This is a genomic window from Ktedonobacterales bacterium (assembly GCA_036557285.1).
GTDB lineage: Bacteria > Chloroflexota > Ktedonobacteria > Ktedonobacterales > DATBGS01 > DATBHW01.
Genome location: DATBHW010000060.1, coordinates 1 through 115,343, shown reverse-complemented (window position 1 = coordinate 115,343; position 115,343 = coordinate 1). Strand labels below are relative to the sequence as shown.

Here is a 115,343-nt window from a genome sequence, read left to right as displayed (position 1 = left end):
GTGTGAGGTGCATACCCTGCTGCGTCTCCCCACCGGCATCTTCTACGCGCAGGGCGTCAAGGCGAACGTGCTGTTCTTCGACAAGAAGCCTGCCAGCGCGACTCCCTGGACGAAGGAACTGTGGGTGTATGATCTGCGCACCAACCAGAATTTCACCCTCAAGACCAATCCGCTCACTCGTGCTCATCTCGATGATTTCGTGACCTGCTACCATCCAGAAAATCGCCATCAGCGCCAGGAGACGAAGCGATTCCACGTCTTCAGTTACGAAGAATTGCTCAAACGGGATAAGGTGAGTCTTGATCTGTTCTGGTTGCGCGATGAAAGCCTGGAGGGGGCTGATAGTCTGCCCTTGCCTAGTGTGCTTGCTGCCAGTATTGTGGAGGATTTGCAAGCGGCGCTGGAGCAATTCGCTGCGATAGCCGAGGAGTTGGGCAATGGGAGCCTAATTACCGGCGAATAACGATGCAATTCAGCCCTATCTCTGGGTCATTAACGAGGGATTGCCTGGCATTCTGATAAAGAAATTAACGAATCTGTTACTGCGGCTCGCGCCACTTTTCAAGCACTCTGAGGCACCCAGGATTGTGGAAATGAGGGGCATTTTCAGGGGGTGCGCTTTTGGACAGGAACGGGTTTGGTGTGGGGGACACGAAGAATTGGCGAGGTGAGTAATGAGCAACACAGACATCAACCTCAAAACGATTTTATCCCTCGTTGGCACGCTTGACGATTCCGCAGGAGAGCAGACCTCACGAGAACGCTTTCGCAAATACCTTGGAGAGAATATCAAGCAGATCGGCCAGGTTCGAGATTATATCGAAGAGTGCTTGCGAACATCAGGGGATCAATACAGCCGCGCTCTTCAAGACCTGGTGAATCACCTGGGGCAGTTGTTTGGGTTTACCGTCACCTTTGGGCGCTATCAGGGGGTCCAGGGGCAGATTGGCTTCGATGGCCTTTGGGTCTCCCCGACTGGTTTCCATATGGTGGTTGAGGTGAAGACAACCGAAGTGTACTCAGTCAAGACAGCAACGTTGTTAGGGTATATTGACGAACTCATTTCGGCCAAGCGGATTCCCGATTGGGAGCATGCCTTGGGTCTCTACGTCGTAGGACGGCCCGACCCGAAAGTCTCTCAACTGGAGAATGCCATTGTCGGCGAGAAGCGCACCCACCAGTTGCGGGTGATTTCTACTGATGCCCTGCTCTCACTCGCCGAGATGATGTCCCAATATGGAACGCACAAAGACTTCCTTGAAGTTGTTCGCCCTTCAGTTCCGAGGATTGACCCCATTGTCCAGTTAATGTCTCGCCTGCTGACGGGACCAAAGCCAGAAGAGATCACCGAACCAGAGGAGGCACCTGCGCCGCCCGTAGCACCAGCCCAGAAGAATGTTGTGTACTGGCTTACCCCTGTGACGGATGATGAGAAACAGACGGCTGAGGAAGTAATTCAGTCCCTGGTGGGTCAGGAGCATGTGTATGCCTTTGGGGACCGGACGCCTGGAAGAAAACATATCAAGCCAGGAGATTGGATTTGCTTCTACGCGACTGGCACTGGGGTCGTTGGACACGCACGAGTTGCCTCAGCGCCGGAATACAAACCTCATCCGAAGGTTCGTTCGCCAGAGAAATATCCTTGGGCGTTTCGCGTGGAGAATGTCAAGCTGTACCTGAAGCAACCTGTTGTCATTGATGCGGCCCTCAGAAGCAGCCTGGATGTCTTTCAAGGAAGAGACCCCAGCAGCCCTTGGGCATGGTTTGTTCAGGCAGCACGCAAGCTTAGCGAACGTGATTTTGCCCAATTAACAGGACAGCAAGAGAACACCAAGAATTAGCTGGATGTAGGTGGCCAGCCTTCAAACCCTAATAGACCGAAAAGCTCATTAAAACGATGTTCGCATTTGTTACAGAGATTGGAAAGTTCAGCGTATTCTATTGATGCGGAAGCCTGATATGCTCCTTTGCTCTCCACGATTTCCTGAAGGTTGTCGGCCACAATAGGGATGTCCAGCAAATCCTTGAGTAGATCATCCGATGGTGGAAAGAAAATAGAGGCATCGACCAGGATAGTCGCAAAGGGCCGCGTGTCGAAACGAACTTTGCCCTGATTATGGGCTACATACCTCATCTTCTCCATTTGGGCAAGGTACTGCGCAATCACCAGGCGAAGGAGCGTCACCTTACGACGGAGTTCTTCGGTATACAGCATTTGATCTCGCACCTCGTAGAATCCCATTTGTACCGCATGCCCGCCTTGCCCGCGCCTATAAAATGCGCCGGTTGACTCTACCATATGTGGCCGCCGCAGGCTTGTAGGGATATGAACGACAAAGATGCCCTTAGCTGGGTCGGAAAGTTTTATTGGGGCAGGGCTAGCCTCAAAGTAGACATCTGGCTGAATTGCTTGAATCTTCTCTCCAAACTGTTTGAGGAGGTCTTTCCCAAGAGGAAACCCAACAATCCGCTCATCAGGGGAGCGGACTTTTATGCTCCTGTCAAGTATCCCAAAGAGGATGTACCCACCACCTGCATTTGCCATTGAGCAAACTGTCCGACGGATTGATGGGATGTGGTCTGGGTCAGAGGTACGGGTTGCAGGTTGTAAGTAGGCTTTGTAGTCGAATCGCCCTGGTTCAAACTCGTGCTTCCTGACAACCTCCTTGACCGTATCAAGTGTCCACTCATCAACTCTTTCAGGTATTTCCACAGGTTTCTCACCTCCTCTCTCTTGCTGGTATCCTCGATTATAGCGTCCGACGGCGGTGCATCAGGTTGTGGTAGAGGCGGCTTTCAGGTCACGCAACAGGCGCTCAAAGGCTTTCTGGTAGGCGTCGTGATCTTTCCAGCGGGTGAAGTCCCCAATGTTGCGCATCCGACGAATATCCGCCGCCCATGCTGTGGGAGTGTTCATCACTGTGTAATCCAGCCGAATTGGAAAGAGCATCAGCCGTTTCTGCTGTCGCTCCTTTTCAAAGGCTGTTTCGACCTCTTTCTGGACCCAGGCGCTGGCAATGGAATGTTCGGAGAGGATGAGCAGCAATTTGTCGTGCAGGCGAATCGATTCGTCAATCCGTGTCCGTGTCTCGTCCCCTATCTTGAGGTCTTCCGGCGCGAACCAACAACGCACCCCCGCTCCTTGCAGGTCGTTATAGAGCCGCTTGGCGAACTCATCATCTTTGCTGGAGTAGCTGATGAACGCGGAGTAATAATCAATCGGCTTGCCCGTCAGCGAGCACATGTAGTCGATGAAGCTGTCGGGGACGCCAGTGCCACGCAGGAACACCTCTGGAATTTGGCCCTGCGAACGATAGATAGTGTCAATCCCAATCGTCGATGGTCCATCATGAATTACGGTTTCTAAATCCTGAGCTTGGGTGAGGTCTACATCTCCAAAGATCACGTAACTCATAATGGCTTCCTGCCATTTGGTTTGGCTCAGGTCAGATCGGGTAAAGCGAGTTCCAGTCAATATGGCTCTGCTTAAGTTTGCCGCTTTCAGACCTGTTCCTGTGACAGCGGTCTCGGTCAGATTAACATGGCTCAAATCAGCGTCGGTTAAGTCTGTTCTCCACAGATCAGCTACGCCCAAGTTAGCCCCGCTCAGGTTCGCCCCACTCAGGTTTGTCTGAGCCAGCCAGGCTCCTCTCAAGTCAGCCCCGCTCAGGTCAGCCCCGCTCAGGTTTGGGTATCTTTTGGGAATTTCTCGCCATTTATTCCAGACCTCTACTCCTTGTTTGATAATAGCCAAATGCTCCTCGTTTGCCATGTGCGCCTCCTCTCACCATCAGCATACAGCCGGTGTCAAGCCTGGGGTATGTCGTCATCAAACGTGGAAAAAAACGCGCCTGCTTACTGAAGAGAGTTCCTGCTGATCGTATCGTGGATGCGAAACCAAAAGCCGAGCAAGGCACCACACACCCTCGCCCACTCCGGCTGCGGAAACCAATAGGTGGGATAGGTGGGATGAGGGTGGTATTTCCCTATTATTTTCTAAAACTCTCTCTTTGGTAAAAAATATAGGGAGATACCTATGTTGCCCACCTACCTCACCTGCCAAAATGCCCCACCAGATAAAAAGAGAGGGCCAGCCGTTAGGCCAGCCCCCATCGAGTTAGAAAGGAATCTCTTCCGGCTCTCCATCCGGTGGCGTGTTGGCCTCCTTGCCCTTAGTCATCCGCACGCCTAGCAGGCACGTCTTGCCGCCTGTGACCCTGGTCATAATGCCGCGTTTCTGCACCAGCTTGTAGAAAGCCCTGATGTCGAGTTTGAACGTGTCCACCTCCTCGTCTCTGGCCCATTCTTTGAACGCCTCAAATGCAGGCTTACCAAGCATACGCGCATCGGAGTCAGCAACCAGCACGTCGTTAAAGAATCCGTAGTATTCGTCATCGCTGGCGATATACTCCTCTGTAGCCCGGTGTGCCTCTGCTGGTTCTGTGAGACCGGATTGCAGCCAGGCCAGTGCTCCCGCAATCATCCAGTTGAGAATACCGGATGCCTCAGACAGTAGTCGCTCTTTCAGGTAAAGGTCGCGCTCCTTCTCGGTGAATGTGCGATTAAAAGGCAGGAGTCGCATGCGTCGGCGTGTTGCCTCGTTATACTCACCCAGATTGGGAGGCTCGTTGGTGGATAGGATAAGTGCGAACCCAGGACGGAACTTGAACGGGGCTTTGTGTAGCTCACGTACCTGCATTGTCTCACCGCCAGTTAGCTCCTTGATTCGGCCCATATCCAGCCGGTTCTCTGAAGGTTCAGAGGCTGTTACCAACCTGGCCCCCACCAATGCGGCTAGCTCTGGGTCTGCTGCTTGGCTATTCCTTCCATGTGGTTGTTTCATCAGCGAATCTGCCTTCAAAGGCTGGGCGTAGTCTCCCAAGATGCTGGACACCACGCTAAACAAGGTTGATTTCCCATTCGCCCCCGTCCCATACGCCATAAAGAACACTTCTTCCTTGTTCTGCCCCACAAGCGCATAGCCGATCACACGCTGGATGTAGTTGATGAGGTTTTGGCTGTCCCCAAATACCTCCTTAATGAACTGCTCGAAACGAGGGGCTATGGCTGCTGTGTCAAAGTCAACATTCGCCTGCTTGATGAGCAAATCTGCCGGATTGTGTGGTTGCAGCTTGCCAGTTCTCAGGTTGATCGTGCCGTTACGGATGTTCAGCAGATATGGGTCGCTGTCAAAATCTTGTACATGCGCTGCAATCCCTGGTAGACCTGCTGCTATCTCAAGCATCGCTTTCAACCTGCCGCTGGAATAAGAACGCTGCGCATGGGCGCGGAGCAAGTTGCTTCGGTTTCTGTCCTGGGTAGTGAGTGCCTCTTTCATCAGGTCGTTGATGGAGTCTATGGCAAAGCCACGTGCCTGTTTCTCGGCATCTTGTACCCATCTGCCATTCTCGTATACCAGCCAACCCCACTCCTTCGTATGGCGCAGCTTACCACCGAACATCTGTGCAAGCCTGAGCGCGTTGCCTGTATCGGTGTAAAGTCTATCTTCTTCGATGATGGCTTTCACGCTGTCATCTTGGGCGCTGAATTGCCACTGCTGGTTTGGCTCGTAGCGGGAGATGCTGGCAGCGATACGCTCCACTTCAGCATCATCTAGCGGCGGGTCGCACCTGTTTTCATTCGTTGCCTTCAAGGCAGCTAGGATGGCTTCCTCATCAAAACCAGCATGCCGCATGTTCCCGGCCATCCTTGCAAGGGTGCTATTCCGCTGCCCTTCTGGTATTTCGTCGCCTTCTGCGGCTGTGGTATCGCGTTGTTTCTTGGCGGTGATCTTCTGAAGGAGATGTGGGGGTAGATCTGCCAGAGACACCAGCCCATCACCTGCCCATTCATAGCGGCTGCCAGATTGATGCAAGCTGAGTGGAGCAACCACATATCCTCCGTTGGCACGAATATCTACGCCCTTGGCAATCTTTGAATTGCTATTCCTGATGTCCAGCCCGACTGGGTAGCGGAAGTACAAATGCCAACCTCCACTACCAGTCCGTACTTGTGCGGTTGGTGGAATAGGTCTAACCGTATCGAGGGTAGCTCCGTGTCTTGTATCGATGTCTACCACCACCAAGCCACTGATCTCGCCTGTTCGTATCCCAATATTGGCATCCGGCCATTGTGCCCACCATTGGCGTATCTGTTCTGGGTCGCTCGTTGCATCATTCAGCCCGTTTTGGGTGCGTGGGTGCTTTGCTGGGTTCTGGCAGTCAGGCTTGCCGCAGGTGCAGACCCCATCCCGCCGCATGCTGTGAAGTGGGAAGACATGCCAGCCTCGTGCGCTGTAGGAGAGCGCACGTTCGGGATAATTTGGTGCTTCCGTTTCGGTGTGTGTTATACTATTCAAAGTGAGATGTCTCCTTTCGCAATGTGCGTTTCGTCTTCGCGTTAGATTCGCCGTTCATGAGATGTCTCCTTCCTGACTCCATTGGCACCACCCAAGAAGTCAAGAGATGGCCCCCAACGTGTTTGCGCACGCTGGGGGTGCTTTTTTTATCGTGCTGCCAAGCCGCTCAGGTCAGACAGTCGAACCATGATGGTCCGGCCAACACGAATCGTCGGGATGTTATTGCGTTTAACCCACCCATAGACAGTCCAAAAGGTACTGCCCAACTTCTCAGCCGCGCCCTGGATGGTCACGTACTCCCCAATCGCCTGCACTACCGACTTTGCCATGCCTTGTCTCCTTTCTATCTTGGTCGCTCACGCGAGAAAAAGCGCCGAACAGGGATGCCGACGCCACACAGAAAAGGGCTTCGCCTCCTCAAGTGGGGTAAAGTCCTCTTCCCAATGGATGAGCAGTCTGGATAACTGCTTTTTAAGTTTTCCACATACTATTATAGCACAAGATCAAGGTAAAGTCAAGGTTTTATATGTGAGCTTGGACAAAGATTCTTCCTCTCTTGAGGGTGACAAGACTCACCTCGTCTCAAATGGTCCACTATGAATAGACATTCTTGCCGCGCGTCCATTCCGGGTATGCCTGAAGGAAGTTCCCCACTCTCTCCACATCCGGCAACCCCATTCGAACCGCAAGGGAAAAATAATCTCTCGTCTCTTTTAAGTAGTTCATTGCGAACGTCTGGCGCAGCGTATCAATGGTGCATTGAACACCCTCTACCTGACTCTTATCTCTTAGATAAAGTAGAATGTGTGTAAGCTCATCAACTGTAAGCGCCCGCTGCTCTAATGAAATAAACACATGCTGTTCTTCCCTAGGAGCTTTGCGGCGATAGGCAACGATGTAATGCCGGAGTGCTACACTGGCTCGCTCTCCAAGCGGAATCTCGCGCTCGTTGTGCCCTCCTCTTCCTTGGACCCTGATGACCATTTTGTCAGCGGAGGAGAAGATGTCGTCCACCTTTAAGTTGCATAGTTCATCAGCACTCATGCCCGTTTCCAGAAGTATGTAGAGAATGGCCGTATCGCGTGTCTCTTGTGTGAAAGTGGCCTCCTTCTTACAGGCTGCGAGCAGGCGGCGAATCTGTTCATGAGTCAGCACCTCGACCACCTCGACATCATCGATCTCTGGTAACTCAACGTTATTGGGCAGTGTTTCTGAGACGAACCCTTCTTTGGCGCACCAGGCGAGAAACTCCTTGAGAAACCGAGTGTGGTCATAAATCATGCGGTAGGGGCGCGGCGCAAACGGTCGGCGAGGAGTACGTGTTGCGGCGAAGTGAGGGATGTCATCAGCCTCAAGCTCCTCCAATTCTCGTTCTTCGAACCGTTTTGCAAAGGCAGTGAGCAAGTTGAGATGAGATGCCGATGTTTCGGGCGAAAGTGTTCCTTTGTACTGCTCGATGGCCTGAGAAACTAACATGCGTGAACCTTCCTTTCAAGCGAACTCACAATGTCGAGTGTACAATCCGCGAAAGATCGTGTTCATGTCCGACTCCTATTCTGCTTAGTTGCATCCAACACGGAGTTATTCCCGCTTCTGGCATCTTTCGAGGTGAAGGCTTTGAGATAGCCATCGGTTACAGCGACGGTGCTATGCCCCAGCAATCGGCTGAGCTTGTATACGTCCCCACCGTTTTGCAGGTAGCTGACAGCGTAATGATGGCGAAAAGTATGGGCCGATACGCGCACTCCTTGAAAATGTTCTCTGCCCGCCCGGTCGCGCAGGCGATAGAGTAGTCTGTCCAACCCTTCCGGTGTCAGCGGCTTATCCCCCTTGGCAACGAACACATACGGCATCTCGCGCGAGGCACGGCGATAGCGGTGGAGGTAACGATGAAGGAGATTGCGCGTGTGGTTCCCCAGGCCCACTTCTCGTTGCTTCCTGCCTTTGCCATTGACAAGTATCCAGGCTTCGCCATCGGCAAAATAGACTCTATCGCGCGTGAGGGTACATAGTTCGTTGGCACGGATGCCTGTGTCGATCAGGACTGCCAGGATAGCCTTATCACGTGCGATCTGTTCCTGATTTTCTCCTTGCTCACAGGCGGCAAAGAGCAGATCAATCTGGCGTGGGTTGAAGACGGCGATCACCTTCTGGTCACGCTTGGGGCGTTCTATCCGCTTGACGATCTTCTCGTCCAGCAGGTCTTCACGAACAGCCCAATTCAGCAGGTCTTTGATCGCCAGTACATGACCATAAAGTGTCCAAGAACTGAGGGGTTTTCCGTATTTGGAGGGGGTGGTGCGGCGGTACTCGACGTAGCGGCGGACTAACGGAGCCGTCACATCCTCAATGTCGTGTATCCCCTGCCCTTCGGCCCACGTGATGAAGGTGCGTATGCGGCCCGTGAACCATTTGCGCGAGGCTGGTGTCCAGTCTTTGGAGAATCCCAATTCAACAAGAGCGGCGTCCAAACGCATGGCAGATTATCCTTTGCCTAACCATACGCTTGCACGCCGTTTGTAAGCTTTGAGACGAGCCTGGAGGCGACGGGCGGATTCGAACCGCCGATAGGGGTTTTGCAGACCCCCGCCTTAACCACTTGGCCACGTCGCCGGGCAGAGATATGGAGCGGGAGACGGGATTTGAACCCGCGACCTTCTCCTTGGCAAGGAGACGCTCTACCCCTGAGCTACTCCCGCAGAAACACTCCATTCATGGTGTTGGAGCGAAGCTGCTGCAATCAACGCCTGAAGATTACCATACTCATGCTCAATTGTCAAGGGCGCTTGCAGCAAGGCATCAGCGAGAAAATGTCGTTCCGCTCTCTTCTGTGCTTTGGCGCCTGAAGTTGCGGCGTTTGCTATGCTTCCCTTGCATACCAGGGCGCACCAGGGAGCAACCGCTCAATGACCAGGGCTGACGATCAGAGTGCAGTGAAGCAGGGCTTATGGTCTTGGCCCAAATCCTGCTTGACGGAGTTGCAGGACCGCTATACAATACAACAGAGGTCCGAGACTTGTAGGCGAAAGCAGAGCGTTGAATGTAACCGGATGAACGCCGCGTAAGCGGTGATCTCCAGCAAGCAGTGCTTGTCATGCAAAGCAAAAGGAGGAATCAGCCGTGGGAGTGCTACGAGTGATGTCCCGTCGAGGCGACGACCGCGTAGCCTGGGATCAAGAGCGAGTTGCCGTTGGTGATCCTGAGGCGCTTGCTGCCATCCGCGAGGCTGAGCGCATATTCGCGCAGGAGCGGGCCAGGGGAGCCACAGCCTTCAGAGTAGAACCCGGCCAGGCGCCCCAGCGTCTTGAGACGTTCGACCCACAAGCGGAGCAGATTGTGATGATTCCGCGTGTTGTCGGCGGCTGAACGCACAAACTAAGGCAGCGTGCCTGATCCGGGCACGCTGCCTTTCGTCTGTGCGTGCTTTACCCTATCTCTATGGGGTGATGACCGTTTTGTTTGGGGCAGGCGTGAGGCTCCGCCTCAAGGGGTGCGCCGCAAAGAGCGCAGCGGGGCCGCCCAGAGGTAAGGATGCTCTGAATATGCTGGCTGAGCGTCGAGGCTTGATCGCGGCTGAAACGCGCGGCGAAGCCTGGCTCACTGCTGCGCTGCGCGCGCGTTTCGCCTTCTTCTTCCAGAAGCTCCAGTGGGGTGGCAAGAACTGCCAATAAATTATCGCGCTCATCATAGCCTAGCGAGAGTTCTCCGATCTGGAACTCGATGTCGGGATGAGCGGGGAAGTCTGGCGGCGCGCCAGGAACCTCCGAAGTTTGCGAGAGGATCAGGTTTCGCAGCACATCGCCACCTGCTAGCTGGGCCAGCACCTGATCAATGGCATCAGCAAGCGCCTGAAGCTGTTCGCGTTCGATCCAGAGTCCGGCAGTGCGGCCCCCCGCGCGTACAAACAGGCGGAAACGGCGTCGCCCTGGCCTGCCAATTGCCTCGGCATCCAGGAGGTCAGCCCGCCCGAAATCATATGCTTCTCTACTCATACCCACCAATGCTTCCTTTCCGCGTCCTCTGCGCCGGAGAGGAGATCAGACTGAGGATTGTGGTCGTCGTCTCTCTTCCGTTCTCGCCGTCAAGAACTCTATCTTGCCAGAACGTTCAGGCATCAGTGTAGCATGCCCTATTCGTGGACGCAAACCCTGCCCGCTGCGGATGAGTACAGCAATCACTCATCATAAGCACTGTGAAGCGTCCTTGAAAATAGCTCCAAATCCCTGTCATTACTCCCCCTGTTGGGATCGCTCATCGGCTGCTGTTTCAGGCGCCAGGGATTCATATCGTTCCCGTTCATAGGCGCGTGCCACTGTATCAAGCTGTGTTGACACGTTCATCTCTTGCCATCCCACTGTATAGCGCCGCTGCAAGCGCGTCTCGAACTGGCTGATGATCTCATAAGGTGGCATAGGACGCTCTATCAGTTCATCCAGACCCGCTGCCCGTTCGCGCAGCCCGGCTGCAAGGGCCGGGCGCTCCTCTGGCTCCGCCGCCAACAGCGAGGCAACCTGTCCTGCATCCCAGCGCAGGAGCAAACCGGCCTGAAAGAGAAAACCCACGCGCCGCCGCACTTGATCGAGGCCAAGCACTTTGCGCCCGTTGACGCCAATCTCATAGGGCGAGAACGCGCCATAGCACGATTGGCGCAGCAGGTGTTCCAGACGCCCGGCCTGCTCCAGCGCCTGACGAGTGCGCGGCGCGTGCGCCTCTGCTGGGGGGATCGCGCGCGCCGCCAGCCCTAACCCCTGTAAGGTCTCGGCCCAGAGATCGCCAAACCAGCGGTACGCCTCGACAATATCGCGCCCGGCCAGGGGGTACCCAGGCGGCAAGATCACATCCAGCGAGAGCAGGTCGGGGCCGACGAGTACGGCTGTGCCTCCCGCAGCCCGCCGATAGATAGCTAACCCTGCCTTCTGGCAGGCAGCCATATCCAGGTCACTGAGCTTCTGGCTGATGCCGATCACCACAGCGGCTGGCTCGGCAACCTGCCAGTAAAGCAGCGGCGGGCGATCAGCGGCGCTCTGTAAAAGGGCGTCGGTCAGCGCCAGGTGATAGCTCTGCGGAGCGTGGAACAAGGGCAAGCGCAGCCAGGTTTCCATCAGGGGTGCCCTGCGGATGCCTGGCGCTCGCGCAGCAGTTCGCGGGCCACTTCGCGCTCGTCCCAGGGAAGGCTCTCGTGCCCTACAATAATGCTGTGTTCATGGCCCTTGCCTGCCAGCAGCACCGTGTCGCCTGGGCGCGCCGCGTCGAAGGCGGCTCCGATAGCCTGCCGCCGATCTACGATGAGCCAGAGATCTTTGCCAATCGTCGCGCCAGCTTCCAATGCGCCCGCCGCGATCTCGTGCAGAATCTTTTCGGGGTCTTCCTCGCGGCAATCTTCGTCGGTCAGGAAGGTGAGGTCGGCAAGCTGCGCTGAAATCGCGCCTTGTTTGGGGCGCTTCTGGGTATTGCGTTCGCCAGCGGAGCCAAAGACGGCGATCAACCGGCCCGGCGTTAATGGGCGCAGCAAGCGAAAGACTTGTTCCAGGCTGTCTGGGGTGTGGGCGTAGTCCACGATCACGCTGAATGGCTGGCCGCAGTCAATGCGCTCCATACGCCCAGGTATGCCGCTGGTGTGCGCCAGGGCCTCACGCATCTTTTCCAGGCTGATGCCTTGCGTATAGCCAGCGCAGATCGTTGCCAGGCAGTTATAGACATTGAAGCGCCCGATCAGCGGCGTCTCGATAGCTATCTCGCCTGTGGGGGTCACGACCCGAAAACGCGAGGCCGCGCCGCTCAGTTCAAGATCGACGGCGTGTACATCTGCCTGGTGGTCAATGCCATAGGTGAGGATGGGGACGCGGCAGAAAGGGAGCAGGTAATCGTAACTGGCGTCATCGCGGTTGAGGATGGCGGCTTTTTTCGCACCCAGCCCTTTATCAGTCATGGGGTCCAGCCCCTCGAACAGGCGCGCCTTATCCCGCCGATATTGCTCAACGGTGCCGTGAAACTCCAGGTGTTCGCTGGTGATATTGGTGGCGATGCCCACGTCATAGACGATACCCGTCACCCGATGCAGCGCCAGACCATGCGAACTGGTTTCGACAACCGCGTAGCGCACCTGCTGGCGCACCATTTCGGCCAGCATGGCGTGGTTTTCCAGCGATTCCTGGGTGGTCTGGCGCGTCTCGTTTTCCCAGTCGTGGTCGCCGATGCGAAAGTTGAGCGTACTCATCAGGCCCGACTTCAGCCCGGCGCGCTGAAAGACTTCGGCGATCAGGTTGGTGGTGGTACTTTTGCCTTTGGTGCCGGTAATCCCGATGAGGCCAAGCTTGCGCGAGGGGTGATCATAGAAGGTATCGGCAAGCCAGGCCAGATCGCGCCGCGAATCGCGCACCTGCACATAAAGCGCGCCCGGTGGGAGATCGGCGGGCGCTGGCTCCTCACCTACTGCGGTTGGCGCGCCTCTTTGGAGGGCTTCGCTGATGTAGTGGTGGCCGTCGGTGTGCGTGCCGTGTACAGCCACAAAGAGCCAGCCCAGCGCGATCTTGCGCGAGTCATAGGCAATGCCTGCAATATCTAAGTCATACTGGTTGCCAGTTACCGCGATCGGCGGCTCCGGCAACCCTTGAAGCAGTTGGTGCAGTTTCATTCCGTTTCCTGTTCTGCCAATATATCTATGGTGAGGTTGTTTTTCTGCCGTTGTTCTGGTTATCGTTCTGGCGGATTTTCTGCTGATGTCCCTTGCTGGCGTTCTCTATGCACGGGTTCCTGGCCGCAGCTCGGAACGGATGCCAGCAATAAGAACCTGATCCACCAGATTTACCCCGAAGTGATAGCCCAATTCATGATAATCGTGTGTGCGCCAGAGAACGACATCGCAGCGCTTGCCAACCTCCAACGAGCCTGCCTCGTCGTGAAAGGCCAGCGCGCGCGCGCCATTGATCGTGGTGGCTTCCAGTGCTTCTTCCAGTGTCATGCCCATTGCCGAGATGCCAAGGGCCAGCATCATCTGCATGTTCTCGCAGTACGACGTGCCAGGGTTGAAGTCGGTTGCCAGCGCCACCGTCAGCCCCCGATCCAGCAGCCTTCGCGCGGAAGGATACGGGGTACTGAGGGTGAATGAACAGCCGGGCAGAAGAGTTGCCACGACGCCTGCCTCGCGCAGAGCATCCAGATCGTCGTCGTCGGCAAAATCGAGATGATCTGCCGAGGTTGCGCCAAGCTCCGCCGCCAGCCTGGCCCCACCCGACGCACTGAGTTGCTCGGCATGGATTTTGAGCAGATAGCCGAGTTCCTGGGCGCTGGTGAGAATACGCTTGCTCTCCTGCGCGGTGAAGGCGGTTTGTTCGCAAAAGACATCGCAGAAGCGGGCAAAGCCAGCGAAGGCTGGCAGCATCTCTTCGACGATGAGATCAACGTAGTCGTCGCGCCGCCCCTGGTATTCTGGAGCCAGAGTGTGCGCGCCGAGAAATGTTGGGATAAGGGGCTGGCTGAGCGGCATGGTATTGAAGGTATTGAGGATTTGCAGACATCGGCTTTCGGTTTCGTGATTCAGCCCATAGCCAGTTTTGGCTTCGATAGTGGTAGTGCCATAGGCGCGGAAGCGCTCAAGCCGCTGCTCAGCCAGCAGCATAAGTTCTTCATCAGAGGCGGTGCGAGTGGCGCGAACGGTGCTGAGAATACCTCGCCCCTGGGAGCTGAGTTCGGCATAGCTCACGCCTTGATGGCGCAGATGAAACTCTTCGGCGCGATTGCCCGCAAAGAGCAGATGGGTATGAGAATCAACAAAGCCAGGGGTGGCGGGCTGCCCTTCGGCGTCGAGAACATCGGCGTGGCGATAGTCTACGGCTTGATCCAGCGCGCGCTCTGATCCTACCCAGACGATGCGCCCCAGTCGGGCCGCCAGCGCCCCCTGCTCAATCACTTGCAGGCGACCCTGTGCGCCCAGGATAGGCTCCTGGGCCAGGGTCACAAGCTGGCCGATATTGCGAATGACTAGATCAGCTTTAATCAGCGCCGATGGCGCTTCATTTGGCGCTCCATCGTTCTGAGGGGGGATCGGTTGTTCTTCTGGTTGGTTCTGCTGCTCTTCTGCCATAACGCGCCTCCTCCTGGGCCATTGTAAACGCCCCACATAGCAGGCGTCAACCTTCCCCTGCGGGAAATAGTCCGATGGTTTGCGTGGCCTCTTTCTATGGTAATGCGTTGTATCTAATGATGCTTTTTAAGCGTGGTATGATTGGATGTTGATTTGGGGGCGCGCAGGAGCAAGCGGCCATGCCCCCTGGTATTTTATGTGGCAGATACTGCCGGAGAATCAACCTATGCAGCAATCCGGCTCACTTTCGGCGCTGGTTGAACCTTCACAGCCGAACCAGCGCGAAGAACGCCTGGCGTATTCTATAGTTGTCCCTGTGTATGACGAAGAGCAGAGCTTACCTAGCCTCTACGAGCAGCTTACCAGGCAGCTCCAGCAGTTGGGGCAGACGTATGAGATCATCTTTGTGGACGATGGCAGCCGCGATGGCTCCTGGAAAGTAGTGCAGGAGTTACATCGCAAAGACTCGACCGTGAAGGCCATTCGCTTCCGTCGTAACTTTGGGAAGACGCCCGCGCTGATGGCCGGGTTCCAGCAGTGCCGGGGCGAAATCATCTTCACACTGGATGCTGATTTGCAAGATGACCCTGCGGAGATTCCCGCTTTTCTGGCAAAGCTGGATGAGGGGTACGATCTGGTGTCGGGCTGGAAGTTTCCACGCCATGACCCCATCAGCAAGACATTCCCCTCGCGTATTTTCAACAAGACAGTGGCCTGGACCACGGGTGTCTATCTGCACGATATGAACTGCGGCTTCAAAGCCTACCGACGCGAGGTGATCGATGACTTGCGGCTCTATGGCGAGCTGCACCGTTTTATTCCGGTCCTGGCCGCCGGACGCGGCTTCAAAGTGACGGAGATCAAGGTGCATCACCACCCGCGCCAGTACGGCGTCTCGAAGTTTGGAGCGCGCCGCTTTGCGCGTGGTTTCCTCGACCTGCTGACGGTCCTGTTTCTGACGACCTATATGCGCACGCCCCTGCGTTTGTTCGGAACGCTCGGTTTCTTGTGCCTGATCACCGGCTTCCTGATCGATCTCTATCTGGTAATTCTGAAGTTTGCGGCTAATGACCAGATTAGCCGTCATCCGCTGCTCTTCCTGGGCATTATACTGATGATCTTTGGGGTGAGCATGATCTTAACCGGCTTCCAGAGCGAGATGATTCGTAACTTTAATTATCACCCTCAACAGGAATATAGTGTGCGGCAGGTGCTGGACTGATGAGCGAGCCAGAAGAGATGCCGGACGCGCTTCATCGGGCAGATAACAGCGCAACCTCAGCCCCACGAAGCGATGCGAGCAATACTGTGCCTGGGGCTGAGTCTCAATCCCAGCCGCCAGTTCAGCGCGGGCGGCGGGCGCTCAAACGGGTGATTGGCCTGGTAGTGGTGGCGGCGATCCTGATTTTGCTGGGCGCCGACCTCGCCCGAAGTTGGGATACGCTGGCGAAATACCATTGGCAGGTAAGCGCCCCTTTGCTGGCGCTGGCTTTTGTGGGCTTTGTGGCGCAAACGCTTTCCTATCCGCTCATCTGGCGCTCGGTCCTGCGTCGGCTGGGGCAGCCATTGTCCCTGCCCAAGAGCGTGCGTATTTATCTGGCTTCGGAGTTTGTGCGCTATATCCCTGGTAATGTCTGGCATGTGCTGACGCGCATCTTCTGGGCCGAGCGCGAAGGGATTCCCAAGTCAATTGGCTTTATCAGCATCACCGTGGAGTTGGTGACGAAACTGGCCGGAGGCGCGCTGGTCTTTGCGGTGACATTGCTCTTCTGGCCGCATATTGATGCCCTGGGGCAGGTCTTCAGCGGCGGGACGGCGCTGATAGTGGGGCTGGCAGCCATTCCGGTCCTGCTGGCGCTGTTGCAGCCGCGCCTGCTAGGCTGGTGCTTAAACCGGGCGCTCAAGCTCATGCGCAAACCTGCGATCACCTTACCGATGCGCTATCGTGATGTGCTGGTCGTCACCTTCTGGTGGTGCGCAAGCTGGGTGATTGGCGGCGTCGCTTTTTATCTGCTGCTGCTGGGTATCGCCGGAACCGGCGCGACCGGGGCTGTTAGCCCGGTTTTGCTGACGCTGGCGCTGTGCATTGGGATTTACGCGCTGGGCTGGGATATTGGTTTCCTGAGCTTTATTACGCCAAGTGGGCTGGGGTTCCGCGAGGCAGCCATCATTTTGCTGCTGGGGCTGGCGGCAGTAACGCCAACCATCGCGCTGGCAACGGTGATCGCGTTTCTTTCGCGCATTCTGGCGACCCTGGCCGAACTGCTCTGCGTCAGCGGCGCGCATTTCATCGTCAGCCGACTAGAGCGAACAGCGAAGAATGCCCAGGCAGCCGAAGAGCAGCCCGCCGTGAGCGCCTTTACTGAGTAATCCCTTTACCTTTTCACCTCTTATTCGTTCGTTTTCCTTTCTTGCTGTTCCTCACGCTTCTGTATTACCTCCTCATAGAGTTTGAGATGATTCTGGGCGCAGGCGTCCCAGGTAAACTTTGCGGCCCGCGCCTGCCCTTTTTTGCTGAGCAGCGCCCGCAGCCTGGGATTGCGCAGCAAGCGCGAAAGCATGGTACCCAGAGCATCGGTATCGGTGGGGTTGACCAGCAAAGCGGCATCGCCCGCGACCTCTGGCAGCGCGCCAGCGTTACTACAGACGACTGGCGCTCCACAGGCCATTGCCTCCAGTACGGTAAACCCGAAGCCCGCATAAAGCGACGGCAGCGCCACGACATCCGCCAGACTATATAAAAGCACAAGCTCCAGGTCGGTGACGTGGCCCAGGAAGCGTACCTCATTCTTGAGGCTCAGCCGGTTGACGATCTCATACACCTCTTCGTAGCGCCAGCCGTTTTGTCCGGCAATGGCAAGCATCCTGGGGCCAGAACGATCCCGACGAATCTTGTCAAACGCCTGAATCAGACGAACCAGATTTTTGCGTGGCTCCAGCGTGCCTACCGTCAGGATAAATGGCGTCTGAAGCTCGAACTTATGCCGCGTGGCCGCCAGGAGCATACTATCGGTGATGCGCTGAAAAGCTGCGCTCACGCCAGGATAGATGACCTGGACTCGCTCGGCGGGCGCACTCAGGCGTTCAACTAGTTCGTGGCGCACCTGTTGAGAGAAAGTGATAATAGCGTCGGCGCGCTGAACCGCTTGTGACACAGCCCGGCTCCGAGATGCGGCGCGCGAAGGTTCGATACCATCAGGTTGGGCAAGGAACGTCAGATCGGGGATAGTGACGATGGCGCTGCCGTGAAGCAGCGGCGGGAGTGTGAAATCAAGCCCGTGCCAGAGATCGGCGCGGCCCGTGAAAAGATCGGCGGGCAGCGGAAGGCGCGCCTGCTGCCAGATCATGGTGAGGAAGCGATCTCCCAGTGGGAGCGCGCGCAGGCGAAAAGCGTCTTCGGTGGAAAGGCGCGGGTTGGCGTTGGGGCGCGCGCGACTGAAGAGGGTATAGCGATGAGGACTATGCAGCGCGTCCAGCGCCGAGACAAGCTGGCGGGCATAGCGTCCACTACCGGAACGCTCGGCGCTGCCCGCTGTGTAATCCAGGGTTATCCGGCGGTCTGGCATAGGTGACCTTCTTCCCCTTATAAAATCTGGCTCTAGAATCTTGATAGGTAAAGGGATAGGACTTTTCTGCTAGGACGGCGCCTGGAGGTTTTCAAGTGGCGCATAATGGGTGTGATTTGAATAGTATAGCATAGTCCCTGCCAGGTTGCTGCTCGACCATTGCCTGGCAAAGCATGTCATGGTAGACTCTTGGGGGCCACAGGTCCGCAGGTAAGGAATATCTGGCTCTGGTCTTGTGTACGCAGAGAGGTGTGATGCTGACTTGCACATCATATCTGTCTGTGCCGGTTGAGAGGAGCGAGTACGATGGGAGGCTCTTTGGGACACCTGACTTCCCGTCAGGTTGAGCGTTTGAAGAGCGAACTGGCTGAGGTCATTATTACCAATTTCTGCTACCCGGCCTTTCTCGATTACCGGCTGAATATGCTGCGCACACGGCCAGTAGACCGGCGCAAGCGCCAGGAGGTCTGGGCGTATATCAACAGTGTGAACTTTGGCCCGCTTGCTGCTGTGGATGCGTCGTCAATGGAGTTCCGGCGTTTTGTCGAGCGGGTCTTTCTGCGCTATATTGATATGAATCGTGCGCTGATGGCAACAGCTTCTACGCGCCAGGTGGCTGCGGCGCGGGCGCGCGTGCCTCTGCTTGCTGTAAGTGTGGCGCGGGGCTTGATGGATTATCTGGCTGTGGATGATGCCAGCGCCTTTGGGCGCGCGCGTCTGGTAGAATCGTGGCGAGCGATCAGCGAGGGGTTCCGGGAAATCACCTGGGAACAGATTGAAAAATCAACCCAGGTGCTTCAGACAACGCTGGTCTATCTTCGCAGTACTGGCGGCCAGAGAGCCGCGAACGCTGTCGCTGGCGGGACACGCCCTCATGAGGCGGCGCTGATAGACATTAGCGCCTATCCTACCAGAGTGCTAACCCCTGTGGACCCTGAACGCCGCCTGGCTCCGGCTGGATCAACCAACGGGACTTCAGCAGCTACCTCTCGTGCCACATTGGGCCACGATGCCGACAATGGCTCGCGCAATGGGCTAGAAGAACAGACTCTGCGTCCATCGCCAGTGATGGAGCGCGAGCCAGGCGCTCGAAATCTGTTTCCGGGGCCGAGTCGCTTGCCCACGATCAGTCGCCCGGTTGATAGGTCATTTGAGATCCCTTCGGCAATGCCACCTGAAAGCGCGCCAATCGAGCGGGAAGCACCTCCACCTCCGCCAGTCCAGCCAACCCCAGCCCCTCAGCCAGCAATGAGTTCTCAGCCAGCCGCCTCTGCTGATGCAGCCAGCTCTGACCAACCTCTGCTTGATCTTTCTGATTTGCCCGAATCCTTTGCGGTTCCGCACTTGCCTGACCTGCCGCCCGATCTGGCAGAGTTATATGGCGATTACTTGCGCGATTCGCGCTCGGCCAGTCTTGATCTCACGTCGGCCTCTCAGCAGGCTGAAGCTCCAGCTTCCCTGCCTCCTGGCGAGACGGATGAAGAGGTTGATGCCCTGTTTACTGCGCTGACCAATCGGATTGCTGCGCGGGAAAAATTGGAATGGACAGCCAACCCACAGCCAACCGCTGGCCCGGAAGAGTCAGCAGATAGAAGCCGTTCCGGGGCCACAGCGCAAAAGCAAAGCGGCGCACTGGGCGCTGCTCAGGAGGCATCGGAGGTCTCCTGGGCAAGCGAGCCTCTTTCTGGTCAGCGCGGCGGCTCTGCCCCCCTGGATGCCCAGGAACAGGGAGCGCCAGTAGAGGCAGCAAGGGGGATGACGGATGGAGACGTGATGATCTTTGCGCAGCTTCAGCATCAAATCTCTACCTGGGTCAAGATGGCTGCCGTGAGCCATCAGATTGATCTTGCCGGGCGTGACGCCCCTGAACTGGTGGCCGAACTGCGCCGAACGGCTGCGCTGGAAGAAGCCGAGCTTCAGGTGATCGAATCTCTCGTGACGTTGTGCTATCGTGTGACCTCGACAAAGCAAGCGACGATGGAAGATTACAAGCAGGCGATGATGCTCTATCTCCTCCACCACCGTTCGCGGCTGGCGCTCTGATGTCGCTGAAGAGACAGGCGGCAAGCCAAAAGTTCTTTTCCTCTGTTGCCCTCTGCGTATAGGTATGATAGAAGGGGCAAGCGCAGGGGACAAAGCACTTTCTCCGCTGCCTCGCCTTGGTTCTCCCAAATCTGAGGTGTTGGCAAGCGAGGCGTGTTACTGGTAGCGCCGCCATCTTGGCGGCCAGCGTTGGCCTGCTGGTCCGCTGGCCTGGAGGGCAAACGCTCGCCCTGGCGCAGCGGTGGCCGCCTGGAAGGCGGCGCTACAAGTGACCCCCGATCATTGGTGGAACCCCTCGCCTTGTATCCTCTTGACCAGCTATAAGGAAGGATGTTACAATCTCAGCCGTGAGGCTTCCTTTCTATCAACAGGGAGGTTGATGAGGGGCAATGTGACTCCGCCCGCCTGATAGTGTGAAATTGCGCATCCTCGTAGCGTAGTAATTTTAACCAGACCCCCTTGGAATACTTTTTGCCCATATGAGTAGACTTTGCAGGGGAGCTTGCTGAATTGGTCGTCGCTATGATGAGCAGAGCAATTTCGTCTCTTTTCCTCTCTTGTCTGTCTCGTTATGGCCTTTCAACAATTGAGGAAAGCTTGTGAGAGTTGAGGATCGCACAGTGCAGCAAACGGTGCAACAAATCGCCGAGGTTGCTCAACGGATTACGGCAAACGTTGAGCAGGTCATCATCGGGAAGGGCGATGCCGTGCGGCTGACCTTGATTTCTGTTTTGTGCCGGGGTCACGTGTTAATTGAGGATGTCCCAGGGGTGGGGAAAACCGTCTTGACCAAGGCTATCGCAAAATCCATCGGCTGTACTTTTAAGCGGATTCAGTTTACTCCCGACCTGATGCCGCGCGACGTGACCGGCGTGTCCATTTACAACCAGAAGACGAGCAACTTTGAGTTTCGGGCTGGTCCAATCATGAGCCAGTTCGTGCTGGCCGATGAGGTGAACCGCGCCACCCCCAAGACCCAATCGGCCTTGCTGGAGGCCATGGAAGAAAGCCAGATCACCGTTGATGGTGATACCTATCTCTTACCTCAGCCCTTTATTGTAATGGCGACGCAGAACCCGATTGAGTATGAAGGTACCTTTCCGCTGCCAGAGGCCCAGCTTGATCGGTTCATGATGAATATCAGCCTGGGGTATCCTGGCCTGACGGATGAGGTCAGCATTCTTGATCGCCAACAGCGCCAGCACCCGCTGGAAAATATTGGGCAGGTGATTGGGGCTGAAGAGCTTCAGGATATTCAGGCGCAGATCCGCGAGATTCACGCGGATTCTTCTATTCGAGAGTATGTCGTCGCTATTGCCCAGGCAACGCGCCATCATCAGGATGTCTATCTCGGTGTCAGCCCGCGAGGCTCGCTGGCGCTTTTCCGCACCTCTCAGGCGCTGGCGGCGCTGCGGGGCCGGGAGTATGTGATTCCCGACGACGTGAAGGCGCTGGTCAAGGCGACGCTGACGCATCGTATTATTGTTGCTCCTGCGGCCCGGGTGCGCAGCGTGACAGCCAGCGCGGTCCTTGACGAGATCCTTGAGAGTGTGCCGGTGCCCAAAGCCTGGGTAGGGAGGCGCTAACTATGCGCCCCTGGCAGGCGATTCTCCTTGCGCTGTTCATGGCCTTTTTGGCCCTTGCCACCGGCTGGCATCCCCTTTATGTGGTGATGTATGTGCTGGTGTTGATGGTGGTTGTCTCCTATTTCTGGACAGTCCTGAGCGTGAAAGGGCTGCGCTTTTCGCGCGGCTCGCCCAGCGGGCGGGTGCAGGCAGGCGAGATTCTTGAAGAGCGCCTGGTGTTGGAAAACCACCATTGGTTCCCCAAACTCTGGGTGCAGGTGGCGGATAACTCGACGCTGCCCGGCCATCACGCGGGGTATGTCGCCAGCCTGGGGGGAAGGCGGCGGGTTGCCTGGAAGTCGCGCACGCTCTGCCGCCGCCGGGGCAAATACACGCTTGGTCCGGCCATCGCTACAACTGGTGATCCGCTGGGCCTGTTTCGCCGGAATCTGCCCCTCTGGGCGGAGCGTTCGCTCGTCGTCCTGCCGGTGGTCTTGCCGCTTTCACAGTTTACCCTGTTCCCTGGCGGCATCCCTGGTCGTGGGCGCGGCTCGCAGCGTTCCCTGCAAACAACGACGAACGCCGCCTCTATTCGTGAGTATGTTCCTGGCGATAGCGTCAATCATATTCACTGGCCCTCCACTGCCCGCATAGGTACGCTGATGGTGCGGGAGTACGAATTAGACCCCACGCTTGACGCCTGGATTTTTCTCGATCTGAACGAGGGTGTGCAGGCAGGCCAGGGCGATAGCTCGACGGAAGAATATGGGGTCACGATTGCCGCGACGCTTGCCGCTTATCTGCTGCGCCAGGACATTTCGGTTGGCCTGGTGGTGAACTCAGGCCGCCGCGAGTTTGTCGCGCTGGATCGCGGGGATCGACAGATTGATCGTCTCCTGGAAGTGCTGGCGCTGGTGCATGCCGGGAGTGGCCCATCGCTTGCAGAAGCTCTGGCGCTGGATGGCCTTCATTTTGCTCGCAACACGATGGCGATTGTCATCACCCCTTCCTGGCAAGAGGACTGGCAGGTCGGCTTGCGTCACTTGCAGCGCCGCGGCGTGAAAACAGCGGTGGTGTCTATTGACCCCAGTACCTTCGATCATTTGCCCAGCAGCACGCGCGCCCTCAATAGCTTGATTGACCTGGGGGTGCCGACGCTGGTGGTGAATCGGGGCGACCCGTTGCTGCGTGTACTGGAACGGGGGCCAATTGGCTAACCAGAACATGATGGCGCCTTGCTGCCATCATGCGTACAGCCATAGGATATGCATAGAGCAAGGTCTTTGCTTGAAAAGAGATGAACAATTCAGCCAGGCCAGGCGTCTTTATAGAAGAGAGCAGGGTATCGCTCGCTCTTACGTATTTAAGGTAGCCAGGTTGGCTTCCTGGACAGAAAATAAGCAAAAAAGCCATCGTTGAGCGCAGTGGTTTAGAAAGCCAGGCTGGCAGAGTATCTGTTTTCTGCCCGCGAGGAGTGTGCCATGCAGGCCACCATGCAAGAAAGCAAGCAAGAAGATAAACAAGAGGCGTTGCCGCCTCAGCCAGACCGCCCTTCACTCTTTCCAGGATGGCGCAAAATACCGCTTCGGCCAGAGGAAGGCTGGGCCACGTTCATTTTCCTGGGGTTCGTGATCTACAGCGCCGTCTGGAGTATTCAGACGGTGAATTGGGTGAACGGGTTGCAGATTCTGACCTGGACCACCGGAGCCGGTCTGGCGCTGGGATTCATTGCCGCCAAACAGCACAAACTATCGCGCTTGCTGATGCACGCGATCATGATGGCGGCGGGCTTCTTACTCGCCTTTTGGGCGACGGCAGTGGCTTATCATGGCACTATTGGCAGCCTCTGGGAGCATTTTATCATCTGGCTGAGGAAGGCTGTTACCCCCAATACTGATACCAATGATGATGTGATGTTCCTGCTCTTCCTGGCGGTGCTGAGCTTCATTCTGGCCTATGTCAGTGTCTGGCTGGTGGCCCGCACCCGCCGCCCCTGGCTGGTGACGCTGGCGACTGCTATCGTCTTGCTGATCAATCTGTCCTATGCGAACGGCGACCTGATCTATCTGACGATTTTCTTGCTCGCCGGGCTGCTGCTGCTGGTGCGCTTTAATTTAAGCGAAGCCTATCGCCAATGGCGGCGTCGCTCGCTGCGCTACACCGCCGATCTGGGCTGGGATTTTATGGTGGCCGGCATGCTCTTCTCGGTTGGTATTCTGGTCTTTGGCTGGATCTTGCCCACAGCGGGGCAAAATACATCGGTAGCCAATTTCTGGAGCAGTGCGAGCAACCCCTGGGTTTCGGCTCAGCAGCTCTGGGAACGGCTGTTTCAAGTGCGCGGCGGTCCTGGCTCCAGCGCCTATTTTAGCAACCAACTGCGGCTGACCGGAAACGTTGATCTCCCCAATACGGTGATATTGACCTATACCACCCAGAGTTCAGGACAATACTTGATTGCCGTGACGCAAGATTTTTTCGATGGGCAGGTCTGGCATGTGACGGGGACCACCACCAGAAACTTCGACGCAAAGCAGAGTTTAGGGGTGGATAAAACCCTCTACGTGCCCGTTGACCAGAATATCCATCTGGTCAACCCCCCGTCAGGAAACCCCAACCAGTTCATCTTCGCGGCGGCAGACCCGTCCTCCTTCAGTGTGCCGGTGGGAACGACGAGGGATGTGAGCGGCTTCACCTCCTATTTCGCTCGCGGGCCGTTGGTTGGAGGACAGAACTATACGGCCACATCCTTTGTCTCTTTGGCTGATGAGAATACGCTGCGTCAGGTTCCGCTGCCTGCCGATGCTCAGGGAGGGGGCGATTTCTTTTATCCGCCGGACCTGCTGACGCGCTATACTCAGGTTCCCCTCGACCTGCAATCTGACCAGCAAATACGTCAGTTGGCGCTGGATTGGACAAGCGGGAAAACGAATATGTACGATATGGTCCAGGCGATAGAGAACCATCTGCGCTCTGGCTATCAATATAGCCAGCATAATCCCGATCCTCCCGGCAATCAAGATGTGGTCGCCTGGTTCCTCACTCAGTCAAAGAAAGGATTCTGTACCTATTTTGCCAGCGCGATGGTGATGTTGGCGCGCATGCTGAATATACCTGCGCGGGTGGCCTCAGGGTATACCAACGGTACATTTGATCAGGACAGCGGGCGCTGGGTCGTCAGGGGTACTGACGCCCATACCTGGGCGCAAATCTATTTTCCCAAGTATGGCTGGGTTAACTTCGAACCCTCGACAGGCTTCTCGTCCGTGATTCGCCCGCTTCCCAGCGTGACACCCACCGGTACCGAAACGCCTGGGCAGGACCAGACCCCTGTATCAAAGCCAACACCCAGGGTGGGGATCGACCCCAACAGCGGATTAGACTCAGGCTCGGCGCAGGCGCAGGCGGCTGATCTGCGCATGCGTTTGCTCCTGGGGGCCAGTGGAATGCTGGCGGTACTTATCCTGCTGTTCGGCGCAACGGCAATCTGGTGGCGTCGGCTGTTCCGGGGAATGAGTCCGGTGGCGCAAACATTTGGGCGGGTGACGCTGCTGGCAGGCTGGGCCGGACTCAAACCGAAACCCACACAAACCCCCTTTGAATACATGGACGGGTTGCAGCAGCACTTGCCGGTCCAATCCGAATCGCTCCAGCGTCTGAGCGAATTGTACGTGCAGGATCGCTGGGGAGCGGCTGATGCGGAATCGGGTGTGCTGGCGGAACTGCGCCAACTCTGGCGCCGTCTGCGGGGAAGTCTGGTGCGCGCGGTGATGCGTCGGCCCTCATTGAACCCCCTGGTCTGGGCGCGCCTGCTCCAGGAACGTCGCCACAGAAGAGTGAAATAAGCGTTTGCCAGGAAAGCGCGCAATCCGCGCTTTCCTGGCAAAAATTGCTTCCTACCCCTCTTGACTTTTCCTGGTTGTATGCCTTATACTTGCAATGACTTTACGAAAGGAGATGGGCACATGCAACGAGATGATCAACCCCGCAGCATCACGCTGCGACCGCGCGCCTTTGTGCCCTGCGCTGGGGCGTTGAACGTCCACAGCGGCGGGGGCCTTGCTGGCCGTCGCGCGCCCATCTCTCTGGCAGCTTGCTCATATAAGCCCTGACTTGTTGAGCTAAACAGTAAGCTCCCGACCGTGGGCACGCGAAAGATGCAGTGCCGACGGTTTTTTTTGCCTCTGCAAGATACTTCTGGTGCTCTGCATCTCTCTGCCCTATCTGGAGTTCGCGCCAAAAGATGCCACAATGTGGCGATTTATGCTCTTGATTGCGCCAAAAATATCTATATTTAATAGATTGTCTACAGCATCATAAATAAATTAAAAATAATGCTGCCCTTGCTTTTGTAACGTATCTCTGGTACAATAGTGGTGAATCGTAGCGCGTGTACGGCGAAAAGCCAGTGGTAAGCCTGTCCCAAAGGACATTCACAGCAGAGACATTGGATGGTACAGGTACAGCAGGAGGATGGTCATGAGCGTGAACTGGGCAACGGCGTCGCTTTCCTGACAGTGGCTGTCAGGAATCATTGAGTATAGTTGGTACAAGGGAGCGAGTGGGGTGTGGGCCTCCTGCAACCGGAATAGCAAGGGGCAAAAAGAACGTAGTTTCTAGTACCGCTCTTTCTTGAGCGTCTGCCTGACCGCGAAGGTGCGGAAGGCGGGAGGTAGAGTTCGATGGTTAGCCAAAGTTCAGCGCAGCTTGACGCATTAGAGATAGACCCGGCCAGATATGGCTCCGAGCAGGAGCCAGCGCAGTGGCGAGGCATGATCGAGATTACCCCCGAACTGTTGCAGGAAGATGCGTTGGTGGTCTCGCATGTTTCCAAACGCTTCTACAAGCAGCGGTCGCTGGCTTCCCGGCTGTGGGCGCTGAGACCGGGACAGCAGCACGGTAAAAATGGCAAAAGCGCTGGACGAGTAGTGCGAGCGGTGGACAATGTGACGCTGACGGTGAAGCGCCGCGAGATTTTCGGCATTCTTGGCTCGAATGGATCGGGGAAATCAACCTTGATCCGTCTGATTTCAACGCTGCTCGTTCCTGACGAGGGGACCACGCGCATCTTTGGCTACGATGTCGAGAAGGATGAGCGCAGGGTGCAGCGGCTGATCAATCGGGTGAGCGTTGATGCGGCGTTTTTTAAGAAGCTTAGCCCCTATGAGAACCTGATCTACGCGGCTCGCTTGTATGGCATGCCTGGCCCACAGGCGCGTAAAGAGATTTACGAGATTCTGATTCGGTTGGGCATCAAGCCTGATCGCATCTCACAAGGGTTGGAGAATATGTCGCGGGGCATGCAGCAGAAGGTAGCGATTGCGCGAGCCTTTCTAACCGCGCCAGTGCTGCTCCTGTTGGATGAGCCAACTACCGGCCTGGACCCGCGCTCTAAAGCGGATGTACAGGATTTTGTGCGCGAACTGCGCGATACACACGATGCAACGATCCTGCTGACGACACATGACATGGACGAGGCGGACGCCCTCTGTGACCGGATTGCCATCATTGATGGCGGGCGCATTGTGGCAATGGATACGCCAAATGCGCTCAAGCGGCAGGTAGGCGTGTTGCAGGGCAGGGATGGTCCGGCCAGTTTGCATGATGTCTTCATGCACTATACCGGACGCAATTGGGAAGAGTTTGAGGGTGAGGAGGAGGACGAGGAGAGCGACGACTAGCCCCATCGGACAGCGCAACAGGCGCTCTCGGTGAGCCAGTCGCGCTGCTGGCCTCGCTCCTCCCGTTCTCTGGTGAAAGCAAAGAGGAGCGAGCAATGCTCGATATAAGACTGCGAACGGTGGATCGGGTCTTTGCCCGCCACCCGAAGTCATACCTGTTATGCGAAGGGTGCCTGATTCACGAGGCTGAGGTGCGCGCCATCTGGGCAACTCCCATCTACGCGCTCAGTGGCGCTCAGGTCGAGTGGATCGTCGCCCAGACCGGCCACTTTGATAACGAGGCGATCCGCTACTACTGGCCCGCGATTCTGGCGCATCTGGTCCGCGAGCCAGTGCTTGGCGACTGGTGGGAGCCACTCTTTGTCCGGCTCTACACCTACCGCCAGGGCTTCACCAGCGTCGAGCGCCAGGCAATTGAAGAGGTGTTGGTGAGCCTCCTGGCCGAGCCTGAAGTGCAGCCGGTTGAGCAGGCGGTCATTGCGGCGTTCCTGGCCTTCTGGGTCGAGGATACGGCGCTGGTCTGCGAGCTGGTTACGGAAAGTATTCAGGAGACGTGGCGCCAGATTCTGGCTGAGCCAGAGCCGTTTGGCGAGTGGAGCGACCTGGATCGGCTCTGGAACCTGGCACAGCTTCGGCTGGCGCCACATGGCCTGCGCAGCGTGCCGCTGGAGCGCTGCCTGTTGCTCGAAGAGTTGCTGGCAGGGCTGTGTAGGCCGCTGGCGTTGATCTAAAGGCTGTCATCGGGGGATGCCATAGCTGTGGCATCCCCCTCGGTGGCAGAACGGCAATAGCAAGAGTATCCACACGTAGTACGGAGTGTCCAGGCACAAGAATCGGAGGAACGGACGAATGGTCTTACCTGCTGGAGTCGTGCGCAATGCCCGCGCCTCCTATGCCTTCTTTGAGCGGAATATGAACCTGACCAAGCGTTACTGGGCCTGGGAAGTGGTCTGGCTGGTCTATAACATCGTCAACGCCATCAGCGTAACCTACATCGGGGTGAGTGCTCCCTTAATCACCGGGACGCCGATTGATACCAATTACTTCATTCTCTATCTCATGATCGGAACGGTGGTGTGGAGCTACCTGAGCGTGGCCTTCGATCAGGTGACAGAGACGATCACCATTGAGCGTTGGGAAGGGACGATTGAATATACCTTCATGGCGCCCATTGCCCGGCTGACACAACTGCTGGGAAGCTGCCTCTTTGCTGTGGTGCATGGCTTGTTCTTCGTGGCTGTGCAGCTTGTGGTCATCAGCCTCTTCTTCCACCTCGATTTGAGCCACGCTAATGTCCTGACCAGCGTGGGCATGCTGTTGATTGGCAGCGTCTCCTTTATTGGCTTCGGGATCATGGCGGCAATTCTGCCGCTGCTCTATACCGAGCGCGGCGCGCAGATGGCCTATATCGTGCGGGCGCTGATCCTGCTGGTGTCGGGCGTCTATTATCCCATCAGCGTGCTGCCTGGCTGGATGCAGGTCATTGCGCGCATCTCGCCGGCCACGTATGTGCTGGATGGGATGCGGGCAGGCTTGCTCAACGATCAACCCCTGACGGCGCTCTGGGGAGACATCTGGCCTTTGCTGCTGGCCGGGATAATCAGCATTCCCGCGGGACTCTGGATTTTCCGCAGGGCAGAACGCTACGCCAAGCGCACCGGAAGGCTCAAGCGTAACGGCTAACGATCTGGCGCAGAGAGAGGGGTACGGACAGAGCGGCGCGCCGCTCTGTCCGCTTCCAGTCCACTTGATCAATTGGCCCATCCTATCAAAGCCGATAGGACACTTCAGATTGGAGCTTGAGAAGCGAATGCCGAATACAAAAGAGGCTCTTATAGATGGTACCGGAGAGGCTGACATGCGCTCAGGTCTTGCATTCGATGAGCAATCGGCTCATCACCATGGCGCCCGCCCGCTGGCGATCAAGACCGAGCATGTCAGCCGAATCTATAAGCTGCGTCGGCAGAAAGATAGCAAGGGAGAAAAGCAAAAAACGCTCGTTGCCCTCAATGATGTCAACCTGGAGGTCTCCCAGGGCGAGTTGTTCGGCCTGCTGGGGCCGAATGGGGCAGGCAAGACGACGCTGATTAAGATTCTGACGACGCTGCTGGCTCCAAGCGGTGGCTTCTGTTACGTTGATGGCCTGGATGTCGTCAGGCAAGCTCAGGAGGTGCGGCGGCGTATCAGCATGGTCAGCGGCGGCGAAACCAGCGGTTATGGCATTCTGACGGTGCGCGAGAACCTCTGGATGTTCAGTCAGTTCTATGGCATCAGTTGGAAAGATGCCAATCAGCGCATTGCTGACATGCTCAAGGTCGTGGAACTGGAGAGCCACGCGAACGCGCGCATCAGCGGCCTCAGCACCGGCCAGCGCCAGCGCATGAACTTCTGCCGGGGCTTTATCACCGATCCCAAGGTGGTCTTTCTGGACGAGCCAACGCTTGGCCTGGACATCAACGCGGCGCGCATCGTCCGCCGCTTCACCCGCGAGTGGATGCAGCAGAACCCTGGCCGCACCGTGCTGCTCACCACGCATTATATGGCCGAGGCCGACGAACTCTGTGACCGCATCGCTATCATTGATCACGGGGCTGTGCTGGCCTGCGATACACCCGCCAACCTGAAACATCTGCTCCAGAAGCAGCCGGTCTTCGAGGTGACCGCTTCGGGCATCACCGAGCGCACTATCGAGGCTCTGGAACACGCGCCTGGCGTGGTGCGCGTGATTGGCGAAGCCGACGAGAGCGGCAGCGCGTATAGACTCAAGTTCATTCTTGAGGCCGAGGCGGCGATTGGCTCGGTGATCAACGCCTTGACGGAGCAGCAGGGGCGCATTCTCAGCCTCCAGAAGAATGAGCCGACCCTGGAGGATGTTTTTGTTGCGCTGGTTGGCCGCAGCCTAACCGCTGAAGACGCGAATGGGGGTTAGCACTGTTGCGCTGGCTGGCCGCAGCCTAACCGCTGAAAATCATAATGAGGGTTAGCACCCTGCGCAGCAGCGATTAAGGGAGCAAACTGTGGAGAAAAGCACAGGAATGAGATTGGTTCTGCGCACGATGTACGCGCGCGCCTATCCGCGTGTCTTTGGGGCCAACCGCGAGCTAAGCTGGGTATTCTTCGAGATATTTGTGCCGCTGGTCAATACGTCGGCGTTTGTCTTCCTCTACCGGGCGCTGCACGCGCCAGAAGCCTATGTTGGCTTCGTGATTCTGGGCGGCGCGATGGCGACCTACTGGCTGAATATCCTCTGGATGATGGCCTCCCAACTCTATTGGGATAAGCAGGAAGGGAACCTGGAACTCTACGTCCTCTCGCCCACCTCGCTGATGGCGATTCTGCTGGGCATGGGTGTTGGCGGGCTGTATATGAGTACGCTGCGGGCGGCCACGATTGCGGTGATTGGCACGTTGATCTTTGGCGTGAGCCTCGATGGCAGCCAGTGGGCGTTTGCCTTGCTCGTCTTTGTGGTGGCAATGGTCGCCCTCTATGGCTTGGGGATGGTCCTCAGTTCCGTCTTCTTGATGTGGGGGCGCGAAGCCTGGCAAGTTTCGCTGGCGCTGACCGAGCCGGTGTACTTTCTGTCGGGGATGAACTTTCCCCTCAGTAAGTTATTTAGCAGCGTCCCTGGCGTCCTGAGCCTCTTTTCCGCCGTTATCCCGGTGAGCTTTGCGCTGGATGCGCTGCGGCAGTTGCTCTTTCCTGGGCAGATCATCGGGGTCTTGCCACCCGCCACCGAGGTGCTGATCCTGGGCGGGATGGGGATTGTTTTTATTGCCAGCGCCTATTTCTTGCTCAAGCGCATGGAATGGCTGGCAAAAGTTGAGGCTCGGCTGAGCCTGCGCTGGCAGTAGAGGGTGTGAACTATGATTGACGCCATACGCCGACCCGCGCGCTATGCCGCTCTGCGTGAGAGCATCCGCGAGGGCGCGCGTACTTTTCGCATTGCCGCCTGGCTGGGCTGGCAGATCGAGAGTAACTGGGCTGATCCCTTTGTCTTCTTCAGCTTCACCATCTTGCGCCCGCTGGCGACGGCCTTGATGCTGCTGGTGATGTATGAAGTCGTGGCGCGCGGCCAGAGCGGCGGGTACTTCTCGTATCTCTATATCAGCAACGCCTTCTTTGTCCTGGTCATTCAGACGATGGCGGGGCTGGCCTGGACGATCTTCGATGACCGGGAAGCGTATAAGATGCTGAAATACATCTTTACCTCTCCCGCGCGCCGGTTTCCCTATCTGCTCGGCAGGGCGACGGCGAAAACGTTGGTGGCGCTGCTGACCGCGACTATCTTGCTGGCGGTTGGTGTCTTGTTCCTGGGGCTGCATCTCAATCTGGCGCAGATCGAATGGGGCTGGGCTGTCGTCTATTTCCTCTTGGGGCTGGTCATTCTCGCCAGCCTGGGGGTTGTCCTGGCTGGCATCGCGCTGCTGGTCGCCAGGCATGGAGAGGCTATTGGCGAAGTGACGGCTGGGATGCTGCTGCTCTTCAGCGGCGCTTACTTCCCGCCCGATATTCTGCCGCCAGTACTGAAGCAGGTGACGCTGGCAATGCCGATCACCTACTGGCTGGAGGGGATGCGCCGCGCCCTGAACGGGGGGATTATCGTGGGAACAGCCTCCAATGGACGCGGCGGCACAATCACTGGCCCCATCAGTCCGCTGCTGGCGCAGTTCGATAACTGGCGGCTGCTGCTCATCATCCTGCTGAGCGCCGCGCTCAGCGCGGTGTGTTCGTTTTTCTTCTATCGCTGGATCGAACACCAGGCGAAGGAGCGCGGCATGATTGATCGGCTGACGGGGTATTGATAGCGTAGCAATACCCCTGGGAATCCTCTTCTAAAAGATGGAAGGGAAGCGCATGCCCACTCGGGAAGTCGTTGTGATTGCTATTAGCGGACCCAGTGGCGCAGGAAAAACCACTCTGGTTGAAAAGGTGGCGACCCTATTGGGGAATGCGACCACGCTCTTTTATGATCACTATAGGGCTGTGGCGCACTGGCACCCGGATATTCGTCAATGGGTAGAGCAGGGATGTGACCCAAACCAATGGGCCAACATTCCGCAACTGGTAGAGGATGTACGCGCGTTGCGTGAAGGCCGAGCGGTTGTTTCTCCAAAAAGCGGGCAGGTAGTCGAGTCGGCTCCCTATATCGTATTGGAAGAACCCTGGGGCAGAGATCGAGACGAACTGAAGCCTTTGATTGATTTCGTGGCCCACATAGCAATTCCCCTGGACATTTCGCTCTGCCGCAAGCTCCTTCGAGATGCCGCCAACCCTGCTTTGCGCTTTGACCCGCTTGCCTTTGCCCAGGACTACCTGACGGAGCGCATCGGGGAAGTTTATCGGCGGCAACAGCAAGTGAGCGAGCATGCAGATTTGGTACTGGATGGCCTGCAACCTCCAGATGAGTTGGCTGAGGCAATCGCTGAACAAATACGCCTGCGCTACTGAGCATCTGCCGACCCATTGCCAGAGCGAGCAAGAACGGTAGACCAAGCGTTCTTGCTCGCTCTGAAGCGTTATTGGGGTGAGGGGAAGAGGGAGTTTACACGCATGGCAAGGCCCTGATCGCCTTCCACCTTCAGCTTGCCGGTCATAAAGGCGTTGATCGCGTTCAGCTTGCCAGCCGTGATTGCCAGCCAATCTTCAGTGGCAAGCTTAAAACGGGTGGTGGGGGCATCAACGCCGCCCTCAATCAGCTCGCAGGCGTCATTAGCAATTTTTAACGCCCAGGAGCCGCCGCCGTCACCGGAGAGATCCCACTGAAGGGTTGCATCCACGCCCTTGGCTGCGGAAGCGTTGAAGTGTTCCTGCATGTACTTGAAGGTATCGCCTGCTGATATTTGGTCCATCGGTGTTTGCTCCTTCTTTCCTATTCATTCAAGGCTCAGGCTATATCGCCGATGCCTGGGGCCACAACGGTATATCCTCTGTCGTTATCGAAGGCCGCTTCAGGGGGCTGTAGAAGCCCCTGGCTTTCGTCATGGGATACGTTCACTTGAGCAGATCGCGGGCAATGACCACGCGCTGAATCTGGTTAGTACCTTCGTATATCTGAGTGATCTTGGCGTCGCGCATCATCCGTTCGACGGGGTAATCCTTGATGTAGCCGTAGCCGCCGAGAAGCTGGACGGCATCGGTGGTCACTTCCATAGCGGTGTCTGAGGCAAAGAGTTTTGCCATTGCCGAATAGCGGCTCACATCGCTTTCGCCGCGATCAATGCGCTCGGCCACGTCATAGACCAGCAAGCGGGACGCCTGGACTTTGGTTGCCATGTCGGCCAGCATGAACTGAAGACCCTGGTTTTCGGCGAGCGCCTTGCCGAACTGCACGCGCTCTTTGGTGTACTGGACAGCGAAATCAATCGCTCCCTGCGCCACGCCCACCGCCTGCGCGCCGATGCCGGGGCGCGTGCGGTCCAATGTCATCAAAGCGATCTTGAAGCCATCACCTTCGCGTCCCAGCAGGTTTTCGGCGGGGACTTCGCAGTCCTCAAAGAGCAGTTCGCCAGTCTGCGAGCCGCGAATGCCCATCTTCTCTTCGATTTTGCCGATGCCGAAGCCAGGGGAGTCTTTTTCAACGATAAAGGCGCTGATGCCACTGCGCGTCCCTTTAGCGGGGTCGGTGACGGCAAAGACGACGTTGACGTGCGCCAGACCGGCGTTGGTGATGAAGCGTTTCGAGCCATTGAGGATATATGTATCAGCCTTCTTGACGGCGCGAGTGCGCATACCTCCAGCATCGGAGCCGGAGCCTGGCTCGGTGAGGCCGTAGGCCGCCAGCCATTCACCGCTGGCGCAGCGCGGGAAGTAGCGGCGCTTCTGGTCGTCGGAGCCGACCAGCGCAATGGGCAGGGTGCCAAGCTGCTGCACAGCGAGGATGAGCGAGGTGGTGACGCAATATTTCGCCAATTCCTCGATGACCATGACGATAGAGAGCTTGCTGGAGCCGATGCCGCCATACTCTTCCGGGAAGGGCATCCCCAGGATGCCTTGCTCGGCCAGCAGGTCTTTGATGTCCCAGGGGAACTGGCCGGTAGCGTCTATGTCGGCGGCGCGCGGCGCGACTTTCTTGCGGGCGAGTTCGCGCACCACCTCCATCATCAATTTTTCTTCGTCAACAAGCTGCACAGCCATCTTCTCGCTCTCCTTTGAGGCAGGGCCAGGCGTCGGGCGTCAGGCAATTCGTTCTCTAGAGATAGGTATCCCCTGCTAAGAGTATACGGGTTGAGGCGCTGCGGCGTCAACTGCAAGGAAGCGCAAGAAACGCCTCAAGCAAGGAGGCTGAGTAGTAGTTGCGGAGCGCGGCTGAACGTGATATAATACGTCAGAAAACGAGGGATGTACGTAAGAAAAGTGGGCGCCCCCCACTTTTCTGCTTGGATAGACCTTTTAGGGTGGAGCAGGGTCGTGGAGTTGTTCCGGCGATCTGCCGGCGGGAGGGTGGCAGCATGAGAAGTGAGTTTCAAGCTGCAATCTCGCAGCTTACTTCCGAAAAGAAGCTACCGCAGGATGTGGTGATGGAGACCGTCGCCAAAGCCCTGCTGGCAGCGTATCAGAAGAGTACGGGGCGTGGAAACAACGTCCGTATTGAAGTAGACAAACGGGGCGACATTCGCATCTGGGCGGCAAAGCATGTCGTCGCGGTGGTGGGTGATGCCAACGAGGAGATTTCGCTCGGCGAAGCTCAGCAGTTGAACCCGAAAGCCGCGCTCGGCGAGATGATCGAGGTAGAATCCCCAGCCATCTTTAACCGCATTCCGGCACAGACAGCCAAACAGGTGATTTTGCAGCGCATCCGCGAGGCGGAGCAAGAATATCTGTACGAAAGCCTGAAAGATAAACTGGATGATCTGGTGCTGGGCATCATCGTGCGGCGCAGCGATAGGGATAAAGATACCTTTGTGCTTGATCTGAATGGGGCTGAGGCGCTGTTGGAGCCGCGCGAGCAGGTACAGGCTGAAAAGTATCGCGTCGGCCAGCGCCTGCGGGTCTATGTCTATGACATTCGCAGGAGCCAGGGGAAGGGCCTGCAAGTGATGGTGTCGCGCACTCATCGCAATGTCGTCAAGCGCCTGTTTGAGTTGGAAGTGCCAGAGATTTTCGATGGGTATGTCGAGATCAAGGGCATTGCCCGCGAGCCAGGCAGCCGGTCGAAGGTTGCTGTCTGGGCGCGCCAGGAAGGGCTTGATCCGATTGGCTCTTGTGTTGGCGTGCGGGGTACGCGCATCAATAATATTGTCAACGAACTCAACGGGGAAAAGATTGACATTATCCTGTGGGATCCTGATCAAGCGACGTTTGTTGCGAACGCGCTCAGCCCGGTGAAGCCGCTGCAAGTGGACTTGAGGGAGTCTGACCATACAGCCCTGGTGACGGTTGCCGAGAAGCAGCTCTCGCTTGCCATCGGCAAGGATGGGCAAAACGCCCGACTTGCTGCCCGGCTGACAGGCTGGCGTGTTGATGTGATCAAGCCAGGTGAGCAGCCCCGCGAAGAAGACGCCGAGCGAGCCGCTCCCGCGAAGGATCTGGTGATGGAGCGTGAGCCGCGCAAGGCGCCGCTGGGTGGCCTTGATCTCTCCAGCCTTGACCTGGATGCGTTTAACGACTGATCTGCCTGGCGTCGCTGAATATGAACACAGAAGCGAGAAATCGCTCTGCTCTTGATGCTCTGATAAAGAAGGGAGGCAGCGAGGTGACTGGAACCTCTGCTCAAGCTGCGCAAGGTAAGCGCGCCAATGCTCCCAAGCGCCCCAGGCATGTGCCTCAGCGCACGTGTGTTGCCTGCCATCAGGTCAAGCCAAAGCGGGAATTGCTGCGTATTGTGCGCACACCAGAGGGGCATGTCGAAATGGACCCGACGGGGAAGAAGTCGGGCCGGGGCGCTTATCTGTGCGCCACGCGCTCTTGCTGGGCGATAGCCCTGAAAAAGAAGCGCCTGGAGCAGGAATTAGAAACAACGATCTCTGAGGAAGATCGCGCTGCGCTGGAAGCTTACGCAGCAACATTGCCCCAGCCAGAGGCGGCGCCTCGTGTCGTGGCAGCAGCGTCCGAACGCTCGCCATAACGCGGGGATGGCGCTGCATGAAGCATGCAAGGCGCTGCACCGGAATCGCTGCTATAGTCAGTGTATTCTTTTCGTATGTGTTTCCAATCTATCGTCATCGTATCTCTGATGTTTGTCCACGATGGACCATCTCAACAGTCCCGCAGAGAGGCTGGCAGCCAATGCGGGGAGGCAGTTATGGCAAGCCGATGTTTGCGACCTGAATAGCATAAGCGAAAAAGCTGCGCGAATCGACCAGGGCCGGATAACTGCATCCCTTCAGGGCTGGCCTCTCTTTGTGGAGAGCGCCAGCCCTGTTATTTTTGGTCGTTCCCATTTCTGCACTACTCTTTTTACAAGATCGATAGCTGTACCTGTAGCCTTAGCTGAGGTCGTCACAGCATCGAAGGAGGTAAGACATGACGCAGCATCCTGCTGATTTTGAACACCCTGAAGGTTCGGAGAAGGAGCCTCGCTCGAACCCCACCTCTCGATCACCTCAGCGGCGCTCGGCTGGAACACCATCCAGCCCTCCTGCATCGAGCGAAGCGCCTGCCCGCCCTGCGAGTCAGAGCGGTCCCGCGAGCGCAAATTATCCTGCCCGGCCAGCAGGCCAGGGCGCGCCTTTCAATCGCCCGCCGTCTGGTGGTTTCCCGCCAAGGCCAGGAGCCTCCTCTGAGGCGGGGAATCGTTCTCCCTCTGGGAGCGTACCTTATCGTCCGGCGTCTTCGGGGTCATTTCGCCCGGCGCAAGGAGGTTTTGGGCCGCGCTCATCGGGGCCTGTCGGATCAGCCCGTAATGGCTCAGGCGGCAGTGCTGCTGGTAGGCGCCCATCAGGGCCGCCATCTGGTCGTGGCCGATCCCACAATGGACGCTCTTCCGGTCGGCGCACTGATCGCCGCCAATCGGCTGGAGGGCCGACGAATGGGCAGGGGCGCACAGCAGTGGCTGTGAAGGCCCGGCCAACCGAGCCAGTGGCGATTCCCCCGCAGGTTCCGGTGCGCGATCTGGCGGCGCTGCTGGAAGTGGCGCCGATGGAGATCATTCGTGAGTTATTCAAGCACAATATTCTTGCCAATATTAATCAGGTCATTACCTATGAGTCTGCTGCGCTTGTGGCAAAGGAGCTTGGCTACGAAACTCTGGAGGCCGCGCCTCCCCCGACACAGAGTGCTCAGAAGCATGAGCCGAGCGGACATGCTGGCGGGCACCATGAGGCGCATCTGGTCCATCGCTCACCAGTGGTGACGGTGATGGGGCATGTGGATCATGGGAAGACCTCGCTCCTGGATACTATTCGCAAGACGCGCGTGGCAGCGGGTGAGGCTGGTGGCATTACCCAGCATATCGGCGCGTATCAGGTGGAGGTGAATGGGAAGAAGATCACGTTCCTTGACACACCCGGGCATGAGGCATTTACCGCCATGCGCGCGCGTGGGGCGCAGGTGACAGACATTGCGGTGATTGTCGTCGCGGCGGATGATGGCGTGATGCCCCAGACACTGGAGGCGATTGACCACGCACGCGCGGCTAAGGTGCCTATTATCGTGGCGCTCAACAAGATGGATAAGCCGGGCGCGAACCCTGATCATGTGAAGAGTCAGCTTGCTGATGCCGGAGTGGTGATCGAAGAATATGGCGGCGATGTGGTCTGCGTTCCTGTCTCTGCAAGACAGAATACGGGTATTGATGAATTGCTAGAGATGATCTTGCTGGTAGCCGATGTGCAAGACCTCAAAGCGAACCCGCAGGCTAAAGTGCTGGGGGCTATTATTGAGTCCAGGCTGGATAAAAACCGGGGTGTTGCGGCGACGGTGCTGATCGAGCAAGGCTCATTGAAAGTGGGCGATGTGGTGGTGGTTGGCGCTATTTTTGGTCGGGTGCGTGCGATGTTCGACGACAAGGGCAAGCAGATCAAGAAGGCTGGCCCTAGCACACCAGTCGAGATTCTTGGCCTGCCTGAAGTACCCAGGGCTGGTGATCGGCTGGTGGAGGTAGCTGACGAGAAAACGGCGCGGTCCCTTGCCACCCAGCATGCGCAACAACAGAAAGTGGAGAGCGCGGGCGGCACGCGAGCTATCAGCCTGGATAGTCTTTCATCCGAGATTCAGGCAGGGAAGGTCAAAGAATTAAACCTGCTCATCAAAGCTGACGTGCAAGGTTCATTAGAGGCGATCAAGCAAACGCTGGACCGGCTTGACGAGGATACTGTGAAGGTGCGTATTCTGCACGATGGCGTGGGCAATATTTCCGAGACAGATGTCCATCTGGCTTCCGCCTCCAACGCGGTCATTATTGGCTTTAGTGTCAAAGTTGATTCTGCGGCGCAGCGTCTGGCGCAGAACGAGGGCGTTGATATTCGCTCGTATGATGTTATCTATAAGCTCGGCGATGATATTGAGGCGGCTCTGAAGGGCATGCTGGAACCCACGTATCGTGAGCAGGTTGATGGGCATGCTGAGGTCTTGCAACTCTTCAAGGTTGGCAAGACGACGGTTATCGCTGGCTGCCGTATCACCGATGGCAAGCTGATGCGCTCTTCTCAGGCGCGTGTGCTGCGCAATGGGAAAGTAGTCTTGAGTGGGCAGATTGCTTCGCTGCGGCGCGGCAAGGATGATGTGCGCGAGGTTGCCAGCGGCTTTGAGTGTGGGGTGACGCTTGAAGATTTCAATCAGTTTGAAGTTGGCGATGTCATTGAGGCGTTTTCTAAGGTGAGGGCTTAGGGCCACAAGGGACTGGCCCATGAGGAAAGAGGCGCTGACCCAGCGCCAGTGTCTCTTTCCCAGCCTTCAGGGCTTGAGCGCTGGCCTTCTAATCTTCAGGGAGGTGGTCCTTATGACGACGTGGCGACAAGAACAACTCGCCGAGGTGATTGCCGAAGAGTTGAGTGATCTGATTCGCACCCGCATGAAAGACCCGCGTATTGGTTTTGCCAGCATTACCGATGTGGAGCTTTCGGGTGATTTGCGCCATGCAAAAGTGTTTGTCAGTGTCCTTGGCGCCCCCGAAGAGCAGCGGGCAACGCTGCAAGGTCTGGAACATGCTGCTGGATTCCTGCGCCATGAACTGGCGCAGCGCCTCACTATTCGCCATACGCCAGATATTCTGTTCCGGTTGGATGAATCTATCGAGCGCGGGACACGGATTCTCCAGTTGATTCACGAGATGGAGACTCAGGGACAGATGGCGTCATCCAGCGAGGGAGCGCGAGGGCCGACGCCAGCAATTGAACGGCAGGAACACCCCTCCGAGGCGCGCGCGCCTCAGCGAAATGATCAGACCTGATGAGCGCAGGGTTGTTAGAACGGCGGGAGCAGGGAGACACGCTTCCTGCTCCTGCCGTCTCTGTATGCGCTGGCGCGAAAGGGGGGATTCTGTGGTTCAATTCTCGAACGACGCTTCAGAAGGGCTTGACAGCGAACAGGTTCAGGCGGCCTGGGCGTTGATGATGGAGGCCGAGCGCATCGCTCTGCTGGCGCATGAACACCCCGATGGGGACGCGCTGGGAGCGGCGTTGGGTCTGGCGCATGTGCTGCGGGGATTCGGGAAGACCTGTGTAGTCGCCTGCGCCGACCCACCGCCCGCGCTCTATGCGTTTTTGCCGGGCGTGACCGAGGCGCAGACCGATCTGGGGGACGAGGCGTTTGATCTGGTGGTTGCTCTGGATGCAGGGGAACTGAGCCGCTATGGCGCGCTCTACGAGCGACACCGCGCGTTTCTGGACCACGCGCTGGTGGTGAACATCGATCATCATGTTACCTCAGAGGGCTGTGGGCAGGTGAATATCATTGATGTGGCGTCGGCGGCGACGGCAGAAGTGATTACGCTGCTGCTGATGCAGGTGGGCGCTGCTATTTCCCGTGATGCGGCTATATGCCTGCTGACGGGTATTATCACTGATACCCGCGCCTTCGAGTTCAGCGCCACCACGCCGCGCACGCTGGAGGCGGCTGCTCATTTGATGCGCGCCGGGGCCGTTCCGGCAGATATTGTCAAGCCGGTCTATCGGATCAATTCGCTCCCGAAGGTGCGCCTCTGGGGGCAGGTGCTTAGCGCGGTGGAAAGCGCCCTTGATGGTCGGCTGGTCTGGTCGGTTTTGACGGAAAAGATGCTTCAGAAGAGCGGGGCGACTGCTGATCTGGAGGATGGGCTGCCCAGCTATTTGATTGATATTCAAGGCGCTCAGATTGCGGCGCTCTTCAAGGAGCATCCAGATGGCTGCCCGCGAGTGAGCTTGCGTACCGTTCATCCCTACGACGCGGCGGCGATGGCGGCGCACTTCGGCGGCGGGGGGCATGTGCGCGCTGCTGGTTTCGCCTTTCAGGGGACGTTTGACGAGGCCAGGCGCGAGACGCTGGCGTATCTGGAACAGCAGTTGCGTGATGCAGAGCATAAGAAACAGAAGTAGTACGTTTTTTCCTGATGGGTATGGGTCTCCGGTATGGATGGGATTTTTAACATAGATAAAGCTGTCGGCATGACTTCCCATGATGTCGTGGCGCGCGTGCGGCGGCTCACGCGGCAGCGGCGTGTGGGGCATGCTGGTACGCTGGACCCGGCTGCCAGCGGTGTCTTGCCTGTCTGTCTGGGCAAGGCGACACGGGTGGCGGAATATCTGAGCGCGAGCGGTAAATGCTATCGGGCTGTCGTGGTGTTTGGGGTGGTGACGGATACTTACGATGCTGAGGGCGAGGCGCTGCGCAGCGCGCCGGTTCATCTGACACGCGAGCAGATTGCGAAGGCGCTGCCGGAGTTCCTGGGACATCAGATGCAACTCCCTCCCCTGTATTCAGCGATTAAACTGGCCGGACAGCCGTTGTACAAGCTGGCTCGCGCAGGGATTGAGGCAGAGCGCCAGGCGCGACCCATAGACATCTATCGGCTGGATATAGTGGATTGGCAGCTTCCGGCGCTGACGCTGGAGGTGGAATGCAGCAAAGGGACGTACATTCGTTCGCTGGCGTATGATCTGGGGGAGCGCCTGGGGTGTGGAGCGCACCTGGGCGGTCTGGTGCGCTTGCGCAGCGGCCCATTTACGCTGGATGAGAGCCTGACTCTGGAAGAATTAGCCCAGGCGCTGGAAGATGGGAGCTGGGTCAACTACCTCTATGCGGCTGATGAGGCGCTGCTTGATCGCCTGGCTGTCATTGTGGGACCGGCTGCGGAGAAGCGGGTGCTGCTGGGTCAGGAGCTTCAATTTGCCGGGTCTTCCACTCTACAGGCTTTAGAAGAAGGGCCGTTACTACTCGATGCCTCGCTCTTGCGGGCGTATTCCACCGACGGGCGTTTTCTGGGTATTCTCTGCTGGCAAGCCTCTACCCACACCTGGCGTCCCCAGAAAGTACTTAATAGCACGCCTGTGGATTAGCGCGATCTCATGTGCTTTCTGGTGTTCTGGCTCATAGTCGCTCTGTAGAAACCGTGATGGCGTGGTATCCGTTTAGCATGTGGGGATGATGATAGCGGAGGTCGCTGCTTCATCTCTCTGGCGCAGGCAAGTGTAGAAGAGTGTGAACTACCGGCGCAAGCAAGTGTAGAAGAGTGTGAACTACCTCACACTCTCGTGGAATTCTTCCGTTTTGGGGCTGGTGTCTTCGGAAGTCTATGGTACGATAACGAGGCGGGTAATGCGGAGATAAGGAAAAGAGCGTCTCTGATTGTCACTACGCAGAGATACTGATTGCAGGCACTGCCCTGCTGTGGTAGTATGAGTTGGGGAGACAGAGAAGCATTGATATGCAGGTTATTCGTGATCTGGCAACACTGACACCTGATACACCATTTGCCCTGACTGTTGGCGTGTTTGATGGCATTCACCGAGGACATCAGCACCTCATCAAGCAGACGGTGTTGGCTGCGAAGGCGCTGGGCGGGAAAGCCGGAATGATTACCTTCTGGCCGCATCCGCTGGAAGTGCTGCACCCGGAAAGGCAGATTCGCTACCTGACGATGCTGGAGGAGAAGTTGGAACTTCTGGCGACGTTGGGTATGCTTGATCTGGTGGTTGTGTTGCCGTTTACGCCATCTCTGGCGCGCACGTCGGCAAGCGAGTTTATAGACTTGCTGATGAATCATCTGGCGCTGCGCGCGCTGGTGGAAGGCACTGATTTTGTTTTTGGGCATAACCGTGAAGGAAATATGGCCTTTCTGACAACATATGGGCAAGCGCGTGGCTTTGCTGTGCAGACCATTGATTTGCAGGTTGCCGATCAACGGCGGATCAGCAGCACGCATATCCGCACCTTGCTGGCCGATGGGCAGGTAGGGGAGGCAGCGGCGCTGCTGGGGCGTCCCTATAGCGCGCAAGGGGTGGTCGTGCAGGGCGATCAGCGCGGGCGTCTGTTGGGCTTTCCGACAGCCAATCTGAGGATCGATCCTCGTAAGATTCTCCCCGCCGATGGGGTATATGCGGTGCGTGTCCGTGTAGAAGGCGCGCTGTATCATGGAGCTACAAATATTGGCGTGCGCCCGACGTTGGACGGAACCAGGCATCTCACCGAAGTCCATGTGCTGGATGTGCAGCGGGATCTGTACGGCAAAGAACTTGAAGTGCAATTTATTGCACGCTTGCGCGGAGAGCAGCGCTTTGCTGGTGTAGAAGCGTTGCAAGCGCAGATTGCGGTAGATGTCCAGCAGGCCCGCGTGGCGCTGGGCCAGTATGCTGAACGCGAGGCAGAGAGGGGTGAGAGCGGTGAACGTGCTCTCGAAGTTTGAGTCGTTCATGACATCGATGGTAGAAGGGAGCTTTGGCCGCGTGTTCCGCTCGAAATTGCAGCCTGTGGAACTCAAGCGCAAGCTGGAGCGCCACATGGAAGATCACCTCCTCATCCTGGGCGAGGGCCGTCGCCAGGCGCATAATTTCTATGATGTTGCGCTCAATCAGAAAGATTATGATGGCCTGAGTAGCTGGCGCGCGCTGATTCCTGAATTACAACAGTATTTGATTGATGTGGCCCGCGAGCGCGGTTACACGCTGACAACCAAACCGGTGGTGAAGCTTCATGTGGACGCGCATATGGTTGTGGGCAATATCCATATAGACTCTAGCCTGGTTGATTCACACCATCCCGCGCAGAACCCCAATGTAGCGCAGGCGCTGGCTGGCCCGGATGCGCCGATGCACACGGTAACGATTGATGTGTCTGAGGGCTTTAAGCAGGCGATGCTGGAGGCCCAGCAGGCGCGGGCAGGCGCTCCGCATCGCCCAGGGCAGCCCTATCCATCCCAGGCTCCCCCATCGAACTTCCAGCAGCCGTATGGCGCTCCTTCTGCGGGAGGGATACCTTATCCGCCCCAGGCGGCTCCGGCGGGGCATCTGCCCCAGGCGGTCCTTCGTCTGCGCCGACGTGGGGGCCAGACGGGCGCGGAGCAGGTCTATCGGCTAGATCGTGAGGTCATACAGATTGGCCGCCATGTCTCCAACGATATTGTGGTGAATGATCGGCGAGTCTCGCGGCATCATGCCCAGGTGCGCTTTGAGAATGGCCGCTTTGTCATTTATGATCTTGGCAGCTTGAACGGGATTGGCATCAACCGTACTACTGTTCGCCAGCATACGCTGCGTGATGGGGATCTTGTCTCGGTTGGAAGCTATGATTTTATTTTTCACCAACGGAGGTAAGCGACCTGCATGGACTTACAGCTTGATCAGTTTTTATTCATCCTGCGTATCGTGCTGGTGGCGCTCATTTATCTTTTCCTCATCCAGCTTATCTTCGTTGTTCGTCGTGATCTGATTCGGATGGTAAGCGGTTCGGGGGCGGCGCGTATCGGCACAACAGCCTATAAAGGGTTGGGCTTTCTGGTGGTGGTCAAACCGGGGCCGATGCCACTCCGACCGGGACATCGTATTGATATGGAGCCGGTGACGACGATTGGGCGCGGGCCGACGAATACGATTGTGCTGGAAGATAGCCGCATCTCTAGCGAGCATACGCGTATCACGTATCATGATCGGCAGTGGTGGGTGGAAGACCTGGGGAGCCGCAACAAGACGTTCCTCAATGGGAGTCAGGTGCCGGTAGGCCAGGGGGTTCCTGCGCGGCCTGGCGATCTGCTGGTCCTGGGGCCGGTAGATGGGGTGGTGACGTTTAAGTTTGGTGTCTAAGATAGTCTGTCTAAGATCGTGAGCAGGTTCCTACCTCTCTGCTGGAGGTTGGAATACGCTCTGTAAGAGGGTACGAAGAGGGTACGATGATTCAGGGAGCGCATCGCTATCGCTGGCGTGAATTGCAATTGCTGCTGTTACCTGCTCTGTTTATGCTGACAGGCATGTTTATGCTGATCCTGGTGGATAACGAGGCTAAGCAGATAAACCTGCCGACCATCGATAGTCTGGTTCCGGCGATTGGTGTGATAGCCGCGCTGCTGACGATGCACATTCTCCTGACGATTATACTGCCTCAAGCCGATCAGGTGCTTTTGCCTATTGTTGGCTTGTTGAGTATTTTTGGGGTGTTGATGGCTTTGCGACTGGGACCGCAGCTTACCCCGCCAATCGAGAATCTAGGTACGAAGCAATTACTCTGGCTGCTTCTGGGGTTGCTGGCCTGTTTCGGAACGGTCTTGTTTACCCGACGGGGGCTGCTCTGGATCAGGCGCTATAAGTATACTTTTGCCGCCTTCGGCATCCTGCTGGTGAGTATCAGCCTGGTGCGAGTTCTCACCTCTCCTATCAATTTTGATAGCCCCACCCATGATGAGTTGAGCCTGCCTGGCGGCATTCCTTTTCAGCCCTCTGAACTGCTGAAGATCTGTCTGGTCGTTTTTTTTGCGGCGTATGTGGCGGAGAACCGCGAGATTCTTGGTGAAGGCGGCCCCAGGCTGGGCTTTATCTCTGTGCCACCGCTCAAGCAGTTTGGCCCACTTTTGCTGATGCTGGGCATAGCCCTGGTGATGTTTGTGGGGCTGCGCGAACTGGGCCTGGCGCTGCTGACTTTTGGCATTTTTCTCTCGATGTTGTATCTGGGCAGTGGTCGGTTCCTCTATGTGGGCTGGGGCGTGATGCTGTTTGCCCTTGGCGGTTTTATCTGTTACAAGCTCTTTACCTATGCCCAGGCGCGTTTGTTGGTGGTGGGTGTTGATTGCAATGCGACGGACGAGGCAACTCGCCAGATTATTCTGGGGCCAGCCTATCAAGTCTGCCAGGGGTTGATTGCTATTGGCTCTGGTGGTGTTTTTGGTACCGGCCTGGGCCTGGGCAGCCCGACTAATGTGCCTGCGGTGCAGACCGACCTTGTGTTTGCTGCTATCGGCGAAGAGTTTGGTTTACTTGGTATCATGGGGCTGCTGGGACTGTATATTATGCTGGTGCATCGGGGCTTCCGTATCGCTGCCAACGCCAGGACGCCGTTTAATCAATTGCTGGCGGGAGGGTTGACGGCAATCTTTGCTATCCAGACGATGATTATTATTGCCGGAAACCTGAAGGTGTTCCCTCTGACTGGTATTCCCCTTCCCTTTATCACCTATGGCGGTAGCTCGCTCATCGCCAACTATATCATCATTGGTTTGCTGCTGCGCATCTCGGCCAGCGAAAGCACCTGACCTCTTGCAACCTTCTGGGCAGGCACAGCGTAGATTTCTTCAGAAGGCTATGAGCCAGCGCCCTTGCGCTGCGCAGGACGCCTGGCCTTGATGGATTAATTTTTCTCTATGAGAGGGGATGCAATGCAACTACCATTGATGGTTGTCCTGGGCGCGCCCTTTGGGGTCGTCTTTGATGTTGGGTGCCTGGAATGGGTGGCTGCCGGACTCATTGGAGGCTGGCTGGCAGGGCTTATTGTGCGAGGTCGCGGCTATGGATGTGTGGGAGATATTTTGCTTGGGGTAGCTGGCGCTTTTGTCGCAGCGTTTCTTCTACAAATTTTTGCGCCTGGGCTGATTAATGATCAGGTGTTCCGCTTCACCGGGACCGCTGTTCTGGCGTTTCTTGGCGCGTTAGTGCTGGCCCTCATCGGGCGGCTCATAGGCGGCAGCAGAGCGAAGGGATGACGCTCTCCGTTCATTAAAGCAAGAGAAACAGGCAGCCCTGGCAATGGAAGGTCCATTTGCCAGGGCTGCCTGTTTCTCTTGCCTGTGCGCCTGCTCAGGAGTCGGTATGTTGAGCGGTTTCAGTGTTAGCGTCGGGAGTCTTGACGTTCTTTGATGGCGCTGCCTCGGACGAGGGCGAGACAGAAGCTTGCTCTGGAGGGTTTTCCTGTGTGGCTGCGGCTGCGCTAGCAGATAGGGTTTCTTCAGCTTGCTCTGCTGGAGTGGTCGCGGCGGTTGCGGTCGCAATGAGACGCGGCGCTCGCCGGATGAGCAGGATGCCCAGCCAGATCAGCCAGACGGCAAACGATGCCAGGGTAGGCGTGGTTAGCTGCGTCTGCGCCTCCGGTGGCGAGACGGCAAAGAGCAGGGCCAACGCGGCCATCAGCGCGGCAGCCAGCAGCCCAAAATAGACCAGCAGGTTTTGCAGCTTTCCGCTTCGCGCGATGAGCAGGCTGGCGCAGATCAAGAAGATGGCGAGCAGTATGCCGCCCAGTGTATTCTGTGCCAGCGCCTCCGCGCCATAGAGGCCGCTGAAACTGCTCACAATATCTTTCGCTGCCGCAGAGGATGGCGCCTGGCGCCTGTAGTCGGCAGCGGCGTTGATAAAGCTGATCGTGCTGAGGGCGATCATGGCTGCAAAGAGGGCCAGACCACTCAGGCCAGTCGCCAACATCCAGCGGGCGAGGGTACGCCCATAGCTGCGAAAGGCGCGGTGGAGGGCAAACGGGAGCCGGAGGATCAGCAGAAAGATGAGCAGTTCGAGGATTCGGAAGATGACAAAGGCGCTGCTGTGATCACCGATCCAACTCAACAGTGGCCCGTAGTCTCCGTGACTGAAAGCGGCGTCAGCAGGCGCGTGATAGCCCGCTGGCCCCAGGACCAGGGATTGATAGAGGGTGACACCAACCAGCAGCAGCACGCCTGCCAGCAGGCTATAGATGCCTTGCAGCTTTAATCTCGCTGTTTCCATGAGGGTCAGGGCGCTCCTTCTCTGGCGGGGTCGCCCCGCCAGCGGTAATAATCCGTCTTCAGTATGCCGCACGCGAACGCGCTTTGACAAGCAATGCGCCAGAACTCTAGCGCAGCAGGCGCTCCGCGCGTTGCCTGGCATATATTTTGCCGCACATGTTCGCCTTGGTGACGTTGTTGTCTCTTCGCAACAGGTTGGGCGCTTGCCTGACCTCAAGACTTGCGATTGATGTTCGCTCTCTTTTTAGGGCTATAAAGGATGCGACGATGCAGCGCCTGAGAACAAGTGTGGGAGTGGTTGAACACGAGTTGATAGAGCCGCTAGCCGTAACAAAGGGCGACGAGCCAGATGCCAATGCAGCGCATCGCCCTATCATCTTTCCCTGCGAGCAGCGAATAGCCGTATTGGTGGTCATTCCAACGGAAATGGTGCGCACAGAGTTATCGCTGTGCCTGGATGCTTCCGGGTATGATGTATGGGCCGCCTCCACAGGCCACGCGGCGGTGGAACTGGCGGAGCAGATGCCCCTGGATGTCATTGTGCTGGACCTGGATGGGATGTATGAGGTAGGCCAGGAGCAGGCCATGATCTCTGGGTTCAGGGTCTTGCATCTTTTGGGGCGGCTGACACGCGAGCGCCCGGTGGCGGTGGTCGTTATGACCAGCATGGATTTTGCAGAGGTGGAAGGCCCGGTACGAGCCAGCGCCGACGATTTTGTCAATAAGCCCATCGAGCCTGCTCAGTTAATACGCAGGCTGCGGGGAGCACTGGACCGCGCGCGTACACGCCATCAACTTACCGCTTCTGTGGCCTGGTAGGATACAAAAAAACACAGGATAATGAGCCTGTGGCCGCTTCCCTGGAGCCTGGCGCGTTTCCCACATCTATGCTATCCTGGGTTTGTCCGCTTGACAACGGCTGCCTCAGCATGGTGAGGGGTACACATGCCAGAATCTGATCTGCCTGAACATGTCGCGGCCATCTCTGATGATGTTCGCTCGGTGGTCTTTCTCTTTCGCCCCGATTATTCAGAGGTTGTGCTGCTCTGCCGCGCGGCCTGGAAAAGCTTTGCACCGCTGCGCTGGACGGGAATTGGTGGTCGGCTGGAGGGCGATGAGTTGACTGAGCCGACGGCAGGCGCGCTTCGTGAGCTGCGTGAGGAGACCGGACTCACGCTGGCGGACCTGAGCGACTGGCGCTTTGTGGCCGATATTCTTGACCCAGGCGCGGAGGTGCGCCTGGTCTATTGCACGGCGGTCTTTGCTGACGAGCAGTTACCTCCCTGCAACGAGGGGACGCTGCATTGGGTTGCGCTGGCCGATTATCCGCGCTATGACATTATTGAAAATACCCACGCGGCGCTCGATGCGATTCTGGCGTATGATCTGCCGCACACCACTGAGGCGCTGCCCTGGCATGGCGCCATTCGTCGTGATGCCGCTGGCAAAGCTCCCCAGCTTGTCTTTTTGCCGCGTCGCTGAGGTGGCGCCATGTCGGCGCTTGCTGCCTCTGGCGTCGCCGCAGATGTGCAGATCGGCCAGGAATGGTATAATCGCGCAAATGTTATAACCGCGTATAAGATTGTTGCTGATGAAGCCTCGTATGAGGAGGGATGCAATGCCGCGCGATTTGCCGCTGGGCAATGGCTCTCTGCTGGTCAACTTCGACCACAGCTATAACCTCCGCGATATTTACTGGCCGCATATTGGCGAAGAGAATCACACGCTCGGCCATACCTGCCGCATGGGGGTCTGGGTAGAAGGTCGTTTCTTTTGGGTTGATGATGCCTCCTGGCATCGTGAGATGCTTTACCAGGAAGATGCGCTGGTGACGCAGGTTACGCTCATCAATCACGAACTTGAGCTTACGCTGATCTGCCATGATGCCGTTGATGCCGATAGTGATGTGCTGCTGCGGCGCTTCGAGGTGAAGAACGAAGCCAGCCATCCGCGCGATGTCCGGCTGTTTCTGCATTATGATTGGCATCTGTGGGAAACCGAGGGCGGCAATACGATTTATTACCGCGCCGAACTCAATGCCCTGGTGGCGTATAAGGGGCTGGTGAACTTCCTGATGAGTGGACGGGTCGGCGATCACCAGGGGATTGATGATTGGGCGACAGGCTATAAAGAGTTCAACAACGCCGAAGGCACCTGGCGCGACGCGGAGGATGGCACGTTGGGTCGCAATCCCATTGCGCAGGGGTCGGTGGATTGCACCATCGGGCTGCATCTGCCGCAAGTTCCAGCGAACGGCTCGACACGAGCGTATCACTGGCTGGCGGCTGGCTCGACGTACTCCGAGGTGTCGGCTTTGGACGCCGAGGTGCGTAAGAGCGGGCCGCAGCAGTTTCTTGATCGCACGCGGGCTTACTGGCATCTATGGGTGAACAAACTGCCTCAAGACCTGGGAGATGTGCCGCCACAGGTTGTCGAACTCTATCATCGCAGCCTGCTGGTGCTGCGCACCAATATAGATGATGGTGGGGCGATCATTGCCGCCAATGACGCCGATGTGTATTCGTTCTCCCGCGACAGCTATTCGTATCTGTGGCCGCGCGATGGCGCGCTGGTGGCAAACGCGCTCAGCCATGCTGGCTATTCGGATGTAACCCGCGAGTTCTTTCGCTTCTGCGGGCGTTTGATCGGCCCCTACGGCTATCTGCTGCACAAATATACGCCTACCGGCGCGCTGGGGAGTAGCTGGCAGCCCTGGGTCGATCAAGAGAACCGGCCCCTGCTTCCCATACAGGAAGATGAAACGGCATTGGTCGTCTACAGCCTCTGGCAGTATTACAACCTCTTCCGCGATGTCGAATATGTGCGGCCCCTCTATGCTCCGTTGGTGAAGGGAGCGGCAGAGTTCATGGTCAATTACCGCGAACCCCATACCCGCCTGCCCGCGCCGTCGCATGACCTCTGGGAAGAGCGACGCGGCATCCATACCTATACCGTTGCCACGGTTTACGCAGGGTTAAAAGCGGCGGCGCATTTTGCCGAGGCTTTTGGCGAAGCGGATCTGGTGGAACGCTACAGCGGAGCCGCCGAAGAGATGAAAAAAGCGGCGCTGGAGCATCTCTGGGATGAAGACCTCGGCTGCTTTGTGCGTATGGTGACGGTGGGGCCGGATGGCACAGTACAGAAAGATCGCACGCTTGATAGCAGCATTACCGGGCTTTTCATCTTTGGGATGCTGCCCTGTGATGACCCGCAGATGCAGCGGGCCATGCAAAAGCTGGAGGGTACGCTGTGGGTGAAGACAGATGTGGGGGGGATGGCGCGCTATGAGGATGATTATTATCATCAAGTCACCAAAGATATTGGGCAGGTTCCCGGCAACCCCTGGTTCATCTGCACGCTCTGGCTGGCACAGTATCGTATCGCCAAAGCCAGGAATGTGGATGAACTGCACGAGGCGCTGCCTTTGCTGCTCTGGGTGTGTGACCGGGCGCTGCCCAGCGGCGTGCTGGCTGAGCAGGTTCACCCCTATACGGATGAGCCGCTGAGTGTTTCGCCGCTCACCTGGAGCCATGCTGAGTTTATTGCCACAGTCCGCTGGTATGCGGGGAAACACCGCCGCTTTGAGATTGATGAGATGCACGCGCGCACTCAGGCGCGGCCCGATGTCGTGACGGCTGCCGTTGATGAGGTCCGGCGGCAGAAAACCTCCCAGGCAAAAAAGAAGCGAAAGTAACCAACCGCCCTCTTTTGTGAGAAGCAAGCAGGAGCCAACGCAGCTATGAGTGGTGAGGGCAAGCACTGACGCAACCGATCTGTATGGAACTTTCGCATATGCAAGCGCGTCTCTTCTGGTAGAGTACAGAAGGTTGACGCCGCGAACGCGCAGTCAATCGGTTTGTGCCAGGTAAGCCGCTTTTCGACTGAACTCCCGAAAGGAGCACTCGAAGATGCCCAGGTCTTTTTTTGCCCATCTCAAACTGCCTGGCGGTGTGCGTCAGATCGGAGCTTTTTCCTTGCTGGCGCTGGCGCTCGTTATGGCTGCATGTGGAAGCGGAGCTACTTTTAATTCATCTAATTCATCTTCGCAGGCTGCCCGTTCGGACAGTAATCAGCCAGCAGCTACCAGCAAAGCAGGCAACACTGGTTCTTCTGGTGGCGGCAATGGGCAGCCTACCTTGCCGAACGGTACGTCGGCTACCGCTTATCTGATTCGTTCGCTTTCGGTCAATTTGACAGTCAATAAGCCGCTGGACGCTGAGCGCCAGATGAACCAGGATGTGTTCTCGATGGATCCGCTGGCGCAGGCGGCAGGCGAGCGGATTACTCAGCTAAAGGATGGTACCTATACGGTTGCGCTTACCTTTGCGGTGAGCGCGGCCAAATATGACGCTGTTAAAGCCTATCTGAGTAGTTTCGCCGCGACCTATCCGGCGTTCAAGGGGAAGCTGACCGCTGAAGAAGAGACAGTGCAGAATGTCACCACGCAGTATGTGGACCTGCAATCGCGCCTCAAGAACTTGCGCACCGAGCAGCAGCGACTCTTGCAATTGCTGAGCCGGGCGCAAAATCTTTCTGATACGCTGACCATTCAGGATAAGCTCACCGATGTCGAAGGGCAGATCGAGCAAATTGAGGGGCAGATTAATCAACTGAGCAGCCAGACCGCCTATTCGACTGTGACCGTGAATCTGGCGTCTACAACACCGCCACCTACACCGCCACCGTCTGCGCCAGCGAAGCCCTGGAGTCCGGGCGATATTTTTGCTGCGGCGGCCAGCACTCTGCTCTCCATTCTCCAGGTGCTGGCAGATATTCTCATCTGGGTGGCTGTTTTTGCGGTCATCTGGCTTCCGGTGGCAGGTGTGGTCTACTTGTGGCGGCGTATAAAGCAGCGCCCTGCCAGGCCAGGGAAGCCTGAGCTTACAGCGCCCTAGCTTGCCGCCCTGACTGAAGATTTCTCACCTGTTGTAAGCGCCTGGGGTGTTGAGCTTCCTCCAGGCGTTTACATCTCGTGTCGATCTTAGCATGTTCCCTTTGCGATGGCCTCACGCAACTCCTGCGCCTTGTGCGCTGGCGAGGAGTCATTGGTCCACAGTCCCCAGAGGGCCTCGGCAGCGGCGGCATATTTCAGCTTTCCCGGCGCCCGCGCAATGGCCTGGATTTCCATATGCAGATGAAAACGCTCATCGGCTATTTGATGGATGCCCAGCAGATAGGGCATCGGGGCCATAGCTCCCTCGCAGAGAGCGTTGTATCCACGCATTACCCGCAGCAAGACTTCCGCAAAATCGCGTAACTCTGCCTCCGTCAGCAGGCCAAGATTCGCCACATGCCGCCGGGGGGCGAGATGGGTTTCATAGGGATAGCGCGCGAAGGGCGGCAGAAAAGCCTGCCAGGTGGGGGCGCCGACCAGTTCGAACACTGTGTTGGTCAACTCGCGCTGCACGCGGCAGAACGGGCATCCGCGCCCCGCTTGCTCCTCCTGAAGCACGGTCTCCAGTTCGCGTGCTACAATCGGGGGGATGATGGCAACTCCGTAGGCTTGCCCATGAGGATGCGGCTGGGTCTGCCCAATGGCTGCTCCGCTGTTCTCGAAAATCATGACTGCCGGGTAACGCTGCGCCAGGGAGGTATACAGATCGCGCCAGAGATGCGTGACGGCGCTGACCTCCTCTACGCTCAGATGCGTGAACTGCCGCGCGTGATCGCGATGGTACATGACTATGTAAGCTTCTCCAAGGGGGGGTGAGAACGGGGGGAAATCATTGGGGCGCACCCAGACCTGGGCATCAGGAGCAACCTTGCCCGCCGCAAGGTCGGCACAAAAGGGGCAGGCTGTGGCGTCCTCGCGTCGCTGCATGCGCTGGGGAGCGTTCACCAACTGCTGGCGCAACAGCGGATGCCAGATCCAGGCGGTGTCAGCTTTCCTCTCTTCCTGCTTCAACAGGTTCCCCCTCATGCTGTGGGCTACCAGTTATCTCAGTCATTGCCAGCGTGTGGTCCCCATCCCAGGAATCCACGCTGATTCCTAGTATACGATATACGAACGTCTATGATAACATGGCCTTTGGCTTGAAGCTGTGTGTGCAGTGAAGCAAATACCAGTCACAGGGAACGCCCTCTAGCGAATCTCAGCCCCATGCCGATCCCCTGACAGGATACGTCTATATGGAGGGAGAGCAGCGACGATGTGGAAGGTAGAGCAGCGCGCCCTGGCCGCTTATCGCCAGCAGTTTAGCCGCGAGCCGCAGGTGATGGCAAGCGCCCCAGGGCGAGTGAATCTGATCGGCGAACACACCGATTATACCGGCGGCTTTGTGTTGCCCTGCGCGATTGATCGTCGGGTCGCTGTTGCCCTGGGCAGCAGCGGCCAAACCGATAGGCAACCGGAGCCAGAAGCGAGTGGGGCTATTACTGACGACGAGGAGCGCGGGCTGGCTTATGCCGCTGATCTGGATGATACGCGCACTCTGCTGGGGGCAGGAGGCCAGCGCGACAACTCCTGGGCCGATTACCTGCGCGGTGTGGTCTGGGCGCTGAGACGTGCCGGATTGACCTTCCCGGCAGTGAACGCAGCGGTGGCTGGCGATGTCCCGCAGGGCGCGGGACTCTCCTCCTCTGCGGCGCTCGAAGCAGCGATGGCCCTGGCTTTGACGGCTCTGGCGCAGCGGGATTTGTCGCGTCGTGAACTGGCGCTGCTCTGTCAGAAAGCCGAAAATGAATGTGTTGGCGTACACAGCGGCATTATGGATCAATACGCCGCGCTGCTCAGTGTGGAGGGGTACGCGCTCTGCATTGATTGTGCCTCTCTAGAGGCGGAAGCTGTACCCCTGGGCCTGGATGACGCTGGTCTCTCTTTGCTGGTGTGTGATACGCGGGTGAAGCGTGGCCTGGGGACTACTGCCTATAATACGCGGCGCGCCAGTTGCGAGCGCGCCGCAGGGACGCTGGGCCTTCCCACGCTCCGTCAGGCGCGGGAGCAAGATTTGGCGCGGCTGACGGGCGAAGACTTGCAGCGCGCCCGCCATGTGGTACGCGAAAACGCGCGCGTGCAGCGGGCGATGCTGGCGCTGCGCGTGGGCGACTTCGCCACCCTTGGGCGGCTGATGTATGCCTCCCACGACTCGCTGCGCGACGATTACGCTGTTTCCACACCAGAACTCGACGCTGTTGTTGCCTGCGCCCGCGAATCTGGCGCGCTGGGCGCGCGTCTGACGGGGGCAGGGTTTGGCGGATGCGCGCTGGTCTTGCTTGCCAATGAACGAGTAGAACAGGCAATGCAAGCGATTACCAGGCGTTTTGCTCAGCGAAACTTCACTGCGCCCGCCTTCTATAGGGTGCGGCCATCAACTGGGGCAACTCTGGCGCGCTGGTGAAGCGCGGGACAACCGCTGCCACGCTCGGCAACGAGGCGCAGTTCTATTCGGGGAAGGAGATACGCAGCAAAGCAGAAAACCCTGGACAAAGCGTCTCTGGCTGGTTAGAATAGGGCTGGTTGCGCGGGGCGTAAAGCCTCCTATTCTGTTGCTCCCGGCTTATGAGTGCCGGGCAGGACATCTGGTGGAGGGTGTATGCTGGCGAAGGTGCAGAGTTGCGCGATAGTTGGTCTGGATGGCGCGCTGGTGGAGGTCGAGGTAGATATTGGACACGGACTGCCTTCCTTTACGATTGTGGGTCTGCCGGATGCGGCGGTGCAGGAATCCAAGGAACGGGTGCGCGCCGCCCTCAAGAATAGCGGCGCCATTTTCCCGATGAAGCGGCTGACGGTGAACCTGGCCCCTGCCGATCTGCGTAAGGAAGGCCCGGCGTATGATCTGCCGATTGCGGTAGCGATCCTGCTGGCTTCTGAGCAGGCGTTTGCTGATGTGACAGATGCTCTGTTTCTGGGTGAGCTTTCGCTGGATGGCAATCTGCGGCATACGGATGGCATTTTGCCGATGGTTTCGCTGGCCCGTGATAAGCGGGTGCGCCGTGTTTTTGTTCCGGCGGCGGACGCGCTGGAAGCCGCGTTAGTGCGGGAGGTGGCGATCCATCCGGTAGAAAACCTGGCCCAGCTTGCGGCGCATCTGCGTGGCGAACACCTGATTGAACCCTATGTGCCTGATCCCAGGCTTCTCGATATTCAGGACACCACGCTCTATGGGTATGATATGGCCGATGTGCGCGGCCAGGAGCATGTAAAGCGCGCGCTGGAAGTGGCAGCCAGCGGTGGACACAATCTGTTGATGAGCGGGCCGCCAGGTTCGGGCAAGACGCTGCTGGCGCGGGTGACACCTTCTATCCTGCCACGCATGACAATTGATGAAGCCCTGGATGTGACCAAGATTTATAGCGTCAGCGGCCTCTTGCCGTCGGACGTGCCGCTGATTATGCAGCGGCCATTTCGCGCGCCTCACCATACTATCAGTCACGCTGGATTAGTCGGCGGGGGACGCTGGCCGCGACCTGGAGAGATTAGCCTTGCGCATCGCGGAGTCCTGTTTCTTGACGAACTCCCTGAGTTTGGGCAGAATGTGTTGGAGGTGATGCGTCAGCCGCTGGAAGATAAGGTGGTGACGATTTCGCGGGCGCAGGGTACGGTCACGTTTCCAGCGAACTTTATGCTGGTTGCGGCGATGAACCCCTGTCCCTGTGGGTATGCTTCGGACCCGGTGAAGGAATGCACCTGCTCGTCCGGGGCTATTGCCAAGTATCAGCGTCGCATTAGTGGGCCGCTGCTGGACCGGATCGATATTCATATAGAGGTACCACGAGTGGATTATGAGAAGCTGGCCGACCGGCGAGATGTCGAGCGTTCAGCCGCGATTCGCGCGCGGGTGCAGGCGGCGCGTGAATGCCAGGCCAGGCGCTTTGCCGGGACGAAGCTTACCTGCAACGCCGAGATGGGGCCAGCCGAGGTGCGCGCGTTTTGTGATGTGGAGTCAGGAGGGCAAAGCCTCTTGAAAGCGGCGATGCAGCAGCTTCATCTCTCGGCGCGCGCCTTCCATCGCATTCTAAAGCTGGCGCGCACGATAGCTGATCTGGCTGGGGCCGAGACGATTGGGGTGAATCATCTGGCTGAAGCCATCCAATATCGCCCGCGTATCCAGGCGGGATGAGTCATGTGCACCCATTGTGTGTTACAATGGCGGTCAAACAGGTTTCCTAAACTCGCATGGTTTTTCTTTCTATCTTCTCTGGCCCTTATAAAAGAAGCGTCTAAGCGTATGGAACATAGCGGGTGGATTTTTTCTATTGATCTGGTTGGCGCCATGCCGCCATGCGTTGCTTAGTGTGAGAAAGAGTTGATAACGTTGACAGCCCCAAGCACTCCTGCCCAGACACGGACGAAGCGCATGCGCAGCGGATTGCGCGTCTATTGGTCAACAGTTCCCTCTGAGGATCATCCTGATTCCAATGAAGATGCGGTCCTTATTGATACAGGGCTAGATCTCGTGGCCGTCTTTGATGGTGTAGGTGGCTATGAAGGTGGTGAGGTAGCCTCGCGTGTTGCCGCGCAAGCAGTTCTGGCAACCTGGCAGAGCCAGGCATCTGCCGTCCAGAGTCTGGCAGATGTGCGCAATGTGATGCGCGACTCGGTTCTGGAAGCTGATCGGCAGGTGCGTGATGCAGTGGATCGTCAGCCTGAATTGACGGGCATGGCGACGACGGCCATTATTGCCAAACTCTGGGAGACAGCCGATCATCGGCGTATGCTGGCGCATGGGCATGTGGGCGATAGCCGTCTCTATATCCTTCGCGCGCGAGGCGCATTAGAGCGTTTCACGGTGGACGATGGTATTCTCTCTACCCATGTAGCTGTGGGTCTCATTAGCGAGGAAGAGGCGCTCCAGATCGATCAGGCGGAGCAGTGGCAAGACCTGGATGAGCGCCAGAAGCGCTACTTCTATCAGCGGGGCTTAATAACCCAGGCCATTGGTGGCCGGGGCGATCCAGAGGTGCATCTAGGCCAGGAGGAACTCTATCCTGGCGACCGGGTATTAGTGTGCAGCGATGGCATCCACGATAACCTGACCGAAGCGGAAATTACTCAGGTTCTGCGTAAGAAAGGGCGCAACGATGGTGAGGCGCTGGTTCGCGCCGCTCGTAAACGCGCTCAGCGCGGATTGCAAGCGACTATGCGCTCAAAACCAGATGATATGAGCGCCGTCGTCATTGATATGGTTGCCACTGCTGGTGCGCCAAAGCCGCCGCGTCAGGGAAAGCCGCAACCGACGCGCAAAGCAGCAGTGACGGCTAAGACGCGACCCGCGCCTAAAGCTCCTGTGGCGGCCAGGACAAAGCCGCCACGCAAGGCGCCCACGACGGCCAGGGCCACGCCTGCCCCCAAGGCAAAGGCTCCGGCGCGCCCAAAGCCCAGGGCAGGAAGTGGAGCGAAACAAGCAAGCGTCCAGCGTAAGGCGAAGCCAGCTGCTCAGCGCGTTGCGCCAGATGCCGAATCGGTTGGCAAGAAGACTAGCAAGAAGAAGAAAGAACCAGCCTCCAGGTAAAGAAATAACAGCCCATCACCATCAATGGTGATGGGCTGTTATTGGGTTTGGTGGAGATGAGGGGGCTCGAACCCCTGACCTCGACAGTGCGATTGTCGCGCTCTCCCAGCTGAGCTACATCCCCAAACGCGAGTTAACTATACCATATCTGAGCGGTGATTGCAAGCATGAGAAAGCCTGATCGCTATTAATTCACCTGGCGATGATCTGGTTCGGTGATGTCTGAGGCGTTTTTTTCGCCCCAGAGCGCGAGTATGGTTTCATCAAAGTCCTGTTTGAGCGTCCCATAGAGCCGCGCATTTTCAATCGCCAGCGCGCTGACGCTTGCCAGCGTGCGCAGAAACTCCTCATCAAAGGCATCAAACTCGCGTTCAACCCCGCTGTAGACACGGAGCACACCTAGAACCTCTCCCTTGCAGATCAGCGGTACGCAAAAGACGGAAACGATGCCTTCGGCGTGCGCTTCCTCTGGGTATTGAAAGCGCAGGTCGCTTGCAGCGTTACGAATGTAGACAGCCTGGCCCTGCAACACTTCCTGGTCAAGCTGGCTTTTTTCCAGTTTCACCGGACCTTTTTGCATATACCGCTGGCTTAAGCCGTACATGGCGCTGATCGTCAGGGTATCGGTTATGCGGTCCAGCAGGCGCAGCGAACATGCTTTGATGTTCATGGCCTCCGCAACTTTTTCTGTGACCAGATTCAGGACCGTATGCAGGTGGAGGCTAGAGTTGACAGCCGTGACGACACGGTAGAGTGCTCGAAAGTACTCATGTCCAATATCTGCCGACCCACCCGGGGGGCCAGGCGTTTGATGGTTGGGCATAGCAACTCCCTCTAGTGTTTTTCCGCCCGATCTCCTGAGCGGTACGTCACCCTGGCGGCTTTGTGCGTCCTGGCGAGCAAGATAGCACAGCCGCTTTGCTCGCTTAGCAGCCGCGCTGCTGGCCGCGAATGACCCAGACCCGACATTTAGCATGTGTCAGGACGTAAGGGATGATCTCCCCCGGATCAAAGCGCCCGCTGCGGTCTGTGCGATAGGGAATCCCTAGAATAAGCAGGCCGCATTGATGAGAGTCGGCTTCATCAACCAGACTCTGCCCATAATTGCGAGATTGCACGATTTCTGGTTCGATCTCGAAATTGGCGCGTTCAGCCAGTTCTACCGCGTGTTCCAGCGCCTGTCCAGCTTTCTCAGTCACTTCTGGCAAAGTTGCATCCACAGGCAGCGTGCGTGGCACCTCCACACCATACACCCCAAACACTCGCCCCTTTTTACCCTTTGCCATCATGCAGCCCAGGCGCACCAACTCATCATCCATTTCATCCCCGTGAATAGCGATCAGCACGTTGCGGGGGCCAACGCCATTTTCGCTGTTTGCGCTGGCTTTTCCGCTCTGGCGGCTGGAAGCACTAAAGTGAGCAAAGGTTTCCCCGTCTGTATCCAATTTATCTGCGGCCCGCCCAGGGTGAAGACCAAGCCGCTCTAAAATACTCATCGAAAATCCTCCTGCAAGACGCTTGTTGCCAGGTCTTCCTCGATTATATCATGCCGATGAACGCGCTGTCTTGCCGGTATAGACAATAAGACGGGCGAGCAGATTTTATCCCCTTATGGTATCTGCTGCACCTCTTGCCCAGCCGGTTGCCTGCAATGAATTCCGACCCCTATCGGGGATTAGTCCAGATTGGTTTTAACGGGTGAAGGGTTTGTTTGCTGAAGATAGACAGTTTGGGTAGGATAGGCCATAACGATGTTCCGCTCTGAAAATGCCTCCAGGATTTCAAGATTAATCTGCTGCTGGATGTTCATATAGGTCGTGTAGTTATCTGACAAGACGTAATACACTATTTCAAACGTCAGCGCCGAGGGGTCAAATCGGGAAAAATGCGCCCGGTCAAACCGGACATGTTGTTGGCGTTCAATAACGGTTTGCAGCAGCGCAGGGATGGCTTGCAGGTGCTTTTGCGGCGTGTCGTAGACGACACCAATGGAGAAAACAATGCGCCTTTCGAGCATTTTCTTGAAATTTTGGATTTGCGCGCTGGTTAACTCCTTGTTGGGAAAGATGACCTCTTCGCCTTGCAGGGCGCGGATGCGGGTGGTCTTGATCCCAATTTTCTCGACCACTCCCATTTTGTCGCCGACAATGATAAAGTCGCCTATGAGAAACGGTTTGTCAAAGTGAATCGCAAAGGACGAGAATAAATCGTTGAGGATGCTCTGCAACGCCAGGGCCACTGCAATCCCCCCAATCCCCAACCCGGCAATCAGCGAGGTGATGTCTACTCCTGCATTCGATAAGACGATAAAGACACCGAAAATCCACAACAAGATTTTGCCGATGACCGTCAGGTTCATCAGAACAGAGCTATTGTTTTCTTGCTCCTCTTCGGCGGCGATTCGTTGCAAGAAAGAACTGAGCAAGATACTGGCGGTGGTGATCGCCATGTAGGTGAGTAGAGCAATAAAGCCGATGGAGAGGATTTTGTTGAGTAACGGGTTGAGGGTGAGGGTTTGCAGGGCAATATAAAAAGCCAGGCCCGCGTATTCGATAGGATAGATCTTGCGCAGCACCACAAGCAGCGTGTCATGCGCGCGCGCCTTGGATTTTTTAGTGAGGGGGTTCAGCCGGTTTTTCAGGAGGATCAGGAGGAGATGCAGCCCGAAAAACGTGACGAGAAATGTGCCGAGGGCAAACGCATACGCAAGCAGAGAATTGCCTAAAAACTGTGTGGCGAAGAATGAAACTATCTCAGCAACCATAAACCAGCTCACTGCTCACTCGTACAACATGGCGCGCCTGCCTGGTCCGAAACACGCGCTGGCCCATGATCTGATATGGCGCGGCGGCTATCCTATTGAACCTATCGTAATACATGAGAAGAAAAATGTCCAGGACTATATACTGCGCTTCAGTACTTCAGTACTCTGGTGCTTCGTACTTCTTGCCTGGTTTGCGGAGAATCGGCTCAGGCGAACCCCGCCTTATCGTTTTGGGCGTCATTTCGCCCGTTGCTTGACACTGCTTCTGCCAGGCCGGTATAATTCAGGCGCTAGGCCAGCGTTACAGAGGATGGGGAAGGGTGGTAGCTATCACAAGGAGTCACTATGAAAATCCATGAGTATCAGGCCAAGGACATCCTGAGCCGCTATGGCATACCTGTTCAGCCAGGCAAGGTGGCGACGACGCCGCAGGATGCCGAAAAGATTGCCCGTGAGTTTGGCGTCCCAGTCGTCATTAAAGCCCAGGTCTATGTGGGCGGGCGCGGCAAGGCCGGTGGCATCCAGTTTGGCGACACCCCCGAACAGGCGCGCGAGGCGGCGTCGCGCGTGTTGGGGATGAATATCAAGGGGTTGATCGTTCAGAAAGTACTGGTGGTTCCCAAGCTCGACATAAAAGAAGAGTATTATCTAGGGATTGTGCTGGATCGCAAATCCCAGGCGCCCGTAGCGATGGTCAGCGCGGCGGGCGGCATTGATATTGAGGAAGTGGCGGCCACTGCGCCAGAAAAGATTGTCCGGCGGGTGATTGATGTGCGCTGGGGGCTGCCAGCCTTTGAGGCGCGCCAGATGCTCGCAGAGGCGGGCGTGCCGTCGGTGGTAGTTGCTAAAGGCGGCGCGATCCTTTCGGCGCTGGCGCAGGCTTTTATGGGGGCCGATGCCCAGCTTGCCGAGGTCAATCCGCTGGCGCTCACGGTAGATGGACAGGTGCTGGCCGCCGACGCCAAGATTCTCGTTGATGACAATGCCCTGGCGCGCCAGAAAGAGTACGCTGCCTGGGCGGAGCCAGAAGACGCCAACCCGATTGAGTACGAGGCGCATGAGCAAGGGCTAGCCTCCTATGTCAAGCTGGATGGCAATGTGGGTGTGATTGCCAATGGCGCGGGGTTGGCGATGGCGACGGTGGATATGGTGGCGCGTTCAGGCGGCACGCCCGCGAACTTTTACGATTTTGGAGGCGGGGCGAAAGCGGAGCTATTGAAGAAGGCGCTGCTGTTCCTGGCGCATGATCCTGATGTCAAGGGGATCCTGGTCAATATCTTTGGCGGCATTACGCGCGGCGAAGAGGTGGCGCGCGGCGTCATCATGGCTCAGCCTGAACTCCCCAGCGGCATGCCGGTGGTGGTGCGCCTTTCGGGTACGGGCGAAGCCGAAGGCCGCGCTATGCTGGCCGATGCGGGCCTCACCTGGGGCTATGATATGCAGGACGCTGCGCAGAAGATCGTGACGGCGATAAAGGAGCGGGCATGAGCATTCTTCTCGATCAATCCTCGCGTGTGATCGTTCAGGGCATTACCGGGCGCGAAGGACAGTTTCATACCAAAAATATGCTGGCTGCCGGAACCACCCTGGTCGGCGGCGTGACTCCAGGCAAGGGCGGCGCTGAAGTGGAGGGCGTACCCGTCTTTGATACGGTTGCTCAGGCGAAGAAGGAAACCGGGGCCAACGCAAGCTGCATCTTTGTGCCTCCGGCTGGGGCTGCCGATGCCATTATGGAAGCCGCAGACGCTGGCATCCGGCTGATCGTCTGTATTACCGAGACTATTCCGGTGCTGGATATGGCGCGGGCCATGCGCTTTGTCAAAGAAAAGCAGGTGCGGCTGATTGGTCCCAATTGCCCAGGACTCTGTACGCCGGGCGTTGGCAAGATTGGGATTATCCCTTACAGTATTTTCCGCGAGGGCCATGTCGGCTTCATTTCGCGTTCCGGCACATTGACCTATGAGGTGGTGTCGCTGCTCACAACCGCAGGGATCGGCCAGTCAACATGCGTGGGCATTGGGGGCGACCCGATCATCGGCTCGACCTTTACCGATTGCCTCCATCTCTTTGAGCATGATGAGCAGACATATGCTGTAGTGATGTGTGGCGAGATCGGCGGCAGCGATGAAGAGGATGCCGCCGAGTACATCAAAGAGATGAGCAAGCCGGTGGTAGGCTTTATTTCCGGGCGCACTGCCCCCCCAGGTAAGCGTATGGGGCATGCGGGCGCGATCATCTCTGGCAGCACCGGCACTGCTCAGGGCAAGGTTGCGGCGCTTCAGGGAGCGGGGGTTCCGGTGGCGGATACCATTTTCGATATTCCTGATCTGCTCAGGCAGGCGGCAGGGAAGAAGCTCTGAGATGGCAACAGGTTTTGTGTACGATCCGATCTTTCTGGAACACCACAATCCGGCGCGGCACGTAGAGGCGCCGCGCCGGGTGGAGGCTGTGTATGCTCAGCTTGAGCGCCTGCGCTGGCTGGACCGCCCCGATGTGGTGCGCCTGGCGCCTCGCCCGGCTACCGAAGATGAACTGGCGGCGGCGCATACACGCGAGCATATTCGTTCTATTGCCGAAGCGTCGCGGGCAGGAGGGAAACGCCTGGATGCTGATACCTATGTCTCGGCTCACTCCTATGAGGTGGCGCTGGTGGCGGCTGGAGCGCCGCTGGTGGCGCTGGACGCGATCCTGGATGGTCGTGTGCGCAACGGGTACGCGCTGGTGCGGCCTCCGGGGCATCATGCGACACCAGATCGGGCGATGGGCTTCTGCCTCTTTAATAATGTTGCTGTCGCGGCGCGCTACGCGCTCAACCATCATCGGCTCAAGCGAGTGATGATTGTTGATTATGATGTGCATCACGGCAATGGCACTCAGGAGATTTTTTACGAAGACCCGCGTGTCCTTTATGTCTCCACACACCAATATCCCTGGTATCCAGGCACCGGACGCTCGGATGAGATGGGCGCTGGCGAGGCGCTGGGCGCGAACGTGAATATTCCGCTGCCCGCAGGTACGGACTGGCCGGTCTTTGACGCTATCTTTCGTCAGGTACTTTTCCCGCTGGCTGATCGGTTCCAGCCTGAATTGCTGCTGGTGTCAGCCGGATTCGATGCTCACTGGCGCGATCCGCTAGGCAAGTTTCGCCTCGCCAACGTGGATTTTGTGACACTTACGCGACACCTTAAAGAGATTGCTGAGGAGTACTGCGATGGGCGGCTGCTGCTGGTGCAGGAAGGTGGTTATGATATTGATGCGCTGGCGCAGTCGGCAACTTCTTGCTTTAACGTTTTGCTGGGAGGCGATGAGGTGGTAGATACGCTGGGGGATGCGCCGCCGCAAGCCTCGCGCTGGAACCCTGACCCAATTGTTGATGCGCTGCGCGATCTGCACCAACTGGTGGGCTACCGTCGGCGGCCAAACAAACCCCAGGTACGGCTGGGATGGGATCCCCAAGAGCAGATAGCGCAGGACGAGTGAGGAGGCTGGTATGCTGCGGGACCACGCGCTGACGGTTCGTGGGCTATCTTCGAGTGATCTTCCGGCAGTGCGTCGGTTACTGGATACTTCTGAGTATCTCTATTGCCGCTTCGGGCAGGAGGAATTACCGCGCCTGCTGGCGCATAGGCCAGGAGTTGCGGCGTTTTCCGGGTCATCGCTCCAGGCATTCCTGCTGACCACTATCCTGGCCCCTCCTGCCGCCTGGCTTGGCGGCTTTGGGGTGGTCTGGAGCGAGGGGCATCGCTTTGAGCGTTACTTTGATCTGCTCCTGCCAGCCTATGGCGCCGCTGTCCGCAGGGCTGGCGCTGAGGCGCTTTACTATACCGGCGGCGACCTGGATTCCGACTGGCTAAAAGATTCGCTGCTGGCCCGGCAGTTTCATCTGCTCACGACGCTGCGCTCGTATGATAAAGAAGACTTCTCCATTCCCAGCGAGGGAAATCAAGATGTAGTGGTGCGCCCGTTTGCTCGCGCCGATCTCAACGAACTGCTTCAGGTAGAGGCCGCCTGCTTTGACCAATACTGGCGCTACGATGCCGCCAGTTTTCTGGAGATTGCGGAAAGCTATCCCTACTTTGTGGTTGCTGTGCAGGATGGCCGGGTGATCGGCTATCAATTTAATACGGTTGATGGCAATATGGGCTTTCTGGTGCGCATTGCTGTGCATCCCTCACTCAATAGTCGGGGCATTGGCGCGCGGCTGATGGCCGAGGCGGTGCGGTTTTTTCAGGGCGAGCGGGTCTGGAAGATCGCCTTGAATACCGAGGAGCAGAATCACCACGCGCATCGCTTATATGAGTGGTTTGGCTTCCATCTGGCGCCACCCCAGGGCTTTGTGCTGGCTCGCCCGCTCATGGGGTGATGGCTGGCTTGCGGGGCAGGCCCTGGAGCGCCGATTCCAGGCATAGCGCAAACGCAAGCGCGAAACGGATTTGGTATCAGGCCCCAGGCTTCACGCCGCGCACCTTGTAGACCATCAGCGGCTCTTTTTTGTTTTTCACCTGGAGAGGATCGAGCCGCAGGCAGTCAAAGTAACTGCTCACCTGCTCATAGGTGGTATGGTGAATGATGATCTCGTTGTCGGCGGAGTTTGATTGGAGGCGAGCGGCGATGTTGACGGCATCGCCAATGGCCGTATAGTTTTGCAGACGCTCGCGTGAGCCGATGTTGCCGATAGTCGCCATGCCGGTGTTTACTCCGATGCCATACTGGACTTTGATGCCATACCTGACTTCAGGGAGGAGTGGGTTTTGCTGCTGCTGGCGCTCTTCGATGGCCCTGCGCATCCCCAGCGCGGCGCGTACAGCCCGGATGGCATGATCCTCTTGTGGCAAAGGCGCGTTAAAGATCGCCATAATGGCGTCGCCTTGAAACATGGTCAATGTGCCTTGCTCCCGCCAGATCGCCTCGGTCAGAATTTGCAGATAGTCATTGAGCATCTCAACGACCTCTTCCGGTCGCCGTCCGTCGCTCAGGGCAGTGTAGCCGCGAATATCGGCGAAGAGGATCGAGACTTCTTTGGTCTGGCCGCCGAGTTCTACCGCCTTGGGGTTGCTCATCAATTCTTCGACCACCGAGGGGTGAACGTAACGCTGGAAAATGCGTTTGATATTGGTAGCGGCGTCGCGCCAGGTGCGCATTTCGGTCAGGTCTTCAACGGCCATGACCATCCCCACCGCTTCGCGGCTCTGCCCATTGTTTTGCTCGTCGTGCAAGGGTGAGATATTGATGCTCAGCGTCACTTTGCCACGACTGGGGAGATCGCAGTCGATCTCTCGGTTCATCACCGTGTTATCTTCGCCCCTGGCGCGTTCAATCACTTCGATGATTTTCCCCTGCCCTAGAGTGGAAAAGACCTGCTGGTAGGGCTGACCAAGCACATCCAGCGCGTCTTGCATGAAGATACGCTCGGCTGCGCGGTTGACGAGCTGAATCTGCCCCTTGGTATCGAGTGTGATGACGCCGCTGGCGATGGAGCGAAAGATATTATCAAGCAGATTCTTGAAATCGGTGATCTCGCGTACTTTCTGCGCATTGTCAATGGCGATGGCGGCCTGATTGCAGCAGGCGGAGAGGAGATCAAGGTGTTCGTTGGTGTACGGGTTAGCGAGCTGGCGGTTGTCAACATAGACGATACCCAGGCTGTGGTTCTGGAGTTGCAGTGGTGCGCACAGGATGGAGCGGATGTCGTGCATGACAATGCTCATCTGCCCGCTTAATCGCTGGTCTTCCGGCGCGTTGGCAGTGACGATTGGTTCCTTCGTTTTCCAGACTTTCTCCACGACTTTGCGGGAGATGGTGAACTCGTGCTGGGGGATGGATGTGCCATCTTTATTACGAGCAATAGTAAACTCAAGGCGGTGACTGGCTTTGTTATGGAGCATCAAAAAGCCACGATCAGCCTTTACCACTTCGATGACTTTATCCATCACCCGGTTGAGGACACCCTCCAGTTCCAGGGTTGAGTTGAGCACCTGGGCGATATGATAGAGGCTGGCAAGCATCTCGCGCTCGCGCTGCAACGTGCCGATACTGCTGTGGGAACTCTGGACTGAGTGGTCAAGCTGGCGCAAACGTTCGCCGATCTGAGCCAGACGGAGATCGCCTGCGCGGGCCACATGCAGGGTGTCGGCGAGTAATTGAACGCGCGGGTCGCCTGCATCAGAAGCATAGGTTCCTTCAACGGCGCGTTCTAACTTGTGGGTGATGGTATGCAGGCTGTTGGAGATAGCAGTGAGCGCACTGGCGATTGATTTGACATCATCGAGTGCTTTGGCCTTGGCGGTTTGCGCAGCCTGCGCGACCTGGGCGGAGCGGCCTACCTGTACAATGGTGGTTGGCAGCCCTCCAATACCCCCGAAGTAGGATTGATCGGCTGGAATCTCTTGATGAGCGCCAGGTCTGCCTGGCTCGGCAGGGCCAGGTTGGGTCTGCTGGGAGTCTTGTGGTCCTGACGAATGGGAAGCCCGCTGCATCGCTGACCTGACCTGCCTCTCTGCTTGTATTGTTGATGGAGCGTCAGGCGCTTCAACACCCGCTCTTTCTCTCCTTCCTGCCCATTATAGCATAGGCTGGAAAGACGAGGCGGTGAATAAGCCACTGGAGCGATAAGAAGGTGGGCAGGACGACAAAAACGCCAGTGCCCACACATCTACTTACCTGGCGGATATGTAGGCACTGGCTTGCTGGTTGCAGCAATCAAGATAGCGAAATCTACTTAGGCATTCCCGTTCGCCTGAGAAGCTGCGGGGCTGGAGGTAGCGGCGGCTTTTTTCTGAGGTTCCCAACCAGGGGCGCGGGCAACAATCATGGACATCATCTTCCCCTCCATCATTGGGGATCGCTCGATGGTTGCCGAGCCTTTCAATTCATTGGCAATAGAATCAAGAAGCACGCGTCCCAGTTCGGGATGGGCCATTTCGCGCCCGCGAAAGGTGACGCTCACCTTGACTTTATCCCCTTCGGCCAGAAACTCCTGAATCTTGCGTGTTTTTACCTGTACATCATGCTCGCCTGTGCGCGGCTTCATCCGAATTTCACGCAGTTCTGTGACCTTCTGATGTTTACGCGCCTCGTTCTCTTTCTTACGCTGCTCGTACTTAAACCGACCGTAATCCATAAGCTTACAGACGGGAGGAACAGCCATTGGGGATACTTCTACCAGGTCCAGTTCACGCTCCTGGGCCATGTCCTGCGCCTGGGACAGCGGCATCACGCCGATCATGGTTCCGTCTTCATCGATCAGCCGAACCTCGCGCGCACGAATGCGCCCATTGATGCGTACCTCGCGTCGGTCGTTCCGATCTCCTCGGTCGAACCGGTCACTCCCCCGAAAATCTCTGTTAATAGGCGAACCTGCCTTCCTTTGTAGTTAAACTAATCGTTGATCGGTGCACCATACAAGCCCATCTGTACATGGAAATACATCCATTCTTACAGATAGCAGTGTAACACATGATCGGTACAAAGACAAGAGGCGGTAGCTGACGCCAGGCAGTGAAGCAGGCGTACCTGATAGCAAGTTAGAGGCCAGAGTTGGCGACGCTGCCCGCTTTGTTCAGGCAGCGCCCCTGTCTCTGGTGAATCTTTAGCGCGGTTGGCGGCGGCGCAGGCTTTCAGGCCGGATGAAGCGCGCTCATTCGCTTTTACCGGGCCAGAGGTCGCGGCTGCGCTCGCGTTTGAGCTTGCCAGCTTCCTCGATGAACTCTCCTAGGGGAACAGCGCCCAGGTTCTCGTTGCTGCGCAGACGCAGCGAGACGGCCCCATCAGCCGCTTCGCGGTCTCCCACGACCAGCATATAAGGGATTTTCTGTAGCTGCGCGTCGCGGACTTTGGCGTTCATGCGCTCACCTCGGCTGTCCACCTCAACCCGCAGTTCGGCAGAGCGTAGTTTGCCAGCCACCTCCTCAGCGTAGGCGAGATGGCGATCAGCGATAGGAATGATCATCGCCTGCACTGGCGAGAGCCAGACTGGGAAGTTGCCCGCAAAATGCTCGATCAGTACCGCCAGGAAGCGCTCTGTTGCGCCTGTCACAGCATGGTGGAGCATGACGGGCCGATGCTCTTGTCCATCCTCGCCAATATATTCCAGTTCAAAGTTGTTGGGCTGGTTGAAATCAAGCTGAATTGTGGAACACTGCCATTCGCGGCCCAGGGCATCACGAATAAGCAGATCCATCTTGGGGCCGTAGAAGGCAGCCTCACCCAGGGCTGGCGTGTACTTGAGTCCTCTGGCATCCAGCACGGCAGCCAGATCGGCCTCTGCCTTCTGCCAGACCTCTTCGCTGCCGATATAGTAATCCTTCACATTAGGATCGTGCAGTGAGAGGCGCAGCGTGAAGTCTTTATCTAACCCATACGTGCGCAGAACCTCCATAGATATTTCCAATGCCCGCCCAAACTCTTCATGCACCTGCTCTGGTGTACAGAAGATGTGGCAGTCGTCCTGCGTCAGACTACGCACCCGCGCCAGGCCCGTCAACGTGCCTGCCTTCTCGTAACGATAGAGCGTGGCAAACTCGGCGTAGCGGATGGGCAGTTCCCGGTAGGAGTGCATCTGTGACTTATAGAGCATGATATGGTGCGGACAATTCATGGGCTTCAGCAGATAGCCCTCATCCTCCGTTTGCTCTTGCTCGCCTCGCATGACCGGAAAGTTATCATCCTTGAACGAATACCAATGCCGCGACGTTTTGTAGAGCTTGACCCGGCCCAGGTGAGATGTCCAGACATGTTGATAGCCGTGCTTCGTCTGCACCTCGCGGACAAAGTCCTCCATCAGATGGCGCAGTATCTCACCTTTTGGCAGGAAGAGCGGGATACCGGGGCCGACGTCTTCGCTAAACGTGAAGAGCGCGAGTTCGCGGCCCAGCTTGCGGTGATCGCGCTTTTTGGCCTCTTCAAGCTGCCAGAGGTAGTGATCGAGTTCTGCTTGCGTGAACCAGGCCGTTCCATAGAGACGCTGGAGCATGGGACGGTGTTCGTCGCCCCGCCAGTAGGCCCCGGCCACGCGCATCAGCTTGAAAGGGCCGATTTGTCCCGTGCTTTCTACATGCGGTCCCCGGCAGAGGTCCAGAAATGGTCCTTGCTGGTAGATGCCCACTTCGGCATCTGGTAGGTTTTCGATGATCTCGACTTTGTACGGCTGATCGTGCGCTTTGAAGTATTCGAGCGCCTTTTCACGCGGCCACTTGCTCTGCACGAACGGGTGGTTCTGGGCGATGCTAGCGGCGATCCGCCGCTCGATCTCTGGCATATCGTCGGGCGTGAGCGCGCGCGGAAGCTCCATGTCGTAATAGAAGCCGTCCTCGATGGCCGGGCCGATAGCAAACCTGGCGTCGGGAAAGATACTCTGGACGGCTTCCGCCATCACATGGGCAGCGGAATGGCGCATCCGTTGGAGGGGCGTGTAGGCGACTGATGCGTTGAGTTCCTGTTCAACTTCGGCTGGCATGATCGATAATCCTCTCTTTTGTTTGGTGGCCCTCGCTTTTGATGACAACGGTCAGAATATGATGGTGGTTTGCGAGCGTCTGGCTCGCTTATGGTGGTGGTCTTGATTGCACCTCCTTAAAACGAACGAAGAAAAAACTGAACCTTGCCAAAAACAAAAACCCCTTTCATCCACTCTGGGACGAAAGGGGTTGATAACCTCACGTGGTTCCACCCAGTTTGTCACCTGCTCCTACGCGCATGCCAGCATGCAAAATGAGCCGCAATGCCTCGCAGCATCGGCGGTCAGAGGAGACAGAGACGCTCTGTAGGCCGGGTAACGGAGGCCAGCCGTGGCGCCATACTCTCGCGCGAAGCGATTTGAGGGCCAGGCGCGCAGGTGGTTTTCTCCACCATCATTCCAGAAGGCGGCTTTCAGCCGGTGGCCGCCTCTCTCTGTTGGCTGAAGAGTGGATACTCGTCCCGCGCATTGCCATAAGAAATGCTCAGTGTATTATCAGTATATCATATGTTGGAATGAAAAGCCATTGCCGGAAGAACAGGATGCTAGCGGCGTTTCTAATGAGACTGCTCCTGATAGGGGTATTTCTGGCGCTGATTCTGTGTGCTGGCTCGGCAGTCGTCGCATTGGCATTCGGCGCGCAGTTTCTCGTAGGTGTAGATGCCAGTATGGTGGCCGTCGCCCCAAACAGGCGAAAGCCCGTAGCGTCCAACTGGCTTGAGGTCGTACAGATCGGTTTCAACGCTGGAAAGATGAGTATGAGGCGTCATCTGGCCGGGAATATTGCCCTCACCAGCGCACAGAGCGCAGGGGCAATTGCGACGCAGCAGCTCATAGGGATGGAGCGATTCGTGGCCGTCGCTCCAGGTGAGGATGAGGCGCTGATTATCGGCATCCAGAATATAGGATGTGGGATAGGCGTCAAGTGTCTCCATTGGCGAAGCCTCGCTTTGGCTGTGAGATGCGCCCGAAGCTGCGCATCCTTAAGAGAAGGATACCGCATATCTTGTCGAAGAGCAAGAAGGGGGCTGTAGCTGGCTGCTATGCCCTTGCTATGATGGCCGCTTGCGTCCATCGCTGCCTTGTGCTATACTGCAAGGGCGAAAATGGTGAAAAAGTGGTCTGTTCTTTATTATGCTCCGCATCATGCGCCTGGTTCTTGCGCGCTTTCCTACGCAGTTGCTTCCCACTAACAGTGTTCGCCTGATCTCCCTTGTCGGTTTGTGCTATGCTGATGGTGAGAGGATGAAGGGGCTGACTGGCGGGTGGTGATGCTGGTCTGATGCTGGCCTTACGGTTTCCTAAAGAAGTTCTCCCGGCCTTTAAGGGGAAAAAACAGGTAAAACAGGATGCGCATGGTGTGGATGAGTTCATCTGCCAACAGCATAGCGCATGGATTCAGGTAGGTGTATGGCAAAGAAACTGGTAATTGTTGAGTCTCCTGCAAAAGCGAGAACCATCGAAAAATTTCTTGGCGCTGATTTTGAGGTTCGCGCCTCGATGGGGCATATTATGGACCTGCCCAAAAAGGGTATGGGGGTCAACCTGCCCAAAAAGGGGAAGAAGACCGCTGGCGCCCATGATTTTGAACCCAAATATGAGATCATCGAGAAGAAAGAGAAGCTGATTAGCGAGCTAAAATCAGCGGCGAAGAAAGCGGAGACGGTCTACCTGGCGCCGGACCCGGACCGCGAGGGCGAGTTTATCGCCTGGTCGTTGAAGAGCGCACTTGGCCTGCGTGCCCCGCAGCGGGCGGTCTTCAATGAAATTACCAGGCGCGCGGTGCAGGAGGCGATCAGTAACCCCCGTGTCATCAATGAAGATCTCTTTAATGCCCAGCAGGCCCGTAGGGTGCTAGATCGTCTAGTAGGGTATAAGATCAGCCCGTTGCTCTGGCGGCGCATCCAATCGGGGACGAGCGCCGGGCGTGTGCAGTCGGTGGCCCTGCGCCTGATCTGCGAGCGCGAGGCCGAGATTCGCACTTTTGTGTCAGAGGAATACTGGACCATCACCGCGCATCTGAGCAAGCAAAAGCAGCGCAAAGTCTTTGAGGCGCAGCTTTTCGCGCTCTTGAACGCCGAGGGAGAGGCCGAGGAGCCTCAGCCCCAACTGGACGAGGGCGACGAAGGCAGGAACGGCGCGCCCAAAAATGGCAACGGCAAAAAGGGCAGGTCAGCTAACGGTGATGAGCCGGAGCGCACTCGCATCAAGATTGGCAGCGAGGAAGAGGCGAAGGCCATTCTGGCCGAGCTTGAGGGGGCAATGTATCGTGTGCGCGGTGTGGAGCAGAAGGATGTGCGCCGCCAGCCCTGGCTGCCGTATACAACCAGCACCATGCAGCAGGATGCCTCGGTGCGGCTGCGCTTTGCGCCTAAGAAGACGATGAGCCTGGCGCAGCAGCTCTATGAAGGGTTGGAGTTGGGCGCGCGCGGCCACCAGGGTTTGATTACGTACATGCGTACCGACTCGACGCGCGTTTCTGGTGAAGCGCAGCAGGCCGTCAAAAAATTGATCAAAGAGCGCTTTGGCGAAGACTATGTGGGTGAGGGGCGCGCTGGCAAGTCGAAAGCAACCGTGCAGGATGCTCACGAGGCCATTCGCCCAACGGATGTTGCCCTAACGCCGGACATGGTGAAAGCGTATCTGACGCCTGACCTCTTCAAGCTTTATCAGTTGATCTGGCGGCGTTTTGTGGCGGCCTTCATGGCTGCGGCTGTCTTTGATACGGTGCGCGTGGATATTACGGCTGCGAAGTATCTCTTCCGCGCCAACGGATCGAACTTGAAGTTTGCGGGCTTTTATGCGGTCTGGCCGCGTGAAGAGGATGAAGAGGCGCTGCCTCCGTTGGAAGTGGGCGAGCCGCTGGACCTGCATCAACTCAAGCCAGACCAGCACTTTACCCAGCCGCCTCCGCGCTATGGTGAGGCGAGCCTGATTAAAGAATTGGAAGAGCGAGGGATTGGTCGCCCCAGCACCTATGTGCCGATTGTCTCGACTATTCAGGAGCGCGGCTATGTGGAGCAGCAAGAGCGCCGCTTTGTGCCTACCTGGCTGGGTGAGACGGTTAATGAAGTCATGACCAACCATTTCCCTGACATTGTGGATGTGGGCTTTACGGTTGCTATGGAGCAGAAGCTGGATTCCATCGAGGAAGGCCAGCAGGAGTGGACCGAGTTTCTGCGGCGCTTCTATGATGAATTCAAGGAGACCCTGGCCCGCGCCGAGAGCGAGATGCCGAAAGTGCAGAAGCCGGTTGAGGAGATCGGTGAACTTTGCCCGGAGTGTGGCCGTCCGCTCGTCATTCGCAGCGGGCGCTTCGGCCCGTTCATCTCGTGTTCAGGCTTTCCAGAATGCGCGTTCAAAAAGAAGCTGGTTAATAAGACCGGGGCGCTCTGTCCGCAATGTGGCGGTGATCTGGTAGTGCGTAAGACGAAGAAGCGTGGCAAAGTCTTCTATGGCTGCATGAACTATCCAACCTGCAACTTTGCAATCTGGGATCGCCCGGTTGCCACACCCTGCCCCAATTGCGGTGGGCTGGTTACGGTAGCCCAGGGGAAACAGGTAGCTTCCTGTACAATGTGTGGCACGGTGATAGAAGGTATAGCCCAGGAGGGCGGCGCTGAGGGTTCCCCGGCGGGCCAGAATGGCCGCTTTCCATCCAGGTCAGGCGCCAGGGCGCCTGCGTCGGGTGGGGGAACAGGAACATGGCGGAGCGCAGGCAGAGCGGGCAGGACTACAAAACGCGGAACGACCAGAAAGACGAGTACGCGCAAGTCGAGCGCGGGGACAAAAACGGCTGCTGGCGCGGCAAAGAAGACAACGGCAAAGCCTGCTGCAAAGGCAAAGACGACTGCCGCGCCAGCGAGGCGGACACGCGCAACAACGAAGAAAGAAACCATAGCCCTCTCGTAATGGCAGCGCGGTGAAGGCGCAGGCTCTTCTCAGAGGGCGGGTCTGAGAAAGTATGTGGAAGCAACGGTGAGCAATTATCTGGGGCAGCCGGTGCGGGCGACAACCATTCTGGCGGTTCGTCGCGCCGGGCAGGTGGCTATGGCAGGCGATGGACAGGTGACGGTGGGGAGTGCGGTGATGAAGCATACGGCCCGCAAGATTCGGCTGCTGTGTGAGGGCAAGGTGTTGGCCGGTTTTGCAGGCTCGACGGCTGACGCCCTGACCCTGTTTGATAAGTTTGAGGCGCAGCTAACCACCTATCAAGGAAATCTGCGCAAGGCGGCGGTGGAACTGACCAAAGACTGGCGCACGGATAAGTATTTGCGACGGCTGGAGGCGATGCTGGTGGTGGCCGACAGCGAGCAATTATTAGTACTGAGCGGCGATGGCGATGTGATTGAGCCTGATGGCGGGGTTATTGCGATTGGCTCAGGTGGCAACTATGCCCAGGCTGCCGCGCTGGCGCTGCTTCAGTATACGTCTCTTTCTGCCGCAGAAATTGCCCGTGCCGCGTTAGAGATTGCGGCTTCAATTTGCATCTATACCAATAGCCAGATTACGTTACATGTCCTCGAAAGCCAGGGCGCCTCGGCTGGAGGAAGAGAACTATGAAAGATTTGACACCTCAGCAGATCGTGCGCGAGTTGGACCGATATATCGTTGGGCAACCTGAAGCAAAACGGGCTGTGGCGGTAGCACTGCGTAATCGCTATCGCCGGATGCAGCTTGCCCCTGAGGTACAGGCGGAGATCACCCCCAAGAATATCCTGATGATTGGTCCGACAGGGGTGGGGAAGACGGAGATTGCCCGCCGATTGGCAAAGCTGGCGGATGCACCATTTGTGAAAGTGGAAGCGACGAAGTTTACCCAGGTGGGCTATGTTGGCCGCGATGTCGAGTCTATTGTGCGCGATCTGATGGATACGGCTATGAACATGGTACACGAGGAGAAGCAGTCCCAGGTGCAGGCGCAAGCTGAGACGATGGCGCACCAGCGTATCCTCAACTACCTGCTGGAGCCACAGAAAGCTGAAGCTGGCGCTGATGCCAGGGCACTTGCTGAGAAAGTTGAGGCAAAGCCTGCCACACACGATCTGCTGGTGGTGGAGCAGGTGGGCGCGGAGAAATCAGAGAAAGTCAGCGCGCAAGCGGCAAAGGCAAACGGACGTAATCAGCCACGCGTGACCAAGGCAAAGCGCAAGCGGGTAGCGGAGATGCTGGCGAATCATCAGTTGGAAGAGCAAATCATCGAGATCGAACTTGAGCCTGATGATGGATATACCTCTGTTCTGGAGTTTGTCGCCGGAATGGCTTCGGATGACAGCGAGGGCGATTTTCAAGAATTGATCGGCGGTATCCCAGGCCAGCGCAGGCGCTCGCGCCGAGTTTCGGTCAAAGAGGCGCGGCGTATCCTGACACAAGAAGAGGCCAATAAGTTGATCGATTTCGATCAGGTGGTCGAAGACGCTACCAGGCGTGTGGAGCAGTCGGGCGTGGTCTTTCTGGATGAGCTAGATAAGGTGGCGGGAGCTAAAATAGAGGTTGGACCGGATGTTTCGGGGCAGGGAGTCCAGCGCGATTTGCTGCCGATTGTGGAAGGCTCGACGGTGATGACGCGCTACGGGCCGGTGAAAACCGATCATATTCTCTGGATTGCCGCCGGGGCGTTTTATAGCGCGAAGCCCGGCGATCTGATCCCTGAGTTGCAGGGACGCTTCCCGCTGCGTGTCGAACTGCAAAATCTGAGCCAGACGGATTTCAAGGCTATTCTGACACAGCCAGAAAACGCGCTGACTCGGCAATATCAGGCGCTGCTTCGTACCGAGGGAGTGGAGTTGGTCTTCACGGACGATGGGTTAGAAGAGATGGCGGGCATGGCGGCTCAGATGAATCAGCGGCAGGAGAATATCGGCGCGCGGCGGCTGCATACGATTATCGAGAAGCTGCTGGAGGAGCTTTCTTTTGAGGCGCCCGATATGCGCGGCCAGACGATCACGCTGGATCGGGCGTTTGTGCAGGCGCGGCTGGATGGCCTCTTGAAAAACGAGGATTTGAGCAAATACATTCTGTAATTTGCGATTTCCGCGTCAGTCTGCTATACTGCCTCAACGGATGTAGAGGAAACCTTTGCTGCGCGCACCAGATGGGCGTCAACGCTCTGAGTTTTTCGCTCTATTGGAATTAGAGATTTTCGGGGAGGATTTGCGCTCTCATGCCCAACACCAAATCGGCGGCCAAGCGCATGCGGATCGAACAGAAGCGCCGGGCGCGTAACCGGGCGGTGAAATCAACCGTCAAGACGTTCGTTGGCAAGGCTCAGCGCGCGATTGCCGCGCAGCCTGACGAGGAGACCACGATTGCTGCGGTGCGCCAGGCTATCAGCCAGCTTGATCGCGCCGCGACCAAAGGTGTGCTGCATCCAAATAATGCTGCTCGCCGCAAGTCGCGCCTCATGAAGCGTCTGAACGCTGCGACAACTGAGAGTTAATCGCCCGGACGCTCTGGCAATTGCAATGGCGGCGGACTTGCCGATGTAGCGGACTTGCCAGGTGGACGGACTATTCGATCCTATTGCTTACGGAGTGCCGGGCCGCTGCGCCTGGCATTGCTGTTTCTGGCATCTCTATCAGGCGGCTGCTTATGTCTTCTCAACCATCGGAACGGCAAATAGCTCCTTCTGATCTGCGTGTAGGCTCTGCCTCGCGGCAGCGCGAACACATCGGTGATCTGGCGGTGGCTGATGAGCGCCGCCGCCTGGCGCGCGAATTACATGATACGGTTGTTCAGTCGCTGGTGGCGCTGGTGCTGCGGCTGGAACGTATTGAGGAGCCGCGCGGCGAGATCGCGGAGGCGCGCCTGCTGGCGCGCCGCGCCCTGGATGATATTCGCCGGGCGATCTGGGGCTTGCGGCCCGCCTTGCTGGAGGCGCTGCCATTTCACGAGGCGCTGTCGCGTGAGGTGGAGCATGTGGCCGATGAGGGTGGTCTCTCTAGCCGGGTGACGGTTGTGGGGCAGCCACGCCCGCTGCTGCCTCAACAGGAGATGGCCTTGTTCCGCATTGCCCAGGAGGCGCTCTCCAACGCGATTCGCCACGCGGCGGCCCGCCGGGTGCGTGTCAGCCTGAACTATCTGGATGATGGCCTGCGGCTGGTGATCGAGGATGATGGCTGCGGGTTCGACCCTGCCGCGCTGGAAGCGCCAGCGCCTCCCCCGGTCGAGCCATACTGGCCGCCGTACTTTGCTGATCCTGGTTTCCCGCTTCCTGCTGGCGAAGCGAGCCATTTTGGATTAGAGACGATGCGCGAACGGGCGCGATTGGTTGGCGGCTGGCTGGCGCTTGAAAGCGCGCCCGGCCAGGGGACGCACATACGTGTTGATCTGCCGTATACGCCGCATACGCCGCTCGCAGATACGTTGCTGTCTGCTGAGCAGCAGGCAGCCGGAGCCGCGTCGGCTGCGCTTGCGGCCATAGCGATTCCTGCCCTTCAGGAAGCCGCGCCAGCAGCGCGTATTCGTATTCTGGTGGTTGATGACCACGCGGTCATACGCGCAGGTATGCGTCGGCTGTTGGAGAGCTATCCTGATTTTGAGGTGGTGGGTGAGGCGGCAGATGGCCTGGAGGCGCTCGGCGAAGCGCAAGACCTTGGCCCGCAGGTGATTTTAATGGATATGCGCATGCCAGGGATGAATGGCCTGGAAGCATTGCGTCAACTGCGCGCCTCCAATCCCGATCTGCGCATCTTGATGCTTTCGGCGTATGAGCAAGATGAAGATGTGCTTGAAAGCCTCAAGGCTGGGGCCAGCGGCTATGTGTTGAAAGACATTGCGCCGGATGAACTGGCGCAAGCGATACGGGTTGTCGCCAAGGGCGAGACGCTGCTGGCTCCTGGGCTGACCGGAAAGCTTGTTGATCGTCTTGGAAGGCAGCCGCAAGACGACCTCTCCAGTCTGTTGACGGTGCGGGAATATGAGGCGCTGCGCGCCCTGGCAAGCGGTTTGCGGAATAAAGAGATCGCCCGGCAGCTTCAGGTGAGCGAGCGCACGATCACTTTTCACCTGGCGCATGTGTATCAGAAGTTGGGCGTGACCAGCCGCACCGAAGCACTCAGCCGGGCGCTGGAATTGGGCCTGCTGAAATCTTGAGGCCCTTTGCTGCTACCCACTGCTTCCACTTTTGGCTGCTTCACCAGGAATATTCGATTACCTGGAGAGTATTTATCCCAGGCGGGCGTATGTCCATAGAAACCGAGGTGAAGCAGATGAGCCTGGATAAGCAGCTAGAGGAATTGCTCGCTGGGTTAGGAGTTGAGATGGAACGCGAGGCTGAAGAACCCGCTGATGAAGATGGGGACGGGGATGGAGGAGGCGTCAGACTGGCTAATATCTCACTCTTTCAAGCGTCGAAGGAACATTACGGTGTCTTCTATCGTCTTGATTTGATTGAATGCTGTCCACAGTTGCGCGTGTTTCTGCCTGCCAATAGCGGGGCGGCTAAGATGGAAGGCTACCTTGTCTGTCCAGCGGAGCATTCGCCGCTGCGTGGCGCGTTTGAACTGCTGGCTGCCCACGAGGGCAGCCCGGATTTTGAGATGCAGCAGGATACGATGCGTCAGCACCAGCTCTTCGCGGTTGGCGAAATGATGAAGCGGCTCTTCTGGGCTGGCGATCTGGAAGAGATGCAGTTTCCGGCGGAGGTGCTGGTGGAGCGCATTCTCTGATCTTACGTTCGTCTTACGTTTTGCTGCTGAGTTTTGGTAAGGTCAGCAGTTGACAGCAGGCCATTTGTGTGTGGTACACTTATAGAAGACCTGGCTCTGCCACTCTCTTCACTCTAACAGATAGGCAAGATAGATGGACCTGGATACCATCGGTCAGGCTGCGCGTCATCACCTTGAATTGAAGCATGCTGCTCGTGAGCAGGCGCTCCCGAAGTCTCGCGCAGCCATTCGGTGCTGCGCTAATGCGATCCGCGCCGCCCATCGCCAGGATTTTTCCAACGCTGCGCAGGTGCTCAGGCAGGCCGAGACGCTGCTGGCCGAGATGCGCGCCGGTTTGAGCGATCATCTGGATATTTATTACGCTGGCTTTGTTGAAGATGCTCAGAAAGAGTTTGCTGAGGCGTCGCTGACCTGCGCGATTATTCAACAGCAGCCGCTCCCCTTGCCTGCTGCGCTGCATGTGGAGTGGGCGCCTTATCTCAATGGGCTGGGTGAGGCAGTTGGCGAATTACGCCGCTCCATTCTTGATCGTATGCGGCAAGGAAGGCTGGAAGGCTGCGAGCACCTGTTGCAACAGATGGATGATGTCTATCTGCTGTTGACGACGCTTGACTTTCCTGACGCTATCACGGGGAATCTGCGCCGGACGACTGACTCGGTGCGGGGCATTCTGGAAAAGACGCGCGGCGATCTGGCGGTGGCTGCTCGTCAGGCACAACTGGCCGAGACGATGGCGCGGCTGGAGTCCCGATTATCTCCTGAGAACTAACCCCTGGCTGATCTCAATGCTTTGCAGGCGTATTTGCTCTGGCAAGGCAAATACGCGCAAGCGACTTACATATCAGGTTTACTATAAAGCGTCCTACAGGAGTCAATAATCAGCCATGAGTACTGGAAACCGCTTCAATACAAACTATTCGCGAGCTAATGATAGGCCATCTCCGGTTGAGCCGCCTGCGCTTGCCGATACCCAGGATGCCGCCCCTGCCTCTCTGGAGGCATCTGAACTTCCCCCGCTTCCCCCGCTGCCGCCACGCAGGACGTTGCCACTTCCTCCGTCAGATGGGTTGAATGCTGGCACGACGGGGGTTGCGATAGAGCAGGCGCTGGTAGCGACTGACCAGCGCAGCGGTCTGCCTCTTGAGCTACCATCGTTGCCTGGGCAGTTCGATCGCTGGTGGAGCGTTCTGCGCCCGGCCACGCTCTGGTTGTCTGTGATGCCTGTTGTCTTGGGCGCGATCATCGCCTGGTTGGAATCGCTTGGCAGCAGCGCCGTCTTCCATCCCATCCGCTTGCTGGCCTTGATCCTGATTGTCCTGGCGCTGCATGCCGCCGCCAATCTGCTGAATGAGTCGTATGACGTGTTGCGGGGAACTGATGGGCAGCATGCCCTGGGTTCTAGCAAGGTCATTCAACAAGGATTATTGAGCGCCGAAGGCGTTCGACGCGCCGGTTTCCTGCTCCTTGGTGTTGGCGCTCTTGGCCTGGTGATTCTGACACTTACGGCACGTACCTGGGGTGTTCTGGCGCTGGGCGGCGCATCACTCCTGCTGGCTTATTGGTATTCCGGCACGCGCTACGCACTGGCCTACTTGCCATTAGGCGAGTTGATCGTGGGGTTTGTGATGGGTCCGGCAGCCTTAATCAGCAGCGTTCAGCTTCAGGGATCGCCAGTCAGCCCGCTGGCGATCACGTTCGCATTGGCTCTGGGGGCGCTGGCTGCTGCGGTAATTCTGGCGAACAACTTACGTGATCTGGAAACTGATCGCGCCGCCAAAAAGCGTACCCTGGTCACGTTTCTGGGCGCACAGATGGGGCGGGCACTGTATCTGGCGCTGGTCTTGCTCCCCTATCTGCTGATCGCCCTGGCTGCGTTTCCTCATGGCAAACCGCATGGGCTGCTGCTGGTTCTTTTGACCATCCCTGACCTCTTTGTGGTGGTTACAGGTATCTTGCGCGCCGAGACGCCTGCTGCCAGCCATCTGGTTGTGGAGCAAACTTTGCGACTGCACCTGCGCTTTAGCTCGTGGCTGCTGGTTGGCTACCTGCTCTCGGTTGGTGTCGTCTATCTGCTGTCACTCATGCTGCACTAATTGTTGATCTCGCCCGTAATCCTTTCTGTGATACGATACGCAGCAGCGAGGCATTGCGGGCGATCTGCTTTTTCGAGGCGCTTGCGCTTTGGTTGCGCGGCCCTGAGAGAAAGCATGCAGAGAAAGCATACGCCCACACTCGCAGGGCGCTGAGCCGCCGAGAAGGCGCTCCAAAAAGCTGTGATCTGACTTACACCAGAAAGCTGATCGTTTCATGCCTGCTCGTCACCTGAATGGAAAAAGCGCGCAACCAGAAGAACAGCCAGCCACGCGCAATACACTGCGGTTTATTATTCTTGGCCTGCTGGGCGCGCGAGCCATGACCGGCTATGATATTAAACAAGCCTTTGATCGCGCGATTGCCAGCTATTGGAACGCTGGCAACAGCCAGATTTATACGACCTTAAAGGCGCTGGAACACGATGGGCTGGTTGAGTCTGAACTCGTCATTCAGCAGCACCGCCCCAATCGTAAACTCTACCGATTGACGCCCCAGGGCGAGGCGGAACTTGATGCCTGGCTGAAAGAACCGGCTCCAGAACGCTTTACCAAGGACGAGTTTCTTGCCAGGCTCTTCTTTTGCGGCCAGACGACGGATGAGGCGGCGCTGCGCCACCTGATGGAACACCGACAGGCGATTGAAACTCAACTGACGCATATGGAATGGGTGCGTCAGCATTATACCCAGCGGCCAGCGCGTCGCCCGCACCTGCTGGAATATCAACTGCTGGTTCGTGAATATAAAGAAGAGACACTGCGCGCTGATCTGGCGGTAACAGAACGGGCTATCGCTCGTCTGCGCGAGCGTATCGAGGGGCGTCGGCCTGCCGAGGTGTCAGAGGGCGAACGCAAGGGGTAGTCGGCGCGTTTTAAGCTGCCGACCTGCTGACTCTTGACAAGAAGCGTTTTACGCCATAAGCTATAGATAAATCATATCTCTATTTGGATATATCAATCGGCTTCGTTTTTCATCTGCTGCGCTGCCTTCACGCCAGGATGGGGAGAAGGGATCGCCTGCGACGGCGGGCGCATGCGGGCGCCGAGCGCCCGCACTCTCGCCTGGGCTGCGCGCGTCCTTGTCTGCGCCGGGTGTGCTGGCGTCCATGAGACCCAAAGGAGGTGTCGCAATGGCGACGGCTATCCAATCGGATGCGGCGGTGTTGGAGCGCATCCGCAACAAGCAGCTTGTCGAGTCGGTGGAGCATATGAGTCCCACGTATATTGAGGGGATGAAGCGTATCCTGACCGTTTCGGCGGATACCGAACTGATTAGCGCGCCCGCCTACTTCCACGCTGCCCAGCATGCGCCCAACCTCAACGCTTTTGGTTCGGCCATCTCCATTATTCAGGATGAACTGGGCCACGCCCATATCGCCTATCGCCTGATGCGCGATCTGGGGGTTGATACCGAATGGCTGATCTACGAGCGCCCGGCGTCACAATTCAAGTATCCATATGCCTTCGATGTGCCGCTGGATAGCTGGGTGGAATTGATTATGGCGAACGCTTTTTATGATCGCGCGGGCTATACGTTGCTGGGCGATGTGTTTGAGAGTAGCACCTTTGGCCCCTGGAAGCGGGCGCTGGTGAAGGTAGATAAAGAAGAGACCTTCCATTTGCGACATGGCGAGCAATGGATGCGCAGGCTGAGCCAGGACTCCGCTGCGCATGAAGAGATTCAGCGGGCCATTGATTGGATGTTCCTGCTGACGGTGGAGTGGTTCGGGCTGCCGGATGAGCTTAAGAAGCATGGCGAGCAGCTTGATTATGGCTTTAAGGGCAAGTCCAACGACCAGCTACGCCAGACCTGGATGCGCACTGCGGTGCCGTTGTGCGAGGAACTGCATTTTAAGGTACCCGCCCATTATGACGCCGCGCAAGATATGTATGTGGTTGATTGCCCGTTTCCAGCGCATTTCGACGCTGAGCGCAAGCATTGGGACTTGGAAGCTGGGCAGATTAGCTGGGATGAGGTGATGAAGCGCTGGAAGGCACGGGGGCCGAAGAATGAGGAGTTTGTCTCTATGATTCAGCGGGGCAATAAACAGTTGAAGCAACTGCTGGAGGCGCGCTGATGAGCATTCCTTTTGCGCTGGCGCGGGATGTACCCTCTCAGGATGAAAATCCGCTCCAGCCAGAGAACCGGCAGATGAATCGCTCCCCAGGAAGCCTTCAAGAAAATACTCTTCGCCCGGATGAAGCAGATTCCAGTGAAGCGTTGTGGGCGGCTCTGCGCGAAGTGAACGATCCTGAGCTACCCATCAGCATTGTGGATATGGGGCTGGTGGTGGCGCTTGAACGGCGCGAGGGGACCGTGGCGCTCAAGCTGACGTTTACCGCGATGGGGTGCCCAGCAATGGAAATGATTCTGGATGATGTACGCGCCCGGCTGCTTCAGGAACCTGGAGTAGAGCAGGTGGAGATTGAGGTGGTCTGGGATCCGCCCTGGACGCCTGCCCGGCTCAGTGAAGAAGGCAGAGACACGCTGCGTATGTGGGGGATTGGGCTATGAGTGAGACAACGCCACTCAAGGTCGTGGCAGAAACAAAGCTGTGGGAAGTCTTTGCGCGGCGTAAATACGAGGAGCCGCTGCATCAGGTAGGTACGATTGCCGCCGATGACCCCGAACTGGCGAAAGTCTATGCCCGCAGCATCTATGATGAGTTTTCCTGGGTGGAGATGGTCGTCGCTCCACGCGATGCGTTTCTCTCCGTTATCAAGCCTTAATCCGGCGCCGCAGGAGGAACAGGTGATGGGAAATGAAATAACCGAGCAGCAGGCGCTTTTTGATCTGCTGGCGGCGCTGGCCGATAACAAGTATTTCCTGGGGCGGCGCTATGCCGAGTGGTGCAATGGCGCGCCGACGCTGGAATCGTCGGTGGCGGCGGCGGCGATGGCCCAGGATGAGCTTGGACACACGCGCGCGATCTATCCCTTGCTGCAAGACTTTCCCCAGGCAAAGGAGCAGCCTGCCGAGTATGAGCCGGAGACGCGCACCCGGTTTTGCAATGTGGCCTTTTTAGATCACCCCTTTACGGGCTGGCCTGATTTTATTGCTGCTAATTTTTTGCTTGATACGGCTCTCTCGGTGATCTTCGAGTTTGCCCAGGAATCGCGCTTTGAGCCGCTGCGGGGGCGCGCCAGAAAGGTGTTACAAGAAGAGCAGGTACACGCGCTGCATAGCGAGGGCTGGGTGCGTCGGCTTGCCCGCACAGGCGGCTCGGTGCGTGGCGCACTTGCGGCGGCGCTGGAGCGGGCCTGGCTGGAAACGCTCTGCTGGTTTGGTCCGATTGATGATCCGCGCGGGGAGCTTTTGCGCCAGGGGGGCGTCCTGGCGGGTGGGCCGGAGGAACTGCGCCAGCACTGGTTGCAGCGCGTGGGTCCGGCGCTTCTGGAGAGCGAACTGGCGCAGGCTTTCTTATTACAGCAAGAAGCTGCTGGCCGCTGGGTGGCGCCATCAGCCCTGCCCTGGGAAAAGTGGGATGCTGGCCGCCGTCGCTTACAACAGGAGCCTGCTCATGTCTGAGCGTTCGCTTTTCCAACAGGATGAGGCGCAGAGAGCGATTTGCCCCTATTGCGGATCAGGGGAGACAGAGTTTTTCTCGCTCTTTGGCTCGCAGTTGTTGACGGCCCAGTATTATTGTCGGACCTGCCATACTCCGTTCGAGCAGATTAAGAATAATGATGTATTGGCAGACGCGGCCCGCCGCGATCTGATTGAAGAAGGGCATGAGGAGTAGCGATGGCTCGTGTGGATGGTCGAGCGCCAGATGAACTGCGACCTCTCAAGGTTGCCGTGGATTATCTCAAATACGCCGAAGGATCGGTCTTGATTGAGGCAGGTGAGACGCGCGTTCTCTGCACCGCCAGTATCGAAGAGGGCGTGCCTCCTTTTCTGGAAGGGCGCGGCCAGGGCTGGCTGACGGCGGAATACAGCATGCTGCCGCGCGCCACTAAAACGCGCACCAGACGTGAAGCGGTGGTTGGACGGCCCAGCGGGCGTACACAGGAGATTCAGCGCCTGATCGGGCGCTCATTGCGCGCGGCGCTCGATCTGAAGCTGCTGGGGGAGCGCACCCTGACAATAGATTGCGATGTGCTGCAAGCTGATGGCGGCACGCGCACACTCTCGATTACTGGCGCATATATCGCGGCTCATCGCGCATGCACCACGCTCTTGAAGCAAGGGCTGCTGAAGGGACATCCTGTGCAGACGGCAGTGGCGGCGATCAGTGTGGGGGTGATTGATGCTGTGCCGCTGTTGGATCTGAACTATGCCGAAGACTCGCGGGCGCAGGTTGACTTCAATGTGGTGATGACGGGTAGGGACGAGTTCATTGAGGTCCAGGGGACGGCTGAGGGCCACCCTTTCTCGCGCGAAGCACTGGAAGAGTTGTTAGACCTTGCCGGGCAGGGCATTCGCCAGCTCATCGCTGTCCAGAAAGCCTATATCTGAACGCCACTTCGCTCTCCTGATAAAGCTACCTTCCCTCTAGACGACGATCCCCAAGAAAAGAGGGGTTGCATTCCCATAGATGAGGTCGTATACTAGGCGCAATCTAGCGCAGGATCGAGGTGCTGTGACTATACCACTCAGGCGCTAAGCAACAGAAGGGAGTCATCTATGTACCCCTGGCTACACCTGGGATCCCTCGTCATCTCTACTTACTCGCTCCTGTTTTTGTGCGCCTTTGCGGTTGGTGGCGTTATTACCTATTACGAAGCCAGACGCCAGCAGCGCGCGACCGAAGCCATTTTGCGTGTCGCACTGGGGGCGCTGGCTGGCGGGGTGATCGGCGCTAAACTCAGTATGCTGATCTTCCTCGGCCCGGCCACGTTCGTCAAAGACCTGCCCTATCTCTGGTATAGCGGCCAGGCGTGGACTGGTGGCTTTTTTGGCGGTTACGCTGGCGTGCTGATCGTCAAACGCTGGAACCATATCACCTACTCCACTGGCGACATCTTTGTCCTGGCGCTGCCGCTGGCCCAGGCCATCGGGCGGCTGGGCAATCTCCTTGGCGGCGACCCATTTGGTCTGCCCAGCACCCTCCCCTGGGCGATTCTCCAGCAGGGCGTCTGGCGTCAGCCCTCTGCGCTTTATGAACTGATCCTCGATCTCCTCCTCTTTGCGGTCATCTGGCGGCTGCGTGGGAAGCTGGCTCGCCCTGGCGACCTCTTTAAGCTTTACGTGGTGAGCTATTGCAGCCTGCGCTTTATGGTGGATTTCACTCGCGCCGATCCTCGCGTGTTGTTGGGCCTGACAATGGTGCAGGTGCTCTACATCCCGGCCCTCCTTACTTTTGGCTACCAACTCTGGAAATCCTACCGCGAGAACCGAAAGGCAAAAATCGCGGAGGCCGCAGAACCGCTGGCTGAGGCGGCCTAGCTACGACGCTCGATAGGTACATACCAATGCGCTCTCCGAGTAGAGAGGAAAGCACCGTATGCGCTTGTGTCCAAATTGCGGTTATCAGAATGACGACATGTCGGCTATCTGCATCCATTGTGATCGTGTACTGCCGCCGCCTGCTGCGCCAGAGGAGCCGTCCGCTACGGTTTCAGCATCACAGTCACCTGTTCAACTCTCAGCCGTTCCCGTTCCAGCACAGGATGGCGCGCGGAAGGGACGCCAGTACTTCCTTGGCCTGGGGTTGGGACTCATTCCCTTGCTTGTCCTCTTTCTCGCTATTGGCCTCACTTCCCAGCAATCAACCTCAAATTTAGCAATCAACCTACTTTACGTGAGCCTTGCGCTCTATATCGCTTCGATCATCGCCATGATTGTCTGTCTTTCTATCAGCAAGGTCCGCTTTGTGGGCTACGGGCTTTTGACGACCGTGTTGGCCTCTCCGGTAATCGGTTTCATCGGCTGTGTCGTCATCGTTTTCAGCCAGCCATTATTCTGAAGTTGTGAAGCGAGGAAGGGAGAAATTCAACCTATGAAGCCAGGAAAAGGGGCGCTACGCATGCGCAAAACCACCGTTCAGACTCAGGAGGAAGCTCTCGCCGCAGCCGAGGCGATCCCGGCTATCGAAGAGACCTTTCCACCACGCAAAGATCGGCCCTATATCTACCATAACCTGACCAATAGCCTCTGCCCGAAATGCCTGCGGGTCATTCAGGCGAAGGTGATTATTCAGCACAACAAAGTCTATCTCCTCAAGACCTGCCCGGAGCATGGCGCGATGCGCACGCTGCTTTCCTCGGATGCAACCTATTATCAGAGTCAGAGTCAGTACAACAAGCCCGGCACGCTGCCGCGCCATTTCCAGACGCCAGTGGAGCAGGGCTGCCCGCTGGATTGCGGCCTCTGTACCGACCACGAGCAGCATACGTGCCTGGCGCTCATAGAACTGACCGAAGCCTGCAACCTGCGCTGCCCGACGTGCTTTGCCGATTCTGATATTGGCCGTTACGCGCCGCTGGATGAGGTCGAGCGCATGATTGATACTATCGTAGAGAACGAGGGCTATGCCGATGTGGTGCAGTTCAGCGGTGGGGAGCCGACCATCCACCCGCAGATACTGGAGGTGCTGGCGCTGGCAAAGCGAAAGCGTATCAAGGCGCTGATGATTAATACGAACGGTGTGCGCATCGCCCGCGATGAAGACTTTGTGCGCGGCTTGAGCGCCTTCAAGGGAAACTTTGAGGTCTACTTACAGTTTGATGGCTTCCGCCAGAGCACCTATGAGGCGCTGCGAGGTCTGGACCTGCGCGAGATCAAAGAAAAGGCGCTTGCCAACCTGACGAAATACGAGATTCCTGTTAACCTGACAGCGACGATCAAACGCGGCGTGAATGAAGATGAGATTGGCGAGATCGTCACGTTCGGCCTGGCGCAGAAGATGGTGCGCGGTATCACCTTCCAGCCCATCACCAATGTGGGCCGCCATGAGGACTTTGATCCGCTTGACCGGACCACCACGCCTGATGTGATCCATGCTATTGCCGAGCAAACCGGAGGCATCTTCCGCGCCAGCGACTTTGTGCCGCTGCCTTGCCACAGCGATTGCATCAGCATGACCTACGCCTATGTCAAGGGTAAGAAGGTCAAGCCGCTGCCGCGCTATATTGATGTCAAAGCCTATCTGGATGCCATTGGCAATCAGATTAACTTCCGCGTGGATGATGTGAAGATGGTCGTTGGTTCGGCCCTCAACCGGCTCTGGTCGGCGTCCATGCCGCTGAGTACGGTGAATGCGCTGCGCGATTTTAGCTGCTGTCTGCCAGCCATGCCCCAGGCGCTCTCGCAGAAGGAGCATGGCAGCGTGTTGTATGAGAATATGTTCCGCATCGTGATCATCTCCTTTATGGATGCCTGGAACTTCGATGTACGCTCGGCCAAAAAGTGCTGCGTCCACCATGTTTTGCCCGATGGCAAGATTATGCCCTTCTGCTCCTACAACACGCTGCATCGGCCCAAATATATGACCAAGATGCGCGGCAGCAGAGCGATCTTGCCAGCACGTCCAGCCGCGAAGCGTGAGGCAGAAGCATGAGCTTGCTCCCTTCAGCAAAGCCCTGGGGAGGCGTGCTGGCGTTTCCAGTCTTGCTGGCGCTGATCCTGATGGTGCTCTTCAGCAGCGCGACGCTGGCCTTTTACCTGAAGCAGCGGCTGTCGTTTGCGCGGCTGCAACAGGTATTTACCCGCCAGCCAGGGCTTGTTGGCAACGCGATAGCGGCGCTGCTGGGCGCGGCCACACCCTTTTGCACTTGTACGGCGGTCCCGCTCTTCCTGGGCATGCTGGAAGTGGATGTGCCAGTGGGGCCGGCCATCTCGTTTCTGCTGGCTTCACCTACCGTGAACCTTGGCGCGGTCATTCTGCTGCTGGTGGTATTTGGCTGGCGAACTGCGCTCTTCTATGGCAGCGCGTGTCTGATTGCCGCTGTCGCCGTTGGCTGGCTGTTGGGGCGCATCCCACGCGAGCGGGCGCTGCGCGATTATCTCTGGATGACGGAGGATGAGCCAGCGCCGGGCAATGCCCGTGTCGCCTTGCGCAAGGCGACACTGCTCAGCCGCCAACTGCTGTGGAAATTGCTCCCCTGGCTGGCGCTTGCCACGCTGGCAGGCATCGTGATCGATCTGCTGGCGCCCGCTGGAGCCGTTATCCAGATCAGCCGCCTGGGCATTGGTCTGGGCATCCCGACCGCCGCACTGTTGGGCAGTGTGATCTATGCCGATATTTTGCTGCTCATCCCAATCGGCTACGCGCTGATCCAACAGGGAGCCGCTATTCCCATCGTCCTCACCTTTATGCTGGCCGCATCGGGCGTCAGCTTCTCGGAGGTAATCGTTCTCAGCCGCATCCTCCAACCTCGTTTGGTGGCACTTTTTGTCGTCTCCACGCTTGGTATTTATATGCTGCTGGGCGCAGGTTTCCTCTGGCTGGGGTACTGAGGAGTCAGGAGTAACGGCTGAATCCTAGTAATACCGTTCAACCATCGTTCGGTAGATGCGAACGCGGCTGTAATGATCTACATCGCCGAGTTTCGCCATTCCCAATTTTCCGAATCAGCGCGGCTAATGAGCGGGTTCACTGCTGGCATACTCCTTGATGCTATACGACCTTATCGAGTACTCAAACTGCATGATTCTTTGCTGGAAAGCACGGCCATGAAACGACGACCACTGGGCGTGACGATTCTCGCGGTGTTGATCCTACTTTTCGGACTTCTGGTGAGTGGGCTGAGCCTATTTTTGCTGGTCCTGAGCTTGCTGCACTATACCGGCAATGTGCCACCTGCGCTGGTAGTCGCGCTGGGGAGATTGTCGATGCTCGATCTGTTTCTGGTGACTGCGCAGGCGGCCCTTGGAGTATTTGCCCTGGTGAGCGGCATCGGCATGCTGCGGCTGCGGCCCTGGGCCTGGCTGATAGGTATGCTCCTGCTGGGCTGTGAACTGGTGATTCAACTCAGCAACTATTTCCAGGGGCGTCCTGCCTATCTGGTGCTGTTTGTCACAGCACTGCTAGTGTTCTATCTCAATCAGCGGCCCATTCGGGAGGCGTTCAGCATCGAGCCGAGGTCTTCCGCTGTCCCCGCGAGCATACACATTGAACCCGTTGGCAGCACAGATGCGGTTGAGCCGCCCGGTGCGCTGGAGCCGTGAACCATAAGGAGCAGCAGCGATGGCCCTCCTCATTCCTTCTGATATGGCGACAACCCCCCTCCTTTCCCCTGCTGATCTGGCGCTGATGCGTCGCTTCGAGCCGGTTCTCTGCTTTAACCGGGGAGAGCAGTTCTACCCGATGGATGCCGGTTGCTACCTGGCCGTGGCAGGACTCTGCATCAAGCGCCCCAATGAAGACCCCCAGGACGTAGTAGCGCGCGGCCAGCTTACTGCTGACCTGCTGGTTGAGCGCCGCCCTCCCGCGCCGGGGGCGGTGTATTACCTGAGCGTAGCCGATCCGCTTCCAGCGGGGAAAGTTCGCCAGTTTCGTCACAGTTCGACGCTCAAGGACTTTCACCGAGGCCCAGGGCGGCTGGCGCGGGTGGGCCTGACAGCGCGCCTGGGCGATCTGCTCTTTTCGCTCTCTCTGGTCCTGCGCGGCAGAGCGCCAAAGGGGCTGGCGGCAAGCTCCGCGATACGTTATCAGGCGCTCCAGGCGCAGGGGACGCGCTACGCTTATCATGGCCGGGTGGTGCGCGAGCATGGCTACATTGCGCTGCAATACTGGTTCTTTTACGCTTACAACGACTGGCGTTCCTCGTTCCAGGGGGTCAACGATCACGAAGCTGATTGGGAGATGATTACCGTCTACGCCGCAGAGGATGGGCAGGGCGCGATTCAGCCCGTCTGGCTGGCCTATGCTGCGCACAACGATGCGGGCGATGAACTGCGCAGGCGCTGGGACGACCCAGACCTGGCGCGGGTGGGCGAACACCCGCTCGTCTATGTCGGTGCAGGCTCGCACGCTTCCTACTACTTCCCCGGCGAATATCTGACGACGGCAATACTGCCCTATACTGCCAGCCTCATCCGGCTCTGGCAAGGAGTCCAGCGGGTGTGGGCGCGGCTGGGCCAGGGTAACGCGCCGGCGGCTGGTGCGGTACCGGGACTCTTTCGCATCCCCTATGTGGACTACGCGCGCGGCGATGGGCTGCGCATCGGGCCGGGGCAAGAGCGCGCCTGGGAGATCTGCCCCCTTCAAGCGGTTGCCGATAGGCCAGCGCCAGTCTGGGTTGATGGCTATCGGGGCCTGTGGGGCCGCTACATCGGCGACCCTTTTGCGGGCGAAGACGCCCCTACAGGACCCAGGTTTCAGCGCGATGGACAGGTGAGGAAGGCGTGGTATGACCCACTGGGGTGGAGCGGCCTGGACAAAGTTTCGCCGCCCGCCAGGGCGCTCGCAGTGCTGGAGGAGCAACAGCAGCGCCTGCGTGAGGAGCAGCAGGAACTCACGCGGCAGGTTGCAGACCTGGCAGATCGCCAGCGTAGGCTGGAGATGGAATCGGCGGCGATCCATAACCAGCCAGCCCTGCGGGCACAGACGACTCACCTGGAGCGCACGATTCGGGAGGGCAGCGCAGAACTCGACCAGCTCAAGGCCCGGCGGGAGACGAACGAACTGGCGCTGGCAAGCTGCGCCGAGTATGCCACCCAGCTTGCTGCTGGCGATCCCGGTGATCCCCGCGTACACCTGCATCATCCCCATCTGCCCACCAGCCCGGTTGATCTGAGGCTTAGCCGACTGGCGCAGACCTGGAGCGCGATCAGTATTGGCGTGCTATTGGTGGCCTTTGTTATCCTCGCCCAATTCTCGCAAGACCTGGGGCCGGGGCTGCTGGTGCTGCTGGGCATCTACGCTTTCATGGAGGCGCTCTTTCGTCGCTCCATTCGCACGCTGGTGAGCGCGGTGGTTGTGGCGCTGGCTCTGTTCAGCATGCTGGTCTTGTTCATTACCTTCTTGCGCCCGGTGGCGCTGGTGGCGCTGGTGGTGATCGGGCTGGTCCTCATTATCGAGAATCTACGCGAGGTGTGGTCCTGAATCAGTTGCACATTTCTCAAGTCGGCGCAGCGGCGGGGAAAACCAGAATATTGTCTGCCATTGCTATAGCCTCACCCCTCAGTGCGAGCATATGACGCTGCCCTATCTCGATAGCGTGTGGAGTAGACGCGGAGGACGGAGCGGGCGCAAAAGTGTACAGCGGATCCATGAGGGTTAAACGCATCAAGCACCCCTATACCTGCGTGTACCTCAAAAACCACCGAGGGTGAATTCACCTCACTAACCTCATGCGCCAAAACATCTCCTCATGGGGAAAATCATGAAATATTGACAGGGACTGTATTCTGAGATTACCCGACCAGACGAGCGGTTAGTTAGCACACTGGCAAATCTCCTCTAATCGGAGGGAAAGCAGTCCACACCAGGAAGAAGTGGAGAAGAGGGGCCGCTGGAAAGGAAATCCCGTGCTTAATAGGAAATCATGTCATGATTGATGGAGAGAAGACTCTACTCGCCCAAAGCAAATTAGGGAGCCAACCGAAACATGCGCCTGCTGATCAGGCTGTTGCTGTCCAGACGGAGCCACTAACCATAGGCCACAGACTCCGCGCCGCCCGTCTGGCCGCTCATCTGACCCAGCAGGAGCTTGCCGGGGACTTCTACTCGAAAAGCTATGTTTCCGCAATTGAGCGCGGCAAACTGACGCCCTCTTTCCAGGCGCTCGGCAGGCTCGCAGAACGCCTGGCCTTACCAATCTCTTATTTGTTGGGCGAGAGCAAAATTGATCTGGAGGCGCTGGAGAAAAGCAGCATCTTGCTGCGTGGTCCCTTTGATCAGGCACGCCAGGCAGATGAAACAGAGGCGCTGTTGCGGCTTGGCGCTGCGGAGGACTTCATTCGCAATGACCGCCCCCATGAAGCATTAGAAGAGCTTGGCGGAAGGGATGAGCCGCCCGGAACATGGCCCCTGGTTCATTACCCCACATGGTATTGGCTGGCTGGCTGGGCCTCAGGACTGGAGGGAAGGAACGACGAGGCTATTCGCCTTCTGGAGCGCGGGTTCCACCTGGCAGAGTCACTCTACCTGCGTGCGCCGAACTCCCAGCGCGCGCGTCTGGCAGAACAGGTCGAGCGGTTGCGCTGCTTCCTGGGTACTGCCTATTGCGCAGATGGGCAAACAGCCCTGGCATTGCAGTGCCACCTCCAGGGGAGGGAGGCTATTGATAAGCAGATTATCACCGATGCGGACCTCAAGTTGATGATCTATAAGGGGTTGGGGCGTGAGTACCTGGCTCAGGGTCGCTACCAGGAAGCAGCCGTCTTCTACCAGCTTGCGATCAAGTCCGCCCATGATCGGGCAGATCAGCGCCAGCATGGCCTGGCTGCCTGGGGGCTGGGGCTGGCCTATCGTGAACAGGGCAATCTACAGCAGGCCCGGAAGAGCTATCTGGAGGCATTGGAGGCGTTGGGAGCGCATGGGAATAGGCAGTTGTTGGCACAGATTCGGGCGCTCCTGGGGCAGGTTCTTGTCAACCTAAAAGAATACGAAGAGGCGGAGCATCACCTGCAACGAAGCCTGGAAGGCGCCAGATATGTGAAGGATCCCCGCCTCGTTGGGATCGCCCTGGCGAACCTGGCGGATTTGCACCTCGCCAGGGGCGCGCCAGAGCAGGCCATTCAGGCGGCCCAGGAAGGGCTGCCTCTAGTACAGCAAAGTGAAGATTACCGGAGTGTGGGAGAACTTCAGTACACACTCGCGCTGGCCTATGCGGCCATGCAGAAAAACGAGGCGGCGGAACGCGCCTACCACGCAGCCATCAGGACTGCCGGGCAGATTTCTGACCGCGATATATTGGGCCAGGTACACCAGGGCTACGCAGATTTTTTAGCCAGTCAGGGGCGCTTCCAGCAAGCCTTTGCTATACTCCAGCAGATGTCTTCTGCTCTCCCAAGCGAACAGAGCATCTTGAAGAGGGACGCCATAGTATCAAGCAATGTAGGGACAAAACACAAATAAGGTTTCGGGGAGGGCATGCTGCTCAACAGATGCTGATTGGCAGAGCCACCTCTCTGGAGGAGCACATGCTTATGCGATTGTTGGGAGGAGGTAGTTTGGATCGCTGGCACCTCAAGAGGGAGTGTCAAACGAGGCAGATGGTTGCAGCGCGAGGGCCTTCATAGAGGGTCTCTGAAGATGGTTAAGGCAGGAAGACGCCAGCCGCTGGCGTCTTCCTGCTCGCTGACACGCGAGCGCCGATGAGCAGCATATGCTCGCTTGGCAGGGCTACCAGCAGGGGGGGAGCGGAGCGGCGCAGTTCCCATAGGGCCGTATCAGAGCGCCCTGAGCTATCGTTGTTTCAGTACTCAGCACAACCCCGCCTATTAGTGGGAGAAAGAGCGACAGCACAAGCAATCCTTTGATCGCGTATCGTCTGAACATGGATGATATTCCTTTCTGCATGTCTAGGATTCACTTTCGCTTCAGAGAGGGCCAGCCCCTCTCTGCCTAAAGCATGCAGCCGAAGGTTCATCCGAGGTTCAGCGCGCGTTAGATTTTCTTCCTCCCTGGTTCAGGTTTGCTTCAGCACTGGCCCCACTGAAATATCATCCTAATCGTTCAGATGGAGGCGCTCCCAATGGCAAAGGCTCTGACTTCTCAGGAAAGATGGCATAGCCAGCATGGCGCTTACAGCGAAGAAGTCTAGGACGATAGAGGGTTTCGCCTAATTTACGTCGTATATTACTAATCATCTCCTCAACAGGGTGTTCAAACTCTTCTGAACCCTCTGATCCAATGGCCTCGGCAAGAACAGTAACGGCAACATAGCAGCCTGGCTGACGCAATAAGATTCGCAGCAACTCGGCCTCGCGGGCGCGCAAAGCGATGCGCTGGTTTCCACGACGCACTTCGTAGCGATCCAGATCAACCAGCAAGTCTGCTTGCAAGCTGAACACTGAATTAGTTGGTCTGGCGCTTTGGATCGGAGAAAGGTCAACAACCGCCAGACGCTCTGCATGTTCGTGGGCAATCAGTTTGAGGATTTGGCGAACGAGACGTATCTCACGAATGTCTTGATGTTCTGCGCTCAGGACCAGCGCCAGGATCGGCTTCCCTGTTGCCCCCAAGAAGAGTTCCATCGTATATGGTCCAGCAAGTAACTGCCGAAATAGTTCCGCTTTTACGGGAAGCGGTGGCATCAGATACACCGACGGATTCATACCCACTCCTGAAGACAAGGTTTGTTCAAGATACATTGCTTGGACCATGCTTTTGATCCCAGGTGCGCAGCCGATCCAATCGCTGATTGCACAGTGCTGGAATATCCAGGCAATGGTCCTATTCCAAGTATGGCCGCTGTCCTGGCCCGATGACAGGCGCAAATACGCCGCACATCTGATTCCTACGCGCTGGCTCCTGCGCTTAGACAATGCTGCCCAGCTCCCTATAAGACTTCCCGCATTTCAGGCGCCCCAGGGGAGACACGACAGGCGAACGTGCTAGCCTATGACCTGAGCAGCGGCGAGGACGAAGCGCCACCGCCTCGGTGGAGCCAGGAAGAAGGGTGCCTGCCAGAACAGTTGCTGGCTCCTGCGTCTAAGTGGCGCAGGAGCCAGCGCGTAGGAATCAGATGTGCGGCGTATTTGCGCCTGTCATCGGGCCAGGACAGCGGCCATACTTGGAATAGGACCATTGCCTGGATACTTCTCCTCCATACGCGACTGGCTCTGTTGAAACAAATCCCAGACCAGACCAACGAGGGCAGAAGACCAGAATGGCTCAGGAAGAAGGACAGATATGAAGAGCCATGACCCCCCATTCGTTGATTATTACGCGCTCTTTGAGATTCCCGAAAACGCCTCCCCGGAAGAAGTCAAGCAAGCTTACAGAGATTTGGTCAAGCGCTATTACCCGGACCTCTATTCGGCGAATCCCACGTGGCAGCGCAAAGCCGACGCGCTGATGCGTCTGGTGAATCAAGCGTATGCTATTTTGAGTAATCCGCAGCGCCGCCAACACTACGATCACCTGTTGTGGGCACAGCGTCAGACGGCCTTCAATCTCCATCAGTCTGACACGCTGGATCAGCCCGATCCCTATCCCTCTTCACCGCAATCCTGGCCCGAGTTGATCTTCGATTGGTTTGACCGTCAGAGAGGAGCAGCGCAGGAGCGCCCATTGATCAGCACTTTCCGAAAATTGTGGCTACTCCCTCTCCCCTTCTGCCTGGCAACCAGCGCAAGCTCGCTTTTCTGGAACCTGGGACAGATGCTGAATGCGCCTTTCCTGGGAGGCGTTACCGCGATACTGGCTTATCTTCTCCTATTGGCAGCAGCATTTGGGAGATTACTGTTGCCGATCCGGCACCGACCACTGTTAACGCTGACGGAGAAAATGCTCTGTTTGCCAGTAGTCGCGGCGATACTCGTGCTGGCCGGATGGCTCTGGATAACCATCATGGACCAGGGGGGAAGGGGAAGTAACCCCTGGGATTTATGCTGGTGGTGTGGTGTCCTCGGCTTCACCTGTGCCTGGATGGCCTATCTATAAAAGGCTCGCTCGCTGCCTTCATAAGGGCGCGCCGCGAGCAAGCTTTTCCTGACCTACATCAAGGCGCCTGTTGGCCCAGGCAAACCAGACCTGTGGCGCCTCTGAGAACGGCCAATCACGATGCCTCAACCAGAGATCCACTACCTGGACAGGGATGTTCAAGCGGTTTGCAGTATAGATAATTGCTTCCTTTTGTACCTGTTGTGCCTGCTCTGTTGGGTATCTCGCGCCTGCCTCCTCCAGAGCCTGCTCATACACTTCTGGGAAAACGAGCAGGTGCGCTGCCCAGACATCGGCCTCCATCTCCTTCTGGCTATCCTGAAGGATATGGGGAGTGGACTGCGTATCTTTCAGATAGATGATGGGATCGCTCGGCATGTAGTTTAACGCCAGATGGGCAAGCTCATGACCAATCGTAAAGATCTTCTCCCTTTCCTCCAGCGAAGCCCGCACACTCATAATGATAGTTTTTCCGCACCTGACGACGACCCCACGCAGCGAAGAGAACGCCACCGACTCCTCATACTCAATCCCCCTGTTTCGACACGCTTCTGCCAATGCTTGAGCCGACCAGGCATATGATTGGGGAACTCCTACGTTCTGAACGGCGATCTGCTGCTTGACAGCATCCACTGGGATGGGTGAAACCGTCATGGCATATCTCCCCTTAATAAAGCTACAGCAACAACACTATCCAAAAGATACTCCCTTTGGGAGATCGTCTTGTAAAAGCCTGGCTACTGGCAGGCTCTCAGCATGCCCTGAAAGGTAGGGAAAAGAGGCTTGCTAACCATCCGATCTGGAGTTGGAGCAACTCAACCAGACTGGCCCAACAGGAGAGTTACCACTCCGCTTCTTTGGCGCGGCGGGCCAGCTCGATCACGATGGATTTCACGATCAGTCGCATTTGTGCTTTTGCATCTTCCAGCGGAAGGTCTCCGCGAGTGATGCCTGTACACACTTCATACATGCTCACATTGCAAGCGGCAAAGGCCACCTCGATGCCGAACTGCCGTAAAATCACGACCAGGAACCACTCATCGTACCCGGCTGCCGCTAGTAAGAGCGCCCGTTCTTCATCATCGGCTCCGAGCGCCTCAGCGATCCCTGCAATGAAATGGGGGGTGACTCGTCGAATGTCGCCATCCTCCAGTTTACGAATCCAGGAATCATCAAAATCACGCTCCTCGCCGGTCAGGCGCGCCCACACCCCGCTGAAGTTCTCGCTCAACTGCTCCTGCGTCATATGCTTGACGCGCGCTCCGCCGCTTTTGAATGTTTGTCCTCTTGGCTTTGACTCTCGGATCTGCCTGACTACTTTGCCAAAATCCTTTGCTTTTTGTTCGCCAAGTTGATGGTCTATGAGCGTCATGGCAGTGGTCTCCTGGAGGCGCTATCACGTTACCAGCATCTGGACAGAGATCACATTGGGAAGAGCAATACACATAAAGAGCGGCTTGCGCATCAACTCCTCCTCTTCGTGAAGATACAGGAGATCAGAAAATGCCTTTGTGGAGATGCTTGTTTTGAAACATCATTGTGCTGACATGAACATCTCTTTTCCCTATTATGGCGAGATCATGCCCGAAAAGACAGGCGAAAAATGGCCTGTTAGTCGGCCCGTCGCACAGAGGGTGGGGACGGAGCCACGAGAGCAGCCCTTTTTGGGGGAAGACCTGATTAGTGAAGCTGGAGTTCTTGCTGCCTGGCCCTGGCAGCGAGACGCGCAAGCTCTCGAATTTCTTGGGGCAAGATGGCATCGCTCATTCCCTCGCTTGCACAAATAGCCATCTCAAGCTTGAAGTCTGGTTCCCTCGCCACCAGTTGGATCGGCTTCCGATCATCGGGAAAAAGATAGGCTAGCTCCGTATTCATAGTTTTCACCTTTCTCCGGCTTCTCCCGGCTGAGCAATTGAGGTCTCAGTTCCCTGCTTTAAACCCCTTGATAGTAACCATCATAAGAACACCCATACTTTCTTCTGAAAAACGTTTTCACAACAGCGCCAATAAAACGGCGAAGGGAGTCTTTTTCCTCTATGATTACACTGCTATTGTGAGACCCCAACCAAAGCTCAAGCTCTTTATGGCGCGAATCAACATTACCCATCAATATTAATAGCATAATCTTCACATACTGTCAAGTATCAGTCATCTATAGATAGATTTTAAGTTTCTTTATAAGGGAAAATAGCTTTAGTATTTTTGCTACTAAAAGCCACAGCAAGCTATAATTTGCTCAGCATCCAACTATAAAACCTCAATGGTCTCAACCGCTGCGATGAAAGATTTTATTGGACCACAATTCTCCTGGTCAGGAGATTTAATGGATACTGATGAACAGCGATAGACATATAAGGAAGGGTGATTTTTGTGTAGGATACTCTACAGTAGAGCCTTGCTCCCCTTAATATTGGCTATAGTTTAGCCTTACAATCTTATGCTAGCTATAATAACAACTAAATGCATGATGGCAGACTGAGGATTTCTTGTTAGAACACCATTCTTTATCATATAATCTCGCATTATTCGGAGTTTTCACCATAAATATTACTGTATCTTTTTTCATTTGTCAATAGTTCTTGAACTATTACCGCGTATTTCTCGGTTTTTGCAGTCTATCTCTTCCTTGGGCCGCAAAATAAAGAAGCAGGGAAAGTCTCACAAGACTTCCCCTGCTTGAAAAGAAACCAGGATGGGCCGGAAATCTACAATAGTCCCGCCACAGCAAACAGCCTCTGAAGAATTCGGTTGGGCGGCCTTTCGCCGACGAACTTTTCACGAGAGAGCTTACAGATGATCTCGTTGATGACAGGTTTCATGCAACCAGTAAATTCCTGCGGGGAACCTGTATTATCGATCATGTAGAAATGGTCTTTGGAAATGCCAAACTCATCACAGAGGTGTGGTTGAATACGACTCTGGTCATCCCGGGCATAGTAGGTTTGCATAATATGCTCCGAAACATAATGATCGTCGGATGTTTCCGGGTGATTGGCCCGGCATCGTATATGCTCTATGCAGGTTTGCACATCAGCATTGATATACACATAATAAGCCTTCTGAAGAAGGCTGGCCCCAAAGAACTCTAGCGCCTGGCAGTAATTATCACGAGCAAATTCGATGATGATCAATTGATCATCAAGCCTTCTGAGACGCTTTATGCGCTGCTCAACCTCACCCTTTAACCGCTGCAATGCCTCGTTGAGAACGGAGAAATCCGTAACATCGAAACCCTCATATTTTTCCGTAGGGGTAAATCGTTGGCGCCTGGTGTCTTTCAGGAACATCTGATAAAGGATTTGATAATCGCCGATGCGTATTGCAGATAAGCCCTTTTCCCAGGCTACTTCAGCAAGACGGTGAGCCGCCGTTGATTTACCACTTCCAGGGCGTCCAAGCGCAAATACGATTCCAAGCATCCATTTACTCCACTACGTAATGTGTATAGAGCGTACTGTCCAGGGTCCAGAACATCCCCCAACAGGTTTTCCCAGACTAACCGGACTAATATACGTCTGCATGATGTAACGAGCAAGCCCCACTTTAGTATCAGGTTTATGAACAAAGAGTCAGGAATTCTGAATCATCTCATTTTTTGTTGAGAGAAGATAAGATAATACCCGACCCTTAAATACCTATCCCTTGCTATGTAACCTTTATTATCCTGGCTTCTTAGCATATTTTGTGCCGCTGCCGCCCTAGACTGCAATGCGCATGCGACCAACTGTAAGGCGCTGCTCTCGAAAGAGTGATTCCCAACTCAGTAACCCTCTTACAGTTGGGGCCAGGGAACCAACCCTGCTTGAGGATCCCAGGCGATGACTTTATCGCCCTCCTGGCCTTTCCCCAGATCAAGGGCTTCATCCAGTGCGCTCGTCATTTTAGCCCTCACGTTCGACACTTCGGTGTCTTGCTCCAACAAGCTCTTGAGGGTCTGAAAATGGTAGCTCGTCACCCCCAGGCGCGCTGTCACCGTCTTGAGATTGAGCATTGTGCTCGGTGGTATGGGCTGCTCATTCGATGAGCGCGAGACGTTCACCTGATAAGGCAGTTTCAGGCTGCGGCGCAGTTCTTCAGCAAGCTCTATCGCTTTTTGCCGCGAAATGCCTTGCAGCATTAAATAGAAGCGATCCCCGAAGATACGATACAAGTGAATGTCTTCAGGTTTTTTCGATAACGCGCGAGTTTGTCCCTGAATACGCTGCCCTACAGCCCGAACAAGGTCCCTTGACGCCCAGTCCCCATATTGATCATTAATGGTAGTATGGTTATCGAGATCGATAGCGATAAAAGAGAGCGCCTCAAAAAAGGGCTGCTCGGCAATTGCTACGCTTGCGAGGAGCGTCTCCAGCTTGCTCATAAAGTCATTTTCTGAGGCAAATTCTTTAAAAAAGACATCCACGATCCCAGGCTTCTCAACCACCTCTTTCAGATTCTCGGTAAACAAGGAACGGGCATCATAGGTGACAATGAGTTCCCCAGCCATCCGCTCGATAGTCCTCAAGAGCAGTTGATCCTCTTCGCTAAAAGCATGGGGATCATCGGAGGCCACATATAACACCGCGGCTGGCTGCCCATCCGCCCCGGCAATGGGAACGGCAATAGCCGAGCGTATCGGCCCCTCAACATCGCGGCTGGCGATAGCCTTATCCTCCGAAGTAATATTTGACCGATAGATAATATGACCGCTTTGATAGGCGCGTTGAGTCAGGCTGGTTTGTGGACCGGCAAGGAGTGTAGTCGTTATCCCTGTTTTGTGGGGCGACTTTTCGCTCTGCGCCCTGACAATCAAGCTTCTCTGGTGCAGCGGAGCAGAGGGGTCTTTTGGAACCAGGAAGCAAGCGAACCGCCAGCGTGGCTCCGCTGAGCCTGCTCTTAGACCTCCCAGGTTGACTACCTCTTCAGCTATTCCCGTTAAGGAAGGATCACCGAGTGTCGGGTTGGTAAAACTGGGCGAATGATAGACCATATAATCCGTGCCTTTTTCTAAGAAAGGGCACCAGGCCGAAGCGCGCATTTGCAAAAGACTTAATAAACGTTGAGCCGTTCTTAAAGCTGCCGGGCGTGTTTTTCTCGTCAGGGAGGCAAAGCGGTGTTCGGTCACAATATAGGCATTGGTAACAAGATTTCCAGGGGCCAGTTCATCCAGAACAATGAGCCGGTATCGTTCAGGAGAACTGGGGGTGATGCCATAATTATAGACAAAGGTATAGAAGGGATAGTCTCGCTGGCGCCAGCCAAGCAAGGTTTTTCCCAATGCTGAGAGTTCCTGCGGAGCCACAATCTCAAGAGGTTCTAACGTGGTTTCGGGCATGCGAATGGGCAGAAACAGCCCCGTATCTCCACTCGGCTGCCCCTCAAAAAGTAGGCAAGCGGACAGGTACACTGCCCTGGGGACAAAAAAGCGCCAGAAGAGGGCATGTTCCGCCCGGCGGATCCGATCAAAAATGCTCAGGTCTTGCTCTTGCGCCTCTGAACTCGCCAACCCAGCATCGTTTCCAAAAAGCTGGTCTGCCCCTTGCATGAACTGGGCGATAGTGGTCAAGGAAAAGGATTGGGCAAGTAATTCCTTAATGAGAATCAGTCGTCTCAGATCGTTGACGCTATACAGCCGTTGCCCGCGACGTATTGTTCCGCCAGCTTCTGAGCGGGAACGCGTAGGCGAAAGCAAGGCGTCGCTCTTTTCCTCCCAATAGCGAAGCTGGGTCTCACTGATGCCGACAATCTTTGCTGCCTGTCCAATGCTGGTCGTCACTTGAGCAGAAACCTCTTTGAGGCGTTCCTGCAAGCGTGACCGGACAGAAGGGTCCGTTAAGTAATCCCGTATTTGTTGCGTCGATGTGTTGGTCTGCTCCATGATGGTAATCCAATCACAATCGTTTGATGCTACAAGCGATGATCTACTAAATGTCGCAAGCCTTTATGAGAATTCATCATAACTCTAGCCTATCCTATCAGATTGAATCTGTCAAGCGAAATAGGCTACTGGATTTTCTCACTAAATAGAAGAGAAGCTCAGGTTTCATCGCCCGCCTCCCTCAAATTCCACCTTTTGCTCATAATTCAATTGTTTCTGGAGTCCAGAGGCAGATGATTGACAGGCTAGCAGCCCACCCACTATAATTCGGTTACATCGAGTTGAGCCGCGCTTTCTGGTTCCGATGATGAGTGGCCGCTTTTCATGATATTGAACTGCTCCAAATTTGTTGCTGATGTACATGTGTTGCTGATTGCAGGGGACCATGTCTTATTATTAAGGAGATATAAAACGGGCTTTGAGGATGGCAAGTATAGTGTGATCGCCGGTCATCGTGATAAGGGGGAGACCATTAAGGAAGCTGCTATTAGAGAAGCGAGCGAAGAAGTAGGAGTGAGGATAGAACCAGAGAATCTTAAGCTGATCCATGTCATGCACTATTCAACGAAGCCTCACCGAATAGGTGTATTCTTCCATTCAACACGGCCTGAAAGAATGGCTTTTTTCTTTGTTGCCACAACATGGAAGGGCCAGCCTGAGAATAAAGAGCCGAATAAATGCAATGAACTCGGGTGGTTTTTGCTGGTGCAGCTTCCTCAAGATATGGTGTTGTATGTGCGGTCAGCAATAGAGCTATATCAAGCAAGCATTCCTTATTCCGAATTTGATTGGAATCGAGCAAAATAACAAACCTGCCGGGAAGGCGTCTTTATCTGGTGCGATACCAGTCGCCGATATTCCAGGCGTTCCCCAGGAGCGTTGGATTGGTAAAGTAGTTGCCAATGATCGAACTGGTGAGGACGATATTTGGTTCCAGATAAAGTGGGATCACGTAGACTTTTTGGACGAGAATTCGTTGTACGTCTTTGTAAATCTGAGAGCGTTCTGCACTGCCTAGCGTGGTACGCCCCTCATCCAACAACTCATCAACCCCAACATCATTCACTCGCTCATAATTCTGTCCGGTTGGGTGTTCGGCGCTTGGAATCTCCGAGCTATGAAAGCTGGGATAGAGATTTACGTCTGAGTCCAGGGTGAAATTATAGCCAAAGACAGCCAGATCGTACTTGCCAGTCGCTAACACGCCACCGCGCGTAAAGTTGGCAAAAATGGTGTGGCTATCAAAGCCCTGGAGGCTGACCGACAGCCCCAACGCCTCCAGGTCTTGCTTCATCAGCCGGGCAATCGCGTCGTAAGGGTTCCCGGTGTAGGTGACTAGATTCAGGGTTGGGAACGGTTGGCGGTTCTGTGTGCAGGTTCTGCCGGAGCAGTCCCATCCGGCGATCTGCATGTCCTTTTTAGCCTGAGCCAGATCAAAGCTATAGGTCTGGTTGGTTGGGTCAAAATCAGGGGAAGGTTTGGGCAGGATGGTATCCACACGCAAGCTATTGCAGGGCTGGCTAAATGCCACCTTGATGATCTGGCAGCGGTCAATCGATTCCTCAATTGCCTTGCGCACATTGGCATCTTGCAGCGCTGGCTTGGTCAGGTTGAAGTCCAGATGGGTATAGCCAATGGTGGGGCTGATGCGCAAGCCTTGTAGCCTCTTCACGCCAGGCAGATCGCCAGGCTGAAGATTCTCTATCTGGTCAATTTCTCCTCCCTGGTAGGCGGCAACGGCGCTCGCCACATCATTGTAGCCCTGGAAGATTAGCTGGTCTAGCACAGAGGCGTGCAGCGTCGTCGAGACATAATAGGGGTTAGGGACCATGAGGAAGCGTGGTCCGCTGATGCCATTTTCGCCGGAATAGTTTGCGAGCATGAATGGTCCGCTGGTTACTCCCGGGGTAAGGGTCACATCTTGCCTGCTCGCTAGATCGGGATGCTGAACCTTTCCCCAGACATGCCTGGGGGCGGCAAATGGCAAATAGGCCAGATAAGGCGCAAAGGGGCGCTTGTAGGTAAGGAGCAGGGCGTAGGGATCACGCGCCCTGTAGTTGGCGAGTCCATCAAAGCCGTTCGAGGAGATGACGCCCGTTCTCGGATCCTGTTCCACCTCAAGCCAGTAGACAAAATCATCTGCCGTCAGCGGCTGACCATCCGACCAGCGCAAATCGTGTCGGAGTTTCAGGACCACAGTCAGGCCATCTTTGCTGACATCCCCATTGGCCTGGGTTGGAATCTCAGCCAGTTGGTCGGGCAGATAGGTTCCTGAGGGGCCAATGACTAGTGGAGAACCCCATAGCGCATCGATCAAGTCAAAATCCTCTGCATAGCCAGCAAACCAGGGGTTGGTACTTTCGATAAAGTACGGCGAGCCATAAACGATCGTGCCACCTTTATGTGTTGGCACGTTATAGGGGTAGCGTCTGATAGTCATTGGTCCTGGTTTTGTCCCGCCGGATTTCAACAGGAAGAAATAGCCCGCTGCACCCAGGCCGCTCAGCACAATCAGTTGCGCCAGGATCAGACTTACCACCGCCACCATTCGATTACGGCGCTTGGCGGGCGTGGGGGGGACTGCCTCCCGCGCCGACGGCGGCGGTATCCGGGCAGAAGAAGGCGTACCAGCCGGAGCGCGATATGGACGAGTCTCGTAATCTGTCTGTACGGTTGAGGGTATAGGCGTTGGCTCAAACGGGGCAGATGGGCGCAGAATCTCCAAACTGTTGGATGATTGTGGGAACGACATTGCTTCTAAAGATGGGAGGTTAGAGAAGCGAGGAAGCGGAAGTTCTGATACCAGGCTGGCCTCCTCCAGGGCGCGGGCAAAGGTGCGCGCGTTTGTAAAGCGGTCATTAGGGTCTTTTTCCAGCGCGGTCATGATGACCTGTTCGACCTTCGGAGAGAGCATGGGAACCTTCGCGCGCATCGGTGGTGGTGGTTTCACCGCATGCTGGACTACCACCTCAGTAAACGTGCCCTGGAAGGGGCGGTCACCACTCAGCCACTCATAGACAACCACACCCAGCGAATAGAGGTCACTGGCCGGACGTGGTTGCCCTTGAACCTGCTCCGGGGCCATGTAGGCGATTGTACCCGCTATATCCTGTTGGCCCTCGTAGCGCGAGCTTTGCGCCACGGTGGCAATGCCAAAATCACTAAGCAGAATCTCGTCACGTAGCCCTATCAACATATTCTCCGGCTTGATGTCTCGGTGAATTAGTTTCTCCTCGTGGGCATACTGAAGTGCTTCGGCTATCTGCTGTACATAGGGAAGAACTACTTCCAGGGGAAGCTGTACACCCCTAGGATGGCGCTGGCGCAAGGTACCATGAGGCGCATAGTCCATCACGAGAAAAGGCGTGCCGTCCTGCACGCCAAAATCCAGCACTCGCACAATATTAGGATGCCGCAAGCGCGCAATCGTCTGGGCCTCCCGGAGAAAGTTCTCCATTTCTTCCTGTGCCAGACGTGTTGTCAGCACTTTGATAGCCGCCTGGGTCTTCAGAAAGACGTGCTCGCCCAGAAAGACCTGTGCGTAGCCCCCTTCACCCAGGAAACGTATGACGCGATAATAGCCAAGCTGCTGGCCCTGATACTCAGACATATTTTTCCCTGGTCAGCTAGACGACACTCTATCTCATCAGAAAGTATACCCCGGCTGACAAGAGGGCAGTTGTACGCCAATTCACGGCTAAGAACGTGTTTGAGGATGCGGAGCAGAGAGTGCCTAATAATGGTATAGTAAAGAAATGAAGGCCCAGGAAATCCATCTTGAGTAGAAGAACAGGCATCGCGGCCTGACGCTTGACCACACAGGCGAGCGTGGACCTGTGCTGCTCACAGGAGTCTGTCCCCCATGCCGACATTTGGGCGTTCGATCACCATTTGTAAAGAGCCAATGGCCCTGTTCCGCCTGACGCAGGACTATACGCGGCGGCTAGAATGGGATCCCTTTCTGCAAGAAGCACGATTGGTGGGAGGCGCGGTGGAGCCAGGCGTGGGAGTACGTGCCTGGTGCGTGGCACGCAACGGACTCGCCATGGAGACCGAGTATGTCTCGTACCGCCCACCTGAGATGGCGGCTGTCCGTATGACGGCGGGACCACGCGCTCTTGCCACTTTCGCTGGCTCGTGGCGTTTTAAACAAATCGCTCCGGGTGTCACGTATGTGACTTTCTGCTACCATCTGACTGCCTGGCCGAGCTGGTTGCGCTTCATCCTCGACCCGATCCTTTTGCGGGTCTTTGCTGCCGATACCTGGCAGCGATTGGTGGCGCTCAAGCGGGCAGCAGAGACGACCTCCCTCCTGCAAGAGTACGAGTTTCCTCAAGCCCAGGGGGGACCGTGAGGAGGGAACCACATGCCAAATGACACGGTGTTGGTTCTCGGAGGGACAGGGATCTTTGGGCGGTTGGTGGTGGCTGACCTGCTGACGCGAACATCACTCTCAGTAGTGATTGCTACGCGTCATGGTATCCGGACACACCAATGGCTGCCAGGCGCCGAAGGCCGAGTCAGCTCGATCCAGGTGGATGCATCTGGTGAGCAGGCAATGCGCAAGACCCTTGAGCAGAGCGAGGCGAAGGTCTTGGTTCATACAGCTGGTCCCTATGCGCACATTGGAGATGCCCCGTTGCGAGCCGCGATCGCCTGCCGCGTCCCCTACGTAGATATGTGTCCACGCTCCGACCTCTATAGCGCGCTGCGCGAGCGTTACGACAGACCAGCTCGTGAGGCAGGGATCGCCTGCCTCATCGGAGCTTCCACGGCAGGTGGACTGACCGGACTCCTCACTCGCTACGCCTACATGCACATGCGCTCTATTGAATGGGTACACTCATCTCTTTGTGTCCACAACTTCGAGTGGGGCCGCGGCGTCGTCGCCGATTATCTCCTCTCTGCACGGCGCATACTTCCAAGTGGTCAAGTAGGGAGCCTACCAGAACGTGTCTTTTTCCCCTCGCTGGGCATCCGCACGGTCTACCTGGCTGATACTCTCGACTATGTAGATCCCTCCTCCCAGGCCGTGCGCGATGTGGCCTATCGCGTGGGTCTGCCCAACCGCCTGCCAGCACTAGGCATGCGGGTGACGACTGCGATGGCACGCACGGGACTCCCAGTCTGGCGCTTCGCTGGCTTGTTCGGCAAGCTCACTGGTCTGCTCGGAGGCGCATATACAGAAGGTGGGTTGTTGCATCAGGCGTTTGGGGAAGGACTCCAGGGCCGAGGAACCTTCGAAACGCATATCTACCGCCCCTATGGCAACGTGCGCAATCCGAGCCTGCTTTGCTCACTGGCGGCTGCGCGGCTGGTACGCGGTGAGCTACCAGACATTGGGATTATCCACCCGGCGACGTGGCTCGCGCCAGAGGAACTGATCGCTCAGTTGCGCGCGCGGGCGGTGGTGGTTCGTTCGCGCTTCCGATTGGAAGATGTACCATTCAACGCACCGTGGGAGGGCAGTAGGAAGAAGCCGGAAGATACCCTATGACGGTTTTTCTGAGAGCGGGCCTGGACACGATCACCACGCAGGATGCCCAGGGCTGGTTTCGGCACTGTGGCTACCCAGCCCGTGCTGCTCCTAGTTAGCGAACGGTATATCATGGTTCAATCTTTCTGAACACCGCTGTAAGTACTAACCAATATGACTGGCTGGAATCCTTCACTGGGTTTCTTCTTCGTCCATACCCCCTAACATAGCAGGTTATTCGGATAGGCTGTTAGGCCAGTAAGTCCTGGCGGTGGAGTTTGGTCAACGAGGGCGGAGATTACTGTAAAGTCACTATTCATCTTTGCTCACAGCAAATCCCCCTCACGCAGCTCACGATGCTCGGCTATGTCTCCAGTCGTGCTCTGCCCTGAGTGCCGCGAACAATCAAACGGGATATTCCTGTGCTCGGAAGCACGCTTCGAACGGTCCCAGTGATTGAGTTGACTTTCCCACTACGTGTCTGTCGGGCAGAGACGCGGGCTGCCAGTCATTTCGGATACCCATGCAAACTCGCTCGTTCGCTACCGGATTGCCAGGTAATTACTACACCGAAGTCCTCTGTGTGACCCCTGCTCCTCTCGGTGGCTCCTTAATTTGGATTTAACAATAGATTCAAAGGGACTTAACATTGAACTCTTACACTCTCTAGCAGAGAGCACGAGAGGATCATGTTCAACATACCTGTTCTGTTTTGGCAGGTCTTCACGAGAGCGTAACGGTACATCCAATGAGGAGGAAACCAAATCGTATGCTTTTGACAGCATCGTCGCGGCCTCATCTGCGACTGCGGAGCTATCTTGCTTCTGTCGCATTTCTCGGTCTTACATTGCTCCTGACTGCCTGTGGCGAAGGCCCAGCTACGACAAACACTGGGCCGTCCTGCCCCAATACCACTTCGCTGACTGGCGCCGGGTCTACCTTCGTCAATCCCCTGTTCTCAAAAATGTTTGCCGAGTATGCCAAAGTTGGCTGCCAGGTTGAGGTGAACTATCAATCGGTGGGCAGCGGCGCTGGTATCACGCAATTGCTGAATCAGACCGTGGATTTTGGCGCAACGGATTCTCCTATGACCGATGATCAACTGGCTCAGAGCAAGAATGGGGACGTGTTACACATACCAGTCACAATTGGCGCGGTTGCTATCTCCTATAACCTCAGCCAACTGACAAACCCGCAACACCTGCAACTGAACGGCGACACGCTGGCGAAGATCTTTCTGGGTGCTATCAAGTTCTGGGATGATCCAGCCATTGCGGCAACCAACTCTGGGGCGACCTTGCCCCACCAAGCGATCACAATTGTCCACCGGTCGGATGGCAGCGGCACAACAGGCATCTTCACTCATTACCTCGCAGCAGTAAGCCCTGATTGGTCGTCGAAGGTCGGCGCAGCCACGACAGTCAACTGGCCGACAGGCGTGGGAGCCAAAGGGAATGATGGCGTAGCTAATGCGGTCAAGAGTACGGCTGGCGCCATTGGTTACAACGAGCTGGCCTATGTGCTGACCAACCAGATCCAGTATGCCTCGATCCAGGATCATGATGGAGCTTCTGTGCTGCCGTCGCTGGACAGCGCGAAAGCCGCTGCGGCCTCAATTACGACCATCCCCGACGATCTGCGCTTCTTCTTCGTCAACTCGCCAGGCCAGGGAGCTTATCCCATCACTGGCTTTACCTGGGCACTGGTCTATACGAACCAGACGGATGCAGACAAGGGGCAAGCGACTGCAAATACGATGTGGTGGGTGATCCATGATGGGCAACAGTATTCCACCCCTCTGAATTATGTGCCGCTGCCTGATAACATCGTTCAGAAAGGTGAGGCGAAAATCAAAGCGATGCAGTGTGGTGGCAGTGCCTGCTACAAGGGCTAAAGGCGCCGTAGCCTTCACTGACGCCTGGTGGATAAAGTGCCCCTTCATCCTCCAGAGTTGAGGCAGTCCTCCTGTTCAGCGGCGAACAACTCGGCCAGGGACAGGAGGACTGCCCTGCCAGTAAACAGAGCGCCGTTCCGCGCGCTGAGGCTAGGTCAGCACGATGCCTGCTGTGCCAAGTTGTAGCAATTAAGGTAGGGACAGATGCAATTTTTGTTCTCGACGGTCATCACGGTCGCTAATGGCCGCGGACGCGCCTGGATAAGGCGGCTCCAACTGCAGACGCGACGACCTGGCGATTTCCTCTTCCGTGGACTCACCTATCTCTTTGTTCTCATTGTCCTGGCAGCCGTAGTAGGAGTTGCCTGGGTTCTCTTCAGTAGTTCTCTTCCAACCATTCAGACCTTCGGGTTCAGATTTCTTACGAATGAAGCCTTCGATCCAGTGCATAACACCTTTGGCGTGCGCCCAGCGTTGTTTGGTACCATAGAAACCTCACTCTTCGCGCTGATCTTTGCCGTGCCTCTCGGCGTGGGAACGGCAATCTTTCTGGTCGATTTCTGTCCACGCCCGCTGCGTGCGCCGCTGGGGTTCATCGTCGATTTGCTGGCGGCGATTCCCAGCATTGTCCTGGGACTGTGGGGAGCCGTTGTGATGGTACCCTGGCTCCAGCTTACCGGACAGCCCTGGCTCAAAAAGTATCTTGGGTTTCTCCCCATCTTCCAGGGAGATATTCATGGGTATAGTATTTTGGCAGCGGGCCTCTTGCTTATCGTGATGATCTTGCCGATTATCACGGCAATCAGCCGCGAGGTGATGCTCGTCGCCCCTAAGTCGCAGCGCGAAGGGCTGCTGGCGCTAGGAGCAACCCGTTGGGAGGTTCTTCGCTATGCGGTGCTGCCCTTCTCACGCGCAGGCATCGCTGGCGGGGCGATACTAGCGTTGGGACGGGCGTTGGGCGAGACCATTGCTGTGACTCTGGTGATCGGCAATCAGGCGTCGAATCCCAGCTTACATCTCTTTGATACTGGCTATACGCTTTCGAGCGTCATTGCCAATCAGTTCGGCGAGGCCACGCCCGGCATCTTCCAATCTGCCGTGCTGGAAGCGGGCTTGCTTCTGCTCCTGATTACCCTGATTGTCAATATCCTCGCTCGCCTGTTAATTTCCCGGCTTGGACGCGAGCGTGTTGGGGGGTTGGTCGTATGAAAACACCCACACACCCCTTTCAGCCGGATAGCGCGGTGCTGCATGTGCGTCGTCAGATCGCCAATTATCTCGTGGTGGGACTGACAACCCTGTTTGCCGTCGCAGCCATGTTCTTTCTCGGCTATTTGATTGTCTATGTGGCCCGGCTCGGCATTGGCTCCCTGAATCTGAATTTCTTCACCCAGCCGCCCGCACCTGAAGGTGAGACGGGTGGTGGTGTGCTACCAGCCATTGAGGGGACGCTTGTCATAGTGGGCATCGCCACCGCCATTGGAGTTCCGTTGGGGATGTTTACTGGAATCTACCTTTCGGAGTTTGGGCGAGGGCACATCGCAGGTGTCGTGCGCTTCATGGTCGATATGCTGACGGGCATTCCCACGATCATCTTCGGCCTCTTCATCTGGACCCTGATCGTTGTGCCGCAACATCATTTTTCTGGATTAGCGGGCGGCCTCGCGCTGAGCATCATTATGATTCCCACGGTGGCGCGGGCCACTGAAGAGGTTTTGCGGCTTGTCCCCAAAGAGATGCGTGAGGGGTCGGTGGCCCTGGGCGCGACAGAGTCGCGTACTATCCTACGGGTGGTGGTCCCCACAGCCAAGAGTGGGATTATCACTGGTATCCTCCTGGCCGTAGCGCGCGTCGGCGGAGAAACTGCACCCCTGCTCATGACGGCATTCGGCACGAACTTTGCGCGGATCAATATTGCCCGCCCAATGGATGCTTTGCCTCTCCGAATCTATGTATCCACCTTGAGTCCCTTTGCTCCTGATCGTACTATTGCGTTTGCTGGAGCCTTTGTGCTGATGATGTTAGTGCTGGTCACATCGTTTGCTGTTCGCTGGGCCACTGGAGGTTTCAAGCAGCGTTGAGCGGGAAGGGATGAGCGCAGCGCCTGGAAGGTTGCTCTACCTGATGGGAAATGGGGGAACGATGTCTATTCAAGTTCGGAACCTGGATGCCTGGTATGGAAAAAAACAGAGCCTTTACAATATTAATCTGAGCATCAATCCGCAGGGCGTGACAGCGATGATTGGGCCATCTGGTTGCGGCAAGTCCACCTTCGTGCGCTGCCTCAATCGCATGCACGAGGAAGTGCCTGGCGCGAGGGTCGCTGGGACCGTCGAAGTCGAAGGCGCCGATATTTACGACCGCTCGATACGCCCGATGTATGTTCGTCGGCACATAGGCATGGTCTTCCAGCAGCCAAATCCGCTGCCCACCCGCAGTATTTTTGAGAACGTCGCCATTGGAGCGCGTCTCAATGGTCTGGCACGTGGAAAGGCACTGGCGGAATTAGTAGAGCAAAGCCTGCACGGTGCAGCGCTCTGGGATGAGGTGAAGGATCGGCTCGATGCCTCGGCAGCATCCCTTTCTGGAGGGCAGCAGCAGCGTCTGTGTATTGCGCGTGCCATTGTGGTTGAGCCGAAGGTGCTGCTCATGGATGAACCCTGCTCGGCGTTGGACCCGCAATCCACGCTACAAATAGAAGATTTGATTATCAAATTGAAGAGCACCTACACTATCGTGATCGTGACACATAATATGCAACAAGCTGCGCGTGTGGCAGAACGTACCGCCTTTTTCTTGTTAGGCCGCCTGGTTGAAACAGGGGAAACCGGGCAACTCTTCTCTCGTCCCCAACAGAAGGAGACAGAGGATTATATTACCGGGCGCTTCGGTTAAAAGAGGAGCAGGGGGACTATTCATGGATAATATCTCGACATCAGGAGCGGCCTCGAAATCGCTGGATGGGCTGGTTCAGCAGCCTCCTCGCTTGCCTAAGGAGGTGGTCCCATCGGTGCTTACCCAGAGCACGCAACCAACCGATGATGGCGAAGCACCTATTCGCCCAGGAGAGGATGGGCAGATCAAGATGCTCACAGAGGGCCTCAATATTTACTATGGCAAGCGCCACGCGATCAAAAACGTTAGCCTGACGATCCCTGCTAATCAAGTGACAGCGCTGATCGGTCCATCTGGTTGTGGCAAATCAACCTTCTTGCGGGCGCTCAACCGTCTGCACGACCTGACTCCAGGAGCGCGGGTAGAAGGGCTGATCCTCTTGGATAATCAAGATATTTACGGCCCCGATATGGACCTGGTGCATCTGCGCCAGCGAGTAGGGATGATCTTTCAGCGACCCAATCCGTTCCCAAAGTCTATTTTTGAGAATGTCGCTTATGGCTTGCGGTGCCAGGGCAGGCGCCGCCCGCGAGAAATCACTGAGATGGTCGAGCGTAGCCTGCGCGGAGCGGCGCTCTGGGATGAGGTGAAGGACCGCTTGAAAACTAGCGCGATGGGGCTTTCGGGTGGTCAGCAGCAGCGGCTGTGCATTGCGCGTGCGCTGGCAGTAGCGCCGGAGGTCATCTTGATGGATGAGCCGTGTTCTGCGTTGGATCCCATCGCCACACTGAAGATTGAGCAGACCATCGAAGACCTGAAGCGCGTGTATACCATTGTGATGGTTACGCATAACATGCAGCAGGCAGCACGGGTTTCTGATCGGACCGGCTTCTTCCTGCTGGGCGAGCTGGTTGAAATTGGCCTGACAACGACGATCTTCTCGCGGCCCACCGATACGCGGACTGAAGATTATATCACCGGGCGGTTCGGTTAAGGAGCGCATGAATGACACGAGACGCTTTTCATCATGAATTGCAGGAACTAGAAGAGGCAGTGGTGCTGATGGCAACACTGGTGGAGGCTGCCGTTGCCAACTCCGTACAGGCGCTGATTCAGCGCGATGTGGATCTTGCTCAGCAGGTCATCGACGGCGATGCGACGGTTAACGAACACCAACGAACGATCCGCAACAAGACTTTTGGGGTGATGGCTCGTCAGGCGCCTGTTGCTCGTGACCTGCGCGAGTTGGTCACAATCCAGTTGGTGATTAACGAACTGGAACGGATGGGCGATCATGCGGTTGGCGTTGCCAAAAACGCCATCAGGCTTTCCAAACAAGCACCAGTCAAGGCGGTTGTTGATCTGCCGGAAATGGCAAAGCTGATTCGCCAGCAAGTGCGCGACGCCATTCAAGCTTTTGTGGACGTGAATATCGTGGCTGCCCGCGAGATTTGTATGCGCGATGATGAGGTCGATCACCTCTATCGCCAGACCTTTGACGAGTTGTTGGTTTGCATGCGCAATGCCGATAATGTACCCCAGGCAACGAGCTTGCTCTTTGTGGCGCATGATCTGGAGCGCATCGGAGACCGCGTAACCAATATTTGTGAAGACGTGATATATATGGTCACAGGTGAGATTGAAGAGTTGAACTGATGGGAAATATGCTCAGACATGATACCAGTAAGCAGAGAGACGGGCAAGCCAATATGGGACAACGATACAGCATCCCAATGAAGAAAGGGAATCGCTACAGTGATGCAGCGGACGATCCTGATCGTGGAAGATGAGCTCATCTTACGCGATACCATTGTCTATAACCTGCGGGCGGAAGGCTACGAGGTGCTGACAGCAGGCGATGGGGCAACGGCACTAGATATAGCTCAGCATAGTCGCCTTGATCTCGTGCTGCTTGACCTGATGCTACCCGTGATGGATGGGCTGGAGGTTTGTCGGCAACTGCGCAGGCGCAACGAGACTTCCTCGGTACCCATTCTGATGCTGACCGCGCGCGCTGAAGAGACAGATAAAGTGGTGGGGCTGGAATTGGGTGCGGATGATTACGTGACCAAGCCCTTTAGCTGGAGCGAGCTGCGCGCTCGCGTGCGTGCTCTGCTGCGCCGGACCGAGCCACGTTCAGATGGCATGTCTGGCGTGACCCTGCGAGACGAGAGTCGGGTGCTGCTGGTTGGCGATTTGCGTGTGGACCTTGATCGCCGCGAAGTGACCATTGGCGAGCGTCAGATTGAGATATCCGCCCGGCTGTTTGATTTGCTGGTCTATCTACTGCGGCATCGCGGTACGGTCCTGACTCGTGATCGCCTGCTGGAACATGTCTGGGGCTACGACTTTGCAGGCGACACACGCACAGTGGATGTGCATATTCGCTGGCTGCGCGAAAAACTTGAAGAAGATCCCGCCAACCCCATACTGGTGCAGACGGTGCGTGGCGTGGGCTACCGCTTTAGAGGCTGAGGGTGTGCGCCCCCTCGTGTGCGGAACGTGCACCCGGAACCTTCTGGCAACTCCCCTTACCGGCTCCAGGAGGTAACCCTTCCAGCGGGGCTTGTACCCGATCGCTCACCTGCTCCAAAGCGGCTGGCTCCAGCGCGGCAAGGATCTGCTGGCAGACAAAGGCATCCAGGCAGGGACCGGCCACATGTTGACATCTGGACTCCTCATAGCAATTGTGCCGCAGCACGCAGTCATACGTGTGCAGGCGCGCTTTACTATCGTGATAATTCACCCCAGGCGTGTGCCACAATGGGCGCACATGACCAACTCCGCCAGGATCGCTGGTCTCGCACGGCGCATCGCGCCTCGGCTCTGGCACGGTTGTCCTGCAAGCAGGCCCGGTTGCGCTCGTACTGCTCTGCACTCTGACCAACAAACTACAGACCGGCATGACCCACAGCGCCAATTCCTTCAAGTCACAGCCCCTCACCATCCACTCCACGGCCAGGTCTTTCCGCTGCTCCGCGCGCTGACCAAGCAGGGAGAGGATAACGTCATTATT

At 56.9% G+C, this 115,343-nt stretch carries 102 protein-coding genes and 3 tRNA genes (1 of these 105 running past the window's edge); 72 read left to right on the top strand and 33 right to left on the bottom strand.

Translation table 11 applies throughout. The features are described from left to right. On the top strand, positions 1-463 hold the end of the coding sequence (locus VH599_18375) for a class I SAM-dependent DNA methyltransferase (protein HEY7350289.1). It extends 1,028 nt beyond the left edge of the window; only the last 463 of its 1,491 coding nucleotides appear in the window; its start codon lies beyond the left edge, outside the window; it ends in the stop codon at positions 461-463. 211 nt (positions 464-674) lie between these two features. Beyond that, complete coding sequence (locus tag VH599_18370) at positions 675-1,841, top strand: hypothetical protein (protein HEY7350288.1); 1,167 nt, start codon at positions 675-677, stop codon at positions 1,839-1,841. Here the strand turns inward: VH599_18370 and VH599_18365 are convergent. The 8 genes from VH599_18365 to VH599_18330 form a co-directional block, all read right to left on the bottom strand. Next, the gene (locus VH599_18365; GenBank protein HEY7350287.1) at positions 1,838-2,713 is read right to left on the bottom strand and encodes an ATP-binding protein; all 876 of its coding nucleotides are present in this window, start codon (positions 2,711-2,713) and stop codon (positions 1,838-1,840) included. The genes VH599_18370 and VH599_18365 overlap by 4 nt on opposite strands. A gap of 60 nt (positions 2,714-2,773) precedes the next feature. Continuing rightward, positions 2,774-3,772, bottom strand: a complete 999-nt coding sequence (locus VH599_18360; protein ID HEY7350286.1) for a toll/interleukin-1 receptor domain-containing protein — start codon at positions 3,770-3,772, stop codon at positions 2,774-2,776. Positions 3,773-4,117: 345 nt separating this feature from the next. Then, the gene (locus VH599_18355) at positions 4,118-6,358 is read right to left on the bottom strand and encodes a phage/plasmid primase, P4 family (GenBank protein HEY7350285.1); all 2,241 of its coding nucleotides are present in this window, start codon (positions 6,356-6,358) and stop codon (positions 4,118-4,120) included. Positions 6,359-6,504: 146 nt separating this feature from the next. Beyond that, complete coding sequence (locus VH599_18350; GenBank protein ID HEY7350284.1) at positions 6,505-6,687, bottom strand: hypothetical protein; 183 nt, start codon at positions 6,685-6,687, stop codon at positions 6,505-6,507. A 265-nt stretch (positions 6,688-6,952) separates the two neighbouring features. After that, the gene (locus VH599_18345) at positions 6,953-7,834 is read right to left on the bottom strand and encodes a tyrosine-type recombinase/integrase (GenBank protein ID HEY7350283.1); all 882 of its coding nucleotides are present in this window, start codon (positions 7,832-7,834) and stop codon (positions 6,953-6,955) included. A gap of 62 nt (positions 7,835-7,896) precedes the next feature. Further along, positions 7,897-8,835, bottom strand: a complete 939-nt coding sequence (locus VH599_18340) for a tyrosine-type recombinase/integrase (GenBank protein HEY7350282.1) — start codon at positions 8,833-8,835, stop codon at positions 7,897-7,899. A gap of 61 nt (positions 8,836-8,896) precedes the next feature. Further along, a tRNA-Cys gene (locus VH599_18335) sits at positions 8,897-8,971 on the bottom strand. 11 nt (positions 8,972-8,982) lie between these two features. Beyond that, positions 8,983-9,057 (bottom strand) — tRNA-Gly (locus VH599_18330). 421 nt (positions 9,058-9,478) lie between these two features. On the opposite strand from VH599_18330, the gene VH599_18325 reads away from it, so the two are divergent. Continuing rightward, the gene (locus tag VH599_18325; protein HEY7350281.1) at positions 9,479-9,724 is read left to right on the top strand and encodes a hypothetical protein; all 246 of its coding nucleotides are present in this window, start codon (positions 9,479-9,481) and stop codon (positions 9,722-9,724) included. A gap of 59 nt (positions 9,725-9,783) precedes the next feature. On the opposite strand, the gene VH599_18320 is transcribed toward VH599_18325, so the two are convergent. From VH599_18320 to hutI, 4 genes are all read right to left on the bottom strand, one after another. Continuing rightward, a complete protein-coding gene (locus tag VH599_18320; protein ID HEY7350280.1) occupies positions 9,784-10,350 on the bottom strand; it encodes a DUF3090 family protein in 567 nt (188 codons plus the stop codon). A gap of 237 nt (positions 10,351-10,587) precedes the next feature. Next, positions 10,588-11,460, bottom strand: coding sequence for a hypothetical protein (locus VH599_18315; GenBank protein ID HEY7350279.1), 873 nt, complete (start codon positions 11,458-11,460; stop codon positions 10,588-10,590). Then, a complete protein-coding gene (locus VH599_18310) occupies positions 11,460-12,992 on the bottom strand; it encodes a UDP-N-acetylmuramoyl-L-alanyl-D-glutamate--2,6-diaminopimelate ligase (protein HEY7350278.1) in 1,533 nt (510 codons plus the stop codon). Before VH599_18310 ends, VH599_18315 begins: the two co-directional genes overlap by 1 nt. A gap of 105 nt (positions 12,993-13,097) precedes the next feature. Further along, positions 13,098-14,441 carry an imidazolonepropionase gene (gene hutI / locus VH599_18305; GenBank protein HEY7350277.1) on the bottom strand — a complete coding sequence of 448 codons (1,344 nt, stop codon included), beginning with the start codon at positions 14,439-14,441 and terminating at the stop codon, positions 13,098-13,100. 226 nt (positions 14,442-14,667) lie between these two features. Here hutI and VH599_18300 point away from each other — a divergent pair, with 226 nt between their 5' ends. Together VH599_18300 and VH599_18295 are read left to right on the top strand one after the other, a co-directional pair. Further along, positions 14,668-15,663, top strand: coding sequence for a glycosyltransferase family 2 protein (locus tag VH599_18300; protein HEY7350276.1), 996 nt, complete (start codon positions 14,668-14,670; stop codon positions 15,661-15,663). Next, complete coding sequence (locus VH599_18295; protein HEY7350275.1) at positions 15,663-16,811, top strand: lysylphosphatidylglycerol synthase transmembrane domain-containing protein; 1,149 nt, start codon at positions 15,663-15,665, stop codon at positions 16,809-16,811. The genes VH599_18300 and VH599_18295 overlap by 1 nt, the downstream gene beginning before the upstream one ends. Before the next feature lie 20 nt (positions 16,812-16,831). Here VH599_18295 and VH599_18290 read toward each other — a convergent pair whose 3' ends face one another. After that, entirely contained in the window at positions 16,832-18,007 is a 1,176-nt protein-coding gene (locus VH599_18290) for a glycosyltransferase family 1 protein (protein ID HEY7350274.1), read from the bottom strand. Positions 18,008-18,313: 306 nt separating this feature from the next. On the opposite strand from VH599_18290, the gene VH599_18285 reads away from it, so the two are divergent. The 11 genes from VH599_18285 to VH599_18235 all read left to right on the top strand — a co-directional run bounded on the left by VH599_18285 (position 18,314) and on the right by VH599_18235 (position 32,741). After that, positions 18,314-20,050: a hypothetical protein gene (locus VH599_18285; protein ID HEY7350273.1), complete on the top strand. Its 1,737-nt coding sequence runs from the start codon at positions 18,314-18,316 to the stop codon at positions 20,048-20,050. Between the two features lie 599 nt (positions 20,051-20,649). Beyond that, entirely contained in the window at positions 20,650-21,636 is a 987-nt protein-coding gene (locus VH599_18280; protein ID HEY7350272.1) for a MoxR family ATPase, read from the top strand. Positions 21,637-21,638: 2 nt separating this feature from the next. After that, a complete protein-coding gene (locus VH599_18275) occupies positions 21,639-22,832 on the top strand; it encodes a DUF58 domain-containing protein (protein ID HEY7350271.1) in 1,194 nt (397 codons plus the stop codon). A gap of 264 nt (positions 22,833-23,096) precedes the next feature. After that, positions 23,097-25,457, top strand: coding sequence for a transglutaminaseTgpA domain-containing protein (locus VH599_18270; GenBank protein HEY7350270.1), 2,361 nt, complete (start codon positions 23,097-23,099; stop codon positions 25,455-25,457). Between the two features lie 837 nt (positions 25,458-26,294). Then, a complete protein-coding gene (locus VH599_18265) occupies positions 26,295-27,293 on the top strand; it encodes an ABC transporter ATP-binding protein (GenBank protein HEY7350269.1) in 999 nt (332 codons plus the stop codon). Positions 27,294-27,388: 95 nt separating this feature from the next. Next, positions 27,389-28,024 carry a hypothetical protein gene (locus VH599_18260; GenBank protein ID HEY7350268.1) on the top strand — a complete coding sequence of 212 codons (636 nt, stop codon included), beginning with the start codon at positions 27,389-27,391 and terminating at the stop codon, positions 28,022-28,024. Between the two features lie 118 nt (positions 28,025-28,142). Further along, positions 28,143-28,976: an ABC transporter permease gene (locus VH599_18255; GenBank protein ID HEY7350267.1), complete on the top strand. Its 834-nt coding sequence runs from the start codon at positions 28,143-28,145 to the stop codon at positions 28,974-28,976. A gap of 175 nt (positions 28,977-29,151) precedes the next feature. Further along, positions 29,152-30,222 carry an ABC transporter ATP-binding protein gene (locus VH599_18250; GenBank protein HEY7350266.1) on the top strand — a complete coding sequence of 357 codons (1,071 nt, stop codon included), beginning with the start codon at positions 29,152-29,154 and terminating at the stop codon, positions 30,220-30,222. Positions 30,223-30,328: 106 nt separating this feature from the next. Beyond that, positions 30,329-31,144, top strand: a complete 816-nt coding sequence (locus VH599_18245; GenBank protein ID HEY7350265.1) for an ABC transporter permease — start codon at positions 30,329-30,331, stop codon at positions 31,142-31,144. Between the two features lie 12 nt (positions 31,145-31,156). Next, entirely contained in the window at positions 31,157-32,095 is a 939-nt protein-coding gene (locus VH599_18240) for an ABC transporter permease (GenBank protein ID HEY7350264.1), read from the top strand. Between the two features lie 52 nt (positions 32,096-32,147). Next, entirely contained in the window at positions 32,148-32,741 is a 594-nt protein-coding gene (locus VH599_18235) for a hypothetical protein (protein ID HEY7350263.1), read from the top strand. Positions 32,742-32,809: 68 nt separating this feature from the next. Here the strand turns inward: VH599_18235 and VH599_18230 are convergent, their stop codons facing one another. Both VH599_18230 and VH599_18225 read right to left on the bottom strand, forming a co-directional pair. Beyond that, complete coding sequence (locus tag VH599_18230; protein HEY7350262.1) at positions 32,810-33,142, bottom strand: SCP2 sterol-binding domain-containing protein; 333 nt, start codon at positions 33,140-33,142, stop codon at positions 32,810-32,812. Between the two features lie 142 nt (positions 33,143-33,284). Next, positions 33,285-34,427 carry an acyl-CoA dehydrogenase gene (locus VH599_18225; protein ID HEY7350261.1) on the bottom strand — a complete coding sequence of 381 codons (1,143 nt, stop codon included), beginning with the start codon at positions 34,425-34,427 and terminating at the stop codon, positions 33,285-33,287. Between the two features lie 314 nt (positions 34,428-34,741). Here VH599_18225 and nusA point away from each other — a divergent pair, with 314 nt between their 5' ends. The 12 genes from nusA (at position 34,742) to VH599_18165 (ending at position 46,329) form a co-directional block, all read left to right on the top strand. After that, on the top strand, positions 34,742-35,902 hold the full coding sequence (gene nusA, locus VH599_18220; GenBank protein HEY7350260.1) for a transcription termination factor NusA: 1,161 nt from the start codon (positions 34,742-34,744) through the stop codon (positions 35,900-35,902). Between the two features lie 83 nt (positions 35,903-35,985). Beyond that, entirely contained in the window at positions 35,986-36,357 is a 372-nt protein-coding gene (locus VH599_18215) for a YlxR family protein (GenBank protein HEY7350259.1), read from the top strand. 738 nt (positions 36,358-37,095) lie between these two features. Next, positions 37,096-37,290 carry a hypothetical protein gene (locus VH599_18210; protein ID HEY7350258.1) on the top strand — a complete coding sequence of 65 codons (195 nt, stop codon included), beginning with the start codon at positions 37,096-37,098 and terminating at the stop codon, positions 37,288-37,290. Next, positions 37,281-39,059: a translation initiation factor IF-2 gene (gene infB / locus VH599_18205; protein HEY7350257.1), complete on the top strand. Its 1,779-nt coding sequence runs from the start codon at positions 37,281-37,283 to the stop codon at positions 39,057-39,059. The genes VH599_18210 and infB overlap by 10 nt, the downstream gene beginning before the upstream one ends. A 112-nt stretch (positions 39,060-39,171) precedes the next feature. Beyond that, complete coding sequence (gene rbfA, locus VH599_18200; GenBank protein HEY7350256.1) at positions 39,172-39,621, top strand: 30S ribosome-binding factor RbfA; 450 nt, start codon at positions 39,172-39,174, stop codon at positions 39,619-39,621. A 91-nt stretch (positions 39,622-39,712) separates the two neighbouring features. Beyond that, entirely contained in the window at positions 39,713-40,744 is a 1,032-nt protein-coding gene (locus VH599_18195; GenBank protein HEY7350255.1) for a bifunctional oligoribonuclease/PAP phosphatase NrnA, read from the top strand. 33 nt (positions 40,745-40,777) lie between these two features. After that, positions 40,778-41,704 carry a tRNA pseudouridine(55) synthase TruB gene (gene truB / locus VH599_18190; GenBank protein ID HEY7350254.1) on the top strand — a complete coding sequence of 309 codons (927 nt, stop codon included), beginning with the start codon at positions 40,778-40,780 and terminating at the stop codon, positions 41,702-41,704. Between the two features lie 368 nt (positions 41,705-42,072). Continuing rightward, positions 42,073-43,050, top strand: a complete 978-nt coding sequence (locus VH599_18185; protein ID HEY7350253.1) for a bifunctional riboflavin kinase/FAD synthetase — start codon at positions 42,073-42,075, stop codon at positions 43,048-43,050. Beyond that, positions 43,028-43,957 (top strand): FhaA domain-containing protein, encoded by a 930-nt coding sequence (locus tag VH599_18180; GenBank protein HEY7350252.1) that lies wholly within the window; start codon positions 43,028-43,030, stop codon positions 43,955-43,957. The genes VH599_18185 and VH599_18180 overlap by 23 nt, the downstream gene beginning before the upstream one ends. 9 nt (positions 43,958-43,966) lie before the next feature. Then, positions 43,967-44,443 carry an FHA domain-containing protein gene (locus VH599_18175; GenBank protein ID HEY7350251.1) on the top strand — a complete coding sequence of 159 codons (477 nt, stop codon included), beginning with the start codon at positions 43,967-43,969 and terminating at the stop codon, positions 44,441-44,443. 86 nt (positions 44,444-44,529) lie between these two features. Beyond that, on the top strand, positions 44,530-45,882 hold the full coding sequence (locus VH599_18170) for an FtsW/RodA/SpoVE family cell cycle protein (protein ID HEY7350250.1): 1,353 nt from the start codon (positions 44,530-44,532) through the stop codon (positions 45,880-45,882). A 123-nt stretch (positions 45,883-46,005) separates the two neighbouring features. Continuing rightward, positions 46,006-46,329 carry a GlsB/YeaQ/YmgE family stress response membrane protein gene (locus tag VH599_18165; GenBank protein HEY7350249.1) on the top strand — a complete coding sequence of 108 codons (324 nt, stop codon included), beginning with the start codon at positions 46,006-46,008 and terminating at the stop codon, positions 46,327-46,329. Between the two features lie 94 nt (positions 46,330-46,423). Here the strand turns inward: VH599_18165 and VH599_18160 are convergent, their stop codons facing one another. Beyond that, a complete protein-coding gene (locus tag VH599_18160; GenBank protein ID HEY7350248.1) occupies positions 46,424-47,338 on the bottom strand; it encodes a DUF4386 family protein in 915 nt (304 codons plus the stop codon). A 266-nt stretch (positions 47,339-47,604) separates the two neighbouring features. Between VH599_18160 and VH599_18155 the strand changes: the two genes are divergently transcribed. The 4 genes from VH599_18155 to VH599_18140 all read left to right on the top strand — a co-directional run bounded on the left by VH599_18155 (position 47,605) and on the right by VH599_18140 (position 52,232). Next, positions 47,605-48,156 (top strand): response regulator, encoded by a 552-nt coding sequence (locus VH599_18155; protein HEY7350247.1) that lies wholly within the window; start codon positions 47,605-47,607, stop codon positions 48,154-48,156. 126 nt (positions 48,157-48,282) lie between these two features. After that, positions 48,283-48,819 carry an NUDIX domain-containing protein gene (locus tag VH599_18150; GenBank protein HEY7350246.1) on the top strand — a complete coding sequence of 179 codons (537 nt, stop codon included), beginning with the start codon at positions 48,283-48,285 and terminating at the stop codon, positions 48,817-48,819. Between the two features lie 136 nt (positions 48,820-48,955). Further along, entirely contained in the window at positions 48,956-51,031 is a 2,076-nt protein-coding gene (locus VH599_18145; GenBank protein ID HEY7350245.1) for a glycoside hydrolase family 15 protein, read from the top strand. A gap of 214 nt (positions 51,032-51,245) precedes the next feature. Next, positions 51,246-52,232 carry a DUF4349 domain-containing protein gene (locus VH599_18140; GenBank protein ID HEY7350244.1) on the top strand — a complete coding sequence of 329 codons (987 nt, stop codon included), beginning with the start codon at positions 51,246-51,248 and terminating at the stop codon, positions 52,230-52,232. An 86-nt stretch (positions 52,233-52,318) separates the two neighbouring features. On the opposite strand, the gene VH599_18135 is transcribed toward VH599_18140, so the two are convergent. Continuing rightward, a complete protein-coding gene (locus VH599_18135; protein HEY7350243.1) occupies positions 52,319-53,242 on the bottom strand; it encodes a hypothetical protein in 924 nt (307 codons plus the stop codon). Positions 53,243-53,486: 244 nt separating this feature from the next. On the opposite strand from VH599_18135, the gene galK reads away from it, so the two are divergent. From galK to VH599_18120, 3 genes are all read left to right on the top strand, one after another. Beyond that, positions 53,487-54,674: a galactokinase gene (gene galK / locus VH599_18130; GenBank protein ID HEY7350242.1), complete on the top strand. Its 1,188-nt coding sequence runs from the start codon at positions 53,487-53,489 to the stop codon at positions 54,672-54,674. Positions 54,675-54,869: 195 nt separating this feature from the next. Next, positions 54,870-56,396: a YifB family Mg chelatase-like AAA ATPase gene (locus VH599_18125; protein ID HEY7350241.1), complete on the top strand. Its 1,527-nt coding sequence runs from the start codon at positions 54,870-54,872 to the stop codon at positions 56,394-56,396. 195 nt (positions 56,397-56,591) lie between these two features. Beyond that, positions 56,592-57,788, top strand: a complete 1,197-nt coding sequence (locus VH599_18120) for a protein phosphatase 2C domain-containing protein (GenBank protein ID HEY7350240.1) — start codon at positions 56,592-56,594, stop codon at positions 57,786-57,788. A gap of 48 nt (positions 57,789-57,836) precedes the next feature. On the opposite strand, the gene VH599_18115 is transcribed toward VH599_18120, so the two are convergent. The 4 genes from VH599_18115 to VH599_18100 all read right to left on the bottom strand — a co-directional run bounded on the left by VH599_18115 (position 57,837) and on the right by VH599_18100 (position 60,552). Next, a tRNA-Ala gene (locus VH599_18115) sits at positions 57,837-57,912 on the bottom strand. Between the two features lie 63 nt (positions 57,913-57,975). Beyond that, positions 57,976-58,611, bottom strand: coding sequence for a GAF domain-containing protein (locus VH599_18110; protein HEY7350239.1), 636 nt, complete (start codon positions 58,609-58,611; stop codon positions 57,976-57,978). 103 nt (positions 58,612-58,714) lie between these two features. Continuing rightward, positions 58,715-59,284 carry a universal stress protein gene (locus VH599_18105; protein ID HEY7350238.1) on the bottom strand — a complete coding sequence of 190 codons (570 nt, stop codon included), beginning with the start codon at positions 59,282-59,284 and terminating at the stop codon, positions 58,715-58,717. 179 nt (positions 59,285-59,463) lie between these two features. Beyond that, a complete protein-coding gene (locus VH599_18100; protein HEY7350237.1) occupies positions 59,464-60,552 on the bottom strand; it encodes a mechanosensitive ion channel family protein in 1,089 nt (362 codons plus the stop codon). A 345-nt stretch (positions 60,553-60,897) separates the two neighbouring features. On the opposite strand from VH599_18100, the gene sucC reads away from it, so the two are divergent. Genes sucC through VH599_18080 form a run of 4 tightly spaced genes read left to right on the top strand, consistent with a single transcriptional unit; the run spans position 60,898 to position 64,915 of the window. Further along, positions 60,898-62,040, top strand: a complete 1,143-nt coding sequence (gene sucC, locus VH599_18095) for an ADP-forming succinate--CoA ligase subunit beta (protein ID HEY7350236.1) — start codon at positions 60,898-60,900, stop codon at positions 62,038-62,040. Next, on the top strand, positions 62,037-62,912 hold the full coding sequence (gene sucD / locus VH599_18090; GenBank protein HEY7350235.1) for a succinate--CoA ligase subunit alpha: 876 nt from the start codon (positions 62,037-62,039) through the stop codon (positions 62,910-62,912). The genes sucC and sucD overlap by 4 nt, the downstream gene beginning before the upstream one ends. Before the next feature lies 1 nt (position 62,913). After that, a complete protein-coding gene (locus tag VH599_18085; GenBank protein ID HEY7350234.1) occupies positions 62,914-64,032 on the top strand; it encodes a histone deacetylase in 1,119 nt (372 codons plus the stop codon). Between the two features lie 10 nt (positions 64,033-64,042). Then, positions 64,043-64,915: a GNAT family N-acetyltransferase gene (locus tag VH599_18080; GenBank protein ID HEY7350233.1), complete on the top strand. Its 873-nt coding sequence runs from the start codon at positions 64,043-64,045 to the stop codon at positions 64,913-64,915. A 76-nt stretch (positions 64,916-64,991) separates the two neighbouring features. Here the strand turns inward: VH599_18080 and VH599_18075 are convergent, their stop codons facing one another. The 4 genes from VH599_18075 to VH599_18060 form a co-directional block, all read right to left on the bottom strand. Then, complete coding sequence (locus tag VH599_18075) at positions 64,992-67,028, bottom strand: adenylate/guanylate cyclase domain-containing protein (protein HEY7350232.1); 2,037 nt, start codon at positions 67,026-67,028, stop codon at positions 64,992-64,994. Positions 67,029-67,270: 242 nt separating this feature from the next. Then, entirely contained in the window at positions 67,271-67,900 is a 630-nt protein-coding gene (gene infC / locus VH599_18070) for a translation initiation factor IF-3 (protein ID HEY7350231.1), read from the bottom strand. A gap of 288 nt (positions 67,901-68,188) precedes the next feature. Beyond that, positions 68,189-70,006 (bottom strand): threonine--tRNA ligase, encoded by a 1,818-nt coding sequence (gene thrS, locus VH599_18065; protein ID HEY7350230.1) that lies wholly within the window; start codon positions 70,004-70,006, stop codon positions 68,189-68,191. 557 nt (positions 70,007-70,563) lie between these two features. Then, the gene (locus VH599_18060; GenBank protein HEY7350229.1) at positions 70,564-70,941 is read right to left on the bottom strand and encodes a DUF971 domain-containing protein; all 378 of its coding nucleotides are present in this window, start codon (positions 70,939-70,941) and stop codon (positions 70,564-70,566) included. Between the two features lie 475 nt (positions 70,942-71,416). Between VH599_18060 and topA the strand changes: the two genes are divergently transcribed. The 22 genes from topA (at position 71,417) to VH599_17950 (ending at position 93,733) form a co-directional block, all read left to right on the top strand. Then, positions 71,417-73,918: a type I DNA topoisomerase gene (gene topA / locus VH599_18055; GenBank protein HEY7350228.1), complete on the top strand. Its 2,502-nt coding sequence runs from the start codon at positions 71,417-71,419 to the stop codon at positions 73,916-73,918. Positions 73,919-73,996: 78 nt separating this feature from the next. Further along, a complete protein-coding gene (gene hslV, locus VH599_18050) occupies positions 73,997-74,569 on the top strand; it encodes an ATP-dependent protease subunit HslV (GenBank protein HEY7350227.1) in 573 nt (190 codons plus the stop codon). Then, positions 74,566-76,029: an ATP-dependent protease ATPase subunit HslU gene (gene hslU / locus VH599_18045; GenBank protein HEY7350226.1), complete on the top strand. Its 1,464-nt coding sequence runs from the start codon at positions 74,566-74,568 to the stop codon at positions 76,027-76,029. The genes hslV and hslU overlap by 4 nt, the downstream gene beginning before the upstream one ends. A gap of 140 nt (positions 76,030-76,169) precedes the next feature. Beyond that, on the top strand, positions 76,170-76,445 hold the full coding sequence (gene rpsT, locus VH599_18040; protein HEY7350225.1) for a 30S ribosomal protein S20: 276 nt from the start codon (positions 76,170-76,172) through the stop codon (positions 76,443-76,445). A gap of 152 nt (positions 76,446-76,597) precedes the next feature. Next, positions 76,598-78,100: a hybrid sensor histidine kinase/response regulator transcription factor gene (locus tag VH599_18035; GenBank protein ID HEY7350224.1), complete on the top strand. Its 1,503-nt coding sequence runs from the start codon at positions 76,598-76,600 to the stop codon at positions 78,098-78,100. An 89-nt stretch (positions 78,101-78,189) separates the two neighbouring features. Beyond that, complete coding sequence (locus VH599_18030; protein HEY7350223.1) at positions 78,190-78,675, top strand: hypothetical protein; 486 nt, start codon at positions 78,190-78,192, stop codon at positions 78,673-78,675. A 133-nt stretch (positions 78,676-78,808) separates the two neighbouring features. Then, positions 78,809-79,444, top strand: coding sequence for a hypothetical protein (locus VH599_18025; protein HEY7350222.1), 636 nt, complete (start codon positions 78,809-78,811; stop codon positions 79,442-79,444). Positions 79,445-79,559: 115 nt separating this feature from the next. After that, positions 79,560-80,768 carry a 1,4-dihydroxy-2-naphthoate octaprenyltransferase gene (menA, locus tag VH599_18020; GenBank protein HEY7350221.1) on the top strand — a complete coding sequence of 403 codons (1,209 nt, stop codon included), beginning with the start codon at positions 79,560-79,562 and terminating at the stop codon, positions 80,766-80,768. Positions 80,769-80,982: 214 nt separating this feature from the next. Further along, positions 80,983-81,627 carry a PadR family transcriptional regulator gene (locus VH599_18015; protein ID HEY7350220.1) on the top strand — a complete coding sequence of 215 codons (645 nt, stop codon included), beginning with the start codon at positions 80,983-80,985 and terminating at the stop codon, positions 81,625-81,627. Between the two features lie 268 nt (positions 81,628-81,895). After that, positions 81,896-82,843 (top strand): Phenylacetic acid catabolic protein, encoded by a 948-nt coding sequence (locus VH599_18010; protein HEY7350219.1) that lies wholly within the window; start codon positions 81,896-81,898, stop codon positions 82,841-82,843. Then, positions 82,843-83,280: a metal-sulfur cluster assembly factor gene (locus VH599_18005; GenBank protein HEY7350218.1), complete on the top strand. Its 438-nt coding sequence runs from the start codon at positions 82,843-82,845 to the stop codon at positions 83,278-83,280. The genes VH599_18010 and VH599_18005 overlap by 1 nt, the downstream gene beginning before the upstream one ends. Next, complete coding sequence (locus tag VH599_18000) at positions 83,277-83,495, top strand: hypothetical protein (protein HEY7350217.1); 219 nt, start codon at positions 83,277-83,279, stop codon at positions 83,493-83,495. The genes VH599_18005 and VH599_18000 overlap by 4 nt, the downstream gene beginning before the upstream one ends. 25 nt (positions 83,496-83,520) lie before the next feature. Then, positions 83,521-84,294, top strand: coding sequence for a Phenylacetic acid catabolic protein (locus VH599_17995; GenBank protein HEY7350216.1), 774 nt, complete (start codon positions 83,521-83,523; stop codon positions 84,292-84,294). Next, a complete protein-coding gene (locus VH599_17990; protein ID HEY7350215.1) occupies positions 84,287-84,508 on the top strand; it encodes a hypothetical protein in 222 nt (73 codons plus the stop codon). Before VH599_17995 ends, VH599_17990 begins: the two co-directional genes overlap by 8 nt. 2 nt (positions 84,509-84,510) lie before the next feature. Next, entirely contained in the window at positions 84,511-85,224 is a 714-nt protein-coding gene (gene rph, locus VH599_17985) for a ribonuclease PH (protein ID HEY7350214.1), read from the top strand. A gap of 168 nt (positions 85,225-85,392) precedes the next feature. After that, on the top strand, positions 85,393-86,154 hold the full coding sequence (locus tag VH599_17980; protein ID HEY7350213.1) for a prolipoprotein diacylglyceryl transferase family protein: 762 nt from the start codon (positions 85,393-85,395) through the stop codon (positions 86,152-86,154). A gap of 58 nt (positions 86,155-86,212) precedes the next feature. Then, entirely contained in the window at positions 86,213-86,674 is a 462-nt protein-coding gene (locus tag VH599_17975) for a hypothetical protein (protein ID HEY7350212.1), read from the top strand. Between the two features lie 33 nt (positions 86,675-86,707). Next, a complete protein-coding gene (locus VH599_17970) occupies positions 86,708-88,267 on the top strand; it encodes a radical SAM protein (GenBank protein HEY7350211.1) in 1,560 nt (519 codons plus the stop codon). Continuing rightward, positions 88,264-89,166 (top strand): permease, encoded by a 903-nt coding sequence (locus VH599_17965; GenBank protein ID HEY7350210.1) that lies wholly within the window; start codon positions 88,264-88,266, stop codon positions 89,164-89,166. The genes VH599_17970 and VH599_17965 overlap by 4 nt, the downstream gene beginning before the upstream one ends. Positions 89,167-89,382: 216 nt before the next feature. Beyond that, positions 89,383-89,877, top strand: a complete 495-nt coding sequence (locus tag VH599_17960) for a hypothetical protein (GenBank protein HEY7350209.1) — start codon at positions 89,383-89,385, stop codon at positions 89,875-89,877. Positions 89,878-89,896: 19 nt separating this feature from the next. After that, positions 89,897-91,756 (top strand): hypothetical protein, encoded by a 1,860-nt coding sequence (locus VH599_17955; protein ID HEY7350208.1) that lies wholly within the window; start codon positions 89,897-89,899, stop codon positions 91,754-91,756. A 447-nt stretch (positions 91,757-92,203) separates the two neighbouring features. Further along, on the top strand, positions 92,204-93,733 hold the full coding sequence (locus VH599_17950) for a tetratricopeptide repeat protein (protein HEY7350207.1): 1,530 nt from the start codon (positions 92,204-92,206) through the stop codon (positions 93,731-93,733). Positions 93,734-94,320: 587 nt separating this feature from the next. On the opposite strand, the gene VH599_17945 is transcribed toward VH599_17950, so the two are convergent. Beyond that, the gene (locus tag VH599_17945) at positions 94,321-94,935 is read right to left on the bottom strand and encodes a winged helix-turn-helix domain-containing protein (GenBank protein HEY7350206.1); all 615 of its coding nucleotides are present in this window, start codon (positions 94,933-94,935) and stop codon (positions 94,321-94,323) included. A gap of 577 nt (positions 94,936-95,512) precedes the next feature. Here VH599_17945 and VH599_17940 point away from each other — a divergent pair. Beyond that, the gene (locus tag VH599_17940) at positions 95,513-96,265 is read left to right on the top strand and encodes a J domain-containing protein (GenBank protein HEY7350205.1); all 753 of its coding nucleotides are present in this window, start codon (positions 95,513-95,515) and stop codon (positions 96,263-96,265) included. A gap of 18 nt (positions 96,266-96,283) precedes the next feature. On the opposite strand, the gene VH599_17935 is transcribed toward VH599_17940, so the two are convergent. The 5 genes from VH599_17935 to VH599_17915 all read right to left on the bottom strand — a co-directional run bounded on the left by VH599_17935 (position 96,284) and on the right by VH599_17915 (position 102,020). Further along, positions 96,284-96,919 (bottom strand): ImmA/IrrE family metallo-endopeptidase, encoded by a 636-nt coding sequence (locus VH599_17935; protein HEY7350204.1) that lies wholly within the window; start codon positions 96,917-96,919, stop codon positions 96,284-96,286. 187 nt (positions 96,920-97,106) lie between these two features. Beyond that, positions 97,107-97,637: a helix-turn-helix transcriptional regulator gene (locus tag VH599_17930; protein ID HEY7350203.1), complete on the bottom strand. Its 531-nt coding sequence runs from the start codon at positions 97,635-97,637 to the stop codon at positions 97,107-97,109. Positions 97,638-97,945: 308 nt separating this feature from the next. Continuing rightward, positions 97,946-98,140 carry a hypothetical protein gene (locus VH599_17925; protein ID HEY7350202.1) on the bottom strand — a complete coding sequence of 65 codons (195 nt, stop codon included), beginning with the start codon at positions 98,138-98,140 and terminating at the stop codon, positions 97,946-97,948. Positions 98,141-98,970: 830 nt separating this feature from the next. Then, a complete protein-coding gene (locus VH599_17920; GenBank protein ID HEY7350201.1) occupies positions 98,971-99,684 on the bottom strand; it encodes a hypothetical protein in 714 nt (237 codons plus the stop codon). 353 nt (positions 99,685-100,037) lie between these two features. Then, a complete protein-coding gene (locus VH599_17915; protein ID HEY7350200.1) occupies positions 100,038-102,020 on the bottom strand; it encodes a MerR family transcriptional regulator in 1,983 nt (660 codons plus the stop codon). Positions 102,021-102,446: 426 nt separating this feature from the next. Between VH599_17915 and VH599_17910 the strand changes: the two genes are divergently transcribed. Next, positions 102,447-102,929, top strand: a complete 483-nt coding sequence (locus VH599_17910) for an NUDIX domain-containing protein (GenBank protein HEY7350199.1) — start codon at positions 102,447-102,449, stop codon at positions 102,927-102,929. 22 nt (positions 102,930-102,951) lie between these two features. Here the strand turns inward: VH599_17910 and VH599_17905 are convergent, their stop codons facing one another. Beyond that, positions 102,952-105,732 carry an ABC transporter substrate-binding protein gene (locus VH599_17905; protein ID HEY7350198.1) on the bottom strand — a complete coding sequence of 927 codons (2,781 nt, stop codon included), beginning with the start codon at positions 105,730-105,732 and terminating at the stop codon, positions 102,952-102,954. 252 nt (positions 105,733-105,984) lie between these two features. On the opposite strand from VH599_17905, the gene VH599_17900 reads away from it, so the two are divergent. The 9 genes from VH599_17900 (at position 105,985) to VH599_17860 (ending at position 114,802) form a co-directional block, all read left to right on the top strand. Further along, positions 105,985-106,476: an SRPBCC family protein gene (locus tag VH599_17900; protein HEY7350197.1), complete on the top strand. Its 492-nt coding sequence runs from the start codon at positions 105,985-105,987 to the stop codon at positions 106,474-106,476. A 12-nt stretch (positions 106,477-106,488) separates the two neighbouring features. After that, positions 106,489-107,619, top strand: coding sequence for a saccharopine dehydrogenase NADP-binding domain-containing protein (locus tag VH599_17895; protein HEY7350196.1), 1,131 nt, complete (start codon positions 106,489-106,491; stop codon positions 107,617-107,619). Between the two features lie 748 nt (positions 107,620-108,367). Beyond that, positions 108,368-109,492: a phosphate ABC transporter substrate-binding protein PstS gene (pstS, locus tag VH599_17890; GenBank protein HEY7350195.1), complete on the top strand. Its 1,125-nt coding sequence runs from the start codon at positions 108,368-108,370 to the stop codon at positions 109,490-109,492. 204 nt (positions 109,493-109,696) lie between these two features. Next, the gene (gene pstC, locus VH599_17885; protein ID HEY7350194.1) at positions 109,697-110,701 is read left to right on the top strand and encodes a phosphate ABC transporter permease subunit PstC; all 1,005 of its coding nucleotides are present in this window, start codon (positions 109,697-109,699) and stop codon (positions 110,699-110,701) included. Beyond that, on the top strand, positions 110,698-111,573 hold the full coding sequence (gene pstA, locus VH599_17880; protein HEY7350193.1) for a phosphate ABC transporter permease PstA: 876 nt from the start codon (positions 110,698-110,700) through the stop codon (positions 111,571-111,573). The genes pstC and pstA overlap by 4 nt, the downstream gene beginning before the upstream one ends. A gap of 61 nt (positions 111,574-111,634) precedes the next feature. Further along, entirely contained in the window at positions 111,635-112,387 is a 753-nt protein-coding gene (gene pstB / locus VH599_17875) for a phosphate ABC transporter ATP-binding protein PstB (GenBank protein ID HEY7350192.1), read from the top strand. Between the two features lie 22 nt (positions 112,388-112,409). Further along, positions 112,410-113,321 carry a phosphate ABC transporter ATP-binding protein PstB gene (pstB, locus tag VH599_17870; protein HEY7350191.1) on the top strand — a complete coding sequence of 304 codons (912 nt, stop codon included), beginning with the start codon at positions 112,410-112,412 and terminating at the stop codon, positions 113,319-113,321. Between the two features lie 11 nt (positions 113,322-113,332). Continuing rightward, a complete protein-coding gene (gene phoU / locus VH599_17865) occupies positions 113,333-113,983 on the top strand; it encodes a phosphate signaling complex protein PhoU (protein HEY7350190.1) in 651 nt (216 codons plus the stop codon). A gap of 102 nt (positions 113,984-114,085) precedes the next feature. Beyond that, on the top strand, positions 114,086-114,802 hold the full coding sequence (locus VH599_17860) for a response regulator transcription factor (protein HEY7350189.1): 717 nt from the start codon (positions 114,086-114,088) through the stop codon (positions 114,800-114,802). On the opposite strand, the gene VH599_17855 is transcribed toward VH599_17860, so the two are convergent. Continuing rightward, on the bottom strand, positions 114,792-115,343 hold a 552-nt coding region (locus tag VH599_17855; GenBank protein HEY7350188.1), incomplete at its 5' end, for a hypothetical protein. The two genes, VH599_17860 and VH599_17855, sit on opposite strands and share 11 nt — an antisense overlap.

Coding starts and splice junctions, on each gene's coding strand:
- VH599_18370 (HEY7350288.1), top strand. CDS start 675: ATGAGCAACACAGACATCAACCTCAAAACGATTTTATCCCTCGTTGGC.
- VH599_18360 (HEY7350286.1), bottom strand. CDS start 3,772: ATGGCAAACGAGGAGCATTTGGCTATTATCAAACAAGGAGTAGAGGTC.
- VH599_18350 (HEY7350284.1), bottom strand. CDS start 6,687: ATGGCAAAGTCGGTAGTGCAGGCGATTGGGGAGTACGTGACCATCCAG.
- VH599_18345 (HEY7350283.1), bottom strand. CDS start 7,834: ATGTTAGTTTCTCAGGCCATCGAGCAGTACAAAGGAACACTTTCGCCC.
- VH599_18340 (HEY7350282.1), bottom strand. CDS start 8,835: ATGCGTTTGGACGCCGCTCTTGTTGAATTGGGATTCTCCAAAGACTGG.
- VH599_18320 (HEY7350280.1), bottom strand. CDS start 10,350: ATGAGTAGAGAAGCATATGATTTCGGGCGGGCTGACCTCCTGGATGCC.
- VH599_18315 (HEY7350279.1), bottom strand. CDS start 11,460: ATGGAAACCTGGCTGCGCTTGCCCTTGTTCCACGCTCCGCAGAGCTAT.
- VH599_18310 (HEY7350278.1), bottom strand. CDS start 12,992: ATGAAACTGCACCAACTGCTTCAAGGGTTGCCGGAGCCGCCGATCGCG.
- hutI (HEY7350277.1), bottom strand. CDS start 14,441: ATGGCAGAAGAGCAGCAGAACCAACCAGAAGAACAACCGATCCCCCCT.
- VH599_18300 (HEY7350276.1), top strand. CDS start 14,668: ATGCAGCAATCCGGCTCACTTTCGGCGCTGGTTGAACCTTCACAGCCG.
- VH599_18295 (HEY7350275.1), top strand. CDS start 15,663: ATGAGCGAGCCAGAAGAGATGCCGGACGCGCTTCATCGGGCAGATAAC.
- VH599_18290 (HEY7350274.1), bottom strand. CDS start 18,007: ATGCCAGACCGCCGGATAACCCTGGATTACACAGCGGGCAGCGCCGAG.
- VH599_18285 (HEY7350273.1), top strand. CDS start 18,314: ATGGGAGGCTCTTTGGGACACCTGACTTCCCGTCAGGTTGAGCGTTTG.
- VH599_18275 (HEY7350271.1), top strand. CDS start 21,639: ATGCGCCCCTGGCAGGCGATTCTCCTTGCGCTGTTCATGGCCTTTTTG.
- VH599_18270 (HEY7350270.1), top strand. CDS start 23,097: ATGCAGGCCACCATGCAAGAAAGCAAGCAAGAAGATAAACAAGAGGCG.
- VH599_18265 (HEY7350269.1), top strand. CDS start 26,295: ATGGTTAGCCAAAGTTCAGCGCAGCTTGACGCATTAGAGATAGACCCG.
- VH599_18260 (HEY7350268.1), top strand. CDS start 27,389: ATGCTCGATATAAGACTGCGAACGGTGGATCGGGTCTTTGCCCGCCAC.
- VH599_18255 (HEY7350267.1), top strand. CDS start 28,143: ATGGTCTTACCTGCTGGAGTCGTGCGCAATGCCCGCGCCTCCTATGCC.
- VH599_18250 (HEY7350266.1), top strand. CDS start 29,152: ATGCGCTCAGGTCTTGCATTCGATGAGCAATCGGCTCATCACCATGGC.
- VH599_18245 (HEY7350265.1), top strand. CDS start 30,329: ATGAGATTGGTTCTGCGCACGATGTACGCGCGCGCCTATCCGCGTGTC.
- VH599_18240 (HEY7350264.1), top strand. CDS start 31,157: ATGATTGACGCCATACGCCGACCCGCGCGCTATGCCGCTCTGCGTGAG.
- VH599_18235 (HEY7350263.1), top strand. CDS start 32,148: ATGCCCACTCGGGAAGTCGTTGTGATTGCTATTAGCGGACCCAGTGGC.
- VH599_18230 (HEY7350262.1), bottom strand. CDS start 33,142: ATGGACCAAATATCAGCAGGCGATACCTTCAAGTACATGCAGGAACAC.
- VH599_18225 (HEY7350261.1), bottom strand. CDS start 34,427: ATGGCTGTGCAGCTTGTTGACGAAGAAAAATTGATGATGGAGGTGGTG.
- nusA (HEY7350260.1), top strand. CDS start 34,742: ATGAGAAGTGAGTTTCAAGCTGCAATCTCGCAGCTTACTTCCGAAAAG.
- rbfA (HEY7350256.1), top strand. CDS start 39,172: ATGACGACGTGGCGACAAGAACAACTCGCCGAGGTGATTGCCGAAGAG.
- truB (HEY7350254.1), top strand. CDS start 40,778: ATGGATGGGATTTTTAACATAGATAAAGCTGTCGGCATGACTTCCCAT.
- VH599_18185 (HEY7350253.1), top strand. CDS start 42,073: ATGCAGGTTATTCGTGATCTGGCAACACTGACACCTGATACACCATTT.
- VH599_18175 (HEY7350251.1), top strand. CDS start 43,967: ATGGACTTACAGCTTGATCAGTTTTTATTCATCCTGCGTATCGTGCTG.
- VH599_18170 (HEY7350250.1), top strand. CDS start 44,530: ATGATTCAGGGAGCGCATCGCTATCGCTGGCGTGAATTGCAATTGCTG.
- VH599_18165 (HEY7350249.1), top strand. CDS start 46,006: ATGCAACTACCATTGATGGTTGTCCTGGGCGCGCCCTTTGGGGTCGTC.
- VH599_18160 (HEY7350248.1), bottom strand. CDS start 47,338: ATGGAAACAGCGAGATTAAAGCTGCAAGGCATCTATAGCCTGCTGGCA.
- VH599_18155 (HEY7350247.1), top strand. CDS start 47,605: ATGCAGCGCCTGAGAACAAGTGTGGGAGTGGTTGAACACGAGTTGATA.
- VH599_18150 (HEY7350246.1), top strand. CDS start 48,283: ATGCCAGAATCTGATCTGCCTGAACATGTCGCGGCCATCTCTGATGAT.
- VH599_18145 (HEY7350245.1), top strand. CDS start 48,956: ATGCCGCGCGATTTGCCGCTGGGCAATGGCTCTCTGCTGGTCAACTTC.
- VH599_18140 (HEY7350244.1), top strand. CDS start 51,246: ATGCCCAGGTCTTTTTTTGCCCATCTCAAACTGCCTGGCGGTGTGCGT.
- galK (HEY7350242.1), top strand. CDS start 53,487: ATGTGGAAGGTAGAGCAGCGCGCCCTGGCCGCTTATCGCCAGCAGTTT.
- VH599_18125 (HEY7350241.1), top strand. CDS start 54,870: ATGCTGGCGAAGGTGCAGAGTTGCGCGATAGTTGGTCTGGATGGCGCG.
- VH599_18110 (HEY7350239.1), bottom strand. CDS start 58,611: ATGCCCAACCATCAAACGCCTGGCCCCCCGGGTGGGTCGGCAGATATT.
- VH599_18105 (HEY7350238.1), bottom strand. CDS start 59,284: ATGAGTATTTTAGAGCGGCTTGGTCTTCACCCTGGGCGGGCCGCAGAT.
- VH599_18100 (HEY7350237.1), bottom strand. CDS start 60,552: ATGGTTGCTGAGATAGTTTCATTCTTCGCCACACAGTTTTTAGGCAAT.
- sucC (HEY7350236.1), top strand. CDS start 60,898: ATGAAAATCCATGAGTATCAGGCCAAGGACATCCTGAGCCGCTATGGC.
- sucD (HEY7350235.1), top strand. CDS start 62,037: ATGAGCATTCTTCTCGATCAATCCTCGCGTGTGATCGTTCAGGGCATT.
- VH599_18085 (HEY7350234.1), top strand. CDS start 62,914: ATGGCAACAGGTTTTGTGTACGATCCGATCTTTCTGGAACACCACAAT.
- VH599_18080 (HEY7350233.1), top strand. CDS start 64,043: ATGCTGCGGGACCACGCGCTGACGGTTCGTGGGCTATCTTCGAGTGAT.
- VH599_18075 (HEY7350232.1), bottom strand. CDS start 67,028: ATGCAGCGGGCTTCCCATTCGTCAGGACCACAAGACTCCCAGCAGACC.
- thrS (HEY7350230.1), bottom strand. CDS start 70,006: ATGCCAGCCGAAGTTGAACAGGAACTCAACGCATCAGTCGCCTACACG.
- VH599_18060 (HEY7350229.1), bottom strand. CDS start 70,941: ATGGAGACACTTGACGCCTATCCCACATCCTATATTCTGGATGCCGAT.
- topA (HEY7350228.1), top strand. CDS start 71,417: ATGGCAAAGAAACTGGTAATTGTTGAGTCTCCTGCAAAAGCGAGAACC.
- hslU (HEY7350226.1), top strand. CDS start 74,566: ATGAAAGATTTGACACCTCAGCAGATCGTGCGCGAGTTGGACCGATAT.
- rpsT (HEY7350225.1), top strand. CDS start 76,170: ATGCCCAACACCAAATCGGCGGCCAAGCGCATGCGGATCGAACAGAAG.
- VH599_18035 (HEY7350224.1), top strand. CDS start 76,598: ATGTCTTCTCAACCATCGGAACGGCAAATAGCTCCTTCTGATCTGCGT.
- VH599_18030 (HEY7350223.1), top strand. CDS start 78,190: ATGTCCATAGAAACCGAGGTGAAGCAGATGAGCCTGGATAAGCAGCTA.
- VH599_18025 (HEY7350222.1), top strand. CDS start 78,809: ATGGACCTGGATACCATCGGTCAGGCTGCGCGTCATCACCTTGAATTG.
- menA (HEY7350221.1), top strand. CDS start 79,560: ATGAGTACTGGAAACCGCTTCAATACAAACTATTCGCGAGCTAATGAT.
- VH599_18015 (HEY7350220.1), top strand. CDS start 80,983: ATGCCTGCTCGTCACCTGAATGGAAAAAGCGCGCAACCAGAAGAACAG.
- VH599_18010 (HEY7350219.1), top strand. CDS start 81,896: ATGGCGACGGCTATCCAATCGGATGCGGCGGTGTTGGAGCGCATCCGC.
- VH599_18005 (HEY7350218.1), top strand. CDS start 82,843: ATGAGCATTCCTTTTGCGCTGGCGCGGGATGTACCCTCTCAGGATGAA.
- VH599_18000 (HEY7350217.1), top strand. CDS start 83,277: ATGAGTGAGACAACGCCACTCAAGGTCGTGGCAGAAACAAAGCTGTGG.
- VH599_17995 (HEY7350216.1), top strand. CDS start 83,521: ATGGGAAATGAAATAACCGAGCAGCAGGCGCTTTTTGATCTGCTGGCG.
- VH599_17990 (HEY7350215.1), top strand. CDS start 84,287: ATGTCTGAGCGTTCGCTTTTCCAACAGGATGAGGCGCAGAGAGCGATT.
- rph (HEY7350214.1), top strand. CDS start 84,511: ATGGCTCGTGTGGATGGTCGAGCGCCAGATGAACTGCGACCTCTCAAG.
- VH599_17980 (HEY7350213.1), top strand. CDS start 85,393: ATGTACCCCTGGCTACACCTGGGATCCCTCGTCATCTCTACTTACTCG.
- VH599_17975 (HEY7350212.1), top strand. CDS start 86,213: ATGCGCTTGTGTCCAAATTGCGGTTATCAGAATGACGACATGTCGGCT.
- VH599_17970 (HEY7350211.1), top strand. CDS start 86,708: ATGAAGCCAGGAAAAGGGGCGCTACGCATGCGCAAAACCACCGTTCAG.
- VH599_17965 (HEY7350210.1), top strand. CDS start 88,264: ATGAGCTTGCTCCCTTCAGCAAAGCCCTGGGGAGGCGTGCTGGCGTTT.
- VH599_17960 (HEY7350209.1), top strand. CDS start 89,383: ATGAAACGACGACCACTGGGCGTGACGATTCTCGCGGTGTTGATCCTA.
- VH599_17955 (HEY7350208.1), top strand. CDS start 89,897: ATGGCCCTCCTCATTCCTTCTGATATGGCGACAACCCCCCTCCTTTCC.
- VH599_17950 (HEY7350207.1), top strand. CDS start 92,204: ATGATTGATGGAGAGAAGACTCTACTCGCCCAAAGCAAATTAGGGAGC.
- VH599_17945 (HEY7350206.1), bottom strand. CDS start 94,935: ATGAATCCGTCGGTGTATCTGATGCCACCGCTTCCCGTAAAAGCGGAA.
- VH599_17940 (HEY7350205.1), top strand. CDS start 95,513: ATGAAGAGCCATGACCCCCCATTCGTTGATTATTACGCGCTCTTTGAG.
- VH599_17935 (HEY7350204.1), bottom strand. CDS start 96,919: ATGACGGTTTCACCCATCCCAGTGGATGCTGTCAAGCAGCAGATCGCC.
- VH599_17930 (HEY7350203.1), bottom strand. CDS start 97,637: ATGACGCTCATAGACCATCAACTTGGCGAACAAAAAGCAAAGGATTTT.
- VH599_17925 (HEY7350202.1), bottom strand. CDS start 98,140: ATGAATACGGAGCTAGCCTATCTTTTTCCCGATGATCGGAAGCCGATC.
- VH599_17920 (HEY7350201.1), bottom strand. CDS start 99,684: ATGCTTGGAATCGTATTTGCGCTTGGACGCCCTGGAAGTGGTAAATCA.
- VH599_17910 (HEY7350199.1), top strand. CDS start 102,447: ATGATATTGAACTGCTCCAAATTTGTTGCTGATGTACATGTGTTGCTG.
- VH599_17905 (HEY7350198.1), bottom strand. CDS start 105,732: ATGTCTGAGTATCAGGGCCAGCAGCTTGGCTATTATCGCGTCATACGT.
- VH599_17900 (HEY7350197.1), top strand. CDS start 105,985: ATGCCGACATTTGGGCGTTCGATCACCATTTGTAAAGAGCCAATGGCC.
- VH599_17895 (HEY7350196.1), top strand. CDS start 106,489: ATGCCAAATGACACGGTGTTGGTTCTCGGAGGGACAGGGATCTTTGGG.
- pstS (HEY7350195.1), top strand. CDS start 108,368: ATGCTTTTGACAGCATCGTCGCGGCCTCATCTGCGACTGCGGAGCTAT.
- pstC (HEY7350194.1), top strand. CDS start 109,697: ATGCAATTTTTGTTCTCGACGGTCATCACGGTCGCTAATGGCCGCGGA.
- pstA (HEY7350193.1), top strand. CDS start 110,698: ATGAAAACACCCACACACCCCTTTCAGCCGGATAGCGCGGTGCTGCAT.
- pstB (HEY7350192.1), top strand. CDS start 111,635: ATGTCTATTCAAGTTCGGAACCTGGATGCCTGGTATGGAAAAAAACAG.
- pstB (HEY7350191.1), top strand. CDS start 112,410: ATGGATAATATCTCGACATCAGGAGCGGCCTCGAAATCGCTGGATGGG.
- phoU (HEY7350190.1), top strand. CDS start 113,333: ATGACACGAGACGCTTTTCATCATGAATTGCAGGAACTAGAAGAGGCA.
- VH599_17860 (HEY7350189.1), top strand. CDS start 114,086: ATGCAGCGGACGATCCTGATCGTGGAAGATGAGCTCATCTTACGCGAT.